At 62.9% G+C, this 113845-nt stretch carries 109 protein-coding genes, 2 pseudogenes and 1 riboswitch (2 of these 112 cut by a window edge); of the genes and pseudogenes, 47 read left to right on the top strand and 64 right to left on the bottom strand.

All coding sequences use genetic code 11. The annotated features are described in order from the left end of the window. Nucleotides 1-872, bottom strand: the 5' portion of a protein-coding gene (locus V1289_RS24780) for an aspartate aminotransferase family protein (RefSeq protein WP_334399631.1). It extends 337 nt beyond the left edge of the window; the window shows 872 of its 1209 coding nt (coding positions 1-872); the start codon lies at nucleotides 870-872; the stop codon falls past the left edge of the window. A gap of 479 nt (nucleotides 873-1351) precedes the next feature. Here V1289_RS24780 and V1289_RS24775 point away from each other — a divergent pair, with 479 nt between their 5' ends. Next, nucleotides 1352-1861, top strand: coding sequence for a GcrA family cell cycle regulator (locus V1289_RS24775; RefSeq protein WP_334399629.1), 510 nt, complete (start codon nucleotides 1352-1354; stop codon nucleotides 1859-1861). Between the two features lie 152 nt (nucleotides 1862-2013). On the opposite strand, the gene phoB is transcribed toward V1289_RS24775, so the two are convergent. The 11 genes from phoB to V1289_RS24720 form a co-directional block, all read right to left on the bottom strand. Beyond that, nucleotides 2014-2715, bottom strand: coding sequence for a phosphate regulon transcriptional regulator PhoB (phoB, locus tag V1289_RS24770; protein WP_074271485.1), 702 nt, complete (start codon nucleotides 2713-2715; stop codon nucleotides 2014-2016). A gap of 60 nt (nucleotides 2716-2775) precedes the next feature. After that, nucleotides 2776-3492 (bottom strand): phosphate signaling complex protein PhoU, encoded by a 717-nt coding sequence (phoU, locus tag V1289_RS24765; protein ID WP_309181465.1) that lies wholly within the window; start codon nucleotides 3490-3492, stop codon nucleotides 2776-2778. Between the two features lie 11 nt (nucleotides 3493-3503). After that, on the bottom strand, nucleotides 3504-4325 hold the full coding sequence (pstB, locus tag V1289_RS24760) for a phosphate ABC transporter ATP-binding protein PstB (protein WP_309181464.1): 822 nt from the start codon (nucleotides 4323-4325) through the stop codon (nucleotides 3504-3506). Further along, nucleotides 4322-5167 (bottom strand): phosphate ABC transporter permease PstA, encoded by an 846-nt coding sequence (gene pstA, locus V1289_RS24755; RefSeq protein WP_334399625.1) that lies wholly within the window; start codon nucleotides 5165-5167, stop codon nucleotides 4322-4324. The genes pstB and pstA overlap by 4 nt, the downstream gene beginning before the upstream one ends. 3 nt (nucleotides 5168-5170) lie before the next feature. After that, nucleotides 5171-6160: a phosphate ABC transporter permease subunit PstC gene (gene pstC, locus V1289_RS24750; protein ID WP_334407654.1), complete on the bottom strand. Its 990-nt coding sequence runs from the start codon at nucleotides 6158-6160 to the stop codon at nucleotides 5171-5173. 235 nt (nucleotides 6161-6395) lie between these two features. After that, nucleotides 6396-7406: a phosphate ABC transporter substrate-binding protein PstS gene (pstS, locus tag V1289_RS24745; RefSeq protein ID WP_334399623.1), complete on the bottom strand. Its 1011-nt coding sequence runs from the start codon at nucleotides 7404-7406 to the stop codon at nucleotides 6396-6398. 140 nt (nucleotides 7407-7546) lie between these two features. Further along, nucleotides 7547-8848: an ATP-binding protein gene (locus V1289_RS24740; RefSeq protein ID WP_334399621.1), complete on the bottom strand. Its 1302-nt coding sequence runs from the start codon at nucleotides 8846-8848 to the stop codon at nucleotides 7547-7549. A gap of 84 nt (nucleotides 8849-8932) precedes the next feature. Further along, entirely contained in the window at nucleotides 8933-9988 is a 1056-nt protein-coding gene (locus tag V1289_RS24735) for a lysylphosphatidylglycerol synthase domain-containing protein (protein ID WP_334399619.1), read from the bottom strand. Nucleotides 9989-10238: 250 nt separating this feature from the next. Further along, nucleotides 10239-10754 (bottom strand): DinB family protein, encoded by a 516-nt coding sequence (locus V1289_RS24730; protein ID WP_442896070.1) that lies wholly within the window; start codon nucleotides 10752-10754, stop codon nucleotides 10239-10241. A gap of 9 nt (nucleotides 10755-10763) precedes the next feature. Then, a complete protein-coding gene (locus tag V1289_RS24725; RefSeq protein WP_334399617.1) occupies nucleotides 10764-11060 on the bottom strand; it encodes a hypothetical protein in 297 nt (98 codons plus the stop codon). Between the two features lie 2 nt (nucleotides 11061-11062). Then, complete coding sequence (locus tag V1289_RS24720; protein WP_334399615.1) at nucleotides 11063-12457, bottom strand: OmpA family protein; 1395 nt, start codon at nucleotides 12455-12457, stop codon at nucleotides 11063-11065. 328 nt (nucleotides 12458-12785) lie between these two features. On the opposite strand from V1289_RS24720, the gene V1289_RS24715 reads away from it, so the two are divergent. After that, nucleotides 12786-13844, top strand: coding sequence for a polysaccharide deacetylase family protein (locus tag V1289_RS24715; protein ID WP_334399613.1), 1059 nt, complete (start codon nucleotides 12786-12788; stop codon nucleotides 13842-13844). A 6-nt stretch (nucleotides 13845-13850) separates the two neighbouring features. Here the strand turns inward: V1289_RS24715 and V1289_RS24710 are convergent, their stop codons facing one another. Then, nucleotides 13851-13988: a hypothetical protein gene (locus tag V1289_RS24710; RefSeq protein WP_334399611.1), complete on the bottom strand. Its 138-nt coding sequence runs from the start codon at nucleotides 13986-13988 to the stop codon at nucleotides 13851-13853. Nucleotides 13989-14044: 56 nt separating this feature from the next. Then, entirely contained in the window at nucleotides 14045-14302 is a 258-nt protein-coding gene (locus V1289_RS24705) for a hypothetical protein (protein ID WP_334399609.1), read from the bottom strand. A gap of 238 nt (nucleotides 14303-14540) precedes the next feature. On the opposite strand from V1289_RS24705, the gene V1289_RS24700 reads away from it, so the two are divergent. Continuing rightward, the gene (locus V1289_RS24700) at nucleotides 14541-15341 is read left to right on the top strand and encodes an SDR family oxidoreductase (protein WP_334399607.1); all 801 of its coding nucleotides are present in this window, start codon (nucleotides 14541-14543) and stop codon (nucleotides 15339-15341) included. Nucleotides 15342-15525: 184 nt separating this feature from the next. Here V1289_RS24700 and boxB read toward each other — a convergent pair whose 3' ends face one another. The 3 genes from boxB to V1289_RS24685 form a co-directional block, all read right to left on the bottom strand. Next, nucleotides 15526-16962, bottom strand: coding sequence for a benzoyl-CoA 2,3-epoxidase subunit BoxB (boxB, locus tag V1289_RS24695; protein WP_334407650.1), 1437 nt, complete (start codon nucleotides 16960-16962; stop codon nucleotides 15526-15528). Nucleotides 16963-17094: 132 nt separating this feature from the next. After that, nucleotides 17095-18783: a 2,3-epoxybenzoyl-CoA dihydrolase gene (gene boxC, locus V1289_RS24690; protein ID WP_334399605.1), complete on the bottom strand. Its 1689-nt coding sequence runs from the start codon at nucleotides 18781-18783 to the stop codon at nucleotides 17095-17097. 206 nt (nucleotides 18784-18989) lie between these two features. Next, nucleotides 18990-19622, bottom strand: a complete 633-nt coding sequence (locus V1289_RS24685; RefSeq protein ID WP_334399603.1) for a hypothetical protein — start codon at nucleotides 19620-19622, stop codon at nucleotides 18990-18992. Between V1289_RS24685 and V1289_RS24680 the strand changes: the two genes are divergently transcribed. Next, a complete protein-coding gene (locus V1289_RS24680) occupies nucleotides 19621-19782 on the top strand; it encodes a hypothetical protein (protein WP_334399601.1) in 162 nt (53 codons plus the stop codon). The genes V1289_RS24685 and V1289_RS24680 overlap by 2 nt on opposite strands. A 12-nt stretch (nucleotides 19783-19794) precedes the next feature. Here V1289_RS24680 and V1289_RS24675 read toward each other — a convergent pair whose 3' ends face one another. The 5 genes from V1289_RS24675 to V1289_RS24655 form a co-directional block, all read right to left on the bottom strand. After that, nucleotides 19795-20217: a hypothetical protein gene (locus tag V1289_RS24675; RefSeq protein ID WP_334399599.1), complete on the bottom strand. Its 423-nt coding sequence runs from the start codon at nucleotides 20215-20217 to the stop codon at nucleotides 19795-19797. 110 nt (nucleotides 20218-20327) lie between these two features. Next, entirely contained in the window at nucleotides 20328-21332 is a 1005-nt protein-coding gene (locus V1289_RS24670) for an IS1595 family transposase (RefSeq protein WP_334399597.1), read from the bottom strand. A 73-nt stretch (nucleotides 21333-21405) separates the two neighbouring features. After that, nucleotides 21406-21927, bottom strand: coding sequence for a DUF309 domain-containing protein (locus tag V1289_RS24665; protein WP_334399595.1), 522 nt, complete (start codon nucleotides 21925-21927; stop codon nucleotides 21406-21408). 84 nt (nucleotides 21928-22011) lie between these two features. Next, a complete protein-coding gene (locus V1289_RS24660; protein ID WP_334399593.1) occupies nucleotides 22012-22827 on the bottom strand; it encodes an alpha/beta fold hydrolase in 816 nt (271 codons plus the stop codon). 82 nt (nucleotides 22828-22909) lie between these two features. Next, entirely contained in the window at nucleotides 22910-24451 is a 1542-nt protein-coding gene (locus V1289_RS24655; RefSeq protein ID WP_334399591.1) for a benzoate-CoA ligase family protein, read from the bottom strand. 235 nt (nucleotides 24452-24686) lie between these two features. On the opposite strand from V1289_RS24655, the gene V1289_RS24650 reads away from it, so the two are divergent. Further along, the gene (locus tag V1289_RS24650) at nucleotides 24687-25583 is read left to right on the top strand and encodes a helix-turn-helix transcriptional regulator (protein ID WP_334399589.1); all 897 of its coding nucleotides are present in this window, start codon (nucleotides 24687-24689) and stop codon (nucleotides 25581-25583) included. A 171-nt stretch (nucleotides 25584-25754) separates the two neighbouring features. Here V1289_RS24650 and V1289_RS24645 read toward each other — a convergent pair whose 3' ends face one another. Further along, nucleotides 25755-26540 carry an IclR family transcriptional regulator domain-containing protein gene (locus V1289_RS24645; RefSeq protein WP_334399587.1) on the bottom strand — a complete coding sequence of 262 codons (786 nt, stop codon included), beginning with the start codon at nucleotides 26538-26540 and terminating at the stop codon, nucleotides 25755-25757. A gap of 124 nt (nucleotides 26541-26664) precedes the next feature. Between V1289_RS24645 and V1289_RS24640 the strand changes: the two genes are divergently transcribed. After that, the gene (locus V1289_RS24640; protein ID WP_334399585.1) at nucleotides 26665-28023 is read left to right on the top strand and encodes an aromatic ring-hydroxylating dioxygenase subunit alpha; all 1359 of its coding nucleotides are present in this window, start codon (nucleotides 26665-26667) and stop codon (nucleotides 28021-28023) included. 162 nt (nucleotides 28024-28185) lie between these two features. After that, entirely contained in the window at nucleotides 28186-29622 is a 1437-nt protein-coding gene (locus V1289_RS24635) for a glutamine synthetase family protein (RefSeq protein WP_334399583.1), read from the top strand. Between the two features lie 178 nt (nucleotides 29623-29800). Here the strand turns inward: V1289_RS24635 and V1289_RS24630 are convergent, their stop codons facing one another. The 11 genes from V1289_RS24630 to V1289_RS24580 form a co-directional block, all read right to left on the bottom strand. Then, nucleotides 29801-31273 carry a GH1 family beta-glucosidase gene (locus tag V1289_RS24630; RefSeq protein WP_334399580.1) on the bottom strand — a complete coding sequence of 491 codons (1473 nt, stop codon included), beginning with the start codon at nucleotides 31271-31273 and terminating at the stop codon, nucleotides 29801-29803. 55 nt (nucleotides 31274-31328) lie between these two features. Beyond that, on the bottom strand, nucleotides 31329-33179 hold the full coding sequence (locus V1289_RS24625; protein ID WP_334399578.1) for a glycoside hydrolase family 17 protein: 1851 nt from the start codon (nucleotides 33177-33179) through the stop codon (nucleotides 31329-31331). A 486-nt stretch (nucleotides 33180-33665) separates the two neighbouring features. Further along, the gene (locus V1289_RS24620; protein WP_334399576.1) at nucleotides 33666-34394 is read right to left on the bottom strand and encodes an ABC transporter ATP-binding protein; all 729 of its coding nucleotides are present in this window, start codon (nucleotides 34392-34394) and stop codon (nucleotides 33666-33668) included. Nucleotides 34395-34401: 7 nt separating this feature from the next. Then, nucleotides 34402-35169, bottom strand: coding sequence for an ABC transporter ATP-binding protein (locus V1289_RS24615; RefSeq protein WP_309184797.1), 768 nt, complete (start codon nucleotides 35167-35169; stop codon nucleotides 34402-34404). Then, nucleotides 35162-36109 carry a branched-chain amino acid ABC transporter permease gene (locus tag V1289_RS24610; protein WP_334399570.1) on the bottom strand — a complete coding sequence of 316 codons (948 nt, stop codon included), beginning with the start codon at nucleotides 36107-36109 and terminating at the stop codon, nucleotides 35162-35164. Before V1289_RS24610 ends, V1289_RS24615 begins: the two co-directional genes overlap by 8 nt. Further along, nucleotides 36106-37023, bottom strand: a complete 918-nt coding sequence (locus tag V1289_RS24605; protein WP_334399568.1) for a branched-chain amino acid ABC transporter permease — start codon at nucleotides 37021-37023, stop codon at nucleotides 36106-36108. Before V1289_RS24605 ends, V1289_RS24610 begins: the two co-directional genes overlap by 4 nt. Nucleotides 37024-37297: 274 nt before the next feature. Then, nucleotides 37298-38470, bottom strand: a complete 1173-nt coding sequence (locus V1289_RS24600; protein WP_334399566.1) for an ABC transporter substrate-binding protein — start codon at nucleotides 38468-38470, stop codon at nucleotides 37298-37300. A gap of 426 nt (nucleotides 38471-38896) precedes the next feature. Beyond that, entirely contained in the window at nucleotides 38897-39784 is an 888-nt protein-coding gene (locus V1289_RS24595) for a sigma-70 family RNA polymerase sigma factor (RefSeq protein ID WP_334399564.1), read from the bottom strand. Between the two features lie 6 nt (nucleotides 39785-39790). Continuing rightward, nucleotides 39791-40099, bottom strand: a complete 309-nt coding sequence (locus tag V1289_RS24590; RefSeq protein WP_334399562.1) for a hypothetical protein — start codon at nucleotides 40097-40099, stop codon at nucleotides 39791-39793. A 91-nt stretch (nucleotides 40100-40190) separates the two neighbouring features. Then, nucleotides 40191-40943 carry an SDR family NAD(P)-dependent oxidoreductase gene (locus V1289_RS24585; protein WP_334399560.1) on the bottom strand — a complete coding sequence of 251 codons (753 nt, stop codon included), beginning with the start codon at nucleotides 40941-40943 and terminating at the stop codon, nucleotides 40191-40193. A 95-nt stretch (nucleotides 40944-41038) separates the two neighbouring features. After that, nucleotides 41039-41779, bottom strand: a complete 741-nt coding sequence (locus tag V1289_RS24580; RefSeq protein WP_334399558.1) for an SDR family oxidoreductase — start codon at nucleotides 41777-41779, stop codon at nucleotides 41039-41041. 178 nt (nucleotides 41780-41957) lie between these two features. Between V1289_RS24580 and V1289_RS24575 the strand changes: the two genes are divergently transcribed. Both V1289_RS24575 and V1289_RS24570 read left to right on the top strand, forming a co-directional pair. Beyond that, nucleotides 41958-43364 (top strand): DHA2 family efflux MFS transporter permease subunit, encoded by a 1407-nt coding sequence (locus V1289_RS24575; RefSeq protein ID WP_334399556.1) that lies wholly within the window; start codon nucleotides 41958-41960, stop codon nucleotides 43362-43364. A 115-nt stretch (nucleotides 43365-43479) separates the two neighbouring features. Beyond that, nucleotides 43480-44754 (top strand): NAD(P)/FAD-dependent oxidoreductase, encoded by a 1275-nt coding sequence (locus V1289_RS24570; RefSeq protein WP_334399554.1) that lies wholly within the window; start codon nucleotides 43480-43482, stop codon nucleotides 44752-44754. A 137-nt stretch (nucleotides 44755-44891) separates the two neighbouring features. Here the strand turns inward: V1289_RS24570 and V1289_RS24565 are convergent, their stop codons facing one another. Genes V1289_RS24565 through V1289_RS24555 form a run of 3 tightly spaced genes read right to left on the bottom strand, consistent with a single transcriptional unit; the run spans nucleotide 44892 to nucleotide 47742 of the window. Next, entirely contained in the window at nucleotides 44892-46106 is a 1215-nt protein-coding gene (locus V1289_RS24565) for an ABC transporter substrate-binding protein (protein ID WP_334399551.1), read from the bottom strand. Between the two features lie 58 nt (nucleotides 46107-46164). Next, on the bottom strand, nucleotides 46165-46488 hold the full coding sequence (locus tag V1289_RS24560) for a 2Fe-2S iron-sulfur cluster-binding protein (RefSeq protein WP_334399549.1): 324 nt from the start codon (nucleotides 46486-46488) through the stop codon (nucleotides 46165-46167). A gap of 9 nt (nucleotides 46489-46497) precedes the next feature. After that, entirely contained in the window at nucleotides 46498-47742 is a 1245-nt protein-coding gene (locus V1289_RS24555) for a cytochrome P450 (protein ID WP_334399547.1), read from the bottom strand. Nucleotides 47743-47843: 101 nt separating this feature from the next. Between V1289_RS24555 and V1289_RS24550 the strand changes: the two genes are divergently transcribed. Beyond that, entirely contained in the window at nucleotides 47844-48356 is a 513-nt protein-coding gene (locus V1289_RS24550; RefSeq protein WP_309181429.1) for a MarR family winged helix-turn-helix transcriptional regulator, read from the top strand. Between the two features lie 351 nt (nucleotides 48357-48707). Here the strand turns inward: V1289_RS24550 and V1289_RS24545 are convergent, their stop codons facing one another. Continuing rightward, nucleotides 48708-50567, bottom strand: a complete 1860-nt coding sequence (locus V1289_RS24545; protein ID WP_334399544.1) for a feruloyl-CoA synthase — start codon at nucleotides 50565-50567, stop codon at nucleotides 48708-48710. A gap of 342 nt (nucleotides 50568-50909) precedes the next feature. Here V1289_RS24545 and atzF point away from each other — a divergent pair, with 342 nt between their 5' ends. Beyond that, a complete protein-coding gene (gene atzF, locus V1289_RS24540) occupies nucleotides 50910-52706 on the top strand; it encodes an allophanate hydrolase (RefSeq protein WP_334399542.1) in 1797 nt (598 codons plus the stop codon). Between the two features lie 100 nt (nucleotides 52707-52806). Here atzF and V1289_RS24535 read toward each other — a convergent pair whose 3' ends face one another. The 8 genes from V1289_RS24535 to V1289_RS24500 form a co-directional block, all read right to left on the bottom strand. After that, nucleotides 52807-53544 (bottom strand): GntR family transcriptional regulator, encoded by a 738-nt coding sequence (locus V1289_RS24535; RefSeq protein ID WP_334399540.1) that lies wholly within the window; start codon nucleotides 53542-53544, stop codon nucleotides 52807-52809. A 5-nt stretch (nucleotides 53545-53549) separates the two neighbouring features. Continuing rightward, nucleotides 53550-53939, bottom strand: coding sequence for an oxalurate catabolism protein HpxZ (gene hpxZ / locus V1289_RS24530; protein ID WP_334399538.1), 390 nt, complete (start codon nucleotides 53937-53939; stop codon nucleotides 53550-53552). Between the two features lie 4 nt (nucleotides 53940-53943). Next, nucleotides 53944-55341 (bottom strand): AtzE family amidohydrolase, encoded by a 1398-nt coding sequence (locus V1289_RS24525; RefSeq protein WP_334399535.1) that lies wholly within the window; start codon nucleotides 55339-55341, stop codon nucleotides 53944-53946. A 7-nt stretch (nucleotides 55342-55348) separates the two neighbouring features. Beyond that, a complete protein-coding gene (locus V1289_RS24520) occupies nucleotides 55349-55531 on the bottom strand; it encodes a DUF4089 domain-containing protein (RefSeq protein ID WP_334399533.1) in 183 nt (60 codons plus the stop codon). Between the two features lie 19 nt (nucleotides 55532-55550). Continuing rightward, on the bottom strand, nucleotides 55551-57353 hold the full coding sequence (locus V1289_RS24515; protein ID WP_334399531.1) for an ABC transporter ATP-binding protein: 1803 nt from the start codon (nucleotides 57351-57353) through the stop codon (nucleotides 55551-55553). 171 nt (nucleotides 57354-57524) lie between these two features. Next, nucleotides 57525-58424, bottom strand: a complete 900-nt coding sequence (locus V1289_RS24510; protein WP_334399530.1) for an ABC transporter permease — start codon at nucleotides 58422-58424, stop codon at nucleotides 57525-57527. Between the two features lie 11 nt (nucleotides 58425-58435). After that, the gene (locus tag V1289_RS24505) at nucleotides 58436-59449 is read right to left on the bottom strand and encodes an ABC transporter permease (protein ID WP_074271529.1); all 1014 of its coding nucleotides are present in this window, start codon (nucleotides 59447-59449) and stop codon (nucleotides 58436-58438) included. 6 nt (nucleotides 59450-59455) lie between these two features. Next, nucleotides 59456-61078 carry an ABC transporter substrate-binding protein gene (locus V1289_RS24500; protein WP_334399528.1) on the bottom strand — a complete coding sequence of 541 codons (1623 nt, stop codon included), beginning with the start codon at nucleotides 61076-61078 and terminating at the stop codon, nucleotides 59456-59458. A gap of 683 nt (nucleotides 61079-61761) precedes the next feature. Between V1289_RS24500 and V1289_RS24495 the strand changes: the two are divergent. Then, a pseudogene (locus tag V1289_RS24495) lies at nucleotides 61762-62155 on the top strand (DUF3775 domain-containing protein). Between the two features lie 87 nt (nucleotides 62156-62242). Next, on the top strand, nucleotides 62243-62689 hold the full coding sequence (locus tag V1289_RS24490; RefSeq protein ID WP_334399526.1) for a host attachment protein: 447 nt from the start codon (nucleotides 62243-62245) through the stop codon (nucleotides 62687-62689). A 71-nt stretch (nucleotides 62690-62760) separates the two neighbouring features. Here V1289_RS24490 and ugpB read toward each other — a convergent pair whose 3' ends face one another. Next, the gene (gene ugpB, locus V1289_RS24485; RefSeq protein WP_334399524.1) at nucleotides 62761-64071 is read right to left on the bottom strand and encodes a sn-glycerol-3-phosphate ABC transporter substrate-binding protein UgpB; all 1311 of its coding nucleotides are present in this window, start codon (nucleotides 64069-64071) and stop codon (nucleotides 62761-62763) included. 213 nt (nucleotides 64072-64284) lie between these two features. Between ugpB and V1289_RS24480 the strand changes: the two genes are divergently transcribed. The 13 genes from V1289_RS24480 to V1289_RS24420 all read left to right on the top strand — a co-directional run bounded on the left by V1289_RS24480 (nucleotide 64285) and on the right by V1289_RS24420 (nucleotide 77327). Continuing rightward, nucleotides 64285-65280 carry a TRAP transporter substrate-binding protein gene (locus V1289_RS24480; RefSeq protein ID WP_334399522.1) on the top strand — a complete coding sequence of 332 codons (996 nt, stop codon included), beginning with the start codon at nucleotides 64285-64287 and terminating at the stop codon, nucleotides 65278-65280. Between the two features lie 100 nt (nucleotides 65281-65380). Beyond that, nucleotides 65381-67366 (top strand): sensor histidine kinase, encoded by a 1986-nt coding sequence (locus tag V1289_RS24475; RefSeq protein WP_334407647.1) that lies wholly within the window; start codon nucleotides 65381-65383, stop codon nucleotides 67364-67366. Beyond that, entirely contained in the window at nucleotides 67336-69084 is a 1749-nt protein-coding gene (locus V1289_RS24470) for an ATP-binding response regulator (protein WP_334399520.1), read from the top strand. Before V1289_RS24475 ends, V1289_RS24470 begins: the two co-directional genes overlap by 31 nt. Next, complete coding sequence (locus tag V1289_RS24465) at nucleotides 69081-69818, top strand: response regulator (protein ID WP_334399518.1); 738 nt, start codon at nucleotides 69081-69083, stop codon at nucleotides 69816-69818. Before V1289_RS24470 ends, V1289_RS24465 begins: the two co-directional genes overlap by 4 nt. A gap of 366 nt (nucleotides 69819-70184) precedes the next feature. Beyond that, nucleotides 70185-70796 (top strand): sigma-70 family RNA polymerase sigma factor, encoded by a 612-nt coding sequence (locus V1289_RS24460; RefSeq protein ID WP_334399516.1) that lies wholly within the window; start codon nucleotides 70185-70187, stop codon nucleotides 70794-70796. A gap of 176 nt (nucleotides 70797-70972) precedes the next feature. Continuing rightward, a complete protein-coding gene (locus tag V1289_RS24455) occupies nucleotides 70973-71164 on the top strand; it encodes a hypothetical protein (protein WP_334399514.1) in 192 nt (63 codons plus the stop codon). 257 nt (nucleotides 71165-71421) lie between these two features. Beyond that, nucleotides 71422-72114 (top strand): cytochrome c biogenesis CcdA family protein, encoded by a 693-nt coding sequence (locus V1289_RS24450; RefSeq protein WP_334399512.1) that lies wholly within the window; start codon nucleotides 71422-71424, stop codon nucleotides 72112-72114. 18 nt (nucleotides 72115-72132) lie between these two features. Further along, nucleotides 72133-72696, top strand: a complete 564-nt coding sequence (locus V1289_RS24445) for a thioredoxin family protein (protein ID WP_334399511.1) — start codon at nucleotides 72133-72135, stop codon at nucleotides 72694-72696. A gap of 136 nt (nucleotides 72697-72832) precedes the next feature. Beyond that, nucleotides 72833-74242 carry a cytochrome ubiquinol oxidase subunit I gene (locus tag V1289_RS24440; protein ID WP_334399510.1) on the top strand — a complete coding sequence of 470 codons (1410 nt, stop codon included), beginning with the start codon at nucleotides 72833-72835 and terminating at the stop codon, nucleotides 74240-74242. Continuing rightward, nucleotides 74239-75249, top strand: a complete 1011-nt coding sequence (gene cydB / locus V1289_RS24435; protein WP_334399508.1) for a cytochrome d ubiquinol oxidase subunit II — start codon at nucleotides 74239-74241, stop codon at nucleotides 75247-75249. Before V1289_RS24440 ends, cydB begins: the two co-directional genes overlap by 4 nt. Continuing rightward, nucleotides 75249-75377 (top strand): DUF2474 domain-containing protein, encoded by a 129-nt coding sequence (locus tag V1289_RS24430; RefSeq protein WP_143205052.1) that lies wholly within the window; start codon nucleotides 75249-75251, stop codon nucleotides 75375-75377. The genes cydB and V1289_RS24430 overlap by 1 nt, the downstream gene beginning before the upstream one ends. Nucleotides 75378-75639: 262 nt before the next feature. Continuing rightward, nucleotides 75640-76233: a L,D-transpeptidase gene (locus V1289_RS24425; RefSeq protein WP_334399504.1), complete on the top strand. Its 594-nt coding sequence runs from the start codon at nucleotides 75640-75642 to the stop codon at nucleotides 76231-76233. Nucleotides 76234-76289: 56 nt separating this feature from the next. After that, nucleotides 76290-77327, top strand: coding sequence for an amino acid ABC transporter substrate-binding protein (locus tag V1289_RS24420; RefSeq protein WP_309181404.1), 1038 nt, complete (start codon nucleotides 76290-76292; stop codon nucleotides 77325-77327). 296 nt (nucleotides 77328-77623) lie between these two features. Here the strand turns inward: V1289_RS24420 and V1289_RS24415 are convergent, their stop codons facing one another. Together V1289_RS24415 and V1289_RS24410 are read right to left on the bottom strand one after the other, a co-directional pair. Continuing rightward, complete coding sequence (locus V1289_RS24415; RefSeq protein ID WP_334399501.1) at nucleotides 77624-78763, bottom strand: acyl-CoA dehydrogenase family protein; 1140 nt, start codon at nucleotides 78761-78763, stop codon at nucleotides 77624-77626. Between the two features lie 155 nt (nucleotides 78764-78918). After that, nucleotides 78919-80103: an acyl-CoA dehydrogenase family protein gene (locus tag V1289_RS24410; protein ID WP_334399499.1), complete on the bottom strand. Its 1185-nt coding sequence runs from the start codon at nucleotides 80101-80103 to the stop codon at nucleotides 78919-78921. 159 nt (nucleotides 80104-80262) lie between these two features. On the opposite strand from V1289_RS24410, the gene V1289_RS24405 reads away from it, so the two are divergent. Together V1289_RS24405 and V1289_RS24400 are read left to right on the top strand one after the other, a co-directional pair. Further along, the gene (locus V1289_RS24405; protein ID WP_334399497.1) at nucleotides 80263-80808 is read left to right on the top strand and encodes a carboxymuconolactone decarboxylase family protein; all 546 of its coding nucleotides are present in this window, start codon (nucleotides 80263-80265) and stop codon (nucleotides 80806-80808) included. Nucleotides 80809-80975: 167 nt separating this feature from the next. Next, a complete protein-coding gene (locus V1289_RS24400; protein ID WP_334399495.1) occupies nucleotides 80976-81470 on the top strand; it encodes a VOC family protein in 495 nt (164 codons plus the stop codon). An 87-nt stretch (nucleotides 81471-81557) separates the two neighbouring features. Here the strand turns inward: V1289_RS24400 and V1289_RS24395 are convergent, their stop codons facing one another. The 4 genes from V1289_RS24395 to V1289_RS24380 form a co-directional block, all read right to left on the bottom strand. After that, nucleotides 81558-82790: an MFS transporter gene (locus tag V1289_RS24395; protein ID WP_334399493.1), complete on the bottom strand. Its 1233-nt coding sequence runs from the start codon at nucleotides 82788-82790 to the stop codon at nucleotides 81558-81560. Between the two features lie 210 nt (nucleotides 82791-83000). Further along, nucleotides 83001-83363, bottom strand: a complete 363-nt coding sequence (locus tag V1289_RS24390; RefSeq protein ID WP_334399491.1) for a nuclear transport factor 2 family protein — start codon at nucleotides 83361-83363, stop codon at nucleotides 83001-83003. Between the two features lie 113 nt (nucleotides 83364-83476). Next, nucleotides 83477-84715 (bottom strand): MFS transporter, encoded by a 1239-nt coding sequence (locus V1289_RS24385; protein ID WP_334399489.1) that lies wholly within the window; start codon nucleotides 84713-84715, stop codon nucleotides 83477-83479. Nucleotides 84716-84814: 99 nt separating this feature from the next. After that, on the bottom strand, nucleotides 84815-85510 hold the full coding sequence (locus V1289_RS24380) for a DUF938 domain-containing protein (protein ID WP_334399487.1): 696 nt from the start codon (nucleotides 85508-85510) through the stop codon (nucleotides 84815-84817). Between the two features lie 243 nt (nucleotides 85511-85753). On the opposite strand from V1289_RS24380, the gene soxX reads away from it, so the two are divergent. The 9 genes from soxX to V1289_RS24335 all read left to right on the top strand — a co-directional run bounded on the left by soxX (nucleotide 85754) and on the right by V1289_RS24335 (nucleotide 92001). Then, on the top strand, nucleotides 85754-86092 hold the full coding sequence (gene soxX, locus V1289_RS24375) for a sulfur oxidation c-type cytochrome SoxX (protein ID WP_334407645.1): 339 nt from the start codon (nucleotides 85754-85756) through the stop codon (nucleotides 86090-86092). Between the two features lie 31 nt (nucleotides 86093-86123). After that, on the top strand, nucleotides 86124-86618 hold the full coding sequence (soxY, locus tag V1289_RS24370; RefSeq protein ID WP_334399485.1) for a thiosulfate oxidation carrier protein SoxY: 495 nt from the start codon (nucleotides 86124-86126) through the stop codon (nucleotides 86616-86618). Nucleotides 86619-86639: 21 nt separating this feature from the next. Next, the gene (gene soxZ / locus V1289_RS24365; RefSeq protein WP_334399483.1) at nucleotides 86640-86951 is read left to right on the top strand and encodes a thiosulfate oxidation carrier complex protein SoxZ; all 312 of its coding nucleotides are present in this window, start codon (nucleotides 86640-86642) and stop codon (nucleotides 86949-86951) included. Continuing rightward, nucleotides 86948-87811, top strand: a complete 864-nt coding sequence (gene soxA, locus V1289_RS24360; RefSeq protein WP_334399481.1) for a sulfur oxidation c-type cytochrome SoxA — start codon at nucleotides 86948-86950, stop codon at nucleotides 87809-87811. Before soxZ ends, soxA begins: the two co-directional genes overlap by 4 nt. Nucleotides 87812-87819: 8 nt before the next feature. Continuing rightward, entirely contained in the window at nucleotides 87820-88125 is a 306-nt protein-coding gene (locus V1289_RS24355) for a hypothetical protein (RefSeq protein ID WP_334407642.1), read from the top strand. A gap of 39 nt (nucleotides 88126-88164) precedes the next feature. Beyond that, nucleotides 88165-89910 carry a thiosulfohydrolase SoxB gene (soxB, locus tag V1289_RS24350; RefSeq protein ID WP_334399479.1) on the top strand — a complete coding sequence of 582 codons (1746 nt, stop codon included), beginning with the start codon at nucleotides 88165-88167 and terminating at the stop codon, nucleotides 89908-89910. Next, complete coding sequence (locus tag V1289_RS24345) at nucleotides 89907-90392, top strand: DsrE family protein (protein WP_442896068.1); 486 nt, start codon at nucleotides 89907-89909, stop codon at nucleotides 90390-90392. The genes soxB and V1289_RS24345 overlap by 4 nt, the downstream gene beginning before the upstream one ends. 11 nt (nucleotides 90393-90403) lie before the next feature. After that, a complete protein-coding gene (locus V1289_RS24340) occupies nucleotides 90404-90847 on the top strand; it encodes a DsrE family protein (protein ID WP_442896067.1) in 444 nt (147 codons plus the stop codon). Between the two features lie 113 nt (nucleotides 90848-90960). Beyond that, nucleotides 90961-92001: an MBL fold metallo-hydrolase gene (locus tag V1289_RS24335; protein WP_334399477.1), complete on the top strand. Its 1041-nt coding sequence runs from the start codon at nucleotides 90961-90963 to the stop codon at nucleotides 91999-92001. A 151-nt stretch (nucleotides 92002-92152) separates the two neighbouring features. Here the strand turns inward: V1289_RS24335 and V1289_RS24330 are convergent, their stop codons facing one another. The 3 genes from V1289_RS24330 to V1289_RS24320 are packed head-to-tail and all read right to left on the bottom strand — an operon-like array spanning nucleotide 92153 to nucleotide 94820. Beyond that, the gene (locus V1289_RS24330) at nucleotides 92153-93007 is read right to left on the bottom strand and encodes an ABC transporter substrate-binding protein (RefSeq protein WP_334399475.1); all 855 of its coding nucleotides are present in this window, start codon (nucleotides 93005-93007) and stop codon (nucleotides 92153-92155) included. Then, nucleotides 93007-93780, bottom strand: coding sequence for an ABC transporter ATP-binding protein (locus V1289_RS24325; protein WP_334399473.1), 774 nt, complete (start codon nucleotides 93778-93780; stop codon nucleotides 93007-93009). The genes V1289_RS24330 and V1289_RS24325 overlap by 1 nt, the downstream gene beginning before the upstream one ends. After that, nucleotides 93777-94820, bottom strand: a complete 1044-nt coding sequence (locus V1289_RS24320; protein WP_334399471.1) for a FecCD family ABC transporter permease — start codon at nucleotides 94818-94820, stop codon at nucleotides 93777-93779. Before V1289_RS24320 ends, V1289_RS24325 begins: the two co-directional genes overlap by 4 nt. A gap of 133 nt (nucleotides 94821-94953) precedes the next feature. After that, nucleotides 94954-95154, top strand: a riboswitch (cobalamin riboswitch). Nucleotides 95155-95266: 112 nt separating this feature from the next. Between V1289_RS24320 and V1289_RS24315 the strand changes: the two genes are divergently transcribed. The 3 genes from V1289_RS24315 (at nucleotide 95267) to V1289_RS24305 (ending at nucleotide 98330) form a co-directional block, all read left to right on the top strand. After that, nucleotides 95267-97528 (top strand): TonB-dependent receptor, encoded by a 2262-nt coding sequence (locus V1289_RS24315; protein ID WP_334399469.1) that lies wholly within the window; start codon nucleotides 95267-95269, stop codon nucleotides 97526-97528. A gap of 239 nt (nucleotides 97529-97767) precedes the next feature. Beyond that, complete coding sequence (locus V1289_RS24310) at nucleotides 97768-98046, top strand: hypothetical protein (RefSeq protein ID WP_334399467.1); 279 nt, start codon at nucleotides 97768-97770, stop codon at nucleotides 98044-98046. After that, entirely contained in the window at nucleotides 98043-98330 is a 288-nt protein-coding gene (locus V1289_RS24305) for a hypothetical protein (RefSeq protein WP_334399465.1), read from the top strand. The genes V1289_RS24310 and V1289_RS24305 overlap by 4 nt, the downstream gene beginning before the upstream one ends. Nucleotides 98331-98426: 96 nt before the next feature. Here the strand turns inward: V1289_RS24305 and V1289_RS24300 are convergent, their stop codons facing one another. Next, nucleotides 98427-98669: a hypothetical protein gene (locus tag V1289_RS24300; RefSeq protein ID WP_309181386.1), complete on the bottom strand. Its 243-nt coding sequence runs from the start codon at nucleotides 98667-98669 to the stop codon at nucleotides 98427-98429. On the opposite strand from V1289_RS24300, the gene V1289_RS24295 reads away from it, so the two are divergent. Next, nucleotides 98668-99024 carry a hypothetical protein gene (locus V1289_RS24295; protein WP_334408013.1) on the top strand — a complete coding sequence of 119 codons (357 nt, stop codon included), beginning with the start codon at nucleotides 98668-98670 and terminating at the stop codon, nucleotides 99022-99024. The two genes, V1289_RS24300 and V1289_RS24295, sit on opposite strands and share 2 nt — an antisense overlap. Before the next feature lie 30 nt (nucleotides 99025-99054). Here V1289_RS24295 and V1289_RS24290 read toward each other — a convergent pair whose 3' ends face one another. Next, a complete protein-coding gene (locus V1289_RS24290; protein WP_334399463.1) occupies nucleotides 99055-99798 on the bottom strand; it encodes a hypothetical protein in 744 nt (247 codons plus the stop codon). Nucleotides 99799-99985: 187 nt separating this feature from the next. Between V1289_RS24290 and V1289_RS24285 the strand changes: the two genes are divergently transcribed. Further along, entirely contained in the window at nucleotides 99986-100678 is a 693-nt protein-coding gene (locus V1289_RS24285) for a transporter (RefSeq protein WP_334399461.1), read from the top strand. A 70-nt stretch (nucleotides 100679-100748) separates the two neighbouring features. On the opposite strand, the gene V1289_RS24280 is transcribed toward V1289_RS24285, so the two are convergent. Next, a complete protein-coding gene (locus V1289_RS24280; RefSeq protein ID WP_334399459.1) occupies nucleotides 100749-101993 on the bottom strand; it encodes an ATP-grasp domain-containing protein in 1245 nt (414 codons plus the stop codon). A 175-nt stretch (nucleotides 101994-102168) separates the two neighbouring features. On the opposite strand from V1289_RS24280, the gene V1289_RS24275 reads away from it, so the two are divergent. Both V1289_RS24275 and V1289_RS24270 read left to right on the top strand, forming a co-directional pair. After that, nucleotides 102169-103407, top strand: a complete 1239-nt coding sequence (locus tag V1289_RS24275; protein ID WP_334399457.1) for an MFS transporter — start codon at nucleotides 102169-102171, stop codon at nucleotides 103405-103407. Nucleotides 103408-103485: 78 nt separating this feature from the next. Continuing rightward, nucleotides 103486-105229 (top strand): annotated as a pseudogene (locus tag V1289_RS24270) (N-acyl-D-amino-acid deacylase family protein). Nucleotides 105230-105351: 122 nt separating this feature from the next. On the opposite strand, the gene V1289_RS24265 reads toward V1289_RS24270, so the two are convergent. From V1289_RS24265 to V1289_RS24245, 5 genes are all read right to left on the bottom strand, one after another. Then, nucleotides 105352-106608 carry an ATP-binding protein gene (locus V1289_RS24265; RefSeq protein ID WP_334399455.1) on the bottom strand — a complete coding sequence of 419 codons (1257 nt, stop codon included), beginning with the start codon at nucleotides 106606-106608 and terminating at the stop codon, nucleotides 105352-105354. Further along, complete coding sequence (locus V1289_RS24260) at nucleotides 106605-107327, bottom strand: response regulator (RefSeq protein ID WP_334399453.1); 723 nt, start codon at nucleotides 107325-107327, stop codon at nucleotides 106605-106607. The genes V1289_RS24265 and V1289_RS24260 overlap by 4 nt, the downstream gene beginning before the upstream one ends. Nucleotides 107328-107870: 543 nt before the next feature. Then, entirely contained in the window at nucleotides 107871-108209 is a 339-nt protein-coding gene (locus V1289_RS24255) for a DUF4387 domain-containing protein (protein WP_334399452.1), read from the bottom strand. Nucleotides 108210-108212: 3 nt separating this feature from the next. Continuing rightward, a complete protein-coding gene (locus V1289_RS24250) occupies nucleotides 108213-109577 on the bottom strand; it encodes an acyclic terpene utilization AtuA family protein (protein WP_334399451.1) in 1365 nt (454 codons plus the stop codon). A 37-nt stretch (nucleotides 109578-109614) separates the two neighbouring features. Next, nucleotides 109615-110916 carry an MFS transporter gene (locus tag V1289_RS24245; protein ID WP_334399450.1) on the bottom strand — a complete coding sequence of 434 codons (1302 nt, stop codon included), beginning with the start codon at nucleotides 110914-110916 and terminating at the stop codon, nucleotides 109615-109617. 288 nt (nucleotides 110917-111204) lie between these two features. Here V1289_RS24245 and V1289_RS24240 point away from each other — a divergent pair, with 288 nt between their 5' ends. The 3 genes from V1289_RS24240 to V1289_RS24230 form a co-directional block, all read left to right on the top strand. Then, complete coding sequence (locus V1289_RS24240; RefSeq protein WP_334399449.1) at nucleotides 111205-111915, top strand: GntR family transcriptional regulator; 711 nt, start codon at nucleotides 111205-111207, stop codon at nucleotides 111913-111915. Nucleotides 111916-112113: 198 nt separating this feature from the next. Then, nucleotides 112114-113118 carry a MipA/OmpV family protein gene (locus V1289_RS24235; protein WP_334399448.1) on the top strand — a complete coding sequence of 335 codons (1005 nt, stop codon included), beginning with the start codon at nucleotides 112114-112116 and terminating at the stop codon, nucleotides 113116-113118. A 7-nt stretch (nucleotides 113119-113125) separates the two neighbouring features. Continuing rightward, a protein-coding gene (locus V1289_RS24230) for a hypothetical protein (protein WP_334399447.1) crosses the window boundary here: on the top strand, nucleotides 113126-113845 show its 5' portion. 42 nt of this gene lie beyond the right edge of the window; only the first 720 of its 762 coding nucleotides appear in the window; its start codon is at nucleotides 113126-113128; its stop codon lies beyond the right edge, outside the window.

Below are 113845 nucleotides of genomic sequence, written 5' to 3'. Positions count from 1 at the left end.
AGCACCGCGTTGGCGGCCGCGACCGCCAGCGGGTTGCCGCCGAAGGTCGAGCCGTGCGAGCCCGGCGTCATGCCGGACGCGGCTTCCGCAGTCGCAAGGCACGCGCCGATCGGAAAACCGCCGCCGAGCGCCTTCGCCAGCGACATCACATCCGGCGTGACGCCGAGGCGCTTATAGGCAAAGAGATCGCCGGTGCGGCCCATGCCGGTCTGCACCTCGTCGAATACCAAAAGCAGGCCCTTGTCGTCGCAGAGCTGACGCAGCGCCTTGAAGAACGCGTGCGGCGCGGTGCGCACACCGCCCTCGCCCTGCACCGGCTCGATCAGGATGCCGGCGGTGTTTGGGCCGATCGCCTTTTTCACGGCTTCGAGATCGCCGTGCGGGACCTGGTCGAAACCGTCCAGCGGCGGACCAAAGCCTTCGAGATATTTGGCCGAGCCGGTCGCAGCCAGCGTGCCGAGCGTACGGCCGTGGAACGCGCCCTCGAAGGTGACGAGGCGGTAGCGCTCGGGATGGCCTTTTGCGGCGTGATAGCGGCGCGCGACCTTGATCGCGCATTCCATCGCTTCGGCGCCGGAATTACAGAAGAATACGAAATCCGCAAAACTCTGCTCGCACAGCCGTGCCGCGAGCTTGTCGCCGTCGGGCGATTTGAACAGGTTCGACATGTGCCAGAGTTTCGTCGCCTGCTCCTGCAGGGCCGCGACCAGATACGGATGGCAATGACCGAGCGCGTTCACCGCGACGCCGGAGGTGAAGTCGAGATAGCGCTCGCCATTGGTTGCGATCAGCCACGCGCCTTCGCCGCGCTCGAAGCCAAGATCGACCCTGGCGAAGACGGGAAGCAGATGCGACGTGGCGCTCTTGGTCATGGCAATCACTGATGGTTATGAGACAGTCACGATGCCTGCAGGGGCGCGGCAGCAGCCCGTCTTCCGAAAACAAAACGTGCCGCCTTTTCGGGCGGCACGTGGCAAACATTCTATGCTGGCGGCGGTAACTGTCAACACGCCACGAGACGTGCCTTCCTGCAGTGCAAGAAGAAAGCAATCCGTAACATTCCGGGGGAGTGGAAAAACCCAATTGCAATGCCTAGATGTCGGAACATGTGGACGCCCCGACGGGGACTCTTGCGCCAGAGTCACGCCATATTGTAGCGTCTGAGCTGTCGGGTACGACATCTCGTGCGGCGGATCTGATCCTCTGAAGTCCCAGTGTTCTGCGTAAACGTTCGGGCGCGCTTTCTGCGCCCGGCGAGGGCTAAGGGATTCTGCCCGCAGGGATATTTGAGACGATTGGCATCGCCAGCGCTGCCCCAGGTTGGCCGGCGCGACGCGAAGGGAAGAATGCGATGACAGTATTGACCTGGTCCGACGATCGCGTCGAGCAACTGAAAAAACTCTGGGAGTCCGGCCTTTCGGCCAGCCAGATCGCCGCGGAACTCGGAAATGTGACGCGAAATGCGGTGATCGGCAAAGTGCACCGGCTGGGGCTTTCCGGCCGCGCCAAGAGCCCCTCCTCGGCCGCCCCGCGGCAGCGCAAGGCCCGCCCAGCCCAGCAGATGATGCGGGTTTCGCGGCCGGTGTCGCGCGGCAACACCGCGCTGGCCCATGCCTTTGACGTGGAGATGGAGCCCGATCCGGTCGCCTACGACAATGTGGTGCCGATGAGCCAGCGGCTGTCGCTGCTCGAGCTCAACGAGGCCACCTGCCACTGGCCGATCGGCGATCCCTCGAGCAACGACTTCTTCTTCTGCGGCGGCAAGGCGCTCGCCAGCCTGCCCTATTGCGCGCACCACTCGCGCGTCGCCTATCAGCCGGCTTCCGATCGCCGCCGCCCGGCGCCGAAGCCGACCAGGTAAGGCTGCGCACTCTCCGGTGTCGTCCCCGCGAAGGCGGGGACCCATAACCACCGATGTGAGTGGTTACGACTTGCTGGAGCCCCAGCGCATTTCAACAATCAAGATTCGTGGTTATGGGTCCCCGCCATCGCGGGGACGACAGTGGAGTGTTTTCACTCCACCTTGGCAAAGCGATCGTCCAGCGCGTAGCCGGCGCCGCGGACGGTGCGGATCGGGTCCTGCTCGCGGCCGGGGTTGAGCAGTTTGCGCAGGCGGCCGATATGCACGTCGACGGTGCGCTCGTCGATATAGATGTCGCGGCCCCAGACGCTGTCGAGCAGCTGCTCGCGGCTGAAGACACGGCCGGGATGCTCGAGGAAGAACTCCAGCAGGCGATACTCGGTCGGGCCGAGATCGATCGGACGGCCCGAGCGCGCGACCCGGCGCTTCTCGCGATCGAGTTCGATGTCGCCATAGGTCAGCACGGTGGCGAGCCGCTCCGGGCTCGCCCGGCGCAACAGGCCTTTCACTCGCGCCAGCAGTTCCGGCACCGAAAAGGGTTTTACGATGTAATCGTCGGCGCCGGTCGCCAACCCCCGCACCCGCTCGCTTTCCTCGCCGCGCGCGGTCAGCATGATGATCGGCAGCTGCTTGGTCTCGGGCCGCGCGCGCAGGCGGCGGCACAGCTCGATGCCGGACAGTCCCGGCAGCATCCAGTCGAGCACGATCAGATCGGGAACGCGCTCCTTCAGCCGTGTGTCGGCGTCGTCACCACGGCCGACGGTTTCGACATCGTAGCCTTCGGCATCGAGGTTGTAGCGCAGCAGCGTCGTCAGCGCTTCCTCGTCTTCGACCACCAGAATGCGGGCGCTCATCAGTGTAAGCCTCTCTTCGTCTTATTTTGCCGCGTTTTCTTCACGCGAAACGCTACGTCTCTAGTTTCCGGGTACCGTCGTGGCGAACGTCGTCATGTCGCCCTTCGGCCGCTTGTCCATGATCTGCTGGCCCTCGATCATGTAGAACACGGTTTCGGCGATATTGGTGGCGTGGTCGCCGATCCGTTCGATGTTCTTGGCGCAGAACATCAGGTGGATACAGAACGAGATGTTGCGCGGATCTTCCATCATGTAGGTCAGGAGTTCGCGGAACAGCGAGGTGCAGATGGCGTCGACTTCCTCGTCGCCCTTCCACACCGCCATCGCCGCCGGCAGGTCGTGCGCCGCATAGGCATCGAGCACCGACTTGACCTGCGACTGCACCAGGTCGGTCATGTGCTCGAGGCCGCGGATCAGTTTCAGCGGATGAAAATCGTTCTCCAGCGCCGCGACCCGCTTGCCCATGTTCTTGGCGAGGTCGCCGATCCGCTCCAGATCGGTGGCCACCCGCATCGCGCCGACGATTTCGCGGAGATCAATCGCCATCGGCTGGCGCCGCGCGATCGTCAGCACCGCGCGCTCCTCGATCATGTGCTGCAGATTGTCGATTTCGGCATCGGCGGCGACCACGCGCTTGCCGAGTGCTATATCGCGGCGCACCAGCGCATCGACGGATTCGGTGATCATGCGTTCGGTGAGGCCGCCCATCTCGGCGACTAGCCGGGTCAATTCCTGCAGATCGCTGTCGAACGCCTTGGCGGTATGTTCAGAAGCCATGTGTTATCTCCTCAACCGAACCGGCCGGTGATGTAGTCCTGGGTGCGTCGATCGCTCGGCGAGGTGAAAATCTTGTTGGTGTCGTCGAACTCGATCAACTCACCAAGATACATGAAGGCGGTCTTGTCCGAGACGCGCGCCGCCTGCTGCATATTATGGGTAACGATGGCGATGGTGTAGTCCTCCGCCAGTTCCTGGATCAATTCCTCCACCTTGGCGGTCGAGATCGGGTCCAGCGCCGAGCAGGGCTCGTCGAACAGGATCACCTCGGGCCGCACCGCCACGGTGCGGGCGATGCAGAGTCGCTGCTGCTGGCCGCCGGAGAGCGAGAGGCCCGAGGCGTTCAGCTTGTCCTTGACCTCATTCCACAGCGCGCCGCCACGCAACGCCTTTTCGACCCGGCCGTCCATCTCGGATTTGGAGATCTTCTCGTAGAGGCGGATACCGAAGGCGATGTTCTCATAGATCGTCATCGGAAACGGCGTCGGCTTCTGGAACACCATGCCGACCCGGGCCCGCAGCAAATTGAGATCGAGCTTGGGGTCCAGGATGTTGGTCTGGTCGAGCATCAATTGGCCGGTCGCACGCTGGCCGGGATAGAGATCGTACATCCGGTTGAAGATCCGCAGCAGGGTCGATTTGCCGCAGCCGGACGGCCCGATGAAGGCGGTGACGCGGTGGGTGCCGAGCGCGAGGTTGATGTTCTTCAGCGCGTGGTGCTCGCCGTAGTAAAAATTCAGGCCCCGCGCGGTGACCTTGGCCGGCGCGTCCGGCAACGCCACCGGGGGAACGGATCCGCTCGCGCTGCTCACCGATACAGAAAGATCGTTCATTTTGCGGTCCTCTCGGCGCCCAGGATGCGCGCGCCAATGTTCAGCGCGAGCACGGTCAAGGTGATGAGCAAGGCCCCGCTCCAGGCCAGCTGCTTCCAGTAGGCGTAGGGGCTTTGCACGAAATTGTTGATGGTGACCGGCAGGTTCGCCATCGTCTTGGTCAGGTTGAGGCTGAAGAACTGGTTGGACAGTGCGGTGAACAACAGCGGCGCGGTTTCACCGGCGACGCGCGCGGTCGCCAGCAGCACACCGGTGATCAGGCCCGACCGCGCGGCGCGATAGGCGATGCGCTTGATCACGAGCGAGCGCGGCAGGCCGAGCGCGGACGCCGCTTCGCGCAGCGGATTGGGCACCAGCACCAGCATGTCCTCGGTGGTGCGCACCACGACGGGGATCACGATCACGGCCAGCGCGAGGCAGCCGGCAAAGGCCGAAAACCCGCCCATCGGCACCACGACGGCGCCGTAGACGAACAGGCCGATGATGATCGACGGCGCGCTGAGCAGGATGTCATTGATGAAGCGGATCACCGAGGTCAGGCGATCGTTCCGGCCGTATTCGGCGAGATAGGTGCCGGCGAAAAGACCCAGCGGCGCCCCGAAACCGACGCCGATCACGGTCATGATGATCGAGCCTGTGATGGCGTTGCGCAGGCCGCCGTCGGTCGATCCTGGCGGCGGCGTATCCTGGGTGAACACGGCGAGATTGATGCCGGCGAGGCCGTTGTAGAGCAGCGTGAACAATATCAGCGCCAGCCACGTCACGCCGAACAAGGCGGCGCCGACGCACAGCGCGCGGATGACGATGTCGTAGCGGCGGCGTGAGGCGTAAATCGGGTTCATGGCCTAATTCCCCGCCTTCTTTTCCAGCCGCATCAGCATCAGCCGGGCGGCGGCGAGAACGAAGAAGGTCAAGACGAACAGCAACAGCCCGAGCAGGATCAGGCCCGACTGGTGCAGGCCGTCGCTTTCGGCGAATTCGGAGGCGATCGCCGCCGAGATCGTGGTGCCCGGCGCGAAGATCGAGCCCGAGATGCGGAACGAATTGCCGATGATGAAGGTCACCGCCATGGTTTCGCCGAGCGCGCGGCCGAGCGCCAGCATGATGCCGCCGATGACGCCGACGCGGGTGTAGGGAATGACCACGTTGCGGACCACTTCCCAGGTGGTGCAGCCGACGCCATAGGCGGCTTCCTTCAGCACCGGCGGCACCGTCTTGAAGACGTCGACCGAGATCGAGGTGATGAAGGGCAGCACCATGATCGCGAGAATGAGCGCGGCGTTGAACAGGCTGAGATAGGACGGGGGACCCGCGAAGACCGCACCGAGCACCGGGACGCCGTCGAAAATGTTGATCATGAACGGCTGGAACGTGTTGGCGAGGAACGGCCCGAGCACGAAGAAGCCCCACATGCCGTAGATGATCGAGGGAATGCCGGCGAGCAATTCGATGGCCAGGCCAATCGGACGGCGCAGCCACAGCGGACAGATCTCGGTCAGGAAGATCGCAATGCCGAGACCGACCGGAATGGCGATCAACATCGCGATCCCGGACGTGACCAGCGTGCCGTACATCGGGCCGAGCGCGCCGAGCACCGGCGGATCGGCGGACGGCGCCCAGCGCTGCGTCCACAGGAACGCAAAGCCGTATTCCCTCATCGCCGGAAAGGCGCCGACGATCAGCGAAAGAATGATGCCGCCGAGAATGAGCAGTACCGAGATCGCGCAGCCGCGGGTGATCCAGTAGAAGGTGACGTCACCGAGCTTGAAAGCGCTGAGTGCCCTGGCACGATCGTAAGGTCCGGCAGCTTCCATTACGTCGCTCTGAACGGCCATGTCCGCCACGCCAATCCCCTGTCTAGTTCAAAGCCACTCAAATCGCCACGCCCCGAAGCGATTTTACTCAGGATTTACCGGCGTCATTCTCCGATGTGCGATTGCACATCGTAGACGGCCCGGAGGACCAGACCTCAGATGCGCAATTGCGCATCGGGGAATCCCTGGATTCCGGGTTCGCTCGTTGCACTCGCGCCCCGGAATGACGGGGCGCGAGATTCGTTGCAGACCAGTCTCAGCTCTTGATGTCGGCCGACCAGGTCTTTTCGATCAGCTTGACGACCGATTCCGGCATCGGGATGTAGTCGAGCTCTTCGGCCATCTTGCCGCCCTTCTCGAACGACCATTTGAAGAACTTGATGGCTTCCTGGGAGGCTGCCTTGTCGGTCGCATCCTTGTGCATCAGGATGAAGGTCGAGGCGGTGACCGGCCACGACTTCTCGCCGGGCTGATCGGTGAGGATCACGTAATAGCCGGGAGCCTTCGCCCAGTCGGCGTTGGAGGCGGCCGCCTGGAAGGCCTCGACGGTCGGCTGCACGGTCTTGCCGGCCTTGTTGACCATCGCGGTGTAGGTCAGCTTGTTCTGCTTGGCATAGGCGTACTCGACATAACCGATCGAGTTCTTGGTCTGGCCGATATTGCCGGACACGCCTTCGTTGCCCTTGGCGCCGACGCCGGTCGGCCATTCAACCGCAGTGCCGGAGCCAACCTTGGTCTTCCAGTCCGCGCTCACCTTCGAGAGATAGTCGGTGAAGTTGAAGGTGGTTCCCGAACCATCGGAGCGGCGCACCACGGTGATGGCGTCCGAGGGCAGCTTCAGCTTCGGATTGAGCTTGGCAATCGCCGGATCATTCCATTTGGTGATCTTGCCGAGATAGATATTGGCAAGCGTTTCGCCGTCGAAAACCATCTCGCCGGGCTTCACGCCCTCGAGATTGACCACGGGGACGATCGCGCCCATGACCATCGGCCACTGAACGAGGCCATCCTTGTCGAGCTGCTCGACCTTCAGCGGCATGTCGGTGGCGCCGAACGTCACGGTCTTGGCCTGGATCTGCTTGATGCCGCCGCCGGAGCCGATCGACTGATAGTTCAGACCGTTGCCGGTCTCCTTTTTGTAGGCGTCGGCCCATTTCGAATAGATCGGGAACGGGAACGTCGCGCCCGCGCCAGTGATATCGGCGGCGAATGCCGACGTCGAAGCGGCGACCAAGCCGACAGCGACGATTGTCTTGAGGAAATTCATGGTTGGTCTCCATTGGTGAGCGAAGCGCCATCCGCGCCCGAGCGCGCTCACGCCGGTCCGTTTAGGAGCGGTCGATAGAGCTTTTACGAAGGTTCGATGACAGTTGGATGACAGTCTTAAGCGATTGAAATCGCTTGGCTTTAGGCCACTGTCGGAGGTTTTGCCTGGGGAAAACAGGCGGTAAAAGTCGCACCGTTTTTGGGCACGCTTTCGATCAAAAGCCGGCCGCGATGACGGTTAAGAATATGTTTCACCAGCGATAATCCGAGCCCGGTTCCACCCTGGGCACGGCTGTCGCCGACGTCCACCCGGTAGAAGCGTTCGGTCAGCCGCGGCAGATGTTCCGGCGCGATGCCGGGGCCGAAATCGCGCACCAGCACGCGAATTTCCGGGGTGCCGTCGGTGGACGCCGCCTGGACCAGGGAGACGATCACCTTGCCGCCGGACGCGCCATATTTGAGCGCGTTCTCGATCAGGTTCTCGAACAGCCGCAGCAGTTCCTCGCGGTCGCCCGCGATCGTCACCGGCGTCTCCGGCAGATCGATCTCGATTAGGACCTGACGCTCGCGCGCCAGCGGTTCCAGCCCGTCGGCGACCTGGCGGATGATCGGCACGATATCGATCGAGGTGTCGGGACGGACATGGGCTGACAGTTCGACCCGCGACAGCGACAGCAGATCGTCGATCAGCCGCGCCATTCGCGTCGCCTGGGTATGCATGATGCCGAGAAAGCGCTCGCGCGCCCGCGCATCGTCCTTGGCCGGCCCCTGCAGCGTATCGATGAAACCCGACAGCGCCGCCAGCGGCGTGCGCAATTCGTGACTGGCATTGGCGACGAAGTCGGCGCGCATTTCCTCGACCCGGCGCAGCGGCGTCTGGTCGTGGAACGTCATCAGCATGCACTTTTCGGTGCCGCCGAACAGGGTGGGCACCGGCACCGGCGTGACGATCAATTCCATCCAGCGATCGACCGGCACGTGGTCGAGATAGGTCGCGCGACGCGGTTCGGTGGTCGCGATCGCCTCGCGCAGCGCAGTGATGATCTCGGGCGAGCGCAACGCGAACTGGGCAAGCTCGTTGCGGCGCAGCGCCGGCGCGAGTTGGGCAGCGGCTGCATTGAGATGGATGACGCGGCCGGCGCGGTCGAGCAGCACCGCCGGATCCGGCATGCCTGCCACGACCGCGCTGACCGCGGCGGCCTCGACCGGATTGACGCCGCGGACATCCTCGCGCGAGGTGGCCGCATCATGCAGCCGCCATGGCACCAGCGCGGCGGCGGCGATGCAGACGAGAACCGCGGCGGCGCGAACCAGCGACAATTCACCGAAGGCGACCAGCACGGCAAGGGCGAGCCCCGCCGCGAGCAGGATAATGGCAGAGTGCCGCAGCCGGTCCGGCCACGGCGCAAAGAAGGAAGTAGAAGCGGAATCGTCTATCGCCATCGAGCCTTACTTCCCGTCATTTCTGACACGCTTGCTTCACGCGAACCGGGGCCCACCTCGCGCAAAAACGCTTTGGACCGCTTGTCAGGCGCCGGTGTCTCCACGCTCGCGCACATAGACGGCCTCACGTGGCGGCTGGGCGTCGGGGCCCGGCGTCAACTGGCGCAGGCGCTTGAGTCGTGCGCCGAGGATAACTTCCCGAAACGTCAGCAAGATTACAGATATGACGAACGGCGCAATATAATAGAGCACGCGGAACAAAAGCATCCCGGCCAGCAGGTCCTCGCGGTCCATCTGCCAGAGGCCGACCAGCATGGCGGCGTCGAACACCCCGAGCCCGCCGGGCGAATGGCTGGCGAAGCCCAACAGGGTCGCCGAAACGAAAATCACAGCGACGACGACAAAGCCGAGATTGGGCTCGTCCGGCACCAGCACATACATCGCCAGCGCGCAGAACCCGAGATCGACGATGCCGATGGCGATCTGCAGCAGCGTCAGCGGGCCGCCCGGCAACGTCACCGTCCATGGCCCGCGGCCGACCCGGCGGGGCTGGGTCCAGACCCAGACCACATAGGCCACCAGCGCCACGATGATCGCGAACGCCACCACGCGGTTGAGCCAGGCCGGCAGCTGATCGATGGAGGCTGCGGCCTCCGGGTGATAGGCGATGCCCATTCCCAATACTGCGGCATTGCCGAGCCAGAAGGTCAGCCCGGCCAGGAAGCATATCTTGGCGACATCGATCGCGTTCAGTCCCCAGGCCGAATAGATCCGGTAGCGCACCGCGCCGCCGGTGAATACGCTGGCGCCGACATTGTGCCCGATCGAATAGGAGGTGAAGGCGGCGAGCGCGTTGGTGCGGTAGGGAATGTTGCCGTGGCCGATGGCACGAACCGCGAACCAGTCATAGAATGTCAGGGTGAAATAGCCCGCCGCGACAAACAGCGCCGCCAGCCAGATCTGGCGCGGCTCGGTCGACTTGATGGCCTCGATCACCTCATTGGAGTCGATACCGCGGAGCATGTGGTAGAGCACATAGCACGCGATGGCGATGACCGTGATGCTGACCACAACCCCCAGCTTGTGCAGGATTTGCTTCTGGCGCAGAAACGAGACCGCTCTGCGTATTGCTTCCAGCATCTAGACCTCGAATGGCGATCTCGCGACGACGGCTGCCGGGCGGACCCCGCCGACGCTACGCTGCTCCCTGCCCCCTCTGGTAGCGCGTTTTGAGCCGGAGTGGAATTCGCCTGACGACAAATAAAACACGCTTCTTCAACATATTAGGCGGAATTCGTGACAGCGACTGCACAGTTTTGCTGCATTCCGGCGCCCTGAACAAGATCGTAAAACACCGGAGCCACCGGCTATGAGCGGGCAGGGCGCACCGTCAGGCGGCGGATTTCGCCGAAAGTCGCTGGTAGATCAACAGATCGAGTTCCGGCGCGTGGCCGGCCAGACCGGTCAGTAGCGCGTGGACCTGGCCGCGGTGGTGTGTCTGGTGGTTGAACCAATGCGCGAGCGCCGGCCCCAGCGGCTGCTCGAACACTTCCGGCGTCGAGACGCGGCGGTACCTGATTGTGCCGGCAATGCGGGCATCGTCCAGCTGGTCGACGAAATCGATGATGCGCCGGTCCTCGGCCTCGCGCGCGGGGCGAAGTTCGGCGAGCGTGCCGAACAGGATCGCATCCAGCCGGTCCGGCGCGTCGCCCTCGCCGGTGAAGCGCTGCATCCAGATCCGGTCGGTCGCCAGGAGATGATTGAGCGTGCCGTGCACCGATTTGAAGAACGCGCCGCGATCGGCGCGATATTGCTCGGCGCTGAGCCGCGCCGCGGCGTCGTACAGCCGCGCGTTGGCCCAGGCGTTGTAATGCCCGAGCATTCGATAATGGGCGGTCAGGGTCATGGCCAGATCTCAGCCCGCGGGCGCGCTGCGCGAAACCACCCGGTCGCGCAGCCACGATCCGACCGCGCAACCACATAGGTAAAGCGCGAACATCACGAGGCCGAGGTCGAGCCAGTAGCCGAAGCGGCCGGGGACGATTCGCGCGAACGCTGCCGCAACCAGTGCCGCCGCCAGCACCGCAAGCCAGCGCACCAGCGTTTTCGAGACGCCCTGGCCGCGCTGGACCACCGAGATCCAGCCCATCGCCAGGCCGAGCAGCAGCGACGCCAGGAGCCAGCCCCAGTAGAATGTCGTCAGATAAACCATCGCTACCTCACCACGAAATCGATGCGGCGGTTTTGCGCCTTGCCTTCTTCGGTATCATTGCCGGCAACCGGTTGCGTGCTGCCATAGCCGACCGGGGTGAACCGGTCCGCGGGCAGGCCCGCCTTGACCAGATAATCGGTCACGGCCTGCGCGCGCTTTTCCGACAGCGTCCGGTTGGACGCTTCCTCGCCGTCGGTATCGGTATGTCCGGCGATCTCGATATTGGCCGTCGGACAGCGCAAGGCCGTCTCGATCAGGCGGTCGAGCAGGCCGGCCGAATCCGCCACGATGTCGGCCTTGCCGGATTCGAACCGTATCCTGCCCCGGCCTAGCAATTCGGCGAATAATTGCTGACATACGGTCGCATCCACCGGCGCCGCCGCCGGCTTGACCGAGATTTCCGGCTTGTACTGCCAGCCCGGCGGAAAGTCCTTGCCGAGACCGGCGCGGATCTGGTTGGCCGCCGCCTCGTAAAGCGCGTCGCCCGACAGCTTCACTTCGCGGTCGGAGACGACAAGCGTGCCGGTCGACAGCCGCGACAATGCGCCGAGCGCGGGCACCACCGCGTTGGCAAAACCCGAGGGCGCGCCGACGCTCGCCTTGAGATTGTCGACGACCTTTTCGCTGAAGAACTTGCGTTCGGCCGCCTGCACCAGCGCCGCATGGACATTGTTGTCGGGCACATAGCCGGTCAGCGTCAGCGTCACCGCGACCGGATCCTTGTAGGCCTGGAAGATGTAGGGCGGCGCCTTGATGTCGTTGGCCGCGACCGAGTAACCCTCGGGGAGATTTTTCAGCGCCGCCGCGATCGCTTCCCGTCCGCCAAGCTCGCGCGCCATGCCGGAAAGGCTGACCTTGGTATCCGACAGCATGATCTTGCCGTCTTTCAGTTTGCCGATCTGGTCGAGCAGCAGCAACGCGGCATTGTCGAAACGCGGCGGCGCGCCGCGCGACAGATTCATCTGATCGACGACCTCGACACCGCCGAGACTGGCGCGCGCCGCCTCCACCAGTTTGCCCTTGCTCGCCGGCAATGGCGAACTGCCGCCGAGCCGCACCCGGACGACGTCGCGTTCCGCCGACCAGACGAACGGCTTGGCTTCGGGCACCAAGCGGGTTTCATCTTCGACCAGCCGCACGCCCGGCACGGCTTCCACCGACGCCACCGCACTCTGACGGCCGTCTTCGGAGAACGCGTCGGCCGCAAACGTCACGTCGCGGCCGGCGACCGATATCCTCCGTTTGTCGAGGACGGTATCCTTCAGCGCCGCAGTCGAACGCTGGGCGAGGTCAGCCTCCAGCGGTTCGGTACTGGTCCAGGCGGCGATCGCCCAAAAGATGACCAGCGGAATCACACCCGGCCACCATTTGCTACTCCACCTGAAAAGTCCGTGCATTCGATGTCCTGCGGGGCTTGGCGCCCCGTTTCCGAAGTTCTTCAGCTATCGCTGCATCCCCTGGCACCAACTTCGGAAACGGGGCGCCAGCAAAAACCATGATTCCAGTGCCGCTTGTCGATTTGACGTTCCTGACGCGAATTCGCGGCACCAGTGCAGGAACGTCAAATCGGCGGCACCGGAACGGAGAGAAAACAAACCCTTGCGAGGCTGTCAAACCCGAAATACCACAAAGGGGTAGGGGTGCGGATATTCTATCCGGCTAACCGTTTCTTCAGTGGTCTTTCGCTAATTTCGGCGAGCACTCCAACCCGGCCAGCCGCGCCCGATGAAATCGCTCCGCAACACCGTTATCCGCGCCGGGCTGGAAGCGCTTTACTTCTCAGGTGCGCATTACCTGCTGCGACCAATCTTCGCAGGCGTCGGCGCGATTTTCATGCTGCACCACGTCCGCCCCAGCGGCAGCGCCCAGTTCCAGCCCAACCGTCACCTCGAAGTCGAGCCGGCGTTCCTGCACGCGATGCTGGCGCATCTTCGTCAGCTCGACATCGATATCGTCACCATGGACGAAGTGCATCAGCGGCTCTCCGAACGGAATTTCGCGCGGCGCTTTGCCTGTTTCACCCTCGACGACGGCTATCGTGACAACCGCGACTTCGCGCTTCCGGTGATGCGTGAATTTGACGCGCCCCTCACCGTCTATGTCGCCAGCGATTTCGCCGACGGCAGCGGCCGGCTGTGGTGGGTGGCGCTGGAAAAGGTGATCGCCGGGGCGACTGCAATCGAGGCCCCGATCGGCGGGACCATCACCCGCTTCGATACCTCGACGCCGGCGGCCAAGCAGACCGCGTTCGACCGGCTGCATGACTGGCTGCGCGCGTTGCCGGGAGAACATGATTTGCAGCGCGAGATTTCCGCGCTCTGCGCGCGGCACGGCGTCGATGAGACCACGATCGCCCGCGACCTCTGCATGTCGTGGGAGGAGTTGAAGGCATTCGCCGACGATCCACTGGTCACCATCGGCGCGCATACCATCACGCATTGCAATCTGGCGCGGCAGTCGGAGGCGACCGCCGCTTGCGAGATCGACACCAGCCGCGCGCGGATCGAAGCGGCGCTGCAAAAGCCCGTGCTTCATTTCGCCTATCCCTACGGCGACCGGATCGCCGCCGGCCGGCGCGAATTTGCACTGACGCGGGCATCCGGATTCAAGACCGCGGTGACGACACGGCCGGGCATGATCTTCCCGGAAAGTGCTGCGTACCTGACCGCGCTGCAGCGGGTCTCGCTCAACGGCAATTATCAGGACGCGCGCATCCTGCCGGTCCTGACCTCCGGCGCCGCGACCGCGGTGTGGAACGGCTTTCGCCGCATCGACGCGGCGTAGACGAGGTTAGTCATAGGAAGAAGGCCTTGCCGCTTCCTGCGGTGGTGTGGCGACGCCGGCAGTTGCCTGCATCAAGATCATGGCCAGGATGTGGAAAATCAAAAACGCAGCCGCGATCGTTGCGAGCAGCCCGGTTTCGCCCACCACAGGAAGCCGGGCGGACGACTTCGCCCGGAATGGCCCTTCATTTACTGACATTTTCATGACCTGCGGATCGCGATTTTCGGAACGTCAGCTTCGTTCCGCGCCGCGGCGACCAGATGCCGATGCTCCCGGACGATGCGGCGCGCGTGACGCCGCCGCGACTGGTGCAGCGAGACCAGGATCGCGACAAAGAAGCCGTTCAGCATTGACGCCATGGCCAAAAATATCGGCGCTTTCGCACGGCTTGTCGGAGGCATCTGCGGACCGCCGGCATCGCGATGAGGCAACCGCCATTCGATTGTTGGATTTGACACAGGAACCTCCGTGGAGCCGGCACTGACGCCGTTTGATTGCTTGATGGTTGCAACCGGAGATATGCAGCGAGTCGTCGCGCTTTGCTTTGCCGCTAGCTTTATTTGTCCTTGCGGTTTGCTTGATTTCCGGCCGGGCGCACGGAACTTGCCTTCTCCCCTTGTCGGAGACGGGAAGAGTCCCCCTGCTTGACTCATGGAACCCTCGCGCCCAAAACCGTCCGCAAATCAGGGAGGCGTCATGTTCAAGGATCTGTTTTCACTCAAAGGCCGCGTCGCACTCGTAACCGGGGGATCGCGCGGCATCGGCAAGATGATCGCGGCGGGGTTTTTGGCGCAGGGCGCGGCGAAGGTCTACATCACCGCGCGCAAGGCCGGCCCTTGCGAAGCAACCGCGCAAGAACTTTCAGCCGCGTATGACGGCGAATGCATCGCGCTGCCGATCGATATCTCGACAGTCGCGGGCTGCGACAAGCTTGCCGGCGAAATTATCAAACTTGAGCCGAAGCTCGATATTCTCGTCAACAATGCCGGTGCGGCCTGGGGCGCGGAATTCGACGAATTTCCCGAAAGCGGCTGGGACAAGGTGATGGACCTCAACGTCAAGTCGCTGTTCTTCCTGACCAAGGCGCTGGCGAAACCGCTGCGCGCGGCGGCAAGCCATGAACGGCCCGCCAAGGTCATCAATATCGCCTCGATCGACGGCATCTTCGTCAACCCGGGGGAAACCTATTCCTATGCCGCGAGCAAAGCTGCGGTGATCCACCTGACGCGGCGGATGGCGACCAAGCTGATCAAGGACAATATCAACGTCACGGCGATTGCACCGGGGGCATTCAAGTCCGACATGAACCGCGCGGCGCGCGATCACGCCGACGAGGTGGCGCAGCGGGTGCCCGCCCGGCGCGTCGGAACCGATGAGGATATGGCGGGCGTCGCGATCTATCTGGCGTCGCGGGCAGGCGATTACGTGGTCGGCAACACCATCGCCGTCGATGGCGGCGTGGTTTACGCCAATGCCGGACTTGAGATTGCGGGGTAAGGGCGGGGCGGCGTCGGAGGTAAGCTCCCTCGCCCCGCACTTGCGGGGAGAGGGTTGGGGTGAGGGGCCTCTCTCAGCCCGTTGCAATCTATCGATAGACCTGTACCCCCTCACCCGGATCACATCTGCGATGTGATCCGACCTCTCCCCGCAAGCGGCCGCAAGCGGGGAGAGGTAAGCAAGCTCACGTCTCGATCTTCACATACTCGAAATCGCCGGGCTTGTTGTCGATGCCGACCTTGGGCGGCGAGATCCAGGAGGCGTAGGTGCCGGCCGCGGTGACCGGCGTCATCAGCGAGGCGATGAAGTCGCCGTCGGCGGACGACGGCAGCCATTCACCCTTGCGCCGGTTCCAGGTGGCGTCGTCGATCAGCACGCCTTCCGGCGTGGCGTTGATATCCCTGAACTCGCCGATCTGGCGATGGAACGCGACGTTCGGCAGCGTCAGCTTGAAGTGATAGCCTGACGTCGAAATGATCTTGTTCCAGCGCAGCATGCCCTTGGCGCAATCCTGCGTGTAATCGTCGCGCAGCCGCATGTTGAGCGCAGTCAGCGCCGGCTCGTCGACCCGCTTGACCTCGCCATTGACCAGCTTGAGCACCGGATAGGTGGCGTTCTTGAGCTGATGGTCGTCGTCGATCTGGGTTTCCTTGTAGCGGCCCTTGATGCCGGCGTTGAAGGCGTTCGCCGCGTTGGTCGAGACTTCCGAGCCGAACAGATCGAGCGACAGCGAATAATGCAGGTTCAGTTTCTTCTGGATGGTCGGCAGATCGATCACGCCGAGCGCGCGGACCTTTGCGATATCGGTGGGATCGCTGATGCCGGCCGCCTTCATCGCTTCACAGGTGCGCTGCACGACGCGGCTGATGCCGGTCTCGCCGACGAACATGTGATGCGCCTCTTCGGTCAGCATGAAGCGGCAGGTGCGCGACAGCGGATCGAAGCCGGACTGCGCCAGTGAGTGCAGCTGCATCTTGCCGTCGCGGTCGGTGAAATAGGTGAACATGAAGAACGACAGCCAATCGGGAGTGGCCTCGTTGAAGGCGCCGAGCATGCGCGGGCTATCGGCATCGCCGGAGCGACGGCGCAACAACTCATCGGCCTCCTCGCGGCCGTCGCGGCCGAAATATTTCTGCAGCAGATAGACCATCGCCCAGAGATGGCGGCCTTCCTCGACATTGACCTGGAACAGGTTGCGCAGGTCGTAGAGCGACGGCGCGGTCTTGCCGAGATGGCGCTGCTGCTCGACCGAGGCCGGCTCGGTGTCGCCCTGGATCACGATCAGGCGGCGCAAGGTCGCGCGATGCTCGCCCGGGACTTCCTGCCAGGCCGGCTTGCCGTAATTTTCGCCGAAGGGAATCACGCGGTTCTCTTCCTGCGGCGCCAGCAAGATGCCCCAGCGATATTCCGGCATCTTGACGTAGTCGAACTTGGCCCAGCCGCGCGGATCGACCGAATAGGCGGTGCGCAGGTAAACCAGCGACTGCTGAAAACCCTCCGGGCCCATGTCGCTCCACCAGTCCATGTAACCGGGGTGCCAGCCTTCCAGCGCTTTCAGCACCTGGCGATCCTCCGAGAGATTCACGTTGTTGGGAATCTTGGTCGAGTAATCGACGTTCATGAAGTTCATGGCGTGCTCCTTGGCTACATTTTCCGTCATGCCCGGGCTTGTCCCGGGCATCCACGTCTTCTCTTCATTCCGCGAAAAGACGTGGATGGCCGGGACAAGCCCGGCCATGACGCAGCAAAATTTCTAGACTCGCGTCATATCGAACTGCGCCTTCTGGCCGGTGCCGTAGCGGCGCAGCGCACCGTCTTCGCCCACGGCGTTGGGACGCTGGAAGATCCAGTTCTGCCACGCCGTCAGCCGCGAGAAGATCTTCGATTCCATCGTCTCCGGCCCGACGAAGCGCAAATTGGCTTCCATCCCGGTGAGACCGTCGGGCGAGAAGGAGGTGCGCTCCTCGAAGAATACCCGCACCTCGTCGTCCCAATCGATATCGTCGAGCGCGAAGGTGACGAGGCCGAGCTCCTCGGCTTCCTCGGCATCGATCGCCTTGCCGATCGCGGCCCGCGCGCGGTCGATATCCGTTGGATCGGCCTGGAAGCGCGATTGCAGGCGCGTCAGGCCGTGGCTCATCGGATAGGGGCCGAAATTCATCGCGGTCAGTTCGATCGCCGGCGGGGCGCGGTTATCGCCCTGCTTCTGGCCGATCAGCATGTAGGAGCGGTCGGCGGCGAACACGAGTTCGGCCAGCGTGCCGACGAAGCAGGAGCCGGGCTCGACCAGCGTCACCAGCGTGCGCGAGGTGACGTCGATGCGCTTCAGCACCCGCTTCCAGTACTGCCGGATCTCGTTGACCAGCCAGTGCGCTTTGTTGGCTTCGAGGAGGGCGTCGCAGGCGACGACGTTGGCGCGCTCGCCATGCGACTTGAACACCAGCATCGCGGTTTCGAGTTCGTTGATGCGCAAATGAAGGATCGCGTCGTCGAGCTCGCGCGCCACCTGCAGCGGCCAGAACGACGCGCCCTGCCCGATCAGGCCGTCGATATCGGCCGGCGGGGCTATCTCGGGCGCCTTGATCGAAATGGTGGCGATCCGTTGCGAGCGGTCGATGTCGACGCTGACAAAACAGTAGCGGATGCTGTTTTCATCGATGGTGCGGTTGAGCGGCGTCAGGACAACGCCCTTGCCGTTGCCGTTGCGCCTGGAGGCGGCGGCGAATTCTTTCGCGCGCTCGGCGACCTTGGCATCTAATTTACTGCTGGGCACGATCTCGTCGACCAGCCGCCACTGCACCGCGCGCTTGCCCTTGATGCCTTCCTCGATGGTGCAGAAGAAGTCGGCATGGTCGCGGCGCACCTTGCGCTTGTCGACCACCCGGGTCAGGCCGCCGGTGCCCGGCAACACCGCCAGCAGCGGCACTTCCGGCAGCGACACAGCGGCGGCGCCATCGTCGGCCAGCATGATATGATCGGTCGCGAGCGCCAGCTCATAGCCGCCGCCGGCCGCGGTGCCGTTGACCACGCTGATGAAGCGCTGGCCGGAATTCTCGGATGAATCCTCAAGCCCGTTGCGGGTCTCGTTGGTGAATTTGCAGAAATTGACCTTGTGCGCGTGGGTCGAGCCCGCCAGCATGCGGATATTGGCGCCGGCGCAGAACACCCGGTTCTTGCCCGAGCGCACCACGACGACCTTCACTTGCGGATGCTCGAAGCGCAGCCGCTGCACGGCGTCCGCCAGTTCAATATCGACGCCGAGATCATAGGAATTCAGCTTGAGCTGATAGCCCTCGAACAGCCCGGCATTCTCGTCGACATCCATGGTCAGCGTCGCGACATCGTCAGCGACGTCGAGCTTCCAGTGCCGGTAGCGCGACGGATCGGTTTGAAAGTCGATGTATTTCGCGCCGCCTGCGAGAACGCGATCTTCGCCTGCCATTGGGCCACCCTGACACTTTTGTTGGCTTAACTTGTTCGGCTCAGCTGTCTTGCTCAGCTTCATGCACAATAATGCATGTTTTCGGGTTAGTCTAGTCTAAAACGCCGGAACATGCATTTTGTTGCACATTATAACCATGACAAAGCAACTGACGATATCTAGTTTTGGCCCCGCCCCGGTATCCGGGGATGGCGCGCCCGAGGTTGTTACCCAGATTTCGCCCGAGGCAATTTCGGCGGGCGTTTCGGCTTTGAACGCTTGTGTTTCAGACGCCCCGAGGATTTTGCCTGACGAAGAAATTGTTGAAAGGATACTCCTTGCCTCTCTGCGACATCAGCGTGGAGCGAGAAGCCATAGATGAGCCCGCAAAACCCGGCATATTGAAATATTTCCTTCTGAAGCTTCCGCGCTTCAGCGATCTTCGCGGGGCGAACATCTAGAGTTTTCAACTCAGCTTTTTGGAACGCCTGAGGCTTAGTAATTTTGATGATTTTTTTCTCATGCTTCAGGTCCCAGCCGCTGCCGTATAGGCTTGCGTGAACCAGGTGATTCCTGCGAGGACGGAGATCGTTATCAATGAAATTGAGCATCTCAACCGCGTAGTCATACCAATCTTCGTTCTTCCCTTTTCTGAGAAAGAAAAGAGCCCTGAGAATTTGGGTCTTTTGCCGTAGATCAAGATTGCCGGTAATCGCGTGCCAAGCTTCTTCATCCTTTATCCCGGCGAGATGTGCTATCAGAAAGTCGATCATGTTCTCGAGCCAAGCCCAATGGATGCAGACGTATCCGATCTCTGCCGCCATTCTCTCTACGGCGCGTCCGTGAGGTGATTTAGCCATGGCAAAATCCGATCAAAAAAAGGAACTGGAATTACATCCCGATGCATGGGAGCGCTTTGAGCGCGCGGCTGGCGTGGTAGCGAAAAGCCCGCCGCAGCATCGGGTAGCGAAGAAGAAAAAAGTGGCGGCGAAGAAGAAAAAGTCCGCAGCCAAAAAATGAAACCTATATCGGTTACGATGGCTTCTTTCCTTTACGGGGACGATCTAGCGCCTCTAAAGACTTGTACAATTCGGAGATTAGACCCGTCGCCACTTCTTTTGACATCACAAGAGGAACTTGAAAGCCAAGAAAGCCGATCTCAATCATGCACTGGCCCATCATTGGCTCAAGAGAATGAGCGCCGGAAACGCTAAGAACCTGCCCGACGACCGTTGTTTCGCTCGCCGATTTATCAAGATCAGCGCTGGCCTTGTGTAACAAGACAGCAAGTGCAGGCACGTTAGTGTATGCGAGCCTGACAACCAGATCGTGCTGTTCTTCGTTGGGGTCACCCTGAAATGCGATTAGAACGTCACGGCGTTTATCATCGGTGAGCACGTTCATCACGGCCATCGATTGATACTCCATTGCCGGTGTTTGGGTGGTCTCTGTCATTTTGGTTGTCCCTGCCTGTAGGAGAAGAGAGTTACTTAGTTCGCCAATATTTGACGAACTTGGGTTTCGATTTTGGCTGCTTGCGCTTCCATTGCAGGAAGCGCTCCGCCTTATGCTTGAACGTTTTTGCTGTTAGGCCGTCGATAGGTCAGGCGCTTGCCAACGATTCCCTTAGCCAATTCGCTGGCGCGGTTGGTGTCGTCAACGCCCAGCGCGATGCGGTTGTTATGGCGGAAATCAAATTCGGCCAAATAGCGATGCAAATGCTTCTCGCTGCAATGCTGATAGGTGCCGAGCATACCGCGCTTGAATACGCTGAAGTAGCTTTCAATGGTGTTGGTGGTGATGACCGTGGTTTTGACAACCGGCTTGCCATCGGGGCGCGCCTCGCCGGTCTCTTCGTTCCAGTAGCGGACGTACTGATCTTCGCCGTGGTTCACTACGCCATGGTTCGCAAATTCAGTTCCGACCTTTTCGTAAACGCGCGCTTGGTCAGTCATAAGGTGCGCTTCCTTGGAGATGTTGGCGCGGACGATTGGCACAATGGAATCTGCGGTCGTATTCGCAACATGGAAACTGCGAACCTGTCCGGTGTCGCGATCTAGCAAGGAAAGAACCGTATTCTTATGAGACGCGCCCGCGCGCTTCTTCTTAACGCCCTGCAAGCGACCGATGAATGTTTCGTCAACCTCCACTGCGCCACCAGCATCGCCCATGGGCGGCACAAGCCCGCCGACGCGCATTGCTTCACGCAAACGGTGCATAAGAAACCAAGTCGATTTGTAGCTGATACCCAACATGCGATGGACCTGATGCGCGCTAATGCCCTTCTTGGAAGCGGTCATGAGGAACAGTGCGGCAAGCCACTTGGTCAGCGGGATTTTGGAGCGCTCGAAAACGGTGTTCACGGTCACGGTGAACTGTTGGCGGCATTGCGGTTCGTTGCACTGGTACACGCCGGGACGGTGCGCCTTGCCTTCAAGCTTGGTCAGTTTGTCCTGATCTGCGTTGCCGCAATGCGGGCAAACCCGACCGTTCGCCCAGACGCGGGCTTCAAGCCATTCGCGGGCTGCGGTTTCGTCAAGGAAGATCGGGTTTTTGAGAAGGTTGGTCATAGGGTGGTTGCTCCAATGCTGAAACTCTACCCATGGTCGGCTGCTTTGTCAAGGTTATAATGTGCATTTTGTTTCATGTCTCGCTGACGGCGCCGAAAGCCACCCAATCGGTCTTGGCGAGCTGCGGCCGCGCCAGTTTGGCCGCCAGCAGCGCCGCGAGGCGCGCGGTCGGAAAACCGTCGGCAAAGCCGTCGCCGCTGGTCGCCGCATTGCGCGCCAGCGCCTTGAGCTCGCCGTGCGCGTCGCCCAAAAGCCTTGCTGCGGTGTGGGGCTTTTGCATGCGCAGCCGCAAATTGGCGTTGGCGATCAGGATGCAGGCGCGCAGCAGGATACGTTCGCGGCTGCCTTGGGGTGCTGCCGCCCAGACCGTCTCGAGGATCTCCTGCGACTCCCAGAAATAGCCGCGGTCGTTCAGCGTGATGCCGTAGCGCAGGGCCGGGTGGCGCGCCGGGACGTAGCCGCCGAACCGCGGCGGCACCAATGCGGTGATTTGGGCCAGCGTTTCGTAATCGGCATTGGCTTCGTCGGTCTCGCCGGGGACATAGGCCCATCGCGGCAGCGGCAGATCTGCGGCGGCTGAAGGCGGCGCGATCATCGGGACGTGATCCCGATCCTGGCCCCGGCCAATGCGTCAGCGGGCCCGACACCCGGTGGCCTAGGCGGCCTGCCGTCCAATGGCCTAGGCGGCCCGCCCTTGCGAACCGTCGACACGCAAAACCGCGTTTGCGAATTCCGAGATCGCATCCAGCGTCGCCCCCGGCGCCTCCCGATGCGGCTGGTGTCCCGCCCCCGGGATCAAGGTCACATCGACCGGACAATAGCACTCTTCCCGCGCGATCTCGACCTGGCGCATGGTCCCATACTGGTCATCCACACCCTGCAGGATCGCGATCGGCACGCGGATATAGGCGAGGAATTCGGAAATATCCCAGGTGCGGAATTTCGGATCGAGCCAGGCGCCGTTCCAGCCATAGAAGGCGTTGTCGACATCCTTGTGCCAGCGGGCGAGCTTCTCTTTCAGGTTCGTGGTCTCGTAGGCGGTCTTTATTTCGGCGATCGAGGTCACCGAGATATCCTCGACAATGAAATGCGGCGCGATCAGCGCCATGCCCTGCACGCGGTGATCCTGATGGCTGCCGGCGTAGATCGCCGCGATCGACGCGCCGTCGGAATGGCCGACCAGGAGGCCGCGGCGAAAGCCGATCGCGTCCAGGAGCTTCGGCAGGACATCGAGCGCCTCGACATGCATGTAGTCGAGCGGCCGCGGCAATTTCACTGATGTCGACGCGCCATAGCCGGCGCGGGAGTACACGAACACGCCGGCGCCGGTGGCGGCCTGCAGCTTTTCCGGAAAATCACCCCACAGCGCCGCCGAGCCGAGGCCTTCATGCAGCATGACAATGGTCGGCGCCTGCTCGGGTGACGGACCGATCATGCGGTATTCGAGATCGGACGCGCCGATGCGGAGGAAACCGGAGGGGGTTAGTGTTTGCATGATTAGTTAGCTTTCCAAGTGATCCGGACGTTGCGTTCTCACGCTCGTCGTCCCGGCCTTGAGCCGGGACGACGGGTAGAGGCTACTGTGCCCCATCCCGCAACTTGAACCGCTGGATTTTTCCGGTCGCCGTTTTCGGCAAGCTCTCCACCACATCGATCCAGCGCGGATATTTCCACGGGCCGATCTTCTGCTTGACGTGCTCCTTCAGCGCCTCATGCAGCCCCTCGGTCTTGCTGTCCGCGCGTAGCACCACAAAAGCTTTCGGCTTCAACAGCCCTTCCGGATCGGCCTCGGGCACCACGGCGGCTTCGAGCACGGCCGGGTGGGTGATCAGCGCGCTCTCGACCTCGAACGGCGACACCCAGATGCCGGAAACCTTGAACATGTCGTCCGAGCGGCCGCAGAAGGTGTAACGGCCGTCGGCATCGCGGATGTATTTGTCGCCGGTGCGGGTCCAGTGGCCCGCAAATGTCTGGCGGCTTTTGCTGCGCTGGTTCCAGTAGCCCTCGCCGGCCGAGGGCGCATCGACGAGCAACTCGCCGACCTCGCCATCGGGCACATCGTCGCCGGCGTCGTTCACCAGCCGCACCTTGTAGCCCGGCACCGGACGGCCCGACGTGCCGTATTTGATGTCACCGGGCGCATTGGAGAGGAAGATGTGCAACAGCTCGGTCGAACCGACGCCGTCGAGAATGTCGACGCCGAAGCGTGACTTCCAGGCGTTCCCGACCGATTCCGGCAGCGCCTCGCCGGCGGAGGTGCAGACCCTCAAGCGATTGCCGCCGCGTTCATGCTTCATCGTCTCGTCGTTGAGCATCGCCGAAAACAGCGTCGGCACGCCGAAGAAGATGCTGGGGTTATATCTGTTCATCAGCGCAAACATCACGGCCGGCGTCGGCCGCTCGGAATTGAGCACGGTGGTGGCGCCGACCGACATCGGAAACGTCAGCGCATTGCCGAGGCCGTAGGCGAAGAACAGCTTTGCCGCGGAAAGCCCGACGTCGTCCTCGCGAATGCCGAGCACCTGTTTGGCATAGGTATCCGCGGTCGCCGCCAGACTGGAATGCAGATGCCGCACGCCCTTCGGCATGCCGGTCGAGCCCGACGAATACAGCCAGAACGCCGGCTCGTCGGGATGGGTCGCGGCGGTGACGAATGTATCGCTTTCGCGGGCGAGTTCGTGGGACAGTTTCTTGTGGCCGTGCGCATCTTTGCCGGACACGATGACATGCTCGAGATCGGGCATCCGCCCGACCATGTCCTTCACCACGGGCAGCAGCGCTTCGGAAATGAACAGCACGCGCGCGCGGCAATCGGCCAGCACATAGGCGTATTGATCGGAGGTCAACAGCGTATTGAGCGGCACCGGCACGATGCCGGCGCGGATCGCGCCCAGAAACACGATTGGGAAATCGACGGTGTCGAGCATGATCATCGCCACGCGCTCTTCGCGCCGAACGCCAAGCCAGCGCATCAAATTGGCGACACGGCAGGTCTGCTTCTGCAGGTCGCGATAGCTGAGTTCGGAAACGGTATCGGTGAAGGCAAGTTTTTCGCCGCGGCCCTCATCGACATTTCGATCGAGCAGCCAGGTCACCGCATTGTAGGAATTGCCGCTCATGCCGCGTCCCTCCAGCCCAATTCCCCAAGCGTAAAGCACGCCACGACTTCTCCCCAGTTTTAAGAATTATAATTCATAGAAAGCCACTCCGCGCGCTTGCTGTCAATCCTCATCGGCATTATGTTTCCTAGAGTTGGGCTCTGACTGCGGCAGAACCCGACTCCAGTCTTTTGGTTTGACGCGTTTTCTTCACGCGAACCGGTGCCCACTTCGCTCGAAAACGCTACGGGGGGATATGACCGAAAATAGCGATCCCGAAATCGATTTCCTGGAGCAACTCGGCCAGCGCGTGCGCACGATGCGCGCGCTGCGCGGCATGTCGCGCAAAGTGCTCGCAAAAGTTTCCGGCATTTCCGAACGCTACATCGCGCAGCTCGAGAGCGGCAAGGGTAACGTCTCGATCGTGCTGCTGCGCCGGGTGTCGAACGCGATGGGCGCGCATCTGGAAGATCTCATTCCCGCCGCCGAGCCGGTGCCTGACTGGGCCGTGATCCGCGATCTCCTGCGGAAAGCGTCGCCCGGCCAGATCGCACAAGCCAAGAACGTCCTTGCCGGCGGTGCTGCGTCGGCGCAGCGGCATCTGTCGTTTTCCGGCATCGCCCTGATCGGCCTGCGCGGCGCCGGCAAATCCACCCTCGGCAAGATGCTCGCCAAAAAAATCGGCTGGAGCTTTGTCGAACTGAACAAGGAGATCGAAGCGCAGAACGGACTATCCGTTGCCGAGATCATCGCGCTCTACGGCCAGGAAGGTTTTCGCCGCATGGAGCAGTCGGCGCTGACCCAATTGCTGGCACGGAAAGAATTGATGGTGCTGGCGACCGGCGGCGGCATCGTCTCCGAACCGCTCACCTTCGACCTGATCCTGTCGTCTTTCTACACCATCTGGCTGAAGGCCGAGCCGGAAGAGCACATGGCGCGGGTGCGCGGCCAGGGCGATTTGCGCCCGATGGCGGACGATCGCTCGGCGATGGCGGAATTGCGCAACATCCTGTTGAGCCGCGAGCCGCTCTACGCACGCGCGTCGGCGGTGGTGGACACGGCGGGGCTCAGCGTCGACGCGGCCGCGGCCCGGCTGAGCGACGCGGTGGCACCGGTGCTGCACGACGAAGCGCGGATGTTCGCGCGGGGCTAAGTCTCGTGTCCCGGACGCGGTGCAGCGTGCAACGCTGCTCCGCAGAGCCGGGACCCATCCCGATGGACCCCGGATCGGCGGCGCATCACCATAGCGCGTCAAAGACGCGCGTAAACGCGCTGGTGGTGCTGCGCAGCATCCGGGGAACGCATCCAGAAATTTGCTCCTCCATCACAGCAACATCGACTTCACCTGTTCCGCGCCCTCGCGCAGCAGCGGCAGGAACCGGTCGATCATTTCACCGGCCGAGACGCGATCGACATGCGCGCCCATGTTGATCGCGGCGATGATGGCGCCGTCATAGCGGCGGATCGGCACGGAAACCGAACGGAAATGCGGTTCGGCTTCGCGATCGACCAGCGAATAGCCCTGCGCGCGGTCGGCGATGATGGCGGCGAGCAGCAATTTTGGATCGGTCACCGTATGCGCTGTCATCGGCGCGCGGCGCATCGCGGCCAGTCTTGCCGCGAGTTCGGCATTGTCGAACTGGCCGAGCATGGCACGGCCGACCGAGGTGCAGAAAGAAGGCAGGCGATAGCCGATATCGAGGCCTGCCGAAAACATGCGCGCAGGACTGCCGCGCGCGATGAACACGACCTCCTCGCCATCCAGCACCGCGAGCGAGCTGATCTCCTGCGCGGTTGCCGCGATCCGGTCGAGCACCGGTTGCAGCACCGTCACCACCTGACTCGAACGCAAAAATGACGCGGCCAGCGTCAGCACGTGCGGAGTAAGCGTGAACAGCTTGCCGTCGGTCGCGACAAAGCCGGCGCGTTCGAGGGTGAAGAGGATGCGTCGCGCGGTCGCGCGCGGCAGCTCCGCGGCGCGCGCGAGGTCGCTCAATGTCATCGGGCCGGTGGTAGTGCCGAATTTCTGCAGCAGGCGCAGACCGCGATCGAGACTCTCGACAAAGTCGGTGGCACGCTCGTCGTTATCGCCGCGCTTCAGCTTTGGCATCTCGCGCTCCACGGCGCTCGCGCCGGTCAAAGATTGTGCTTGCCGTCCCGCAGATGCATGTCATAATTCGCCCATAAGTTCAATAGACGAACAAAAGCAGCTCCCGACCAAAGGATGCACCGCCATGATGAGCCAGGAAGCGAACGACCTGATCACCCGGACGGGGCGACAAGACCCCTGCGGGAAGCTGATGCGGATGTACTGGCAGCCGGCGGCGCTGGTGGACGAGCTGGCGGGGCCGCGGCCGGTCAAGCCGGTCAAACTGCTCGGCGAAAACCTGGTGCTGTTTCGCGACGAGAACGGCCGCTACGGCCTGATCGACCGCCATTGTGCGCATCGCGGCGCCGATCTCGCCTTCGGCCGGCTGGAAAATGGCGGCCTGCGCTGCGCCTTTCACGGCTGGCTGTTCGATGCGACCGGCCAATGCCTGGAAACGCCCGCCGAACCCAAGGGCTCGACGCTGTGCAAGGGCATCAAGCAGCGTTCCTATCCCGTGGTGGAGAAGAGCGGCATCCTCTGGGCGTATCTCGGCGAAGGCGAACCGCCGGCGTATCCGGAGATAGATTGCTTCGTCGCGCCGGACAGCCACACGTTCGCGTTCAAGGGCCACATCAACTGCAACTGGCTGCAGGCGCTCGAAGTCGGCATCGATCCGGCGCACGCCTCCTTCCTGCATCGCTTCTTCGAGGACGAAGACACCTCCGGCGCCTACGGCAAGCAGTTCCGCGGCGCGTCCGCCGGAAGCGACATGCCGATGACAAAGATCCTGCGCGAATACGACAACCCGATCATCAATGTCGAGCACACCGAATACGGCATGCGGCTGATCGCGCTGCGCGAGCTGGATGAGGAGCGCACCCATGTGCGCGTCACCAACCAGCTTTTCCCGCATGGCTTCGTCATCCCCATGAGCACGGAGATGACGATCACGCAGTGGCACATCCCGGTCGACGACGAGAACTGCTACTGGTACGCGATCTTCACCAGCTACACGACGCCGATCGACAAGAACAAGATGCGCGACCAGCGGCTCGAACTCTACGAACTGCCCGACTACAAATCGCGCAAGAACAAGGCGAACGATTACGGTTTCGATCCGCACGAACAGGCGACCGAGACCTATACCGGCATGGGCGCCGACATCAACGTGCACGATCAGTGGGCGGTGGAATCGATGGGCGCGATCCAGGACCGCACCAACGAACATCTGGGCACCTCCGACAAGGCGATCGTGCAATATCGCCGCCTGCTGCGGCAGGAAATCGAAAAGGTTGCGGGCGGCGAAAAGCCGTTCATGTTCCTCGACGACGCCCACGCGCGCAGCATCCAGGGGCCGGCGACCATGGACGGCATCGGGCCGACGCGGGGCTGGGAAATGTTCTGGATGGAAGTCGACGTCAAGCGGCGCCGCGGTGCGCCCTGGGCGGCGCCGGTGCCAGGTGAGATATCCGACAAGATCCGCCATCTGTCGGCGGCGGAGTGATGCGTCTGGTTCAAAATGGAGTTGCCGTCATTGCGAGGAGCGCAGCGACGAAGCAATCCATTCTTTCTTTCCTTGGAGCGATGGATTGCTTCGCGGAGCCTGTCATCGGGCGGCGCTTTGCGCCGACCCGTTGGCTCGCAATGACGAAGAGGAGGTGACGCGTTGAGTTTTGTCGAGCGTCACGGCCTGTGGTCGAGCGAGCAGAAGGAGGCGGCGAGCCGTCTCCGCAAAATCGTCGAAGAGAAAAATCTCGAAGTGATCCGGCTGTCGTTTCCGGATCAGCACGGCATTTTGCGCGGCAAGACGCTGGTGGCGAGCGAGGCGATCGCCTCGCTGGAAAGCGGCTGCTCGATCACCACGACCATGCTCGCCAAGGACACTTCGCACCGCACGGTGTTTCCGGTGTTCACCGCGGGCGGCGGCTTCGGCATGAGGGAAATGGAAGGCGCCGCCGACGTCCTGATGGTGGCGGACCCCACCACGTTCCGCGTGCTGCCATGGGCGCCGACCACGGGATGGCTGCTGTGCGATCTCTATTTCAGCGACGGACGGCCGGTGCCGTTCGCGACGCGGCATCTCTATCGTGAGGTGCTCGATCGACTCGGCCAGCGCGGCTACGATTTCGTCGCCGGCCTCGAGGTCGAATTCCACCTCTTCAAGCTCGAAGACGCCCATATGGCGCCGGAGGATGCCGGCCAACCGGGCACGCCGCCATCAGTCAGCCTGCTGTCGCACGGCTATCAATATCTGACCGAGCAGCGCTACGACCAGATGGAGCCGGCGCTGGAAATCATCCGCCGCGACGTGCTGGCGCTTGGGCTACCCTTGCGATCGGTCGAGGTCGAATTCGGCCCGAGCCAGTGCGAATTCACGTTTGCGCCCACCAAGGGGCCGACGCCCGCCGACAACATGGTGCTGTTCCGCTCGGCCGTAAAGCAGATCGCACAACGACACGGCTATCACGCCACCTTCATGTGCCGGCCGAAACTGCCGAACGTGTTCGCGTCCGGTTGGCACCTGCATCAGTCGATCGTGTCGCGCACGGGCGGCGAGAACGCGTTCATGTCCAAGGACGGCAGCGAGGTGCTGACCCCGTTCGGCCGCGCCTGGCTTGCCGGGCTTTTGCAGCACGCCCGCGCCTCGGCGGTGTTCACGACGCCGACCATCAACGGCTACAAACGCTACCGCACCTATTCGCTGGCGCCGGACCGCGCGATCTGGGGCCGCGACAACCGCGGCGTCATGATCCGCGTGCTCGGCGGCCCCGGCGATAGCGCGACGCGACTTGAGAACCGGATCGGCGAGCCGGCGGCAAATCCCTATCTCTATATGGCGTCGCAAATCCTCTCCGGTCTCGACGGCGTCGACCGCAAGCTCGATCCCGGGCCGTCGGCGGATACGCCGTACGAAGCCAAGGCAGCGCTCCTGCCGAAGAGCCTTCGCGAGGCGGTGTTCGCGCTCAACGACGATCCGTTTTTCCGCGGGGCGCTGGGCGCGGAGTTCGTCGATTATTATGTCCACATCAAGAACGCCGAGATCGAGCGCTTTCACGCCGAAGTCTCGGACTGGGAGCATCGCGAATATTTCGAGATGTTTTGAATGCACGCCCGGCTCTCTAAACGCATACCGCCGTCATTGCGAGGAGCGAAGCGACGAAGCAATCCATTACAGCGAGCGGCAACATGGATTGCTTCGCGGAGCCTGTCGTCGGGCGGCGCTTCGCGCCGACCCGCTGGCTCGCAATGACGACCCGATCTATCCCGGCGACGCGCTTACTCTAAACCACCGCGTTCTGCTTGATGATTTCGCGGTAGAACGATGCGCTCAGTTTCGGCGTGCGTGCTTGCGTGTCGAAGTCGACCCGGTAGAGCCCGAAGCGCTTTTGGTAGCCGTCCGCCCATTCGAAATTATCGATCAGGCTCCACAGGAAGTAGCCGGCCACGGGCACGCCCTCCGACGTCGCGCGCTGCAGCTGGAGCAGATAGTTGCGGAGATACATGATCCGGTCGAGATCGTAGACATTGCCGTCGGCGGCCACCTCGTCCGTCGCCGATGTCCCGTTCTCGGTGATGTAGATGGATTTCACGCCCCAGATCCTTGCCGCGTGCCGCGGCGCCCAATACATCGCCTCCGGACCGACCCTCAGCCAGGACGCATCCATATGCGGGAACGACGCGGGAAACGGCGCCAGGGTGAAGCCGCGCGCGTTATCGGCGGCCAGGACATAATGGTCGGGCTTGTAGACATTCAGTCCGACGAAATCGATCGGGGATGAAATGATGCCGAGATCGTCGGCGGTGTATTTCGGCGCATCCTTTCCGGCCTGCGCCAGAAAGCCTTCGGTGTATTTCCCCTCGAGGATGACAGTCAGATAGCCGGCATTGAGTTCGCGCGTCGCGATCTCCGTGGCGTGGATGTTCGCGGGCGTTTCGATCGCGGGTACGCAGGTGACCATGTTCTCGGCCAGGCCGACCCTGGTCCCGGCCCGGCCGCGCGCGCGGATCGCCTGCACGGCAAGACCGTGTCCCAGTGCTACGTTGTGACGAACCCGGTTCATCCCGGCCTCGGATAGATTCAAGCCCGGAGCGTCAATTCCAAGACCGTGACCGAGATGCACAAGCCGCGAACATTCGTTGATCGTGAAAATGTGTTTTGCACGATCGCTCAGACGTTCCACGACATAACCCGCATAATCGGCAAAGGCTTTTGCGGTGTCGCGGGACATCCAGCCGCCAAAACGGTCCTGCAGCGCCTGCGGCAAATCCCAATGGTACAGGGTGGCGAACGGCTCGATACCGTTGGCCAGGAGTTCGTCGAGCAGCCGATTGTAGAAATCGAGGCCTTTCGGATTTGGCGCCCCGCGACCTTCCGGGAAAACACGCGGCCAGGCGATCGAGAAGCGATACGTCCTGGCTCCCAGCGCCTTCATCAATTGGACGTCGTCCTTGTATCGATGGAAATGGTCGTCGGCGACATCCGCATTGCTGTGATCGGCAATCTTGCCTTGCAAGTGCGTGAAACGATCCCAGATCGAAGGACCGCGTCCGTCTTCGTCGACGGCGCCTTCGACCTGAAAGGCCGAGGTCGCCGTGCCCCATCGAAAGTCGCCCGGAAAGGCCAACATGGCGTTCTGGCCGGTGGACCGGGCGATGCCGGCATCGGCGGATCGGACTGACACCGCCGACAGTCCGAGCGCCGCCGATCCAGCCATCTTGCCAAAATCGCGCCGCGACAGTCCGTTCGACGACATGACTTCACTCCTGAACTTTGCTCTTGGGACCCCGACCATTGCGCCAGCGCAACGGCTATTTGTCGCATTCGACCTTTGACGTCGCCGCGACGAAGCCCGCGGCTGCGCCCGCCTGCGATTTCGGCGGCGGGACGGAAGCGACAGCGATCGGCTGAGTGGCGAGTTCATCCTTGCGCAGCGTCTTCGGGAACACGCCCGACAGACTCGGCAGCATGCTCAAGACGGCAACGGAACGCGACGGCCACAGCGCGGCGCCATACAGGAAAAACGCCGCCGAGGTCCACTGCGATTGCCAGTTGCTGGCCCCTTCGTTAAAAAAGACATAGAGCGCGGCAGCCATGAACAGGCCCGCGAACACCGCCTCGGTGACGGCGCCAAATTCCGATTTTCGACGGTTGAGCCGCGTGACGGTCCAGACCGGCACAACCGTCATGGTCAGGCTGGCAAACGGGAAATCGCGTGAACGCGGGTCGAACACGAGGCCGAGCGCGATTTCCACGGCGACCAGTGTGCTCGCCATGAAGGCGAAGCCCAGGACCAGCGCGGCCACCGATCGGGTTCTGCCCTCGCGCGGGCCGACCAATTCCAGAAGGGCCGGCAGCGGACGCCCGGCCATCAACGCGTTGGAGCACAACAGCGGCAAAACGGCTGCTGCAGCCAGGAGTAATCCCTGATTGAGCCAACCCGCAAACCCGTAGCTTTCATAAAGGGCCTTTTCGCCCGCGAGGCCGAGCAGGATTCCGCCTGTGGTAGCGGTCGCTGCCACGGCCAGCCATGGCGCCAATCCGGTTTCCGATCGCCGGCGCCACAGCGTCAACAGCGCAACTGCGAATACGAAAGAGGCGAAAGCCAGTCCAGCTGCCAGCTGCAACTTCCAGAACGGATAGTTGCTGACGGCGGATCCGAACGAGTACTTCAGCTGACGGCTATCTCCATCAAGCAAGCCCCAATGGGCGCCGACTGTCCCTTCCCACTGACGCTTCCACGGCTCGTCATAGGCCTCGAACAGATTGAGACGAAAGTTTTCCCGACCGGCCCAGTCGAGCAGTTCGGAAAAGAAACGGGCCTGATTGACGCGAGACGGCAGCGCACCGTCGCGCATGCGTCCCTGGCTCGGCCAGCCGGCCTCGCCGATCAGAATCTCCTTGCCGGGTAAGGCGAGGGCCACCTGCCGGTGAACGTCGATCACATGCGCGGCCGCGTCTTCGGCCCGCACCGGTATGTCTTCCCAATAGGGCAGGATGTGAATCGTCACGAAATCGACGTCGTCGCCGATCTCCCGGTAGCGCAGCCAGAACTCCCAGGCATCGGCGTAACTCACCGGAACAGTGACGCGCGCCTTGACCGAGCGGATCGCAGCGCGGAGGTCCGACACGGTCATTTCTCCGCGCAGCAACACCTCGCTGCCGATCATGAGCGAGGTGACGACGCCGGGGGACGCCTTGGCCAGCGATACCGCGGTCTCCATGAGCGCCGCGTTTTTCGCACGATCGCGGCCGAGCCAGATGCCGAGAATGACTTTCAACCCGGCCTTCGCGGCGAGTTCGGGCACCTTGTCGAGCCCGTTCTCAATCGAGTAGGTGCGGATGCAGCCGGATATCCTGGCGAGCTGGCCGATATCTTCCGCGATCTGCTCCGGGCTGATGATGATCTTCGAATTCCACGGGGTCTGCTGGCCCCGGAACGGCGCGTAGGACACGCAATCCAGCTTCTTCGCGGGATCGACAGCCGCATGATCCAGCGGCACCGGCGCGGCCAGCCAGCCCCAGGCCGCGACAATGAGGCTCATGGAAATCAGGAAAAGCGCCGATGGCGCCAGAAACGCGATCGGCGCCCTACGGCGGTAGGCGCTGGTCGAGCGGCTCGATGAGCCAGATCTGAGCTCGGCGGGACCGTCGAGGAACATCGCGCAATGCCTTCGGCTAGATCAGGACCAAGGGTTGCTCAACGTTCGCGCGGCCGACGCCTGCGAAAAACCACTAAAGCTGGCTTGACGAGTTAACCGCATGCGACCCCAATGAACATCTAAGTTTGGTCAAAAGAGTATACCAGCGTCCTTCAACTTCCAACAATCTCGGGAATCGCCATGGGCATATGCGGCCGATCCGCTGCATCCCAACGGGGTCGGCTACGAGCTCATCGCCGGCTATGCGAGGACTGCAGCTCTCAATGTCGCTGCACGTAGTGTGGGCGATGTCTTCTTCGAACCGGCATCGCGGCTGAAATCCGCGCCTCAAATCCCCGGATACCGACGCTGCAGAATGGAGGCTTCGATCTCTCAACTCGTCATGCCCGGGCTTGACCCGGGCATCCACGTCTTCGGCAACCACAAAGCAAGGAAGACGTGGATGGCCGGGTCAAGCCCGGCCATGACGGATACGGGCCTTTCGCCTCAAATCCCCAGATACCGATGCTGCAGATCGGGCTCCGCGATCAACTGCGCCGACGTCCCGCTCCACACCGCGCGTCCACGCTCGATGATGTAGTGCCGGTCGGCGATGCGGGCGAGGTTGCCGACGTTCTTGTCGATCACCAGCACCGATTGTCCCTGTGCTTTCAGCATCGACAGGCAGTTCCAGATTTCCTCGCGGATCAGGGGCGCCAGGCCTTCGGTGGCTTCGTCGAGAATGAGGAGTTTTGGATTGGTCATCAGCGCGCGGCCGATCGCCAGCATCTGCTGCTCGCCGCCGGACAGCGTCACGCCCATATTGCTGCCGCGTTCGGCCAGCCGCGGAAACAGCGCGTGGATCCTTTCGATGGTCCAGGGATCGGAACTGCCGAGGCGATTGCCGGACGCGGCGACCAGATTTTCACGCACCGTCAGATTGGGAAAGATCTGGCGGCCTTCCGGCACCAGACCGATGCCGAGCTTTGCAATCTTGTACGACGGGAGCGCGCGCACCTCCTGCCCGCCGAAGCGGATTTTTCCCGCGCGCGCCGGCGTCATGCCCATGATGGAACGGATGGTGGTGGTCTTGCCCATGCCGTTACGGCCCATCAGCGCAACCATCTCGCCGGCACGAATCGACAGCGACAGCCCGAACAGCACCTGGCTCAGGCCATAGCAGGTCTCGATGCCGTCCACTTCCAGCAGCGTATCAGCCATTTTGCCATCAGCCATTTTAGCATCAGCCATGGGCCACCACCACGTGCTGATCGCCGAGATAGGCGCGTTTCACCTCTTCATTGTTGCGGATCGCATCCGGCCTGTCGCAGGCGATGACGCGGCCGTAAACCAGAACAGTGATGCGGTCGGCGAGCGCGAACACCGCTTCCATGTCGTGCTCGACCAGCACGATGGTGACTTCGCGCCGCAACTCCTTCAACAGGGCCACCATGCGCGCCGATTCGGTGATGCCGAGGCCCGCCATCGGTTCGTCCAGCAGCAGCAATTGCGGCTTTGTCGCGAGCGCGACCGCAAGCTCCAGCTCGCGCTGCTCGCCATGGCTGAGTTCAGACACCGGCACGTCCGCGCGCGCTTCCAGCCCGACGCGCGTCAACGCAGAGCGCGCGGCGTCGCGCAGATGTTTTTCCTTCCGCGCATTACCCCAGAAGCGGAAGGAGTGGCCGTCATGCGCTTGCGCAGCGATCGCGACATTGTCGATCGCGGAAAAATCCGGCAGCAGCGAGGTGATCTGGAACGAGCGCGCCAACCCGAGCCGGCTGCGCCGATAGGCCGGCTGCCGGGTAACGTCGCGGCCTGCGAAATGAATGGTGCCTGAGTTCGGCGCCAGTTGCCCCGTCAATTGGCTGATCAGCGTGGTCTTGCCGGCGCCGTTGGGGCCGATGATCGCGTGCAGTTCGCCGCTCATGACATCGAGCGACAGATTGTCGGTGGCGGTGATGCCGCCGAACCGCCGCACCAGCTTTTCGACCCGGAGCAAGGGATCAGCCACGGCGCAACCTCCCGAGCAGGCCCATGATGCCGCCGCGCGCGAACAGCACGATCAACAGCAGCAGCGGGCCCATGATCATCGCCCAGTATTCTGTGAACTGCGACAGCAATTCCTCCAGCACGAGATAGACAATGGCGCCGATCACGGGGCCGAACAGCGAGCCCATGCCGCCGAGGATCACCATCACCATCAGGTCGCCGGAGCGGGTCCAGTACATCACGGCCGGGCTGACGAAGTCGGTGTTGTTGGCGAGCAGCGCGCCCGACAGTCCGCAGATGGTGCCGGCGATCACGAAGCAGACCAGCCGGTAGCGGTTGGCATGAAAGCCGATCGCCTGCATGCGCTGCTCGTTGGAGCGCACGCCCTGCACCACCATGCCGAAACGCGAATTGATGATGCGCCAGATCAGGTAAAGGCCGCCAAACAGGCAGCCGAGGCAGAGATAATAGAACTGCACGCGGTTCGACAGGTTGATCAGGCCGCCGAAATTGCTGCGCTTGTAGATGGTGAGACCATCGTCGCCGCCGTAACGCGACATGCCGGAGACGATGTAATAGGCCATCTGCGCAAAGGCCAGCGTGATCATGATGAAGTAGACGCCGCGGGTGCGCAAGGAGAGCGCGCCGATCACGAGCGCGAACAGCGCCGATACGGCGAGCGCCACTGGCCACTGGATGAAGCCGGAGCCGATGCCCTCAAAGGCGAGAATGCCGACTGCATAGCCGCCGATGCCGAGATAGGCGGCATGGCCAAAGCTCATCATGCCGCCATAGCCCATCATGAGATTAAGGCTGCTGGCTGCCAGCGCAAAGATCACAATCCTGGTGAACAGCGTCAGGATGAAGATGTTGCCAGTCAGCTGCGAATAAAGCGGCAGCAACAACAGGCCCGCGACGACGAGCGCCGCGACGACGTTGCGGGGGGTGAGCGGAAAAGTCATCGCCTGGCGGCCGGAAACAGCCCCTCCGGCCGCACCACCAGCACGATCGCCATCAAGAGATAGATCAGCATCGAGGACAGTGCCGGTGCCGCGGTCGACGCCGCGGCTCCGCTCAGAACCTTGCGCAGCAGATCAGGCAGGAAGGCACGGCCGAGCGTATCGATCATGCCGACGAAGATCGCGGCCAGGAACGCGCCGCGGATCGAACCGATGCCGCCGATCACGATGATGACGAAGGCGAGAATCAGGATGTTCTCGCCCATGCCGATCTGCACGGTGAGGATCGGCGCCTGCATCAGCCCGGCAAGACCGGCGAGTGCGGCGCCAAGCCCGAACACCAGCGTGAACAGCAATTTGATGTTGATGCCGAGCGCGCCGATCATTTCGCGGTTGGAGGCGCCGGCGCGGATCAGCATGCCGAGCCGGGTCCGCATCACCACGACATAAAGCAGCGCGGCCACCGCGAGTGCAGCGACGATGATCGACAGCCGATAGGCCGGATAGTACACGCCGGGAATGATCTGGACCGGCACCGTCAGCCACGCCGGCAGCGGCAGCGCGAGACCCGCCGGCCCCCAGATCAGCCGCACCGCGTCGTTGAAAAACAGAATCAGCCCGAACGTCGCCAGCACCTGGTCGAGATGATCGCGGCCGTAGAGATGCCTGAGCGCCACGAATTCCAGCGCCATGCCGAGCAACAGCGTGGCGCCGAGCGCCAGCAGCGCGCCGAGCACAAAACTTCCGGTCCACGCCACGAACGTCGCGGCGAAATAGGCGCCCATCATGTAGAGCGAGCCGTGCGCCAGGTTCACAAAGTCCATGATGCCGAACACCAGCGTCAAGCCGGCCGCCAGCAGGAATAGCAGCAGGCCGAACTGCAATCCGTTCAGCGATTGTTCGACGAGAACCAGCATGGATTCCTAAATCAGCTTGAAACAAAACAGCGGCAGCGTGCCAGCGCTACCGCTCGTTGATCTCCCTCTCCCCGCCTGCGGGGAGAGGTCGGGGTGAGGGGGACTCTCCACGGAGTTGGACTCGCGGAGAGTCCCCCTCACCCGGCACTACGCGATAGCCGAAGCTTCGCTTCGGCGTTCTTGTACAAGGACGGCCGCCGACGGCGGCCTGTGCTCTCCCCGCAAGCGGGGCGAGGTAAGAACGCGTCCAGCGCCGCAACGACAAAACCCGACATCACTTCATCGGGCATTTGTCGTGGAAGCGATCCTGGTCGTCCTTGACGATGGTCGCCACCGTCTTGAGCGAGAGCTGGCCGTCGGCGTCCTTGACCACGTCCTGCAGGTAGAAGTTCTGGATCGGAATGTGGTTGTTGCCGTATTTGAACGGGCCGCGCAGCGACTTGAAGTTGGCCTTCTCCATCTCGGCCTTCATCGCGTCCTTTTTCGAGGTGTCGCCCTTCACGGCAACCACCGCGCTATTGATGAGCTGGGCGGCGTCATAGGCCTGGGCGCCGTAATAGGTCGGGCGCAAGCCGGGATATTTCTTGCGGTAGTCTTCGACGAACTTCTTGTTCTCGGCGTTCGGCAGGTCGTTGACCCATTCCTGCGCGCCGGGAATGCCGATCGCATTGTCCTTCTGCAGCGGCAGCGACAATTCGTCGACGGTGAACGCGGTATAGAGCGGGATCTGCGCCTTGATGCCGGCCTGCGCATACTGGTTGAGGAACTGGACGCCGGCCGCACCGGGATAGAACACGAAGATCGACTCGGCCTTCGAGTTTTTCGCCTTGGTCAGTTCGGCGGAGAAGTCGAGTTGGCTCGGCCACACCGTGTATTCCTCGCCGACCACCTCGCCCTTGAAGGTCGACTTGACGCCGGCCAGCATGTCCTTGCCGGCGGCATAGTTCGGGCCGATCAGAAACACCGACTTGACGCCCTTCTGGTTCATGTAGACGCCCATCGCCTGCGGCGTCTGGTCGTTCTGCCAGGAGGTCGAGAATACGTAGGGCGAGCACAATTCGCCGGCGAGCTGCGACGGTCCGGCGTTGGCCGAGATCAGGAAAGTCTGCGCGTCGACCGCGGTCTTCAGCGACGCCAGCAGCACGTTGGACCAGATATAGCCGGCAATGAAATCGACCTTGTCGGACTGCACCAGCTTTTCGGTCTTCTGCTTGCCGACATCCGGCTTCTGGCCGTCGTCCTCATAGATCACCTCGACCGGCTTGCCGCCCATCTTGCGGCCCAAATGGTCGAGCGCCAGCTCGAACGAGTTGCGCATATCGTTGCCGATGACCGCGGTCGGGCCGCTGAAGGTGGACACAAAGCCGATCTTGATGGTGTCACCCGCGAGCGCGGGCTGCGCCAGCGCCAGCACCGTTGCGCCCGCCAGCCAGAATGCCGTTTTCATATTCACTCCCCTCCTCGACTTATTAAAAATGTCCGCCAGCCAAGGTGACCGCCGTCCGGGCGGCGCTGCCCGCGCCCCCGTCATTGCGTTCGCTACGGTGACGTGTTTTGTGCGCGAAATGCCAAGCCCCCAGCAAGCCCGAACCGCTGGCTCCCTTTAGAACCTTCGGCTCATACCCTTGAGAACCTTCGGCTCATACCCTTGCCGCCTGCACCATAATTCGCAGATGGCGGGGATGGCAAGAATTATAGTTCAGGTCGGTGGGTTGGTTTTGTCGCAGATCCGGGGATGCCCCTATCCGCAGGTCGGCTGCTGCGACCAACCGGGCGGGGAATCCTCAAAATCCTGCTGGCGGCCGTAAGCGTCATTTCGAGGAGCGCGTGGGCGCAGGTCAGCGCCTCGGCGCCACGGACATAGGCCGAGTGGTCAGATCAAATATTCAGCGCCCTCGATGATGTAAGGAACGTGGCGGAAATCCCGGATGGTGGCGACCTTGTCGGCCGACCAGTTCAGCAGCATGAAATATTTGGGTCCTGAGCCCGGGTGGTTGGGATCGAACACCAGGATGGCGGGACGGCCCTCCACCAGCCCCGGCACCAGGTGCCAGTCGGTGATCTTGTCGTAATTGCCGAAATAGCGGGACACTTCGGCCTTGCCGTTCAGGCGGGTCTTGTTGACGAGATCGAGCCGCACGTCGTCCGCGATCATGGCGCGGATGGCGTCGAAATCCCGCGCGTTGAAATGCGCGACATAGGCGGACAGGCGTTTGCGATCGGCGTCCGACAATTTCGGGTGCGGCGCCTCCTCCGGTTCCTCGGCCAGTTCGCGCAGTTGCGTGCGTCCGCGATGCAGCGCGGCCTTTACCGCCGGAAGGCTGAAATCCATCACCTCACAGACTTCCTGTAGCGAGCAGCCGAGCACGTCCATCAGGATCACGCTGGACCGCTGGGCGACCGGAAGCCGCATGAAGGTGCGAAGGCTGGCCGTTGCGATCTGACGGCTCAAGACGGGATCAAGCTGATCGGCGATCATGTCCAGTTCCTCGTCCGACTGGAGCGCCTGCTGCCGATTGCGCCGGCGCAGGAAATCCAGCGCCGTATTGTGCGCGATCCGAAACAGCCAGCCCTCGGGATTGCCGATCGGGCCTTTGGTGGCGAACGCCTCCACCGCCTTGATCAGCGCGTCCTGCAGCGCATCCTCGCCATCGATCACCGAGCCGACCATGCGCGCGCAGTAGCGATGCAGCTTGGGGCGCATCGCGGCCAATAACTGGTCGATATCGTCGGTGGCCAACACTTCCGGGACCGGTTTCATTCTGCCTCAGGATTCACCCAGCATGCGATAATTGCCGACAATGGTAACGCCGCGGGGCACCGGAGGTTCGGCGCAACGCTCCCGAATCCCGCTCTGGAACGCCTGAAACGCCGCCAGCTTGGTCAATCCGCTGGAGCCTTCATCGGTCGTGGTCTCGACGAAATGGATGAACGTATTGTCCTCCAGACGCAGCGAAAGATAGCGGATGCCTTCCGGTTTGGCAGCCTTTAATTCCGCGAACACCGCCGCCACCAGCTCGGCATTGCCGTCGGCCGCCTCCGGCTTCGCCTTGTACCTGATCAGGGTTCGTTTCATCGCTGTCTCCCTTGTTCGGCGATGCGATCATCGCTTCTCTGGCCAAAGACGTTTGGCACGGCCAAAAAGATTCGGCCGCGCGAAAAATATTTCAGGCGTCGAGCGGGACGATGCCGAGGTCGCCCTTCATGCCGAACGCCACGCCTGTCGCGTAGGCGGGATCGGTGAGGATCGACACGACGTTGTCGCCGACCTTGCGCGGCGGCATCGGCGCGCCGAAACCGGCGAGGAAGGTTTCGAGGCTGACGCCCCTGCTCGCCGCGTAAGCCTCGGCCGCGGTGCGCCCAAGCTCGGTGTCGCCGATGATCTGCTGCGGGACGATCGCCTGGAAGCGGATACCGAGATCGAGCCGCTTGGCCAGATCGTTGGCGTAGACCGCCATCAGCCACAGCATCCGTTTGGCGCCGGCATAGCTGCCGGACAGCGGCGAGCCGTTCAGCGCCGCGCCGCTGGAAGCGATGATCACGCGGCTGCCGCGGGCTAAGGGAAGCCGCAGCGTTTCCTGCACCCAGTGAAAGCCGGCCTTGACGTCGACGTCCCACGCCCGGCTGAAATCTTCCCAGCTGAGTTCGTGAAGCGGGCCCATCGGCGGGGTCGCACCGGCGTTGAGCACGAGCACCGACGGTCGGATGTTGGAGAGAACGCCATGCGCAAGCGTTGCGTCAGTGACGTCGCCGCGAACCACGTTCACGCCGAGCCGTTTTGCGAGTTCGTCGAGGCGCTCCGGGTCGCGCGCGACGACGGTCACCTGCGCCTTGCGGGCCACCAGCGCCTCGACGATGCCGAGCCCGAGCCCGCGGCTTCCGCCGGTAACGACGACCTTCTGTCCATCGAGAATATCCATGGCGATCGGTTCCTTTCTTCAACACTGTTTCGGTTATCTTCAAGCACCCGGTCGATGCAGATCACGACCGGGTGCTCGGGCGACGCATCGCTCGTTCACGCCGCCAGGCTAGCCACCATCGCGGCGACCTGCCGCTCCGAGGCCTTCGGCGAGGACTCGAACTGTCGTCCGAAATCCGCCGCGAACGGGTCCGGGAAGATGTATTCCTGCCCGGCCTCGATCCCGTCGAGGATCGCGAACGCCACGTCGCGCGGCGAGGTCTTCGGCATCGCAAGCTCGCGGCTCATGTCGGTATCGACGGGGCCGGCGTAGACGCCGAACACCGAGGTGCCCTGTGACCCGAGGAGTATACGCGCGGCCTGGGTCAGGGAATGGAGCGCGGCCTTCGAAGCGCTGTAGGTCGGGACAAAGGGGAGGTTGGTGAGGCCGGCCGCGGAGCCGATGTTGACGACCGCGCCGCCGCCGTTCCTGGCCAGCGTCGGCGCAAGGCACTGAAGCAGCTGCAGCGGTCCGAAGTAATTCACCTCCATCTCGCGCCGGGCCTGGCCGATGACGATCGAATCGGCGATTCCGCCCATAAACGCTACACCGGCGTTGTTGAAGACGAGATCGACGTCCGAAGCCGCGGCCGCGCTGATCTGGTCCGCGTCGGTCACGTCGAGCCGCAGCAAAACGAACCGCTCGTCACGCAGGTCGCGCAGCGCCTCCGGATTGCGCGCAGTAGCGTAGACCTTCCCCACGCCCCGGCTCAGCAAGGCTTCCGTCAGCGCTCGCCCGATGCCGCGGTTGGCGCCCGTTACCAGGGCGACGGCTCCCTTGATTTTCCGTGCATTCATCGTCTCGTCCTTTCTTATCGCGTCTCGGTTCCAAGACGTTCGGTCTCAAGACGTCCGGCCGCGGCAAAAGGATTCGGGTCGAACAAATAAATTTTCGGCCGCATCCTTTGCCTGTTCCGTCTCGTCTTCTCCGCGAGAGCGCCGCGAGAGGCGGCATCAAGACCAGCGGAGAAGGACGATGCAGGAAGGCTACGATCGCGGTGAGAAGAACTGGGTGCTCGGCGTTACATCGCTCGCATCCTTCATGATGGCGCTGGATGCGCTGGTCATCACCACCGCCTTTGCCACCATCCGCGCCGATTTCGGCGCTTCCGTCGAGACGCTGCAATGGGCGGTCAACGCCTTCAACCTGACCTTTGCCGTGCTGCTCCTGACCGGCGCCGCGCTCGGCGACCGGTTCGGGCGGCGGCGGATGTTTGCCGCGGGCATTGCGCTGTTCGTGCTGGCGTCGGCAGCCTGTGCACTGGCCGGCTCGGCCGGATGGTTGATCGCGGCCCGCGCCGGACAAGGCGCCGGCGCCGCACTGGTGATGCCGCTGGCGATGGCGATCCTGAGCGGCGCATTCCCGAAGGAAGAGCGCGCGCGGGCGCTCGGCGTCTTCTCAGGCGTCACCGGATTCGCGCTGATCGTCGGCCCGGCCATCGGCGGCTTCATCACCGAAAGCTTTGGATGGCGCTGGATCTTCTGGATCAATCTTCCCATCGGCATGATCGCGATTGGCTTGGTGGTAGCCCGTTTGCGCGAAAGTTTTGGGCCGTCGGCGGCGCTGGACATCCCCGGATTGCTGCTGGTCGCGATCGCAGCACTCGCGCTGGTCTGGAGCCTTCTGCGCGGCAATCTGGTGGGGTGGACCAGCTCCGAGGTGATGAGCGCGCTGGTTGCGGGCCTGCTGTTCGCCATCGCCTTCGTCGCCCGGGAATGGCGCGCGGCGGAGCCGATGGTACCGCTGCGACTGTTCGCATCGCGGTCATTTTCCGCCGCGCTGTCCGCGAGCTTCCTGTTTTACGCGGCGATGTACGGCGTGCTGTTCCTGCTGCCGCAATTTCTGCAGACGACGCTCGGCTCCGGCCCGTTCGGCGCCGGCCTTCGGCTGCTGCCCTGGACCGCGACGCTGTTCGTGACCGCACCAATCGCAGGCTCGGTCGTCAACAAATTCGGCGAACGGCCGCTGGTCGTGACCGGCTTGCTGATGCAGGCGATCGGGTTTGGCTGGATCGCCGTCATCGCGATGCCCGGGCTCGCCTATTCAGCACTGGTCGCGCCGTTGATCCTGGCCGGTGTCGGTGTGTCGATGGCGATGCCGGCGGCGCAGAACGCGATCCTGAGTTCGGTTGCCGTGACCGAAATGGGCAAGGCCTCCGGCGTCTTCAACATGGGGCGGTTTCTCGGCGGCATGTTCGGTATTGCAGCCCTGGTAGCCGTCTTCTCTGCAAGGGGGGCCGTCGATTCGGCCGCAAATTTCTCAACCGGCTTCGCCGCGGCGATGCTGGTTGCGGCGGCTCTCTCGCTCGCAGGCGCGCTGGCCGGTTTATGCCTGCCGGCGCGGCAACGCGCGGCCGGTGCGCAGGTGCCGCAGAAGGCCTGACACAAACCGCGATACGTTTTCGCTATCGGCCGATTGGCAAACCAACCTTGGACCGGACGCCCGAATGCATACATAATCGAATGCACGGAGACATCTGAAACCGAGGTCGCATCCCATGACGAGCCCGTCGGCAGAACCCCATCACGTGGTGATCGTCGGCGCCGGTTTCGGCGGCCTGGAAGCCGCCTTCGGCCTGGCCGGCGCGCCGGTCAGGATCACGCTGATCGACCGGCGCAACCATCATCTGTTCCAGCCGCTGCTCTATCAGGTCGCGACCGCCTCGCTGGCGACCTCCGAGATCGCCTGGCCGATCCGCTATCTCTTGCGCGATCGGTCCGATGTCACGACGCTGTTCGCCAACGTCAATGGCGTCGACGCCGCGGCCAAGCGCGTGCTGCTCGATGACGGCGACGCGGTGCCCTACGACACGCTGATTCTCGCGACCGGCGCGCGTCACGCCTATTTCGGCCATGACGAATGGGAGCCGTTCGCGCCCGGCCTGAAAACGCTGGAAGACGCCACCACGTTGCGGCGGCGCATCCTGGTCGCGTTCGAGCGCGCCGAACGCGAGACCGATCCGGAGCGGCGGGCGGCGCTGCTCACTTTTGTCATTATTGGGGCAGGCCCCACCGGCGTCGAAATGGCCGGCACCATCGCCGACCTGGCGAAAGACACGCTGCCGCCTGACTTCCGCAACATCGACACCAAGAAGGCGCGCGTGGTGCTGATCGAGGCAGGTCCCCGCGTGCTCGCAGGTTTTCCGGACGATCTGTCGGCCTATGCGCAAGCCTCGCTCGAAAGCATCGGCGTCGAGGTGGTGCTGGATAAGCCCGTCACCGAATGTACCGCCGATGGTGTGGTCTTTGGCGGCAACCGGCTGGAGGCCAAAACCATCGTCTGGGCCGCCGGCGTCCGTGCCTCGCGGGCCGCGGAGTGGCTGGGCGCACCGGCCGATCGCGCCCACCGCGTACAAGTGCTGCCGGATATGACGATACCCGGCCATCCCGATATCTTTGCCGTCGGCGACACCACGACGATTGCAGATGCTGACGGCAAGCCTGTGCCAGGCATCGCGCCGGCCGCCAAGCAGGAGGGCCGCTATGTCGCGGCCCTCATCAAGGCGCGGCTGAGCGGCGGCACGCTGCCGCCATTCCGCTACAAGCACGCCGGCAGCCTGGCGCAGATCGGCAAGCGCAAGGCCGTGATCGATTTCGGCTGGCTCAAATTGCGCGGCAATCTCGCCTGGTGGATCTGGGGCATCGCCCACATCTATTTCCTGATCGGGCTGCGCCACCGCCTCAGCGTCGCACTGAGCTGGCTCTGGATCCACGCCAGGGATCAACGCGCCGCGCGACTGATCACACAGGGTAGCAGCAAGATCACGCAGTGAAGCGTCATCCACGTCTTTCTTGCTGAAACACCGATAAGAACGTGGATGACCGGGACATAGGCGGAGCGGAAGCGACGCCGTCCTTCGGACGGCTATGCCCGGGCATGACGAGTTTGTCTGAATTCGCCTAAGTCGGACTACTTCACCAGTGAACACCCGCCATCCGCCAACGGCCGGAATGCCTGCTCCGCCGGAATCGTCGACACCAGTTTGTAATAATCATACGGATATTTCGATTCCTCCGGCTTCTTGACCTCGAACAGATACATCGGGTGAATCACGCGGCCGTCCTGGCGGATGGTGACGTCGCCGAACAATTTGTCCTTGCCCTTGAATTTCTTCATCTGCGGCACGGCGTCCTTGGCATCATCGCTGCCGGTCGCCGCCACCGCATTGAGATAGGCGAGCGTGGAGGCATAGACGCCGGCCTGATTGCCGCTCGGCATCTTGCCGTTCATACCCGGCCGCGCCGCGAAGCGTTTTGCGAAGGCACGGGTGTCGTCGTCCATGTCCCAGTAGAAGGCCTCCAGCAGTTGCAGCCCCTGCGCCACCTTCAGCCCCATGCCGTGGACGTCGTTGACGAACAGCAGGAACGCCACCATAGTCTGGCCGCCCTGCTGGATGCCGAATTCGGCCGCCTGCTTCACCGCGTTGATGGTGTCGCCTCCGGCATTGGCAAGGCCAATCACCTTGGCCTTGGAAGTCTGCGCCTGCAGCAGGAAGGATGCGAAATCCGAGGTGCCGAGCGGATGCCTGGCTGAGCCCAGCACCTTGCCGCCGTGTTTCTCGATGTAATTGGTGGCCTCGGCCTCGATACCCTGGCCGAGCGCGTAATTCACCGTGACGAAATACCAATCCTTGCCGCCGCGCGCCATCATCGCCGCCGCGGTGGTGTTGCCGGTGGCCCAGGCGTCGTTGACCCATTGAATGGTGTTCGGCGAGCAGGCTTTTCCGGTCAGGTCGGAGCTTGCGGTCGATGAGGCCAGGAACGTCATGCGGGTGTCGCGCAGCAGCGAATTGATGGTGAGGCCGACCGCCGAATTCGGCACGTCGACGATGGCATCGACGCCGTCGACGTCGAGCCATTTGCGCGCGATCGCGGAGCCGACATCGGCCTTGTTCTGATGATCGGCATAGACGATCTCGACCTTGATGTTCTTGGCCCCGCCGTTGAAATCTTCGGCGGCCATGCGCGCGGCTTCCACCGAGCCCATGCCGTTGGTGTCCTGAAAGATGCCGGAGATGTCGTTGAGCACGCCGATGCGGACGACGTTACCGGAAATCTCGGCATGTGCCGCACCCCACGTCGCGCATATCGCGGCAAGCACCACAGCCCAATTCAAGCCCCTCATCGTTTGTCCCTCCCTTTGATGACGCGATCCCGGAGCTTGCCGGGTGCAATAAGCAAAATCAGATCTGCCGTTCCGGCAGCCGCAGCACCAGACCGTCGAGTTCCGGCGTGATCTTGATCTGGCATGACAGCCGGCTGCCCGGCTGACGCGCCGAGGCGGTGCCGTCGAGCAGCGCGTCCTCCTCGTCACTCACCGCGGCCAGCCGGCCGATCCACCGGTCATCGACATAGACGTGGCAGGTCGCGCACATGGCGTTGCCGCCGCACTCGGCCACGATCTCGTCGACGCCGTGCCGGATCGCCGCCATCATCACGCTCTCGCCGGGTTCGGCTTCGATGCGTTCGGCGCGGCGGTCGGGACGAATGAAAATAATGATCGGCATGGTCCGGCCTCAGGCGGGGGTGAAAGTGACCGGCAGGCTTTCCAGCCCGCGCAGCGTGTTGTTGTAGCGGCGCTTCACCGGCCCTGACATCTCGATGGTCGCAACCTTGCGCGCCAGCGCCGCCAGCATCACCTCGCCTTCCAGCCGCGCCACCAATTGGCCGACGCACATGTGGACACCGCCGCCGAAGCCGACATGGCCCGAGGTCTTGCGGGTGATGTCGTAGCGATCGGGGTCGCTCCAGCGCCTGGGATCGCGGTTGGCGGCGCCAAGGAACATCAGCACCTTCTCGCCCTCGCCGATCCGGCAGCCGCCGATCTCGACCTCTTTGGTCGTGGTGCGGAAGAAGGTCTGCACCGGGCTTTCAAAGCGGACCGCTTCCTCGAACGCATTGCGCGCCAGCGATGGATCGCGGCGCAGCCGCGAAAATTCTTCCGGGAAACGCGCCAGACAATAGATCGCAGCACCGATGCCGTTGACCGTGGTGTCGATCCCCGCCGAGAGCAGCGAGCGCACCAGCAACGGCGCTTCAGCCGCGGTGATATCGCCGGCGTCGGCGCGGTCATGGATGCAGGCGCCGAACCCGCCGGGCGCGAGATTTTCACGCTGGCATTGTTCGGCGACATAAGCCTGATGCGGCGCCGAGCGTTCGATGGCGTCCTGGCGCAGCTTGTTCGGCGGGCCAAACGCGTTGAACACCAGCCCCGCATAGGGCAGCAAGTTCTCGCGGCCCTCCTGCTTCAGGCCCATCGCGTCGGGAAATACCGACATCGGATAAGCCTCGGCGAGATCGGCGACGGCGTCAAAACTGCCCCGCGCCAGCAACTCGTCGACCTTGGCCTCGGCGGCGGCGGCAAAACCTTCGCGGAGCTGTTTCATCACCGCGGGTGACAATACCTTGCTGAGCACCGCGCGGGTCCGCGTATGCGCCGGCGGGTCAGCCTCGAGAATGATGCTCTGCGGCCGCCACGGCGTCTCCTTGGCAAAATCGCTTAAACCCACGCCGCGGCTGGAACAGAACGTCAGGGGATCGTTGAGCACGGCGTGGACTTCGGCATAGCGCGCCACCGCGTACACATTCCACTTGTCGAGATGCACGACGGGTCCGGCCTCCCGCAGCGCCTCGTGCGTCGGAAACGGATCCTCGAAGAATTCGATCGCAAACGGATCGACATCGAGGCCGGGAATGCCGGGTGAACCGTTGACCGCCGGAGCGCCGCCGCCGCGCGACGCAGGTGTGTTGGCTGAACTCATCGGGACCTCCCGAAGTTTGTTCTTGTAGAGAAGTTTAGTCTTGTAAAAGGTTGCCCTATGTCTCTACTTCTCGACCGCACCCCGTAACGACGATCAGGGATATGAGCAGCAGTCCGTCCCCCAGGAAGCCACGCCGGACGAAGCCGGCCGAAACCGCAGACGCCGATCATGGGCCCACGCTCGATCTCGATCGCTACGTTCCGGCCTTCGTCACCTTCATCGCCAACAAGCTCTCGAACAGCGCCACGACACTTTACCAGCGAAAATTCGGCGTCAATGTCACTGAGTGGCGGATCATGTCGCTGCTGGCGATCGAAGCGGGCATTCCCGCATCGCGTATCTGCCACGTGATCGGCTTCGACAAGGGTCCGGTGAGCCGTACGCTCGCACTGCTGCAGAAGCGCGGCCTCGTCGCGATCCGGACCGACCCGGACGATGGCCGCAGCCACTCGATCTCGCTGACGGCAAAGGGCCGCGCGACGCATGATAGAGTCATCATCGCGGCGCTCGACCGCGAACGCCGGTTGCTGTCCTGCCTGAACAAGGACGAACAGGAAGTCTTGATCGACCTGCTGCGGCGCATCCACGAAAACCTCGGCGCCGTCACCGGTTAGACCGGTTCCCGGCCGCGCAGACGCGCCGCCGCGCGTATCGCGTACGGCAAGCATCCGCCCGGTTCCAGCTAGGCTGCGAAGCATCTTCCCTCCCCGAACAGGCGCGGCCGTTGACCGGCTCGTCGTTCATCTTCGGAAACGCTCGCACATATTAGTTGCCTTGGCAACAATAAAGACATACCCGCTCCAGTTCCGTGGCTTCATCCTTCGAGACGCCGCTTCCGCGGCTCCTCAGGATGAGGTCTTAGACCCTCATGGTGAGGAGCGCGGCAACGGCGCGCGTCTCCGGACGATGCTTCGCATCGCCGGGAGAACCATGAGGCCACGGACACAGCCAAGCGGAAATGCAGGCTACCCCGCGCAGCCGATCCATTCAGCCGACGCCTCATCGTCCAGCGTCGCCACCGCGCCGGCGCGCCGGGTCAGAACCGCGCGCTGGTTGATGTAGCCCTTGTCGGTGATCTCGCCGCCGTCGACCGACGCCGGTTCGGCCAGCAGCAGCGCCCGCGTGGCGTGACCGGAGGAGTTTCCGCTCTGCGCCTTCAGTTTTGCAAGGCCCTGCGCGATCACGGCACGAACCTTATCGTGGCCGATTACATCCTTCACGTCGGCGCTCTCCGGCAGTCCAGCATGAGCGCGGCAGGCGGCGATATTCGGAAACACCAGGAAGCGCACCTCGTCGCCGCCATGGCCGGTCACGACGATATCCTGCGCCAGCGGCGCCAGCGCCGATATGCCGGCGACACGCAGGGTGCCGACGCTGACCCAGGTGCCGGAATTGAGCTTGAAATCCTCGGCGACGCGGCCGTCGAAGAACAATCCGAGTTCCGGGCGCGCCGGATCGGCAAAGGTGACGGCATCGCCGATCAGATAGAAGCCGTCGCTATCGAACGTCTGCGCGGTTAGTTCCGGCGCCTTCCAGTAGCCCGGCGTGACGTTGGGACCGCGCACGCGCACCTCGAGCTTGTCGCCGGAGGGCACCAGTTTTAGTTCGGTGCCGGGAATCGGTACCCCGATATTGCCGGATCGTTTAGCCTGGAAGTGACAGTCGGTCGCGAGCGGCGATGTCTCGGTCGAGCCCCAGGCCGACACCATCGGCAGCGCGCGGCCGCTGGTCTTGATCGACAGCTCTTCCAGTCCATCCCAGAGATTCTGCGGCAGCGCCGCACCCGCATAGAACGCGAATTTCACCTCGCCGAAAAAGCGGCGGCGCAACTCGTCGTCGCCGCGCAGCGCCGCGATCAGCATGTCGAAACCGCGCGGCACGTTGAAATAGATCGTAGGCATCACGCTGCGCAAATTGGCCAGCGAGGTCGCAAACAGCCCCGGCGCGGGCTTGCCGCCGTCGACATAGAGTGTGCCGCCATTGCGCAGCACCAGGTTGAAATTGTGGTTGGCGCCGAACGTATGGCTCCACGGCAGCCAGTCGAGAATCACGAGGTCGCGCGCCGCCTCGAGGAACGCCCAGGTCTGCGCCTTGGCCTGCTGGCTCGAGGTCAGCATGCGCTGGGTGTTGATCACGGCTTTTGGCGTGCCGGTCGAGCCCGAGGTGAACAGGAATTTGGCAATCGTATCCGGCGTCACCGCCGCAAAAGCCCGTTCGACGGCGGGCGTTTCCGGTGTCGCCGCGATCGTACGAAACAGGATCGCGTCGGCGTCCGCAGCGTTGCCGCTGATGATCCTGGCCGAATGCAGCGGCTGGATCGCCGAAAGCGCCGCCGCAAACGGCTTTGTGCCGGACACATAGATCGCGCCCGGCTGCAGCAGCGTGATCATGCTTTTGAGCTTGTCGAAATCTTTCGACATCAGCGAATAGGCTGGCGAGATCGCCGCCGAGGGGACGCCGACATGCTGGGCGGCCAGTGTGAGCAGCGCGTGATCGATGCCGTTGTCGGCCAGGATCACCAGCGGCCGTTCAGCGCTCAACCCCTGCGCCAGGATCCAGGCGGCGGCCGCGCGCACCTGGCCGACGGCTTGCCTGTAGGTGACGGTGGTCCATGGCGCATCGACGCTTGCGCGCTCGCCGAGAAATATCCGGTCCGGCGTTTGCGTGGCCCAATGCTCCAGCCAGTCGCCGACGCAGCGCGCGCATTCACGGAGCGGCATGGTCGATTTCAGCACGATGCTGCCGTCGGCCCGGCGGTCGGCGACGATCGCGGGCACAGCGAACAGGGTTTCGGGATCATCGCGACGGGCAGCTAACGACGTCATGGGTTTCCTCGGGACCTACCCTCTTCGAACGGGGCATGGTTTTGCTCTACGCGAGAAACGCACAGCGCGGCAATGTGTCAACGCGCGCCGAGGATGCTGCCACCTCAGGGACGGCACTGCCTACAAAATGAGCAGTTGTGGCGAATTCGGTTTGGGCGGCATGCCCTCGCCATTTCCCGATAATTGGCTTAAGCATCTGATCCAGCACGGTGATTTCTATCTCTCGGGCTGCATCGATAATGTACACAATGGCACATCGCTTGCTTCAATCGGGGTGGATAGTTCTCGCTGCAAAGCCGTCAGCCATGACGCGCTTCCGCCAGCCAACGGACGGGGCATCAATTGACTGAAACCGTCGCCGCGATCGTCGCCGCCCACCGCGCCGGCACCACGACGCCCGCGCAGACCGTCGCGCGCAGCTATGCGCGCATCCGCGACTACAATGATCCGGCCGTGTTCATCAGCCTGCGCGACGAGAAGGATGCGCTGGCGGAAGCCGACGCGTTGACGAAGAAGGATGCCGCGCAGCTTCCGCTTCTCGGGGTGCCGGTCGCGGTGAAGGACAATATCGACGCACTGGGTATGCCGACCACGGCCGCCTGCCCGGCATTTGCCTATTCGCCGGCGCATGATTCGACCGCGGTCGCGAAATTGCGCGCGGCCGGCGCCATCATCATCGGCAAGACCAATCTCGACCAGTTCGCCACCGGGCTCGTCGGCGTGCGTTCGCCCTATGGTATCCCGGTCAATCCGATCCGCGGCGATCTGATTCCGGGCGGATCGAGTTCGGGATCGGCGGTGGCGGTTGCCGCTGGCCTCGTGCCGCTATCGCTCGGCACCGACACCGCGGGAAGCGGCCGGGTGCCGGCGATGCTCAACAATATCGTCGGCTTGAAACCGAGTCTTGGGCTGATCTCGACCGCCGGCGTGGTGCCGGCCTGCCGGACGCTGGATTGTATTTCGGTGTTCTCGCTCACCGTCGATGACGCCATGACCGCGCTATCGGTCATGGCCGGGTCCGACGGCGCCGATCCGTTTTCGCGCAACCGGCCGCTGGCGAATATGACCGCGTTTCCCGGCAATCTCCGGCTCGGAATCCCGCGCAACGGCCAGTTGATCTTCTTCGGCGACAAGGCCTCGGAGAAGGCCTATGGCGAGGCGCTGCAGCGCTGGACCTCGCTCGGCGCCACCCTGGTCGAATTCGATCTCGAGCCGTTCTACGAGACCGCGCGGCTGCTCTATGAGGGACCGTGGGTTGCCGAACGCTATCTGGTGATCCGCAACATGCTGGCATCGTCGCCGGATTCGATCCACCCGGTCACGCGCGAGATCACCGCGGCGGGCGCGCGGCTGACCGCCGCCGACACCTTTGCGGCACTCTATCGCCTGCAGGCGCTGCGCCGCGTCGCGGAGCGCGCATTCACCAGTCTCGACGCCGTCGTGCTGCCGACCGCGCCGACCGCCTACTCCACCGCGCAGGTGCTGGCCCATCCGGTCGAGCTCAATTCCAGGCTCGGCACCTACACCAATTTCGTCAATCTGCTCGACCTCTGCGGGCTGGCGCTGCCGGCGGCGATGCGGCCCGACGGCATTCCGTTCGGCATCACGCTGTTGGCACCGGCGGGCCATGACGCCCAGCTCGCCAGCATCGGGCGGGTGTTTCACGCCGCTACAAAACTGAAGATGGGCAGCAAGTGTTTGACGCAGCCGCCGCTGGCGGCGGTGCCGTCCGGCGTGAACGGCGACGAAATCGCCATCGCCGTGGTCGGTGCGCATCTCTCCGGGATGGCGCTGAACGGCGAATTGAAAGCGCTCGGCGGCCGCCTGCTCGAGGAAGCCGCGACCGCGCCGGACTACACGCTCTATGCGCTGAGCACGACACCGCCGAAGCCCGGCATGCTCCGTGTCGAGCCGGGCAAGGGATATCAGATCGAACTCGAACTTTGGGCCTTGTCGGCGGCCGCGTTCGGAAAATTCGTCGCCGCGATTCCGCCGCCGCTGTCGATCGGAACGATACGGCTGGCCGATGGCCGCGATGTGAAGGGGTTTCTCGTCGAGCCCTTAGCGATCAACGGTGCGCGCGACATTTCGTCGTTCGGTGGCTGGCGCGCGTTCATGGCGGAGAAGGCGGTGGTGTGATCGTCATTGCGAGCGAAGCGAAGCAATCCATCTTGCTGCACAGAGAAGGAATGGATTGCTTCGTCGCTTCGCTCCTCGCAATGACGGGATCGTAGGGTGCCTACACCGACACGGCATACAATTCGTATTCCCCGCGCACCAGTTCGATATGGGCGCGCATCGCGGCCGCGGCGCCGATCTTGTCGCCGCGCAGGATCGCGACCACGACGCGGTCGTGCTCGGCGTGGGATTTCGCCAGACGTCCGAGGTTGCGGAACTGGGCCCGGCGGAAAGGCTGCACCCGCACCCGCGTCGCCAGGGTGATTTCGGCGATATAGCCGTTCTGCGAACCGGCATAGATCGCGTTGTGAAAGCGCTCATTGACCTCGTGAAAGCGGTCGGGATTGCCGGTGTAGCTCAGCACCCGCAATTCCTCGTGAATCGCTTCCAGTCCGTGGCGATCCGCGGGCGACATCCGTTCGGCGGCAAGGCCCGCGCACATCGCCTCCAGTTCCGCCATCGCCTCGAACATGCCGGTCAGCCGCTCGATCGAGGGCCGCGCCACCACCGCGCCGCGATGGGCGCGGGCATCGACCAGGCCGCTCGCCGCCAACTGGCGCAGCGCCTCGCGCACCGGCGTGCGCGAGACGTTGAAACGTTTTGCAATGTCGGTCTCGTCGAGTGCGGCTCCCGGCGGCAGCGCGCCGCGCACGATCTCGTCGGCGAGTTGCAGCCGCAGTTCCTCGGCGCGCGTGATCTTGTCCGCTTGCGGCGACGCGCGATTGACGCGCCGAACCGCGACTTCAGGTTCGGAGCCTGACGGCGGAGACGCTTGCGTCGGAAGATCGTCCAGACTCATGCCTTTTAAGCCTTCGGTTCGTCGATGATGCTGACATGGGCCGCGACGATTCTCCAGCCCTCGGGAAAACGGATCCAGGTCTGCATCTGCCGTCCCACCCGGCCCGGTGCGCCGTCGCGACGGAACAGCGTGGAAGCAACCGCCGCGTCGCGGCCATAGGTGGTGATGACGGTCTTGTCGGTCTTGCGCATCAGCCCGACCGGCGAACGCGCCGCGCGGAACGCCATGATCGCGTCATAGCCGTAGAGATTTTCGCCGATGCCGTAGCGCAGCGTGCGGGAATCCTTGCGGAACAGTTCGTCGAGCACGGCGACGTCGTTCGACACCAGCGCCTTCTCGTAACGCGCGAACTGCGCGGTCACTTCAGCCAGTACGTCGGGTAGATCGATTTCCATTTCTTTATAATCCTCTCGGCGAAGGCGCCGCGGCGACGCCCATGCGCTCCAGCGCGTAAGCCACGCGCAACGCGATATCTTCCCGCCAGGGGGCGGCGATGATCTGGACGCCGATCGGCATCGGCTCCAGCGGCACCGGCACCGCGACCACGGGCAGGCCGATGAAGGAGATCGGCTGGGTGTGAATGCCGATATTGGCGCGCACCGGCAATTCGACGCCATCGAGCACGAAGGTGACCTGACCAAGTTTTGGCGCGATGCAGGGCGTGGCCGGCGCGATGATCACGTCAACCGACTTGAACAGCTCCAGCACCTGGGCGCGATACCAGCGGCGGAATTTTTGGGCGCGATCGACCAAGGGCGCGGGCACCATGGCGCCCGCGATCAATCTGTCACGCACTGCCGGATCGAAATCGTTCGGTCGCTTGCGCAGGCGGTCGAGATGCAGCGACGCACCTTCGGTGGTGGAGATGACATAGGCCGCGGCGCGGGCGCGCGCGGCCTCGGGAATTTCAACGGTCCGCGTGGCGCCAAGCGCCTTGGCGACGCGGGCGACGGCCTCGACGGCTTCCGGAAAAACGTTCTCCTGAAAATAGCCGCCGGCGATCGCGACCCGCACGCTCCCGATGTCCTGCGCCAGCAGCGGCGCGACCTGTTCGACCGGCCGCGTCGTGCAGGCCGCGTCGGCCGCGTCGGGTCCCTGCATCGCATCATAGGCCAGCGCGAGATCGCCGACATTGCGCGCGAACGGGCCGAGGTGATCGAAGCTTGCGACAAACGGAAACGACCGCGCGCGCGACAGCCGGCCGTAGGTCGGCTTCAGGCCAAAGATGCCGCAGAACGACGACGGCACCCGGATCGAGCCGTTGGTGTCGGACCCCAGCGCCAGCGGCACCAGGGCGCCACCGACCGCGCTGCCGGAACCGCCGGAAGAGCCACCGGTCATCCGCGTCGGATCGTGCGGATTGCGCGACGGGCCGTCATGCACATTCTCGCCGGTGAAGTCGTAGGCGTATTCGCCCATGTTGAGCGCGCCGACCAGCACGGCCCCTGCCGCTTCCAAACGCTCGATCAGCGTTGCGTCACGCGATGAAGGCTTGAGGTCGCGGTTGATCTTCGATCCGGCGCGGGTCGGCAGGCCCTGCACGTCGAACAGGTTTTTCACCGCGAACGGCACGCCGGCGAGCGGACCGACTTTTTGCCCCGCCGCGATCGCGGCATCGACGGCGCGCGCCTTGGCGCGGGCGCGATCGGCGGTGACGTCGGTGAAGGAATTAAGAACGGAGTCATGCCTGGCGATCCGCGCCAGCGCCGCTTCGGTCGCGGCGAGTGCCGACAGCTTGCCGCTTCCGACCGCTTGCGCGGTTTCAGCGGCCGACAATATCTCGGGTTTTTCGGTCATCGCGATGTCAGGCTGTAAAGAAACTGGCCGGCTCGGTTTCGTCGGACAATGCAAATTCGTCGACCAGCCGCGCCAGCCTCAGCGACACCTGGAGATTGGCCTTGACCGCCGGCCGCCACGCTTCCTCGACCGGTAGCGCCAGCGCCTTGGAGACGGCGTCGATATATTCATCCAGCGGATCGGCAGCCATCACTCTCCCATTCTCAATATCAGGAAACCGGCAACGGCGGATGCGGGATCGCCGTCAGCAGCTCCTTTGTATAGGCATCCTGCGGATTACCCAAGACCTGTTCGGATGGACCCTGCTCGACGATTCGACCCGTCCGCATCACGATGACACGGTCGCACAGCAAACGCACCACATTCAAATCATGCGACACAAACAGATAGCTCATGCCCATCGACGCCTTGAGGTCCTGCAGCAGATTGAGCACCACCGCCTGCACGGACACGTCGAGCGCGGCGGTCGGCTCGTCGAGGATGACCAGTTTTGGATGCAGCGCGATCGCCCGGGCGATGCCGACGCGGGCCTTTTGTCCACCGGATAATTGATGCGGGAACCGGTCAAGCAGGTTGACCGGAAGCCCGACGAGGCCGGCGAGTTCCTCGCAGCGGGCGCGCAGCGCGTCACGTCCCCTGATGTCGCCGAGTTGCATGATCGGATCGATGATGGCGCGCGCGGCGGTAAAGCGGGGATTGAGGCTGTCGGTCGGATCCTGGAACACCATCTGGATGCTCTTGCGCAACGGAAGCCGCGCAAAGGCATTGGGCAGGATGCCGCCGATCTCGTCGCCGTCGAACATGATGCGGCCCGAGGTCTGGTCCAACAGCCGCATCACCATCATCGACGTGGTCGATTTGCCGCAGCCGGATTCGCCGACCAGCCCGACGCTCTCGCCGTGGCCGACCGAAAAGCTGATGCCGTCGACCGCACGGAACTGCTCGGCCTCGACCGGCGGCTTGCGGCCGAACAATTTACCCAGCGTAGCGGTCGCGCCCTGGCGCGGATATTCCTTGACCAGCTTTTCGACCAGAAGCAGCGGTTTTGTAACCTCGTCACCCCCGGGCTTGACCCGGGGGTCCATCGGCTTTGAAGAATCGTGTGAAGGTCGATGGATGGCCGGGCATAGGCGAGCGGAAGCGACGCCGTCCTTCGGACGGCTATGCCCGGCCATGACGGGAATTGCTTCTTCCTCCGGCAGCAGATCGCGCAAGGAGACCCCGAGCCGCGGCGTCGCGCGCATCAGCTTCTTGGTATAGGCGTGTTCGGGGTTGGCAAAAATATCCGCCGATTTCGCGGTCTCGACGACGCGGCCCTTCTCCATCACGATCACGCGGTCGCAATAGGCGGCGGCCAGTCCCAGATCATGCGTGATCAGGATAGTCGACATCGACCGGCGCTTCGTCAGTTCGACGATCAGGTCCATCACGGCTTTTTGCGTGGTGACGTCGAGGCCGGTGGTCGGCTCGTCCGCGATCAGAAGCTGCGGATTACAGGCCAGCGCCAGCGCGATCACCACGCGTTGGCACATACCGCCGGACAATTCGAAGGGATAGGCGTGATAGCGTTCGCGCGGACGGGCGATCTTGACCGCCTCGAGCGCCTCGATCGCCTTCTCGCCACGGTCGCTCGGCGCGGCCTGCACGTGCTGGCGCAGCACGTCCTCGATCTGGTCGCCGACTTTGCGGATCGGATTGAGCGCCGCGCGCGGGTTCTGAAAGATCATCGAGATTTCGCGGCCGCGCAGATCGCGCATCTGGTTCTCGCTCGCGGCCCTGACGTCGATGCCGGAGAACATCACCGAGCCTTCGGCGATCTTGCCGGCACGGTCGAGGATCCGCATCACCGCGTAAGAGGTGACGGATTTGCCCGAACCGGATTCGCCGACGATGCCCAGCGTCTCGCCCTTGGCCACGGTGATGTTGACGTGCTGCACGGCTTTGACGATGCCGCGCCGGGTCGCAAATTCCACCGTGAGATCGTTGACGTCGAGCAGCGGCTGCGCGGTCATGATGGCGGCCCCATTCCCAGATCGTCATGCGCGGGCTTGACCCGCACATCCATCAAAGCAGAAATGCGCTTCGCGCGATGGATTGCCGGGCCTTCGCCGCGCCGAAGGGGCTTCGGCCCCGCAGGCGGGTCAAGCCCGGCAATGACGATTTGGTGAACTTCGTCACCCATCTCACGTCCTCCGCTGCGGATCGACGATGTCGCGCAGACCATCGCCGAGCAAATTGAAGCAGAACACCGCGATCATCAGCGCGAGACCCGGAAACAGCGCGATCCACCATTCGCCCGACACCATGAAGCCGGCGCCTTCGGCGACCATGATGCCCCATTCGGCAGTCGGCGGCCGGACGCCGAGGCCGATGAACGACAGGCCGGCGGCGTTGAGGATGGCGTAGCCCATGGTCAGCGACATCTGCACGATCATGATCGGCATGATGTTCGGCAGGATATGCACCAGCAGAATCCGGAACTCGCCATTGCCCGACAATCGCGCCGCCTGCACGAAGCCGGCATTGCGGCGAACGTTGGCCTCGGCGCGGGCAACGCGGGCATAAAGCGGGAAATTCACGATCGCGGTGGCGATGATGATGTTCTGCACGGTATTGCCGAGTGCCGCGACAATGCCCATCGCCAGCACGAACAGCGGAAACGCCATGATGGTGTCGGCGATGCGGCCGACGATGCGATCGGTCCAGCCGCCGAAATAGCCTGCCGCGATGCCGGCAAGGCCGCCCAACAGGAACACCAGCGCCACCGATGCCATCGCGATGAAGCTATCGAGGCGGGTTGCGACGATGACGCGGCTAAAAATGTCGCGGCCCAATTGATCTGTGCCGAACCAGTGCGCCGCCGACGGTGACTTCAGCGCCGCGGCGGTATCGCTGGCGAGCGGATCGTAGGGAACGACGTAAGGGCCGAACAGCGCCGCGAACACGATCACGATCAGCAGCCCGAACGCAAAGGCGGTGACGCGGTTCTCGCCGAGCACATAGCGGGTGTGTTCGAAGATCGCTGATAGTCCCGAGGTGCGCGCGGGACCAACGGGTTCAACAGCAGGCGCGACGGTGCTCATGCTCTTACCCCTTACCCTTCAAGCCTCACTCGGGGATCGATCACGCCGTAGAGAATGTCGATCATCAGATTGAGCAGCACGTACATGACCGCCATGGTCAGCACGAAACCCTGCACCGGCGCGAAATCCGACGAGATCAACGCTTCCACCGCATAGGAGCCGATGCCGGGCCAGGCGAAGACCTTTTCCACCAGCACGTTGGCGCCGAGCAGGAACGAGAACACCATGCTGAGCGTGGTGATGACCGGCAGCATCGCGTTGCGGAACGCATAGGTGACGATCACGGTGCCCGGCGACAGCCCGCTTGCGCGCGCGGTGCGCACGAAGTCCGAGGCCAGCACCGCGAGCATCGAGGCGCGCGTCATGCGCGCGATCGGCGCCAGCGAGAACACCGCGAGCGTCACCGCCGGCAAGATCAACTGGCTGAGCGCGGAGCGAAACGCCTCGAAATCGCGCGCGATCAGGGTGTCGATCAGATAGAAGCCGGTCACCGTCGGCGGTGCGCTGTAGAACACGTCGAGCCGGCCGAGCGGCGCCGGCGACCAGCCAAGCCTGAAATAAAAGACGTAGACCAGCACCAACCCCGTGAAGAACACCGGCAGCGACACGCCGGCCGTCGTGGTGACGCGGCAGAGATGGTCGATCCACGAACCCGGCCGCGTCGCGGCGAGCACGCCGAGCGGGATTGCGATCACGATGGAGACGACGAGGCCGAGCAGCGTCAGCTCGGCGGAGGCCGGCAGCCGGTTGCGGATTTCGGTCGCGACCGGCTGGCCCGTGGTGAGCGAGTTGCCGAAATCGCCATGCGCGAGATCATTGGTGTAGCGGAAGAACTGCTCGATCAGCGGCTTGTCGAGGCCGAGTTTCTTGCGAATCTGCTCGACCGCCTCCTTGCCGGCCGCAGGGCCTGCGAAATACGCCGCGGGATCGCCGGGCAGCGCGCGCGTCAGCAGGAAGGTCACGATCACGACCCCGATCAGCGACGGAATCGCAAACATCAGCCGCTTGCCGATCATGGTCAGCATGGCGGGTTACCCCTTGGCCAGCGCGCGATAGTCGAGGCGGCGGTGGAACCAGTATTGATAGCCCGAGATGTTCTTCTGCATCGCGACGTTGACGAAGGGCTGATACAGCGGAATGCGCGGGATGTCTGAGAAGGCGAGATCGACAAAGCCCTTGACGTCGGTGTCGTAGGCCGACATGTCGCCGGTTGCGGCCGCCGTGCGCGCGCCGTCGATCAACTTGTCCATCTCCGGCGATTTGTAGCTCATGGTGTTGAAGACGGAATTGTTGCCGTGATAGCACCAGTAGAAGAAGTATTCGGGGTAATCGAGCCAGCCCGAAAACACGTTGGTGTAGAGCGGCATTTCCTTCTTGTTCAACTCGGTGCGCCAGTTGGCGCCGGGCACCTTGTTGATGGTGGTCTTGATGCCGAGCTGGGCGAGGCTCTCCTGCACCAGCACGCACAATGGCTCGTTGACCCCGGCGAATCCGAGATCGAACGAGATCGTGGTCTCGAAGCCGTCGGCGTAACCGGCCTCGGTGAGCAGCGCCTTCGCCTTGGCCATGTCGGTTGCGTATTTGGTCGGCTGCGGCCACGCGACTTCGGTGGCCTTGCCGGCCGGCGCGCCGAACATCGGATTGGCGAGGCCGAACAACACCGCGTCCATGATCTTCTGGTACGGCATCGCGTAGGCCATCGCCTGACGCACTTTGGGATTATCGAACGGCGGCTTGGTCACGTTCATGCCGATATACTGAATGCCGTTGGAGAACGGCAGCGACACGACGTCGAGCTTGCCGTTGGCCTTCATCTCCTGGAAGTCCCGGTACGGCAGCTCATAGGAGATATCGGCATCGCCGCGCTCCAGGAGCGCGCGGCGGTTGCCGGCCTGCGGCACCATGCGCCAGATCACGCGCCTGATCTTCGGCAAGGGGCCGCCGACCCACTCGTCGTTGCGCTCCATGATCACTTCGGTGCCGGCGGTCCATTTTGTCACCTTGTAGGCGCCGGAGCCCGCGGTCTGCTGTTTGGTGTATTCGAGGCCCCAGGGGTCTTTCTCGCTGGCGTTCTTCTTCACCAATTCGGAATTGACGATGCAGGGCACGATCACCGCGAGATCGGGTATCGTCAGGCGATCTTTCTTGGCAAAATCCACCCGCACCGTGTTGTCGTCGACGATGACGAACTGCTCCGGCTTGGTCAGCGAGCCCGCGCTCATCTGGAAGGTCGGAAAACCGCCGACAGAGACCGCTCGGTCGAGCGACCATTTGACGTCCTTCGCCGCGACCGGCGTGCCGTCATGGAATTTCGCGTTCTTCTTCAGTTTGAACGTCACCGACATGTCGCCGACATTCATGTCTTCGGCGAGTTCGGGCTTGAACTTGTCGCGGTCGTAATACGGCACGCCGCCGGGACCGCTCTTCATCTCGTGGCTGATCAGCCGGTCGTAGCAATTCCACGACACCTCATAGCCGGGCACGTTGGTGCCGACGCCATGAATGTCGAGATTGTTCGGGCCGCCTTCGGAGACGATCAACAGTGTCTCCGAGCGGGCGTCGGCCTTCGCCGCTGACCAGATCGCGGGCGCGGGCGTCATGGCACCGGCGGCGGCCAATCCGGACACGGATTTCAGGAAATCGCGACGCTTCATGGTGATGCTCCAACGCCCGAGGAAAGCCGGCCTTGGAACTGGAATCGCAAGGTTCGTGCCAAACCTTAACGGAACGTCAATTGCATATTAACCGAATGATTTAACTTGCGAATATCGATTTTCTGCCGCGAGATGACCGCATTCGATTGGGCGTCATATTGCATACAAAGCCATGGCGCTGCCTAAATATTGATCAGGTGCTTTGTGGCGCCCGCTCGTTGGGCGAGGGCCCCATGATTTGAAGATCGCAGGGGCCCCGTCCCGCTAATCGCAAAAATCCTCGCTGTTGATGCGCAGGCACGCGGTGCGGCGATCCGTTTCTGCCGGGTGCAGCCTTCGTTCGCATCGATCTTCTTCAGCGCGCGGAGTGCTGCCATGGTCGGGCGGTAGCGGGGATAGCGCTTGTCGGACAAAAGCGACGCGCGACGCAGACAGTGTCGGGAAACCGCTCGATCAGGAGATCATGGAGCGCGACATTGCCGGTCTCCTTGGCCGCCGCGAACAGCTGCCCGGCCGGCATTGGCGCCCTAATCGGCAGCCAGACGGATCAACTAACGGATCTCGTCAGACGGGACCGCGACGCGCTGTGTTCCCAGTGACGATCTATTGATCTCGCGCAAGGCAACGCTGGTGCGGGGACCCTGTTCTATCGGGGAGTGAAAGCCTGCACCCAGGAGGCCCGGATGCGAAATGCCCCGAACCTGTCGATATCGCCGGAAAAAGTATTCTTCATTGTAACGAAGTCACGGCAATCCGACAGTAACGCCATCGGACCGGATGCCAACTCCGATTCGAGTGACGATGTGGCTGAGGATCAAGAGCACCGATCGCTCGGAACTCTCCCGCTTCATTCGGGATTTGAACGTCGACGAGCAGATTGACCTCGTCGCCCTGATGTGGCTCGGCCGCGGTGACGGCGATCTCGACAATTGGCGCGATCTGCGCTCGGAAGCGGAGCGTGCCCACAACAATCGTACGGCATCCTACCTGATCGGGACGCCGATGCTGGCGGACTATCTGGAGGAGGCCCTGTCGCAGTTCGGCAAGTCATCTGAGGATTTCGAAGAGCATCTTTGATTTCCAGGATGCTTTGACTCCCGAGCCAATCAGCGTCGCGCAGGAAATGCGCACCGTGACCGGCATTCTGAAGGATGGAGTGCTTCAATGACCAAAATGAAGATCGGCACTGGTGACTGGATCGTCGTATGCGATGGGCGCAAGGCGCTTATCCTCGAAAATCTCGGAAACCGCATGTTTCCGAACCTGCACACAAAGGAGGTGCGCGAGCACCCGGACCTATCGACGCGCGCGCAAGGAACCGATGCGCCGGGCAGCGTGCATTCGTCGATCGGTACCGCGCGAAGCTCGGTTGAGCAGACCGACTGGCATGATGAGTCTGAGCGGGCGTTCTTGCGGGCTCTTGCCGACCGGCTCGACGTTGCGATCACAACCGGCGAAACCACGGCGCTCACCATCGTCGCGTCGCCGCGCGCGCTGGGCATGATCCGGCCGGATTATTCGGATGCCGTTCGCAAGGCGGTTCAATCGGAAGTCGGCAAGGATCTCGTGAAGATGCCAGTCCATCAAATCGAGGAGCAACTGCTGGCGTGAGCCTTGGGTATGGTCGTTAACGCCGGCAGTCGCGCCTGATCTCTCCGTGAGCCAAGCATAAGTACCTTGGCCTATCGATCCGGATTGGCCCGCTCGAACTGGCGCAGCAGCCGGTTGCCGCGCTCCACGGCCAGGTCCATGGCTGCCTGCGCCGACCTCTTGCCGCTAAAAGCCTGCTCCAGTTCGTCGTCGATCACATCGCGGATCAGGACGAACGATCCAAGCCGGATTCCCTTCGAGTTCTCGGTCGGCGGCTTCAACGTCATCTGCTCGATCGAGATCGCCGCTCCCGGATTGCGATCGTAGAAGCCCTGCGCACGGGTCAGGTCGAACGCGGCGCGGGTGATCGGCAGATAGCCGGTGTTCTGGTGCCAGGCCGCCTGAATCTCCGGCTTGGACAGATATGCGAAAAACTTGGCGACACCGGCATATTCGGCGCGCGGCCGGTCGCGCAGCACCCACAGGGTGGCGCCGCCGATGATGCTGTTTTGCGGCGCGTCCGCGACGTCGGGCCAATAAGGCATCATGCCGTAGCCGACCTCGAATTTCGAATTGGCCTTGATATCGGCGCGCGTCGCCGACGAGCCGATGAAGATCGCGCACTCGCCCTTTTGAAACCGCGGCTCGGCGGTCTGGCCCCGGCCGCTGTAGTCGAACGCCTTCGTCTGCTGCCATTCCGCAAGCTGCGCGATATGGCGCACCACCGCCGGATTGTTGAAGGTCAGCTCCGCATCGAGACCGCCAAAGCCGTTGGCGCGGGTCGCGAGCGGCAGATTGTGGAAGGCGGAAAAATTCTCGACATTGATCCAGGACGGCCAGGAGGTGGTCAGACCGCAAACGGCGCCCGCGGCGCGCAGCCGCTTCGCCGCGGCGCCAACCTCGGGCCAGGTCTTCGGCGCCACTTCCGGATCGAGGCCGGCGGCGCGGAAGAGATCCTTGTTATAATACAGGATCGGCGTCGAGCTGTTGAACGGGAACGACAGCATGTTGCCGGCCACGTCGGAGTAATAGCCGGTCACGGCCGGCAGATACGCGCGGGGCGAAAAGGTCTCGGACTGGTCCCGCATCAATTCGAACACGGGATAGATGGCGCCCCTCGCCGCCATCATGGTTGCGGTCGCGATCTCGTTGACCTGAACGATGGCGGGCTGGCTTCGCGAACGAAAGGCGAAGATCGCCGCCGTCACCGTCTCGGTGTAATTGCCCTTGTAGCTCGGCACGATCCGGTATTCGGACTGCGATGCATCGAAGTCGGCGGCGAGCTTCTCGACCTGCTTGCCCAGTTCTCCCGACATCGCGTGCCACCACAGGATGTCGGTGGCGGCCTGCGCGGGAGACCCAAGGGCGATGGTCGCGAGGGCTGCGAGGTATAAGAATCTCAAATTCAACTTCACCGTTGAAACACTCTGATCCGGCGCCGAAATGAAGCGTCTGCGCTGCCCGCCGTCATAGGACCCGGCGACAGCGGGATCAATCCGCCATCGCCTGTCATTGAGCACAATTAACGATATCGGCAGGATAGCCATATCCGCCCAGTTCTGTAAAATTAGTTGAACCTTTTCTTCCCGCCGCAGACTTCATCACAAGGGGATTTGTTGCCAGTGTACCGCCGCGCCGACCTTTTGCGGATCATCACGCTTGTTGTCGCGCTGCTCGCCGCAGTGGCCGCAACGAGTGCGTTTGCGCGCGAATTCCGCGCCGCCGACACCCAGAACGAGGATTATCCGACGGTCCAGGCGCTGCTCTATATGGGCAGCATGGTCGCGGAGCGCAGCGGCGGCCGTCACCAGATCAAGGTCTTCCATTCGCGCCAGCTCGGCGAGGAAAAGGAAACCCTGGAGCAGACAAGGGTCGGCGCGATCGACCTCAATCGCACCAATGTCGCGTTGATCGGAAACATGGTGCCGGCGATGAATGTGCTGGCCATGCCGTTTTTGTTTCGCTCCATCGAGCATTTGCAGAAGGTGCTGGATGGGCCGATCGGCAGCGAGATCCTCGCCAGCTTCGAGCCCTATGGTTTCGTTGGCCTCGCGTTCTATGATTCCGGCGCCCGCTCGATCTACAACAGCGTCCGGCCGGTCCGCTCGATCGCCGACCTCAAGGGTTTGCGGCTGCGCGTGCAGCAGTCCGAGCAGATGTCCGACATGATCAAGTCGCTCGGCGCCGAGCCGGTCGAACTGCCCTACGGGCAGGTGCTGACCGGGCTTGCCACCAGGCTGATCGACGGCGCTGAGAACAACTGGCCGTCCTTCGTCACCACTGATCATTACAAATACGCGGGCTACTACACCCTCACCGAACACACGATGAGTCCGGAAGTGCTGGTGATGTCGAAGAAGGCCTGGGGCAGCCTGTCAGCCGAAGATCAACAAATCTTCCGCGAGTCGGCGCTGCGCTCCAGCCGCTTCATGCGTGAAAAGTGGCGGGATCTCGAAGAAGGGTCGCGCAAGCAGGCCGAAGCGGCCGGCGTCAAGATCGTCACAGATATCGACCGCAAGCCGTTCGAGGCGGCGATGGCCGGGCTCTACGCCAAGGCGCAGCGCGACCCCGCGGTCGCGCAACTGATCGAACGAATTCGCAAGGTGGAGTGAATTGGCCGGAGCACCGCAACAGGACAAGGCAGTGGAACGGTCGGCGGGCTTCGCCGCGCGCGGCCGTTTTCGCATCGTCCAGCTGCTGCGTGCGGTACCGATCCGCTGGCGCATTCTGTCGATCGCCGCCTTGAACTCGGCCGTCGTGATCGTGCTCGCCGTCTTGATCTGGAACGGCGCCAAGGTGCTGGGCTCGGCCTGGGAAGATGTCCGGCAGGTGCGCGAATCCGACAAGATCCTGGCGTCGCTGGAGAGCGAAACCAGCCGCCTGCAGAACCTGATCCACCGCTACATCAACCAGCCGAGCCCCGAACTGTTCGCCGAGATCCTGCTGTTGCGCGAAGCGGTGCTCGGCACGCTGACCACGCGCGCCTCGAACGACCCGATGCTGTCGGGGTCGGTGGAGCGGCTCGAACACGTCACCAGCCGTTTCCTCGACGGTTTTGGCGAATTGCGCGCGGTGCAGGGGAAAATCGCCAAGACCTATGAAGAGCAGGTGCTGGGTCCGGCCAAGGACATGGCCGGGCTTTACTCGATCATCGAGGGCGCCACCGGGCACCGCGACGCGCTGATCTGGCCGTCGCTCGGGAAATCCCGCGAGGCGTTTACCGCGATGCTGGTCGCCGCCAACTCCTATTACCTCTCGCTGTCGTCCGCCTCCGCCGACGACGCACGCAGGAACACCGAGACAATCGAAAAAACCATTCCTGTGATGACTGACCTCGCCGACAACGATCTGCAGCGCATGGCGCTGGCGCGGTTGAACACGCGGACCCTGGCGCTGCGGGAGGGACTGGCCAAACTCACCGAGGAGCTCGCCAACCGCACCGAGCTGTTGCGCAACACCATCGACGCCAGCCAGGCGGACGCGATCGGCGCCATCGACGAGTTGTCGGTCAAGATGCGCCAGCGCGAGCAAAAGGCGCAGGAGACCTTCGACCGGACGCTGTCCAACATATCGAGCCGGGTGCTGTCGATCGCCGTGATCTTTCTCGGCATCATTCTTTCGGCCGGCGTGCTGATCGCGCTCTCGATCCGGCTGCCGCTGCACCAGATCATGGCGGCGATGCACGCGATCACCTCGGGCGACTATGACCGCAGCGTGCAGGGAACGGCCGCCAAGGACGAGGTCGGAGCGATGGCGCGTGCGGTGGAAGTGTTCCGAGAAAACGCCATCGCCAAGCGCAAGACCGAGGACGAACTGCGCGCCTCGAAGGAAAAGGCCGAGAGCGCGCTATTGGAGCTCAACACCGCCCAGCAGAACCTGATCGACGCCGAACGGCTGGCGGCGCTGGGCGGCCTGGTCGCCGGGGTCGCCCATGAGGTCAACAACCCGATCGGCATCAGCCTGACCGTTGCTTCAAGCTTTGCGCGCCGCGCCGAGATGTTCGAGTCCGAATTGCGCACCGAGCCGTTGCGCCGCTCCAAGCTCGACGAATTCGTGAAAACCTCGCGCGACGCCGCCCAGCAACTGGTGGCGAACCTGCATCGCGCCGGCGAGTTGATCCAGTCGTTCAAGCAGGTGGCGGTGGACCGTTCGCATGCCGAGCGCCGGCAATTCTCCCTCGGGGAAGCCACCGACCAGATCGTCGCCAGCCTGCGGCCGGTCCTGAAGAAGGCCGCGATCACGCTGTCGGTCGACGTGCCGGAGGGCCTGATGATTGATGGCTATCCCGGCTCCTACGGGCAGATATTAACCAATCTGTTCCTCAACGCCGCCAATCATGCCTTCGCCGACGGCCGCTCCGGGGCGATCTCGATCTCGGCAAGGGCCCGCGGCAGCGACGATGTCGAGATCATTTTCGCCGATAACGGGGCGGGAATGACGCCGGACGTGCAGCGGCAGGCCTTCGACCCGTTCTTTACCACGCGCCGCAACGAGGGCGGCACCGGACTGGGGTTGCATATCGTCTATAATCTTGTCACTCAACAGCTCGGCGGCCGGATGATGCTGGAGTCAAGACCGGGACAAGGCACTACATTTCGCATTATCATGCCGAAGGTCGCCAAGGGTGGACCCTCGATCACGGACGCTGCAGCCGACGGAACTCCTCAATGGCCGAACAGGACGATGTCCTCCACCTGATCGACGATACCGGCGCCGTTCCGGAGGTTTCGTCCGCGCGCAAATGGAAGATCGCCGTCATCGACGACGATCAGGCCGTGCATGAAGGCACCCGCTTTGCGCTGAGCGACTACAACCTGCAGGGGTCGACACTCGAAATCCTGTCGGCCTATTCCGCGGCCGAAGGCCGCATCCTGATGCGAAACAATCCGGATATCGCAGCCGTGCTGCTCGACGTCATCATGGAAACCGACGTCGCCGGCCTCGAACTGGTCGAATACATCCGCAACGAGATCAGGAACGAGACCGTCCGCATCATCCTGCGCACCGGACAGCCCGGCCAGGCGCCCGAGCGCCGCGTCATCGTCCAGTACGACATCAACGACTACAAGGCGAAGACCGAGCTCACCGCCGACAAGCTGTTCACCTCGCTGACAGCGGCCTTGCGCAGCTACCAGCAGCTCGAGCGCATGGTGCAGACCAGGCGCGGGCTTGAAATCATCATCGATGCCGCCTCGACGCTGTATGATTTCAAATCGATGCAGCGCCTCGCCGAAGGCGTGCTGACCCAGCTTGCTTCGCTGCTCAATGTCGATTGCGCCGGCATTCTGGTGCTGCGCGACGACGGCGGCTCGGCCGAATCCGAATTTTCCGTGCTTGCCGGGTCGGGCTGCTACAGCCGCTTCATCGGCACCACCAGTTCGAAAGCGCTCGATCCGGATTTGCGCCAGATGGTGGAGGCGGCGTTCCAGCGCCGCAAGAACGAATTCGCCGATCATCGCAGCGTGCTTTATCTGCGCACCGGCAGCGGCCGCGAAGTGGTGGTACTGCTGCAGGCCGAGCGGCCGCTGTCGGAGACCGACCGCGCGCTGGTCGAGATCTTCTCCAGCCGGCTGTCGATCGCCTTCGACAACGTCATTCTTTATCAGCAGCTGCACGAGGCCAATACCCAGCTCGAGGACCGCGTCGCGCAGCGCACGCGGGCGCTGATGCAGGCCAACCGCCGGCTGTCGTCGCAATGGCTGCGGCTGCAGCGCGCCAACGGCTTCAAGAACGAGATCCTCGGCACCGTCGCGCACGATTTGAAGAACCCGCTCGGCGTGATCCTCGGCCGCACCGAAATGCTGACCGAGTTGATCTCGGCCGGCTCGCCCAAGGAAAACGTCACGGCGCAGGTCGACCATATCCGCGACGCCACCAGGCGCCTGACCTCGATGGTCGACCATCTGATTTCGGACGCGATGGCGGACGCCTTCGACATCACCATTCGCCGTGAGCCGGTCGATGTCGCAGCCCTCGTTGCCGAGGTCGCCGACGCCAACCAGCCTTTGGCGGTCAACAAGCAGCAGACGATTGCCGTGTCCGCGCCGCCGAATTTCGTCACCATGTGCGACTCCGACCGGATCCGCGAAGCAATCGACAATCTGGTCAGCAACGCCATCAAATACTCGCCGATCGGCGGCAAGATCACGGTGGCGGTCGGCCATGAGGGCCATAACACCGTCATTCGCATCGGCGACGAGGGCGCAGGGCTCAGCCCTGAAGACCTCGGCCGGCTGTTCGGCCGGTTCCAGCGGCTCTCGGCCAAGCCCACCGCCGGCGAGAGCTCGACCGGCCTGGGTCTATCGATCGTCAAACGCATTATCGACATGCATGGCGGCCATGTGACCGCGGAGAGCGCCGGACCCGGACAGGGATCGACGTTTACGGTTACATTGCCGGCAACAGAGACGTCATGACCCAGAGCCCGCATATCATCATCGTCGACGACGAGGCGCCGGCCCGCGAAATGGTCGGCGATTACCTCAAGATGCACGGTTTTGGCGTCACCCTGTGCGACGGCGGCAAAAGCCTGCGCAGCGTGATCGAGACCAACGTGCCCGACCTCGTGGTGCTCGACCTCAACATGCCCGAGGAAGACGGGCTGTCGATCATCCGTGACCTCAAGAGCCGCATCAACGTCCCCGTCATCATGCTGACGGCGACGGCAAGTCCGATCGATCGCGTGGTCGGGCTTGAGCTCGGCGCCGACGACTACATCGCAAAGCCCTGCGAGCTCAGGGAATTGATGGCGCGGATCCGCTCAGTGCTGCGGCGTAGTGCGCCGGTGAAGGCAGCGGCGCCCGAAGCCGCGGCTACCAAAACGGAAAAGGATCAACTGGTGCGGTTCGGCACCAAATGGCTCGATCTCGAGGCCCAGGCGCTGCGCGACGACGAGGGCAACGAGCATCCGCTGACCGCGTCCGAATTCGGCCTTTTGAAGGTGTTCGCGGCCAATCCGAAGCGGGTGCTGTCGCGCGAGCGGCTGTTGGAATTGGCCAATGCGCGCGACGCCGAGGCCTTCGACCGCGCGGTCGATCTGCGCATCATGCGGATCCGCCGCAAGATCGAGATCGATCCGACCAAGCCCGCCGTGATCCGCACCATCCGCGGCGGCGGCTATCTGTTTTCGCCGACCGGCGACAAGGCGTAATCCATTCTGACGTCGTCCCGGCCTGGTGCGCAATTGCGCATGAGGGGCCGGGATCCATACTCCGCGGCGGTCACATTAGCGCATTGCGGTGATCGCCTTCGCTCAACAACTCCGCCCTGTGGTTATGCGGCCCGGCCTGCGCCGGGACGACGATTATTTTGCGGTTGGGCTCCGCAATCCCTCCAATTTTCCTCTTATTGAAATCATTCGCATTTCACCCCCGAATGTTTCGTCGCGAGGCTAGCGACGAAACAATTCTCCCGGGCATGAAACCATTTTCTCCTTTTCGTGCAGACATCCCGAAACGTTGACTAACTAACAATCCTCCCAACGAAGCGCCGCCAAAAGGCGAAGTGGGAGCCTGTCATGCCGAACGTCATCGCCATCAACGCTGCAGCCCGCAAAAATATCGCGGCGGCCCGCGCGACCTCCGATGAGATGCTGCTTGAGAGTATCGCCCTGGGCGGCCGCACGGCGATGCATGTGCTTTATTCCCGTCACAACGTCCGGGTTTACCGCTTCGTGCTCCGCATGGTGCGCGACACCACCCTGGCCGAAGACCTGGTCAGCCAGGTGTTCCTCGACGTGTGGCGGACCGCCAGCCAGTTCGAAGGCCGTTCCCAGGTTTCCACCTGGCTGCTGTCGATCGCCCGCTTCAAGGCGCTGACCGCGCTACGCCAGCGCAAGCACGAAGATATCGAGCAGGAAGACGTGCTCGAGATCGCCGATGAGGCCGATACGCCGGAAGCCTCGCTGGACCGCGCCAATACCTCGGCCATCCTGCGTGCCTGCGTCGCAAAGCTGTCGCCGGCGCATCGCGAGATCATCAACCTCGTCTACTACCACGAGAAGTCGGTGGAAGAGGCCGGCGCGATCATCGGCATTCCTCAGAGCACGGTGAAGACCCGGATGTTCTATGCCCGCAAACAACTCGCGGAGTTGCTTAAGGGCGCCGGCGTGGATAGCCTGGCTGCATAAAATACAGATATTTCAAACACTTAGATGAAGGCCGGGGACGAAAATCGGGGTTAATTTCGACGCCAAAGATTACCGGCGACGAAACAAATGAAACAATTGACGACATCACCCGGAAAAACTCCCTCCCTATACCGACCATCAACAACGCAACACCAACGCCGAACAGGAGAGCGAACATGCTGAAGCCGTCCTTCCGCCTTTTCATTATCCCGCTCGGCGCCGTCGCCACCCTGGCCTCATTGTCCGCCCAGAACATCGCCCCCCGCGCCCAGCGCGATGCCGGTTCGATGGTCGTGCGCGAACAAGTGATCGATTGCAGCACCAAGAGCGCCGCTGAGGTCTGTGTGATCCCCAACGGAGCCCGTTGAACCAGTTTCCAGACCACCAGACCTTCCAAGTTCTAACTCCCAAGTAACCTCCAACGACCCGGCCGGGATGCCCCCCAGCCGGGTCGCTCCGCATTTGGGGGAGGCGTTATCGTGAGGCGCGCCTCGAAAGGGCTCACAGAGACGTGACGCGGCCTGGGATGCGGCCGGCGTAACGGCCCGCGCCATCATCGCGAAGAACATCAAGCTCCCCACAGTGGCCACATGGCGCTGCCGGGACCCGTTGATGGATCGGTCCGATGTTCAACCTCGCTCTCGCGCTGCTTGCAGGCGTCGTCACCGTCGCCGCACCCTGCACCCTGCCGATGCTGCCTATTCTGCTCGGGGCATCGGTCGGCCAGTCCGGCAGGGCGCGGCCGGCGATGATCGCGCTTGGTTTCGTGATGTCATTCTCGATGGTGGCATTGGCGCTGAGCGCAATCACCCGGGCGTTCGATTTCGATCCCAACGTGCTGCGAACCGGCGCGGCGGTATTGCTGGCCGGATTTGGACTGCTGATGATCTGGCCGGCGCCGTTCGAGTGGCTATCGGTCCGGTTCGGCGGGCTCGGCAGCAGCACCACGGCGGGGTCCCGCCAGGGCATGATCGGCGGCTTCGTGCTCGGCACCACGCTTGGCCTGGTCTGGACGCCCTGCGCCGGCCCCGTGCTGGGCTCGATCCTGACCGTCGTAGCGACCTCGAAGGACACCGCATGGGCGAGCCTGCTGCTGGTGGTCTACGCCATCGGCGCGGCGATCCCGATGCTCTTGATCGCCTATGGCGGCCAGGCCGTCACCACCCGTATTCGCAGCATCGCGCGGATCACGCCGAGGCTACAGCAGGCCTTCGGCGTCGTCGTGATCGCCTTCGCGATTGTCTCCTATTTCCAGTACGACACGCTGATCGTGGCGTGGCTGACAGGATTCTACCCCAACGGCCAGATCGGCCTCTGAACCCTCAAGGAGACCTCCATGACCCTACGCTCGCTCGCCGCATCCGCCGCACTGGTTGCGTTCAGTCTGACAGGCACGACCCTCCCCGGCATCAGCGGCGAAGCGCGAGCGCCGGATGCTCCGTTCGCGGTCGCGGCGGCACAGCAGGCCGCGCCTGAATTCACCGGCATCAGCAACTGGTTCAATTCGAAGCCGCTGAAAATCTCCGACCTGCGCGGCAAGGTGGTGCTGGTGGATTTCTGGACCTATGGCTGCGTCAACTGCGTCAACACCCTGCCGCGCGTCACCGAGCTCTATGCCAAATACAGGGATCGCGGCCTCGTCGTCGTCGGCATCCACACCCCGGAATTCCCGTTCGAACACTCGACCTCCAACGTGCAGGCGGCGCTGAAACGTCACGGCATCACCTATCCGGTCGGGCAGGACAATGAGTCGCAGACCTGGAACGCCTACCGCAACCATTATTGGCCGGCGCAATATATCGTCGACCAGAACGGCAAGATCGTGTTCCAGCACGACGGCGAAGGCCAGTACGAACAGATCGACCGCACCATTGCACGGCTGCTCAACGCCAATAGCTGATCAATTCCGGCAGCGCGGCTACTATCGTCAAATTCGGCGTGATAAGGTTCGCGCCGGATTGTGGCACGATCCCGAAAAGTGGGTTTCCGGTTTTCGGACAAGATCGTGCCCAAGAGACCGGCGATGGATGGTGCGCATGTTCGAAGGCTGGGACGCCGTAGTATTGGCCCGGGCGCAGTTTGCTTTCACGATGTCGTTCCACATCGTGTTCCCCGCCTTCTCGATCGGGCTTGCGAGCTATCTGGCGGTACTTGAAGCGCTCTGGCTGTGGACCGGGCGCGAGGTCTTCATCAACCTGTTCAATTACTGGCTGAAGATCTTTGCCGTCGCCTTCGGCATGGGCGTGGTGTCCGGCATCGTGATCTCCTACCAGTTCGGCACCAACTGGTCGGCGTTTTCCGACAAGACCGGGCCGGTGATCGGGCCGTTGATGGCCTATGAGGTGCTGACCGCGTTCTTTCTCGAAGCCGGCTTCCTCGGCGTGATGCTGTTCGGCCTCGAACGGGTCGGTCACAAACTGCATTTCCTCGCGACCCTGATGGTCGCGATCGGCACGCTGATTTCGGCGTTCTGGATTCTGTCGTCCAATTCCTGGATGCAGACGCCGGCGGGCTACGCCATCAATGCCGATGGCCAGTTCGTCGCCGCCGACTGGCTCCAGGTGATCTTCAATCCGTCGTTCCCCTACCGCCTCGTACACATGGTGCTGGCGGCCTATCTGACCACCGCGCTCGTGGTCGGCGCGGTCGGCGCCTATCATCTATTGCGCGACCAGCATCTCGCCGGCCCCCGCGTGATGTTCTCGATGGCGATGTGGATGGCAACCCTGGTGGCGCCGATCCAGATTCTCGCCGGCGACCAGCACGGCCTCAACACGCTGGAGCATCAGCCCACCAAGATCATGGCGATGGAAGGCCATTACGAGAGCCACAAGGACGGCGCGCCCCTGATCCTGTTCGGCCTGCCCGATCAGACCGCCGGCAAGGTCAAATACGCCGTCGAAATCCCGAAACTGGGCTCGCTGATCCTGAAACATTCCCCGGATGCGGCGATGGCCGGCCTCGACACAGTGCCGCGCGAAAACTGGCCGCCGGTGCCGATCACCTTCTGGTCGTTCCGGATCATGGTCGGTCTCGGATTCCTGATCATGGGACTCGGCCTGCTCAGCCTGTGGATGCGCTGGCGCGGCAAGCTCTATGAATTCCGCCTGCTGCACCTGTTCGCGATGGCAATGGGCCCGGCCGGCTTCATCGCCGTGCTTGCGGGCTGGATCACCACCGAGACCGGGCGCCAGCCGTTCACGGTGTATGGGCTGTTGCGGACGCTTGATTCCGCCTCGCCGCTGGCGGCGCCTGCGGTCGGCTCGTCGCTGATCGCGTTCGTCATCGTCTATTTCACGGTGTTCACCGCCGGTGTGATCTACATCCTGCGCCTGATGGCGCAGCCCCCGCATCACGGCGAACAGGGGCCGTCGCACGACGCGCCTGCCCGCGCCGCCGGCATCACGCCCGCCGCCGGCGTCGTCGTCGAGGGAGCAGCCCGATGATCCCCATCGACCTCGCCACCATCTGGGCCTTCATCATCGCGTTTGCCGTGTTCGTCTATGTGGTGATGGACGGTTTCGACCTCGGCCTCGGCATCCTGTTTCCGCTATTCCCGGAGAAAGCCGATCGCGACGTCATCATGAACAGCGTCGCGCCGGTCTGGGACGGCAACGAAACCTGGCTGGTGCTGGGCGGCGGCGGCATGATGGCCGCGTTCCCGCTGGCTTATTCGGTGCTGATGCCGGCGCTCTACACGCCCATGATCGCCATGCTGGTCGGGCTGATCTTTCGCGGCGTCGCCTTCGAATTCCGCTGGCGGACGACGCAGAGCGAGCGCAACCGCTGGGACATCGCCTTTGCCGGCGGTTCATTGGTGGCGACGCTGGCGCAGGGCATCGCACTCGGCGCCATCCTGCAGGGCGTGCATGTCGAGGGACGGCATTATGCCGGCGGCTGGTGGGACTGGCTGACGCCGTTCAGCCTGTTGACCGGTGCAGCACTGGTGATCGGCTATGCGCTGTTGGGCGCGACCTGGCTGGTGATGAAGACCGAAGGCAGTTTGCGTGACCGCGCCTATCATTTGAGCTGGGTACTGTTGCTGGCGATGCTGGGCGCGATCGGCGCGGTCAGCATCGCGACACCGTTCCTCCACGTGCAGTACACGCAGCGCTGGTTCGCCTGGCCCAACATCATCCTCACCGCGCCGGTGCCGCTCGCGGTGGCGGGCGTGACAGTGTTGTTGCTGCGCAGCCTCGCCAACAAATACGACTACCAGCCGTTCTTCCTGACGCTGGCGCTGTTTGCGCTGTCCTATGCGGGCCTGGGCATCAGCATGTACCCCTTCATCGTGCCGCAGAGCATCACGATCTGGCAGGCGGCCTCGCCCGCGAACAGCCAGATCTTCATGCTGTTCGGCGTCGGCGTGCTGGTGCCGCTGATCCTCGGCTACACCGCGTGGGCTTACTGGGTGTTCCGCGGCAAGGTCAGGCACGGGAGCGGCTATCATTGATGCCGCGAGAGGAAAATCCACGCCCGCTGACGCAGCGGCTGTTGTGGTTCGCAGCCCTCTGGCTCGGCGGCGTCGGCACCGTCGCCTTGATCTCTTTTGGCCTGCGGCTCTGGATCGCACCGAAATGAGGCAGGTTGCGTAACGATCCGAAAACTGCGATCTCCAAAAAACGAAGACATTCCAGCGATGTATCTGATGCACTCGCCTTGAACTTGCCATCAAGGTGTCACTGAGATTTGATGGTTCACGAGCGCGGTCAGCAAAAGTGGGTACCGGTTTTGCGTCCGACCGCGCTCTAGTAATAAATGGCGCATGATCTTATCGCCAAACCGCTTACACTTTGGCGGATCATGCGCTGATTTGGCTAAAGGCCAACCGGGAGAGCTTTCCATGACCAAGTTTCGTCACCTGATCTGGATGGTGGTCGCCGCCGGTGGCCTGATGCTTTCAGCCTCGCAAAGCTACGCCCAGCAGCCCGACGTGGGCGACCAGCCAGGGCTTCTGCCGGACGACAGCGTTGAGCTCGATCCGGAATACCGCAAGCAGATGGTGTACTACCGCACCAATGAGGCGCCGGGCACCATCATCATCTCCACCGCCGAACGCCATCTGTATCTCGTGCAGGGCAACGGCCGCGCGCTGCGCTACGGCATCGGCGTCGGGCGCGACGGATTCCAGTGGCAGGGCCTAGTCAACATCACCCGCAAGGCGGAATGGCCGGACTGGACGCCGCCGCCGGAGATGATTGCCCGCCAGCCCTATCTGCCGCGCTTCATGGCCGGTGGACCCGGCAACCCACTCGGCGCCCGCGCCATGTATCTCGGCACCACCGTCTACCGAATCCACGGCACCAACCGTCCCGACACGATCGGCACCAAGGTTTCATCCGGTTGCTTCCGGCTGGTCAACGCCGACGTCGCCGATCTCTACGATCGCGTGCCCGTCGGAACCAAGGTAATTATCCGGCAAAAGCCCGAACTGTAACCGCCGCTCCAGCTTCGCTGACATCCGTTTTCCCGATCATTGGTGAGAGATAAATCATGCGCACATTCCGAGGCGGCCTCCTGATTGGTCTGGCGGTCGCAGTCGCGATCGCGGCCGTTGCCATCACCTATGAACGATACGACACCCGAACCCTGAAGCGCACGATCCGGCGCGGCGAAGTATTCTGCGGCGTCAATGCCGGCCTGCCCGGCTTCTCGATCCCCGACGACAAGGGCAACTGGAGCGGTTTTGACGTCGATTTCTGCCGCGCGGTGGCGTCGGCGATCTTCGACGATCCGAAGGCCGCGAAATTCATTCCGCTCGATGCCAGCGAACGCTTCAAGGAGTTGCAGAACCGCAAGGTCGACATCCTCTCCCGCAACTCGACCTGGAGCATGTCGCGCGAGACCAATTACGATCTCTACTTCCCGGCGGTCGCCTATTATGACGGCGAAGGCTTCATGCTGCCGGCGGCCCGCAAGATCGACTCGGCGCTCGACCTCAATGGCAGCAAGATCTGCGTGCAGGCGGAAACCACCACGCAGCTCAACCTCGCGGACTATTTTCGCGCCAACAACATGAAATACCAGGAGATGAAATTCCCCAAGCTGGAGGAGGTGGTCAAAGCCTATGATTCCGGCCAGTGCGACACCTTCACCGCCGACGCCTCGCAGCTCTATGCGCTCAGGCTGAATCTCTCCAAGCCGAACGACCACATCATCCTGCCGGACATCATCTCCAAGGAGCCGCTGGCGCCCGTGGTGCGGCAGCGCGACGACGACTGGATGATGATCGTGAAGTGGACGCTCTATGCGATGATCAATGCCGAAGAACTCGGCATTACCTCCAAGAACATCGACGAGGCGTTGAAGTCGAAGAAGCCCGAGGTGATGCGCCTGGTCGGCACCGAAGGCAGTTACGGCGAGGACCTCGGGCTGACCAAGGACTGGGCTGCCCGCATCATCCGCCACGTCGGCAATTACGGCGAGGTCTATGAGCGCAATGTCGGCGCCGAGTCGAAGCTGAAGATCCCGCGCGGGCTCAACCAGCTCTGGAGCGCCGGCGGGATTCAGTACGCGCCGCCGATCAGGTAAGCTTCCAATTAGCTCGTAAGCCAGCCAAACAACGACTCGTCATCACCCGCGAAAGCGGGTGATCCAGTACGCCGCGGCCTTTCCGCTTTAACGCAGCCGCCGCGGAATACTGGATCGCCCGGTCAAGCCGGGCGACGACGGTCTTGGTGTGGCCATCCTTCGAGGCTCGCCTAGTGGTGCAAGTGCACCGCAAGGCTCGCTCCTCAGGATGACGTTGAATGCGGATCAAGCTCTCTCGTTTCCGTCACCCTGAGTGCGCGCACTTGCGCGCCTCGAAGGGCGACGGAGCCCGGCACTCAATAATTCTTCATCCGCGCCAGCCGGTCGGCGTGGAAGTTGCTGTCGCCGAACAATTCCTGGCAGACCCGCGCCCGCTTCATGAAGAAGCCGATATCGAACTGGTCGGTCATGCCCATGCCGCCGTGCATCTGGACGCCTTCCTGAACCGCCAGCGTCGCGGTTGAGCCGGCGCGCGCTTTGGCGACGGCGACCGCTGCACCCGCGCGATCGAAATCGCCGTCGAGCGTCTGCAGCGCCTTCAGCACCGCCGCGCGGGTGATCTCGATATCGATATAGAGCTGGGCCGCGCGATGCTGCAGCGCCTGGAATTCGCCGATCAGCTTGCCGAATTGCTTGCGCTCCTTGAGGTAGGTGACGGTGCGGCCGAACACTTCTTCGCTGAGACCCACCATTTCGGAGGCAACCGCGCCGCGGCCGATATTGAGCACGCCCTCGAGCAGCTGATAGCCCTGATCGACCTCGCCAAGCACATGATCGGCATTGACCTCGACATTCTCGAACACGATGCGTGCCGCATTGTGTGAATCGACCATCGCCGTGCGCTCGATTGCAATGCCCTTGGTCTTCGGATCGACCAGGAACAGCGTCAGGCCGTTGCGCTCGCCGGCGGCGCCGCCGGTGCGCGCCGCGACGATCAGGAGATCGGCGGTGTGGCCGTCGACCACAAAGGCCTTGTCGCCGGAAAGCTTGAACCCGTTGCCGGAGCGCACCGCCTGCATCCTGGTTTGCAACGGGCGGTGTTTGGCGCCTTCGTCGACCGCGAGCGCCGCGAGCAGCGAGCCGTCGGAAATTTTTGGCAGATGCTGGGATTTTTGCGCATCACTGCCGCCGCGCGACAACGCGGACGCCGCCAGCACCGACGTGGCGAGAAACGGCGACGGCATCAAGGTGCGGCCGATTTCTTCCATCACCACGCCGGCCTCGACGCAACCGAGCCCGCTGCCGCCAAAGCTTTCCGGCACCAGCAGCCCGGAAAATCCCATCTCGGCAAACCTCTTCCAGAGATCGCGGGAAAATCCGACTGCGTCCTTGGCATCGCGCAGTGCGCGCAGATGCGACACCGGCGCCTTGTCGCTGATGAGGCCGCGCGCGCTGTCGCGCAGCATGGATTGTTCTTCAGTAAGGACGAGGGCCATTTGAGGGGATTCCGGTTTGATATTGATCGAGTGGCGCGAATTTACATGAAGTCGTCATGCCCGGCCTTGTGCCGGGCATCCACGTCTTTCTTTGGTACACCGACAAAAGCAAGACGTGGATGGCCGGGACGAGCCCGGCCATGACGGTAGGGATATTACGCCCCCGGCAGATCCAGGATACGCTTGGCCACGATGCCGAGCATCACCTCGCTGGTGCCGCCCTCGATCGAATTGGCCTTGGTGCGCAGCCAGGCGCGCGGGCGGGCGCCGCCTTTGGAGCGCTCGCTCTCCCATTCCAGCGCGTCGATACCGCCGGCTGACATCAGGATTTCGTAGCGGCGCTTGTTCAACTCGGTGCCGTAATATTTCATCGCCGACGAAAACGCCGGATGCGACTGACCGGATTTCGCCAGATCGACCGCGCGTTCCGCGGCCGCCGACAACGCCGCCTCGTCGATCTCGAAGGTCGAGATCTGGCCGCGCAGCATCGGATCTTCCAGCCGGCCCTGCTCGTCGGTCCCGACCGAGTCGGCGGCAACCTGGCCAAGCGGCCGGCCGACGCCGCGCTCGCCCATGCCCGAGATCATCGCGCGCTCGTGCTGCAGCAGATATTTCGCGACATCCCAGCCGCGGTTGACGGTGCCGACCACATGCGACTTCGGCACCCGCACATTGTCGAAGAAGGTTTCGCAGAACGGCGAATAGCCCGAGATCAGCAGGATCGGCTTTGTCGACACGCCCTTCGAGGCCATGTCGAACAGGATGAAGCTGATGCCGTCATGTTTCTTGGCCGTGCCATCGGTGCGCACCAGGCAAAAAATCCAGTCGGCGTAGTTCGCATATGACGTCCAGATCTTCTGGCCGTTGATGACGAAATCGTCGCCGTCGCTCTCGGCGCGGGTCTGCAGCGAGGCGAGGTCGGAGCCCGCGTTTGGCTCGGAATAGCCCTGGCACCAGCGGATCAGGCCCGCCGTGATCTTGGGCAGATGTTCCTTCTTCTGCGCGTCGGTACCGTATTTCAGCAGCGCCGGCCCGAGCATGGAAATGCCGAACGAGACCAGTGGCTGGCGGGCGCCGATCGCGGCCATCTCCTGGCGCACGATCTTGGCTTCCTCGCCATCGAGGCCGCCGCCGCCATATTCCTTCGGCCAATGCGGCACCGTCCAGCCCTTGTCGCGCATCCGCTCGAACCAGACGCGCTGCGGCTCGGACGAGAATTTGGCGTTACGGCCGCCCCAGAATGTGTCCGCGTCCGAGGTCATCGGCCGCCGCATCTCGGGCGGACAGTTCGCCTGCAGCCAGGCGCGGGTTTCACGGCGAAAATTTTCCAGATCGGGCATGGTGCGTTTCCATATTGGCGAGTTGGAAAGGACCTTAGTCAGCGCACCGCGAAATTCAATATGTCTTGCGTCATGCCATGCCCGAGCGGCGGTGGTCATGCCGCGCGATCAGGTGTATTCGCAAAGCGCGTAACGATTGAAAAACAAGAGGAAACGGACATGCGCCTGAAGTTGCTTTCGCCTGGCGAAATGAGCGCGGACCAAAAAGAAACCTACGACGAGTCGATTGCAGGCAAACGGGGCGCCCCGCCGGCGCCGATGATGGCCTGGCTCAATAGTCCCGAAATGGCCCGGCATGCCACGCGCCTTGGCGGCGTGCTGCGCTTCGATACGATATTTCCGGCCAAATTGTCGGAGATCGCGATCCTCGTCACCGCGCGGCACCGGACCTCGCATTACGAATGGTACGCGCACAAGCGCCTTGCACTGAAAGGCGGCATGGACCCGAAAATCATCGACGACATCCGCGACCGCCGCACGCCTGTGTTCGACGATCCCAAGGGTAAAATGATCTACGACGTCGCCAAATCGCTGCACGAGGGCCATGGCGTGTCGAAGGCGCTCTATGACGACGCCGTCAAGGTGCTCACCGTGCGCGGCGTGGTCGAGATCATCGGGCTGTGCGGCTACTACACGATGGTGTCGATGACGCTCAACACCTTTGAGTTTGAACTGCCGGCGGGAGAAGTGTCCGACCTTGCGTGAGGCGTGATCGCCGCCTACGTGTCCCGGACGCGGTGCAGCGCTTCTTCAGCGGTGCACCGCAGAGCCGGGACCCATCCGGCGCGAGCTATGGGCCCCGGCTTAGCAGCGCACACCGCTGGCGCGCTGCGCAGCATCCGGGGCACGACACCCTTCGAATGGAGAACGCTTTGCCCGACAATCCACCCATCATCGCCGGTACCCGGATCGGGCACGTCCACCTCAAGGTCGCCGACCTCGACCGCGCGCTGGGCTTCTATTGCGGCGTGCTTGGCTTCGAGCTGATGCAACGGCTCGGCTCCGGCGCGGCGTTCATCTCGGCCGGCGGCTATCACCACCATATCGGGCTCAATACCTGGGAAAGCAAAGGCGGCCATCCGCCGCCGCCGGGCACGACGGGCCTGTTCCACACCGCGATCCTCTATCCGACCCGTCCGGCGCTGGGCGATGCGCTTTATCGCGTGATCAGCGCCGGTATTGAGCTCGACGGCGCCAGCGACCACGGGGTCAGCGAGGCGCTTTATCTGCGCGATCCCGACGAGAACGGCGTGGAGTTGTACTGGGACCGGCCGAAGGAGCAATGGCCGCGCACGCCGGACGGCGCGCTGTCGATGTTCACGAAGCGGCTCGACCTCGACGAATTACTGCGGCAGCGGCAGGCGTAGGCAGATCCCTCATGGTGAGGAGGCGCCCTTGCGCCGTCTCGAACCATGAGGCCCGCGGCCCATCCTTCGAGACGCGCTTCGCGCTCCTCAGGATGAGGTCTTTGTGCGCCGCCCGCGGATCATGATCAGCACCGCCGCGGTCAGTTCCAGCCCGATGCAGGCGTAGAACGGCAGCGCATAGCTTCCCGAGGCGTCCCGCAGCACCCCGACCACGCCAGGACCGAACGCATAGGTGATCTGGTTGATCGCCGTGATCAGGCTGACCAGCACGCCGAACGACCGCGGGTCGAATTCGCGCTGCACGATCAGCGACGGCAGCGTGATCAGATTGCCGACCGAAAATCCGAACAGCGCGCAGGCCGCGATCAAGGCAATGTCGTTGTGCACATTGATGATGACGGCGAGCGCCACCGCCTGGCTGACGAACGACAGCGACGACGCCAGCCGCTGGTTGAGCCGGTCGATCACGAACGAGAACAGCACGCGCCCGACCACCGCCATCGCCGTCAACAACGCCACTGCAATCGCCGCGCGCTCGCGTCCGATCACCGAATCCAGGAACGAGATCAAATGAACGATGAAGCCGACCTGCGCGAACAGCACCAGCGCAAAGGCGCCGGAGACCGAGAGGAAACCGATATCGCGCAGTGCGCGGGCACGGATTTGGGTGGCGGATGGCGCGTCTGAGGCCGCCAGCGCGCTCGTACTCAGGTGCAGCGGCGGTTGTCCGACGAAGATCAGGATCACCGGCACCATCAGCACGATTATCGCGACTGCCGCCGCGATCATCGCGCCCGAAAAGCCAAAATAGCCGATCGCGGCCACCAGCAGCGGCACGCCGGCAATGCCGCCAAAGCTTGCGCCGTTCAGCGCCAGGCTGATCGCCATGCCGCGCTTGTGGTCGAACCAGAGGCCGAGCGTGTTGGTGATGATGGAAAGGCTGGTGCCGGCCCAGCCGAACGCCAGCACCGCGTTCGCCGCATAGAGTTGCCAAGGCTCGCGCACCTGCCCGATCGAGATGGCGGCCGCCGCCATCGCAAAGGTGCCCGCGATCAGACATTTGCGTGGACCGAACGACCTGATCGCCTCGCTGACAAAGGCGACCAGCGCCGCACCCGACAGGTAGAAGAACGTGGTGCCGGACGAGATCAGCGACGCCGGCCAGCCGCGCAGCCGGTGCAGTTCGGCGACATAGACGCTCTGGCCGTAAAAGCCGAGCCCCCAGCCAAAGGTCGCGAGCAGGAAGCAGACCAGCACGATCCGCCAGCCTTCGTAGCGGATGGAGGTTTCGTCGATGGTGGCGTGAGTGGATGCGTCCAATTTCTCGGCTCTTCGTTATTGTTCGTCATGGCCGGGCATAGCCGTCCGAAGGACGGCGTCGCTTCCGCTCGCCTATGCCCGGCCATCCACGTCTTCGCTTCCTCAGAAAGTAGGACGTGGATGCCCGGGACAAGCCCGGGCATGACGAAGACCTTTAGCAGGTCAAGCAGGGCGTCACTTCGACCGCTGCCGAACTGTCAGCAGCTGTCATCAGGCCCGGAGCTTGGACGGATCGTAGAAGAACCGCTCGCGAAAGATCCTGTCGCCGCGCCATTCCTGCAATGCGACCTCGTCGAACCGTGTCGTCTTGCCGGCGTGGTCGATGAATTCGAAAACCCAGTTGATGGCGACGCGGTCGCCCTCAACGATCGAGGTCACACAGGTCGACGTTACGCTCTTCACCCGTTCCAGCGCGGCCCGTTCATGCGCCACCAGCACGTCGCGGGCAACCCGGGGCGGCGCGGTGTTCTCCTGCATGCTGGCATCTTCGGTGTAATAGCGCTCGATGGCGCCGGCGTGGTCGCCGGATACGACAACGGCAATGAACTCATCGAGAGGGGCGCGCGACGGCATGCAACCTCCAACGTTTCCTGTTTTTTGGCGCGTTTTCGTGACGCGAAGCGGTATCCATCCCGCATCAAGTGCGGGACAGGCCCCGCTTGAAAACGCTATGGGTGACAATGGAATTAGATACCGGAAATGTCCGACAGCGCCTGCAATCTCCGCCGCCGCCTCGCGAACGACGCGAACGACAGCACCGCAAGGCCGAGCAGCACCGGCGGAAACACCACCATGTTGACCGCCGACCAGCCGTAATTGGCCAACAGCTGCCCGGACGAGAACGACCCGACCGCCATCATCCCGAACACCAGAAAATCGTTGAAGGCCTGCACCTTGTTGCGCTCCTGCGGCCGGTGCGTCTCCAGTACCAGCGCCGACGCGCCGACGAAGCCGAAATTCCAGCCGACGCCGAGCACGGCCAGCGTAGCCCAGAAATGCATCGCGGTGATGCCGGACAACCCGATCATGGCGCCAACCGCCTCCAGCGACAGGCCGATCGCCACGATCACGGGCGCGCCGAAGCGGGCGATCAGCGAACCGGTGAAGAAGCTCGGTCCATACATCGCCACGATGTGCCACTGAATGCCGAAATTGGAATCGCTGACGGAGAGGCCGCACATCTTCATCGCGAGCGGCGCCGACGTCATGACGAGGTTCATCATGGGGTAGGCGATGACGCCGCACAGGGCGGCGGCGATGAAGCGCGGCTGCCGCGCGATCTCGGACAGCGGCCGGCCGCCATGCAGGTCGGCGGCGGCCGGCTTTGGCGCATCGACGCCGGTCAGCACCGCCATCGCGATCAAGGCGACCAGCGCCTGCACCACAAAGCTGAACGCGAACAGATAGGGCGGCCAGATGTCCATGGTCCACTGCACGAGCTGCGGACCGAGCACGCCGGCGAATACGCCACCCGCCATCACCCACGATACGGCCTTGGGGCGGAACGCGGTGCTGGCGCCGTCGGCGGCGGCAAAGCGGTAGGATTGCGACACTGCACCATAGAGGCCGCCGAGGAAGGTCGCGCAGCAGAACAGCCAGAACGAGGCATGCAGGATCGCGAACGCGCCGAGCGCGCCGGTCGCTACGCCGCAGCCGGTGCCGATCATGAAAGCGACGCGGCGGCCATAGGCGCGCGAGATCGCGCCGGTCGGCAGCGTGCCCGCGGCGAGGCCCAGCACATACATCGACAGCGGCACGGTTGCGAGCGAGATCGATGGCGCCAGCGTCGCGCCGACGATCGAGCCGGTGGCGAAGATCACCGCCGAATTGGCGCCGGTCAGCGCCTGCGCCGCGGCCAGCCGCAGAACATTGGAGCGCGCCCGCGCGTCGTTGGCGATCTCGTCGGTGGCTGTCGTATCCAGCATCGGCATTCCCGCCCGGCAGGCCCCGGCCGGGAGCCTTGGTGATTCCCGGCACTATGAAGAGGAGCCGCCGCGCGATCAACCGATGCAAACGGGCGCGCGCTATGCGCTGGCGTCACCCTTTTTTGATCGCCCAAATATCAGGATCATGTTGTTGGCTGGCATTGGCACGGTTTCGATCAGGGCGAGACCAACACCGTCGGCCAAGGTCTCGACGTCGCCGATATCGCGCACGCCCCAGTCGGGGTCGCGGCTGCGAAGGCTGGTGTCGAATACGGCATTGCTCAGCGCGGTGTGCTTGCCGTCGCGCTTGAACGGGCCATAAAGAAATAACCGCCCGTCGGAGCGCAAATAGCGCGCGGCGCCCGCAAACAGGCCCTCGGCAACGCGCCATGGCGCGATGTGGATCACATTGGCGCAGAACACCGCCAGCAATCTGCCGGGGCCGCTGCCGTCGTGCATCTGATGACACCAGGCGGGATTGGAGAGATCGATCCGCAGCGCGGGGCGGATGTTCGGCAGGCCTGAATGTTTCAGCCACGCGCCGATGCTGTTCAGATGCGCCTCGTTGGTGTCGCTCGGCCACCAGGTGATGTCAGGGGCGTGACGGGCGAAATGCACCACATGCTGGCCGGTGCCGCTGCCGGCCTCCAGCACGTCGCCGGTTTTGCCGGCGAGGAATTTCAGCAAAACCGCGGAGATCGGCGCGTGGTTGCGGTGGAACGCCGCCGCGTCGAGCCGGCCGTCGGGTTCGACCGGCCTGCCATCCTTGCCGAATTCCACCACATGTTCCGCCACGGCCACTCTCCCGTGCCCTTTTAGACCGCACGGGCGCCGCCTGCAAAATTTGGCCGGAATGACTGCAATGCGAGGGAACAATCGAGCTTCCGCGGGGTGCATTGGGTCAGTGCGTTAACCTCCGTCTCCCCGCGCCTATTCTCCACATTGCCAGCCGATGGCCTTTGTGCTTTTTGACCCCCTATATTGCACAGGGATCGTCGATATAACGTCCGGGAAACGCCCTTGATCGCCACTTCCTCCATGAAGCCAGCTCTGGTCCTGGCGCTGTTGATCGGCGCCGCCGTCGCGGGCCCCGCTCATGCACAATCCGCCGCCACCGAGGGCCAAAAGCTCGCATTCGACCGCGGCAAGGGCAATTGCCTGACCTGCCATATGATCAAGGGCGGCGACCTTCCCGGCACCATCGGCCCCGAACTGAAAGACATCAAAACCAAATACCCCAATCGCGACGACCTCGTCGCCATTGTGTCGGACGAAACCAAGCGCAATCCGCAGACCGTGATGCCGCCCTTCGGACGAAACCGGATTTTGTCCGAGAAGGAGATCAGCGCGGTGGTGGATTTTCTGCAGACGCTGTGACGCGAGAAGCGCACGCCAGGAGAGCTTTCGGATGAGCATCACGGACAATGAATTTTCGGCGACGCGGCGGCTGGTGCTGAAGGGCGCCGGCACGATCGCGCTGGCCGGGCTTGGCGTCATCGGTTTCGATCCAAGGCAAGCCTTCGCCGCGGCCAATGACAAATATCCGGAGGAGGCGTTCAAGCAAAAGAGCGAGGCCGATGCGGTCAAATTGCTCTACGGCAGGACCGCCGAGCTCTCGGACAAGGTAAAGATGGACGCCCCTGAAATCGCGGAGAACGGCGCCGTGGTTCCGGTTTCGGTCTCTACGACACTGACTGACGTGACCTCGATCGCGTTCCTGGTCAGCGAAAACCCGAACGCGCTGATTGCGTCGTACAAGATTCCCGCGGGCACGATCCCGAGCGTGGCCAACCGCATCAAGATGGCGAAGACCAGCAACGTGATCGTCATCGTGGAAGCCGGCGGCAAGCTGTACAGCGCCACCAAGGAAGTCAAAGTCACCGTCGGCGGCTGCGGCGGCTAGGTCAGAACAGGGAAGAAACCAATGACATCGACCATTCGCGTGCGCGCCACCTCGAACGGCGACACCACCGAAGTGCAGGCGCTGATCCAGCACCCGATGGATTCCGGCTTCGTCAAGGACGCCCAGGGGCAGATCATCCCGCCGCATTTCATCCAGGAATTGACCTTCGAATATGACGGCAAGGCCGTGTTCGTCGCCGATTGGGGCGGCGGCATCTCCAAGGACCCCTATGTCAAGTTCGCCTTCAAGGGCGGCAAGAAGGGCGACGATCTGAAAGTGAACTGGGTCGACAACAAGGGCGCGACCGACACCACCACGGCGAAGATTCAATGAAGGCGCGGTCCGCGATCCCGGTTGCTTCCGCCGCGCTGGCACTGGCATTGCTGGCGTTTGCGACGCCGCCGGTGGCAGCCGCCGACACCGTCGATCCGGCCGCCGACGCCACGGCGTTCAAGAAATTCTTCACCGACAAATTCCCCAGGCTGAAGCCGGAGGATTTCGTCAACGGTCCCTATTCGATGAACGAGGACCTGCACAGGCAATGGGAAGAGAAAGAGCAATTCCCGCCGTACGAGTTCTCGCTCGAAGCCGGCAAGGAGATGTTCTCAAAGCCGTTCAAGAACGGAAAGAGCTACGAGGACTGCTTCCCCAATAAGGGCATCGGCATCCGGCAGAACTATCCGTATTTCGACGAGAAGGAAGGCAAGGTCGTCACGCTGGAACTGGCGCTGAACCGCTGCCGCGAAGCCAATGGCGAAGCGCCATTCTCCTATGTGAAGGACGACATGGCGGCGCTGACCGCCTATATGGCGTTCACCTCGCGCGGCAAGCCTTTCGACATCAAGATCCCCAACGATCCGCGCGCGCTGGAAGCCTATCAAAAGGGCAAGGAATATTTCTACACCCGCCGCGGCCAGCTCAATTTCTCCTGCGCCACCTGTCACGTCCAGAGCCCGGGCGAGCGCATCCGCGCCGAAGTGCTGGCGCCCGCGCTCGGCATTCTCAACGCGCTGCCGATCTACCGCTCGGAATGGAGCGGCATGGGCACCACCAGCCGCCGCTTCACCACCTGCAACAGCCAGATCCGCGGCGTGCCGCTCGATCCGCAGGCCGATGAATACCGCGATCTCGAATATTATCTGTCCTATGTCAGCAACGGACTGCCGATTTCCGGCCCGGGAGCGCGGCCATGAGCTCCAGAATGCTTAAAACGATCCTCGCAGCGACGCTTCTGCTCGCAGGCGCGGCGTCGGCGCTGGCCGCGAGCACCGAAGCCGACTTCAAGGCCGCCTACGCCGCGGCCGAGGCCGCCAACAAGGAGGCCGGCAGCTTGCGCAACCAATGGACCACGACCGCGGCGACATTGGCGGCGGCAAAGAAGGCTGCCGATGCCGGCGACTTCGACGCAGCCGTTGCGTCGGCAAAAGAAGCCGAAGCGCTGGCAAGAGCGTCGATCTTCCAGGCCACAAGCGAGAAAGAACGCTGGAAAGCCATGGAAATTCGCTAACTCCTCTTTCGGCCCCTCTTGCAGGCGCGGAGATAATTTATGACCATCCGCCGCCGGGATTTTCTGACGCTCGCCGGTGCCGCCATGCTTTCGGGCGGCGTGCCGCGGATCGCGCGCGCCGCCGACAACAGCGTCTACGATCTCGAGCGTTTCGGCAACGCGCGCATCCTGCACATGACCGACACGCATGCGCAGCTGCTGCCGGTGTATTTCCGCGAGCCGAGCGTCAATCTCGGGATCGGTGCGATGGCCGGAAAGCCGCCGCATCTGGTCGGCCGCGCCTTTCTCGACCGGTTTGGCATCAAGCCCGACAGCGCCGACGCCTATGCCTTCACGTTTCTCGAATTCGAAAAGGCCGCCGGACGATTCGGCAAGCTCGGCGGTTTTGCGCATCTGAAGACGCTGATCGACCGCCTGCGCAGCGATGCCGGGCCAGGGCGCTCGCTGCTGCTCGACGGCGGCGATCTGTGGCAGGGCACCGGGCTTGCCAATACCATGCAGGGCGCCGACATGGTGGAGGCGGCGAACCTGCTCGGCATCGAGGCGATGACCGGGCATTGGGAATTCACCTATGGCGAGCAGGCGCTGCACGCCAACCTTGAACGCTTCAAGGGCGAATTCCTGGCGCAGAACGTCTTCCTCACCGAGGAAGCCGCCTTCAACGACGCCAAGGCATTCGATCCCGCCTCGGGACGGGTGTTCAAGCCTTCGCTCATCAAGGAGATCGGCGGCCATCGCGTGGCCGTGATCGGACAGGCCTTTCCCTACGTGCCGATCGCGCACCCCAAGCGCTTCACGCCGGACTGGAAATTCGGCATCCGCGACGAGGAATTGCAGAAGCTGATCGACGCCCATCGCAACAACGACAAGGTCGATGCCGTGGTGCTGCTGTCACATAACGGCATGGATGTCGATCTCAAGCTCGCCAGCCGCGTCACCGGCATCGACGTCATTCTCGGCGGCCATACCCACGATGCGGTGCCGCAGCCCATTCCCGTGAGCAATGCCGGCGGCACCACGCTCGTCACCAATGCCGGATCGAGCGGAAAATTCCTCGGCGTGCTCGATCTCGAGATCGCCAAGGGCCGGGTCGCCGACGTGCGCTACCGGCTGTTGCCGGTATTCTCGGAACTGCTGAAGCCGGATGCCGCAATGCAGGCGCTGATCGACAAGATACGTGGACCCCATGCGGCAGCCTACGCCGAGAAAATCGCGACCACCGATCGCCTGCTCTATCGTCGCGGCAATTTCGGCGGCACCGTCGACCAGTTGATCTGCGACGCGCTGCGTTCGGAACTCGACGCCGAGATCGCACTGTCACCGGGCTTCCGCTGGGGCAACAGCGTACTGCCGGGCCAGCCGGTGACGATGGAAGATCTGCTGACCGAGACCGCCATCACCTATCCCGAAACCTACGTCCTGAACATGACCGGCGGCCAGATCAGGGACATTCTCGAAGACGTCTGCGACAATCTCTTCAATGCCGATCCCTATTATCAGCAGGGCGGCGACATGGTTCGCGTCGGCGGCTTCGCCTATACCTGCACGCCGGCCGAGGCCGCCGGGCGCCGGATTTCCGACCTCAAGCTCGATGACGGCCGTCCGCTCGATGCCGGCAAGAGCTACAAGGTGGCGGGCTGGGCGTCCGTCAACGAGCAAAAGGGAATTCCGGTGTGGGACGTCTTCGCCAGGCATCTGCGGTCCCAGAAGATGCGCGACCCGCGCGGTACCGGCGTCACCTTGAAAGGCGTCGATGACAATCCGGGAATAGCGGAACGGGTATGAGGCATTTTGCCAGATATCGGCGGTCGATCCTTGGCGCGCTCGGTAGCGCCCTGATAGTGGCGTTGATGACCGCAGCGGTCTCCTCGCCCACCCGGGCCCAGCCGGCGTCATTGCCCGACAAACCGTTCGCCGATCACCGCATCGTATTGCAACTCTCGGACAATGACCCGAAAAAACAGAGCCTCGTCATCAGCGTCGCCTATAACCTGCTCAAGGCCTACGATCCCGACAAGGTCGCGATCGAGGTGGTGACGTTCGGTCCGGGAATCGATTTGCTGCGCCCGGAGAACGACCACCGCCAACGGGTCGAGAGCCTGGTCGCGCAAGGCGTGCGTTTCGACGTCTGCCTTAACACCGTGGATACGATCGAACGCGACACCGGCAAACGGCCGGAATTCATCGCCGCCGCGACACCGGTTCAGGTCGGCGTCGCGCAGATCCTGCTGCTGACCGAAAACGGGTATACACTGGTCAGGCCTTAAGGAGTTTTATCATGTTTTGCCGTCTCGCGACCATTGCCATGCTGTCGTTCGCCTTCGCCACTAGCGCGCTTGCCGCCGACAAGGCCCATCGCATCTCGATCCAGATCGACCAGAACGACCCGCAGGTGATGAATATGGTGCTCAACAACGCCACCAACGTGATCGAGTACTACCGCGCGAAGAATGAGGATGTGGACATCGACGTCGTCGCCTACGGTCCCGGCCTGCACATGCTGCGCGCCGACACCTCGCCGGTGCAGGACCGCATCAAGCGGCTCAAGGACATGGTTTTCCCGGGCAAGATCCAGTTCTCCGCCTGCAACAACACCAAACAGGGCATGGAAAAGACCGAGGGACACGCGATTTCGGTGCTGCCCGAAGCCACGGTGGTACCGTCAGGCGTGGTGCATCTGATGGAATTGCAGGAGCAGGGCTGGAGTTACGTCCGGCCTTGAGGGAGCAAGAATCCTTCGAAATGGCCGCCCTGTGGAGACGAGAATGTTTGAGTAGGCCGTCGTAATGGAATAATATCCTCCGCGAGACCCAAATTGAGGACGCGGCAGCCGTCATGATCTTTCGTCAGCTCTTCGACAGCGTTTCAGGCACCTACAGCTACCTCTTGGCCAGCCGGGCCGGCGGCGAGGCGCTGATCCTCGATCCCGTGCTGGAAAAGGCCGACCGCTATTGCCAGTTGCTGCGCGAGCTCGATCTGCGGCTGGTCAAGGCGGTCGACACCCATCTGCACGCCGACCACGTCACGGGCCTGGGCGAACTGCGCGACCGCACCCAGTGCATCACCATCATGGGCGAGCAGAGCAAGGCCGACGTGGTGTCGATGCGGGTTGCCGATGGCGACAAGGTGATGATCGAGGGCCTCAGCCTCGACGTGATGTACACGCCCGGCCATACCGACGATTCCTACAGTTATTTGATGGGCGACCGCGTCTTCACCGGTGATACGCTCTTGATCCGCGGCACCGGCCGCACCGATTTCCAGAACGGCAGCTCGCGGGCCCAATATGAATCGATCTTCAACCGGCTCCTGAAACTGCCGGAGGAGACCATGGTGTTTCCCGCCCATGACTATAAGGGCGACACCGTCTCCACCATCGGCGAGGAGAAGCGCTACAATCCCAGGCTTCAGGTGCGCTCGGTCGACGAGTATGTCGAGCTGATGGCCAACCTGAAACTGCCCAACCCGAAGATGATGGACGTAGCTGTCCCCGCCAACATGCATGTCGGCCTGCATCAGCACGATCTCGCCATGGAAGGATTGTCGTTCACCGCCCGCGAAGCGATCGACAGATTGGGCCGCCCGGATATTCTGCTGGTCGACCTCCGGGAGAACAGCGAGCGCGCCAAGCACGGCACGCTCTCGGGCGCGCTGCACGCGCCCTATCCCGGCATCTGCGAGAGCCTCGCGCCCGGCGGCATGCTGCGCGAGGTCGCCGCGGCCACCGGGCGCCGAATCGTGTTCTTCTGCGCCTTCGGCGAGCGCTCCGCGATGGCGGTAGCCGCTGCCAAGAAAGCGGGCCTTGCCAACACCGCCCATATCGAAGGCGGCATCGATGCCTGGAAGAAGGCCGGCGGTCCGGTGATGCACGGGTGAGAACGGCTGTTATGAAGCCGTCGTCCCTGCGAAAAGCAGGGACCCATACTGCGTGGCCTGTCGATTAGGCGATGTGGTAGACGCCCTCTGCAAACCGCAAAGTTCGGAGGCTATGGGACCCTGCTTTCGCAGGGACGACGAAGGAGTTTAGCTACCGCCCAACCCTTTTCAATTCCGCGGTGAGCACATCCAGCGCTTCCGCCAGCATCACGCCGCCGCACACCGTCAGCCGCTCCGGAATCACGATGCGCTTGTCCGGCGGATAGAAGTGCTGCAGCGCCGGATGCAGCAGGAAGGCGCGGCCGTTATCCTCGGCGCGGTCGCCCGTCTCCGACACCAGCAGAAAATCAGGCCGCAGGCTGACGATCGCTTCCAGCGAGGTGAATCCGCCGAAGGCGATGCCGAGATCGCCGGCCGGGTTGAGCAAGCCGGTTTCGGTCAGCAGCGAAGAGACCAGGCTGTCGCGGCCGGACACAAAACCGCGCCGCGACAGCGGCAGCACCCGGTAATGCTTGCCGGTGACGGTCTCCCGGGCGCGCGCGATCGCGGCGTCGAGCCGGGCAATTTCGGCTTTGGCGCGATCCGGATGCTGCACCACCTCGCCCATTTCGCGGATCTGGTCCTTCACCTCGGGAAGCGTGCGCGGCACGGTGAATTCGGCGACATGCAGCCCCTTCGCCTTCAACAATTCCCGCGTCGAACGCTTGTCGAACCGGCTTGCGAGCACAATGTCGGGCTTGAGCACCAGCACGTCTTCGGCGCCGCCCGACAGGATCGGGTAATGGCGCGCCTTGTCGGCCGCCCAGGATTGCCAGCCATCGCGCGCGTACCGGCTCAATCCCAGGATTTGCTCGGGGTCCGCCAGTGTCAGCAGCAATTGATCGCTGCAGACATTCATCGAGACGATGCGTGGCAGACCGGTCGCCGACGACGCGCCGCTAGACATCGCCAAGGCTACAATCGCCAAGGCTACAATCGCCAACAGAGCTGCAAGACGTCGCCGCATCAGATTTCCGCCCAAGGCACGATCACGGCCTCGCGCTGGTATTCCGCGCGATAGGCGCTGACCCGGAACACGTCTGCGATCACCTGCGCCGACAGCGCCTCGGCCGGCGCGCCCTGCGAGACCAGGCGGCCCTCCGAGAGCACCAGCACAGTGTCGGCAAATCGCGCGGCAAGCCCGAGATCATGCGTCACTACGATCACCAGCACGCCCTTGTCGGCGGCCGCTCGCAGGCCCTTCATGACGTCGATCTGGTGGCGCGGATCGAGCGACGCGGTCGGCTCGTCGGCCAGGATCACGGGAGCTTCCACCGCCAGCACGCGCGCCAGCGCGACGCGGCTGCGCTCGCCGCCGGACAATTCGGTGACGCGGCGTTCGGCGAATTCCATGACATCGACCGCCTGCATCGCCCGCAGCACCGCCTCGGCGTCTTTAGGCGACAATCGCGCCGGATCGGTGGCGCCATGCGGATAGCGGCCGAGCGCGACGATATCGCGCGCCGGCAGCGGCCAATGCACGATGTGTCCCTGCGGCAAATAGGCAAAGCGTTTGGCGCGCTCTCGCAACGGCAACGACGACAGCGCATCGCCGCCGACACGGATGGTGCCGTCGGACGGCAACAATCCCGCCAGCGCGCGCAGCAGCGTGGTCTTGCCGGCACCGTTCGGCCCGACCAGCGCGACCAGATGCCCTGACGACAGCGACAGCGAAACATCCCTGAGCACCGGCCGGCCGGCCAGCGCCACATTCAGATTCTCGGCTGACAGCAGCGTCACAGGATGCCTCCGCCGAGCGCGCGGCGTTCGCGCATGATCAGGTAGAGGAAGAATGGCACGCCAATGATCGAGGTCAGCACGCCGACCTTGATGTCGCTTGTCGAGGGAATGATGCGCACGGCGATATCGGCCGCGAGCAACAGCGCCGCGCCAGCGAATGCACTCGGCACCAACAGCCGCGCCGGGTCGTGCCCGATCAGCGGCCGCATCAGATGCGGCGCGACTAGGCCGATGAAGCCGATGGTGCCGGACACCGCGACCGCGCCGCCGACCCCGAGGGCGACGCCGAGAATAACCAACAGCCGCAGGCGGGCGACATCGACACCGAGGCTTTGTGCGGTTTCCTCGCCGAGCGTCAGCGCGCGGAAAGCGCGGCGCTGGCTGAGCAGGATGACCGCGCCCGCGATGATGAACGGCAGCGCCAGCATGACGTGCTCAAAACTGCGGTCCTCCAGCGAGCCGAGCAGCCAGAACGCGATTTCGAGCACCACAAAGGGATTGCTGGAGAGATTCATCACCAGCGCGGTTGCAGCGCCCGCCAGGCTCGAGATCGCGAGCCCCGCCAGAATCAGGATCAATAGCCCGGCGTTGCGGCCGGCGATCGCAAGCAACGCGAATACCGAGCCGAACGCGGCGATGACGGCCACGACCGGCAGCGCGTAGGAGCGCACATCGGCCAGCCCCAGCGCAATCACCAGCACGGCGCCGAACGCCGCCGATTGCGGCGCGCCGAACAGCGAGGGCGAGGCCAGCGGATTGCGCAGCAATCCCTGCAGCGCCGCGCCCGACAATCCCAGGATGGCGCCGATCGCCAGCGCCAAAATCGTGCGTGGCAGGCGAATTTCGCGCACGATCACCTGCGCCACGTCGCTGCCGCCGCCGAACAGCGCTTCGACCACGGCGACCGGCGACAGCCGTACCGCGCCGGTGCCGAGCGAAACCAGCACCAGCAATGCCACAAGCGCGACAAGCGCCGCCGTTGCGCCGAAGCGCCGGCGCGCGGCAGCCGCGTTTACAGCGATTACGGCCTCAACACCCATCCATCATCCTCGAACAGCTCGCCCGCACGGAACGAGTTCGCCAGGCAAGACTGCTCATGCGGCAAAAAGGGCGCACCCGTCCAGTGACGATTGCGGGCGCCGAATGATGGATTGACTCCGATCTCGACAAACTTCTACCGTAATTCCCGACGGTTCCTTGAGCTAGGGATCAAAAGGGAATGCGGTGCGGGGAAATCTCCCCAATTCCGCGGCTGCCCCCGCAACTGTAAGCGGTGAATCTTTCGTCACATGCCACTGGGAATCTCGGTCCTGGGAAGGCGACGAAGGGTATCGACCCGCAAGCCAGGAGACCTGCCGTCAGCCGTGGTCACACGCGAAGATGTCGGTCGGGGAGTACAGACATTAGCTTCACCAGGCTTGCGAAAGCCCTTGGGGGAACTTGGTTCGCTGTGACGTGCCACTGACGTCATACCGAGATCTGAACCATGTCTTCTTCCATCCCAGCCGCAAGGCGCCGCCGGCGTTTTTGGCTCGCTTCCAGCTTTCTCGCGCCAATCGTATTGTTGGGCGGTTCGGCCGCGCAAGCGCAGCAAGCCGCCTCCATCGATTCGTTGCCGCCGATCGAGATCAGCCCGCCCGTCGACCAGAATCGAACCCGGGCGCAACCGACCTATGATGAAAGCAGCGGTCCGCGCCGCGCAGCGCCCAACACGGCGCCGACGAGCAACACTGCTGCGCCGGGCACCGGCTCGAATTCCTCGACGACGACGTCATCGAGCGACGGAAACGGCGGCCGGCAGTTTGCCGGCATCGTCGGCACCTCCTCCACCGTCATCACCGCCGATGACATCGCGCATTCGCCCGGACAAACCTTGCAGGACGTCATTGCGCAAGTCCCCGGCGTACAACTGACGAGCTTTTATGGCGGAGTGAATGGCGCCGGCACCTTTGTCGACATGAGGGGATTCGGCGCTTTTGCTACTGCCAATACGCTTATCCTCGTCAACGGCCGCCGCCTCAACGACATCGACTTGGCCGGCGTCGATCTGTCGGCTATCCCGCTCAACTCGATCGAACGCGTCGAGATCACGCGCGGCAACAGTGGCGCGGTACTGTACGGCGACAACGCGGTTGGCGGCGTCATCAATATCGTGACCAGGACTGGCGTCGGCGGGCCGCCGGTCGCGATCCGTGGCGAAGCCGGCGTCGGCTCGTTCAACCAGCGCATGGCGTCGGTCTCGACCGCAGTCAATTCCGGACCGTGGTCGACGTCGTTCTATGGCAATGCCATCAAGTCCGACGGCTATCGAGACAACAATGCGCTCGATCAGCGCAATGGCGTCGGCAATCTCAACTACAGCACGCCTGGCCTCTCCGCGTTCCTGACCCTGTCCGGCGACGACCAGAAACTGGGATTGCCGGGAGGCCGCATCGTCGATCCCGGCGCCGGCATCAATCTACTGGCGACCGCGCGACAAGGCGCCAGCACGCCATTCGACTACGCCAACAAGCAGGGCGCCAACATGACCGCCGGTTTCACCAGGACGCTGGTGAACGGCGTCGACCTCATCGTCGATGGCGGCGTGCGGGACAAGAAGCAGCAGGCGGGGTTCTTCGGCAGCGATCCGTCGATCCCATTCAACTATGTGGATACGCATCTGCAGACGTGGTCGATCACGCCGCGCTTGAGCATCAAGAACCCGATCATGGGGATACCCTCCACCATCCTGACCGGTATCGACTACTACGACGCGACGTATCACTCGGATCGTCCCGAATTCAGGGGCGCGCCCCCGATTCACGTCTATGACCTCAAGCAACAGACGTTGGCCGGCTATTGGCAACAAACCGTCGGATTGTTGCCGTCGACCGATTTCTCCTATGGGGCCCGGGTCCAGAACACCAGTCTCAGCGCAAGGGACCGTTACGATCCGACCGCCCCCGGCGCCTTCGACATCCAGGCGATGCCGCTCGACAGCAACGAGACCCAATATGCGCTGCATGTCGGCCTCGAGCACCGCTTCAACGAAACATTCTCGGTGTTCGGCCGTGCCGCCCACGCGTTCCGTACGCCTGATGTCGACGAGCGCGTGGCGTCGGGTCCCGCCTTCGACGCCTTCTTCAATCCGATTCCGCAGACCTTCAAGCTGAAGACCCAGACCTCCAGCGACGTCGAAGGCGGTTTCCGGATCAAGACCGGAATCTTCCAGGTGCAGACCAGCGTCTACAACATGGACCTCGAAAACGAGATCCATTTCGATCCCGTCAACTTCTTCAACTACAACCTCGATCCAACAAGGCGCTATGGCGCCGAGACCAGCGCCTCGGTGAAGGTCAGCGACAGCGTGCTGTTGCGCAGCGGCATGGCCTATACCCGCGCCGTGTTCCGTGAAGGACCGTTCGCCGGCGACGACGTGCCGCTGGTGTCCCGCTACACGGCCAACGCCGGCGTGACCTGGAACATCTGGCAGAACTACCTGGTGTTCGATGCAACCATGCGCGGCTGGAGCTCGCGTATCATGGACAACGACCAGGCCAACACCCAAAGCCGCATACCCGCCAACGCGACCGCCGACGTCAAGCTGAGCGGGCAATATGAGCACTTCTTCTGGTCGCTCTCCGTCAACAACGTCCTGAACGCGCTCTACTACGACTACGCCATCGCCAGCTCGTTCACGGCCGGCCGCTTCTCGGCCTATCCGCTGCCGGGCCGGACCTACCTAGTGAAGGCCGGCGCCACGTTCTAACCCCGACAGCCGGTTCGGAGCCCGCTCCGGAGCGGCTTTTCCTGGCTTGACGAAATGTGCTGCAGCGCCACAGGACCATCCGAAAGACGGCGGCGCCGGGGCCGGCTTTCACCATGATGGCCGATTCGGCGCGATAACGCGGCTTTTGCGGGCGAAAAGAACCCCCTCAGCGCAGCGATCCATGGTAATACCGCCGAAACATCGCCCGGCGATATTCGTCGCGATTCCAGAGGTATATGATGAACGATGAGCCGAAAAGCGCCGCCGAAATGAAAGAGCTTCGGCTGAACCGGAAGCGCACCCAGGAAGTCGAGGGCATCAAGGCGATGGCCGAAATCGCGGCGGCTGATATCGCCATTCGAAAGCGGACCGAGACGTTGCGCGCACTCCGATTGGCCAAGGAGGCCGCCGACCTCGCCAACCCGCCCGAGCCGAAGGTCAAAGCCAAGCCCAAGGCCAAGGCCAAAGCTCCCGTGAAGATTGCAGCCAAGACCGTGAAAAAGGCTGACGTGACATGACAAAGGAAGATCGCGACCGCGCCCAGGCACGGCTCGACAAACAAACCAGGGCGGCCCAGGACGCGAGGTCCGGCAAAGCCGACCGGGACTCGGCCAGCAAGGCCGTGCTCGACAACATGGCCAAACTGAAGGCGTTGCGGCTTGCCCGCGAAGCGGCCGAGCCGCCCCGTCCGGCCGCCGCACCGAAGAAGGCGGCCGCCAAGTCGAAGAAATCCAGCGGCGAGAAAGCCCCGGCGCTGACGGATTGGCTGGCCAGCCAGCAAAGCGGCGGTCGCCGCACCTGAATGCAAGTGCGCGCGGTTCTGCCCGGGTTAGAACCGCGACGCTGTGTGCTTCGACGTATTTCCTGGACGTGTTTCTTGGACGCGTTTTCGGTAGCTTTACGCCGGTGCCGGCCACTCGATCATCGATCGCGTCTTGGTCTCGGCGTCATAGACCTGCACCTGAAGCATCTGGAACTTGTTCTTCAGGGCCATGCCCGCCTCCTCGGCAGCTTCGACGGTGTCGTGATGCGACTTGAAATGGCCGTCGACGACCAGCGAGTATCCGCTGGTCGGCGCCTTGTCGGCGCGAATGATTTTGCGTGGCTGCACTTCTTCAGCCTCGATCTTCGGCTTCTTCATGCTGGATGCTGGCTCCGTGTTAGGCCCGTTTTGGAGCGTACTCCGCAAAAAGGGCAGGAAAGATCGTTCGACCGGCGCTAATATGCCGTTCAAACCCGGTCAGATTGAGGTCATACGTCATTCTGACGGAATACCTAGTGTTTTCGAGCGAATCGGCTATTCGAACAAACCGCCGATCGATCCGGCGAAAAGGAACAATATGGGTGGAATCGGCAGGAGGAGCGAACCTCCGAAGCAAGGCGACGACAAACCGAAGAAACCGCTGCCACCTCCGGTCGAGGATGACGAGATCGAGGATGGCGACATCGCCACGCCGAAGCGCGATCGCAGCGGCAACGACGACGAGCCGTTGTAAATCCCGACGCGGCGATTTGCCCGTGCGCGTTCACGTGTCGGCGTGCACCACTTTCGATGCCGCCGGTTCATTCCACATCGCAAGCAGCGCCACGAAAAGTGCGCCCGTGACGAGGGTGCTTAAGGGAAGGCCCAGCATGTTCCGGCCGGCGACGAAGTCGCCGACGGTGGTGCCTGCGGCTCTGACGGCTACGATCGTCATCCAGTAATACGGCAGCGATCGAAGCAATCCATTACGGGCTGTCGCAAACAGCAACGCCAGAACCGGAACGAGCAGCAGTGACGCGCCACCGTCTCCGAGACGCAGGTCATGCGAGCAGTAGTCGCCGATCACCGTGCCGAGGCTGCCGGCAATAAACATGCTGATCCAATAACCCAGATCGGCACGAAGCGTCGTATCCTCGCCTTTGCCCGACGTCTGGCGCCAGGCGAATTGCCAGCTTGCAAAAACCGCCACAGCCAGAATCGCAGCGAGTCCGGCAATGACGAATGGCCGCGGCAGTTTCAAGTCACCGCAGGCGAAGTCGGCGAAATTTGTCGCCCCGGTCCGGACGATGATAACGGCCGTCCAATAGTAAACCTGATGGATGGACCGGTCGAAGCGCTCGCTGACGACGACGACGACGAGCGCCAGCGCCAGAAATGGCAATCCCGCGAGATGTCCCAACCCCACATCACGCGCAAAGAAATCGCCCATGTTGGCGCCGAAGATGCTCGCAAGACAGAGCGCCGCCCAATATCGCGCACTGAGCGTTGGCAAATGAATTCGTTGCATGGGGACCTTTTGCTTTCCGATGGCAAACGCGTAGAAGGCAATCCATGAAATATGAAAATGGTTTGAGCAAGGTTTCTGAATTCACGTCGGCCTTTTTTGAGTGATCAAAATTACGGCACCTGCATCTTCCCGCCGCAAAGAGCCTGCAGCATCCCGAAACTACCCTGGATACCCAGGAGCTAACGCGGTGCGCGGCAGATTGATCTTGCGTCGGCGGAACATCATCGTGGTTACGATGCTTGCGCTGACACACTCGGCTTTCGCCGGGCCTCCCTATGTCTCTGACGATCCCGAGCCGACCGACTACAAGCATTTCGAAATATATACGTTCAGCAACGGCACGGCCACGCGTGGCGATATCGGTGGTGCCGCGGGCGTCGATTTCAACTATGGCGCTGCGCCGGATCTTCAGCTGACTGCCACATTGCCTGCGGGCTTCGATCGGCCGGGATTGGGCAGGACGAGCTTCGGCCTTAGCAACATCGAACTTGCCGCGAAATACCGTTTCCTGCGCCAGGATTCGTTTGGCCTGGACGTCAGCATATTTCCCCGGGTGTTTCTGCCGAGCGGGTCGGCAAATATCGGTAACAACACCGCATCACTGCTTCTCCCGGTATGGGTCCAGAAGGACTGGAGTGGTGGATGGTCCGCCTTTGGCGGAGGCGGTTGTGTGATCAGCGGCCATGCTTCGCAGAATTTCTGCCTCACGGGCGGGGTCGTCACCTATCAGTTGCTTCCAAAGCTGCAACTTGGCGCCGAGCTATTCCACCAAACTGCCGACGGCAACGGTACCCCGGCTTCGACAAGTGTGGGATTTGGTGCCCGATACGACCTGAACGAAACCTATCACTTGCTTGGTTACATCTCGGCAGGGAATTGAGAACACCAACGAAACCGATCAATTTTCCTGGTACGCGTCCATTCTTTTTACCTTCTGAGATTTCTCGTCGCTAAAAACCTTTGCGCTCGATCATCCGGATGCTTTTGAGATCGAGCAGATGCGCGCCAAAACCGCCGCGCGCGAGCTTCACGGCGAACTTCGGCGAGGCCAGCAGAAACACCACCGTGATCGCCAGCGGCACCGCGCTGATCCAGTCGAGCCGCCGCGGCGTCAGTTCTTCGGTGCTGCCGGTGTAGGGTCCTTTATCCCTGAGCAGGCGCCAGCACTCCCTCAAAATATCGCGCCGCGTCCCATCGCGCGATCCGCATCCGAGCAGCGCCTGCATCGCCAGATGCGTCCGCACGCCCTCGCGGCTTTCCGGCAACGCCGCCGGCGTCTCGCCTAGCGAAACGCGCAGCAACAAGCCGACCAGATCGCTACCGGCGCGAAAGGCATTCATCGGTTCGACCAGCCGCGGATTGCAGTCGATCAGATACGGCGTGGCGTCGTCATCGCGCAAAATGTAGTCGACCGACAGCGCACCATGCCAGTCGAGCGCTTGCCCGATCCTTTCGACATGGCTGCGCACTTGCGCGCGCCTTACGCTTTGCTTGATCGCCTCGCCACCGCCGACGCCGGAGGCGACTTGCCGGTAGGCATGAAAGCCGATCAGTTGGCCGCGGCAAAACACCGATTGCGCCTTCTCGGTGGTGCCCGCGATCAGTTGCTGGACCAGCACTTCGCCGGCAAAGGCTTCGCCGGTGCCGAGTTCATGCAGCGCGCCTTCGAGGTCTTGCGCGCTACGCACAAACCAGATGCCGCGGCTGGCGGTGCCCACGGATGTCTTGACGACGGAGGGAAAGCTGACGGCGGCGCGCAACGCTTGCGCGGACGCCACGATTTCCGTCGGCGGCTGCGGTAAACCCAATTGCCGCAGCAGCCGGCTGAACCCGGCCTTGCTGTGCGCCGTGCGATAAGATTCGAAACCCGGCAGCGCCAGCCCGATGCGGCCTTCGAATCGCTCCGGCACCCGCGCGAACAAAAATCCCTGTTCATGCGTCGGCAGCAGCACGTCGAAATGCCCGGTGGCCAGCAACCGCTCGACAAACGCCAGAAATCCGGCCGGGTCGGCCCGCAAACCCGGACAGCGATGAAATTTCCGGACGAATTTCGAGAACCGCGCCAGACAGTATGGCGACGGATCGCAGATTTCGACGTGATGGCCCGACAGGCCCAGAATCGTCATCGCTTCCCGCGCCGAGGTGCTGGAACCCTCGGCAACGAGCACGCGCAGCGATTTCAAGGGATCGGTCATATCCGATCATTGCTGCATCGCCCGGCTTTTGTCGCTGATTTTAATGACGCATTTCCTCAATCCGGCGCGCTTCGCCGGGGCAGCCATGCAGCGGCATTCATGGACAAATAACCCCTAACCACTATTTTCACGCTGCCTTGCCGGGCCGAATTTTGCGACGGGGTTTTGGATAGACATGGTCGACGTTCTGGCCGCACCGCAACATGTGAAGACCGATAGTTCGCTGCGCACGCTCACAGCGATTTCGGTGGCCCATTGGGTCAGCCATTTCCATTTGTTCGTGCTGCCGATGCTGTTTCCCTTTCTTAAAGCGCAACTCGGCGTCGGCTATATCGAGCTCGGCTTTGCGCTGACCGTGTTCGGCCTGGTGTCCGGCCTGACCCAGGCGCCGATCGGATATCTCGCCGACCATATCGGCGCGCGAAAGGTGCTGCTGATCGGCCTCTGCGTCGGCGGTTGTGCGCTGATCGGACTTGGCCTGCATCTGAGCTACCCTGCGCTGATCGTCAGCGCCGCGGTGCTGGGGCTCGCCAATAGCGTCTACCACCCGGCCGATTATGCGATCCTGTCGGCGCATATGGACGTCACGCGGATGGGCCGGGCGTTTTCGATCCACACCTTTGCCGGTTTCGTCGGCGGCGCGGTGGCGCCGGCGATCATGCTGGCCCTCGTTGCAACGGTGGGCGGCCTTGGCGCACTGATCGTGGCCGGCGCGATCGGGCCATTGGTGGCGCTATTGATGATCGCGATGAGCCTGCCCGATGCCAGCGCCGCCGACCGCAGGGCGGACGGGGTGCAGGCGCCGCAGCAGAACGTCCTGACGCCCGCGATCATGATGCTGACGATCTTCTTTATGTTGCTCGGCCTGTCCAACGCCGGCATCAACAATTTCGGCGTCGTGGCATTGATGAGCGGGTACGGCGTCGACCTTGCCGCCGCCAATTTCGCGCTGACGGCCTTTCTCGGCGCCAGCGCCGTTGGCGTGCTGGGCGGAGGCTTTCTCGCCGACCGCACCCATCGCCACGGCCAGTTCGCGGCCGCCGCTTTCGGCATCAACGCGGTGATCATGCTGGTCATCGCAACCGTCAACCTGCCGTCGCTGCTGCTGACGGCGCTGATGACGTCGGCGGGATTCCTCGGCGGCGTGATCGCGCCTTCGCGCGACATGCTGGTGCGTAACGCGGCCCCTCCGGGTGCTGCCGGCCGGGCCTTCGGCATCGTCTCCACCGGATTCAATTTCAGCGGCATCCTGGCCCCGCTGCTGTTCGGCTGGATCATGGATCAGAACCTGCCGCATTGGGTGTTCGGCGCCTCCGTCGCCTTCATGGTTCTGACGGTGCTTCTGGCGCTGGTCACCGACCGCAAGCCGCAAGGCGCCTCCGAGGTGCCGGACTCAAGGCTGGTGCATTCCTGAACCTCAATCCCGGCGGTTGACTGCAGGGCGGGATAACCGATGATGCCGGGACAAAATTTCAACCCGGGATGAATCGCCATGGCCTTTACCCCTGATCTCGTCATCCGCGGCGGCACCATTGCCGATGGCAAGGGCGGCGACCTCTTCGAAGCGGATGTCGCCATCTCCGGCGGCCGCATCACCGAAGTCGGAAAAATTTCGGGCAAGGGCAAGGAAGAGATCGACGCCAAGGGCAAGCTGGTCACGCCGGGCTTTGTCGACGTCCACACCCACTATGACGGCCAGGTCACCTGGAGCCACGACATCACGCCCTCTTCGCAGAACGGCGTCACCACCGCGATCATGGGCAATTGCGGCGTCGGTTTTGCGCCGTGCCGGCCGTCCGATCACGTCAGGCTGATCCAGTTGATGGAAGGCGTCGAGGATATCCCGGAGCCGGTCCTGAGCGCCGGCATCCCTTGGGCCTGGGAGAGCTTTCCCGATTACATGGAATGGCTGTCGAAGCGTAATTTCGACATGGATATCGGGGCGCAATTGCCGCATGCGGCGTTGCGCGTCTATGTGATGGGCGAGCGCGGCGCGCGCCGCGATCCCTCGACGCCGGAAGACAACAAGGCGATGGCGGCGTTGGCGGGTGACGCGGTCCGCGCCGGCGCGCTGGGCTTTTCGACCTCGCGCACCCTGAACCACCGCACCTCGACCGGCGATTACACGCCGACGCTGAAAGCCGGCGAGGACGAACTGACCGCGATCGCCGGCGCCATGCATGGCGTCGGCCGCAGCGTGTTCCAGTTCGTGCTCGATCTCTCCACCATCAACGAAGATCTGCCGATGATGCTGCGGGTGGCCGAGAACACCAAGATCCCGGTTTCATTCTCGATCACGCAGAACGACAAGGCGCCGCAGCGCTGGCGCCAGACGCTCGACATCATCGGCGACGCTTCGAAGCGCGGCCTGTCGATCACGGCGCAGATCGCCGCGCGCCCGGTCGGGCTGATGCTCGGGCTGGAACTGTCGCGCAACCCGTTCCAGACCCATCCGAGCTACAAGGCGATCGCCCATTTGCCGCTGGCCGAACGACTCAAGCGGCTGCGTCAGTCCGAGCTGCGCGCCGCGATCCTGAGCGAGCACGCGACTGCCACCGACGATCCGCTGTTCTTCCGGCCGAACTACGACAAGATGTATCTGCTCGGCAATCCGCCTGATTACGAACAGCCGCCGGAAAACACTTTGGGTGCGCAGGCCCGCCGCCGGGGCCAGCAGCCGGAAGCACTCGCCTATGACGCAATGCTGACGGACGAAGGCCGCGGCATGCTGTATGTGCCGTTCCTCAATTACGCCGACGGCAATCTCGACGCGACGCGCGAAATGCTGCGCGATCCGAATTCGGTTCCGGGCCTCAGCGACGGCGGCGCGCATTGCGGCATCATCTGCGACGCCAGCTTCCCGACCTATTTGCTGACGCACTGGACGCGCGACCGCACCCGTGGCGAAAAACTGTCGATCCCGTTCGTGGTGGCGGCGCAGTCGCGCAAGACCGCGCTGTCGGTCGGCCTCTACGACCGCGGCGTGATCGCGCCGAGATTCAAGGCCGACGTCAACGTCATCGATTACGACAGGCTGCATTTGCATCCGCCAAAGGTGCATTACGACCTTCCGGTCGGCGGCCGCCGCCTGCTGCAGCAGGTCGACGGCTACGACGCCACCATCGTGTCCGGCGTGGTGACGCAGCGCGGCGGCAAGTCCACCGGCGCCCAACCCGGGCAAGCTCGTGCGCGGCGTCCAGGGCACCCAGCCGCAGTTTGGCGCGGCGGCGAGCTAATCGCATCTCCGCGTCGTCCCGGCGAATGCCGGGACCCGTACGCCGCGGCCTAACCGTGATGCGATGGCGTTAGCTGCCTTCTGCAACAACTAGCATCGGTTGTTATGGGGCCCGGCGTTCGTTCACTGGGCAAAACACGCTGGAAAAATTATTTTCTGCCGAAGTCCTTTAGGTGACCGGTTCTGCAGCGTCAGCCTCCCGCCATGACGTTCGACAATCTCCTTGGCAATCGCCAGTCCAAGGCCTGCCCCGGGGCCAGACTTCCGCCGCCCCGGATCAACCCGGAAAAATGGCTCGAATACGCGTGACATGCTTTGCTCGGGAATGCCCGGTCCTTCATCATCGATTGTGATCAAGGCGGTGCTGTTGTTTTCCAGACCAACGGTGACAAAAGCGCCCCCGCCATGCGTTGCCGCATTGATGACCAGATTTCTGACGGCACGCGTCAGTGCCAACGGCGCCGATGAAATTGTCACCGCCTCCATTTTCATGATCGTCACCGACGCCTTCATCGACGCGAGATCCCTGCAGATTTCCGCGATGACTTGATCGACCCGGAGCAACTGACTTCTTTCCCGCTGTGTTTCCTCGCGCACGAGCTGAATTGCGCTATCCGCGATACGGTCAAGTTCCTGCAAATCGTCCAGCCACATCGCGCGATCTTCTTCGTCGTCAAGAAATTCGGCTCGCAGCCGCATTCTGGTCATCGGCGTACGCAGATCGTGCCCTGCAGCCGCGACCAGTCGCATCCGGCTTTCGGCAGCGTTCTTCAGCCTGGCCGTCATGGTATTGAGCGCGCGCGCGGTCGCCCTCAGTTCGGCCGGTCCGCTTTCCGGCAATCGCGGAACAACGCCGTCGGCGTCGATCGTTGCCGCTACGCGTTCCAGAACCGCAAGATGGCGCGTGATGCGGTGGGCAAACCACAGCGCCACACAAACTGTTCCGAGGGCGACCAGCAGGAACCAGCCGGCGAGCGCGAACAGAAATTCCGGGCGACGGCGCTCCGGGACCGGAAGTGCTAGCCAACCCGATTTCAATTTGATTGACACAAACGGGTGGGCGGTCGCGGTGGGCTGCGTTACAACGACCTCGAGATCGGATCCGGCGCTGCGCAATTGAGATTGCAGCAGGTTCGTCAGTTCCGGGCGCGGCTGACCTGGTACAGGGCCCGATCCCAAATGCGAGAGCCTGTCGTTTTCGTCGTTACCGAACAGTGGTGCGATCAGCAGGATCGCCTCGGAAACCAGTCGGGCGTAATCCCCCTGTTCCTTTTGTATATGCCCCTGCCGTGCCAAAAATAGGGTTGCGGTCGCCATTACTACAACGCAGATGATCGACGCGACGAGCGTAATGACGACGCGAGCCCGCAGAGAGTTCATTCGCCGGCCCCAATCTTCTCAACATGGGCGGTAAATACGTAGCCGCCGTTTCGCACCGTCTTGATCAGCTGGAATTCATTGTCGCCGAGCTTGCGGCGAACCCGGCTGAGCAACACGTCGATGGACCGGTCGAAAACATCGCCGTCACCCCGCTTGGTCGCGTCCAGCAGATACTCGCGCGAAAGCGTCCGGCCGCACTTCGCGACCAGCGCAAGCAAAAGATCGAATTCGGCCGAGGTCAGGTCCAAGAGCTCACCGCCCGACTTGACGACCCGCCGCAACCCGGGTTGTAACGCAAAACCTTCGAACCGGTATTCCTGGGGAGAATGCACCGTCCGCCCCACGTCATTGTGGCGACGAAGCACCGCGCGGATGCGGGCTGCGAGTTCGCGCGGATTGAACGGCTTGCCGAGATAATCATCGGCGCCAATCTCAAGACCAATGATCCGGTCGACGTCTTCCTTGAGCGCGGTGAGAAGGATGATCGGAATGGGCGAGTTATCACCGCGTATATCCCGGCAGATGTCGAGGCCTGATCCGTCCGGCAACATCACATCCAGCACGATCAGCTTGATGTCGTTCGACTCCAGCGCGGCGTGAAGGGTTCGCTTGTCGGACGCGAGCGTCACGCGAAAGCCCTGCTCGGCCAGATAGCGGCCAAGCAGCTTTCGAATCTGAAGGTCATCATCGACAATCAGAATATGCGGCTCGGCGTACACTCGTTCGCGTCCTCCGCGACCCCGTTCTGGATCGAATAGAGCACTTGTCCCCGTCGTTCAATTGGGAACAGCCAAACCGGCCATTCCAGCAACATTGAGACATATTGCGGCGGTGCCGGCGCAACGTTCGGACACCCATGGCCAAAATTTGGAGTTAACCGGCGGCTAAAGCTACGTGACATCGGATGCCTCTCCCTGGGGCGCGAAGACGAGAAATCCTCATGCCTGATCTTAGCGGACGCCGACAGCGGATTGCGATCTGGGTTCTCGTGAAGCTGTTTTTAACGCTGTGCGGCAGTCGAGACGACGCGCCCGCCGCGATCGCGCAGGATCAACCGCTCACATTGGCGGTGGCTCAAGCGGTCCGGCAAGCCGCGAAGAATCACGTGCCATAGCCGACCTGCAAGGCGGCCCTGAAGGCGGCAACCTAGTTGATGTCGGTGGCGTCATGACAAGACTTTGGGATCGTGTTTTCCGAACAATCTGTCGACGACGCGAAGCAAGCCCGCGACTTGAGCGTACCACTACCATTCTCTGCCAGGATCATTTGCTCGGTGGTGGCCACGGAATTAGCACATTCATCAGCGGCACATGTTGTTGAGCAGCGTGCATATCGATCTCGCCGATGCTGCCCTGCGGGCGTGGCCGCGGGATCGTCGCCTTGATTGCGTTGGCGGCATCAAAATAGAGAAACGTGATGATCCGTTGCGTCGGCAGGTCATAGAGTTTCGAAATCAGCTCCCTGGTGATGACCCCGGTTGCCTTGACGGCTTCGTAATCTTCCCTGGTCTTGAAGATGACGTCGAAGGTAATCTCGAAGGGGCCAGCATTCTTGCTGCGAACAACCTTCGCAATATGTGCCAGAGAAACATTGTCGGTCATCGGTCAGATCTCCACCAGCTCGATGGGGAAGAGTTCGGTCGGGCTGTCGACTTCCATCAGATGATAGACGTTGAACGCGCAGACCTCACCGAGCGGGATTTCCAGCGGAGTGAAAGGCAACGCCAAATTGCCCGCCGTCGCCATCTTGCCCGGATACGGCGCATGCAGCAGCGCGGTGCGGGCCCGCCCGCAGATCGCGGTTGCCAGTTCCTGGGTGATCGCTGCGGCCTCGCCGATGATGCAGAGCTCATGCGAGGTCGGGTCGCGCAGCGGCTCCAGCTCGCCCATGACGCCGTTCTTGCCGTAAACGTGGAAGATAAGCTGATAGTTGTCGGACGGTACATCGGCAAAGAACTCGCGGACGTGATCCTTCACGGCGGGCAGCAGGCCATCGATAGCGCCAATCAGGATCGGATCGCGGACGCCGCCGATAAAAATGCTGCGACAACCGACCTTCTTCGCGCCTTCCAGCTTGAGTGTGTAGGGATTGGCGGGAATGAACTCACTGCCGGACACGCGCACGCGGCGGTCGTTCATCTGCTGGTAGTGACAATGCGACAGATCGAGCGTGCCGCCGGGGCCCGGCAACAGGAACGGATGCGATTTTTCGTAAAGTGTGTGCGCCGCGACTGACATTTCCGTGCAACGCTCCGCCGGATTGACCGGTTCCAATTCGAAATGGTCGCGCCGCAGCGTGCCGAAAATGGCACGACCATTGGGCTCGGCGCATAACGCGCCGCACTCCATGATCTTACCCATGTGCCAGCATAGTGCAGGATCGAATCCTGCCTTGAGGCCAAGTGCGGCAATCGGGGCCGGATCGTAGGCGCGGCCGGAAACGATGATGTCCAGATCGCCGTGGCGTTCAAGCGCCGCAAGAAAAGGCTCGGCACCCATTTGGGCGACGATGGTCGTCGACGCATCGATTTCATGCTCGTTGAGCGGCTCGACCGGACCGCAAGGCGCGATGCGCCCGTTGCGCAGTTCGTCGGCAACCCGCTGCTTCGGAATTTCCGAATAGATCGCCGCTGCGCGAAATCGATAACGCTTTGCCCGCGAAATCTCCTTGATGATGTCGAGGAAGACGTCGACGTGGGCATTGGTGCCATCGCCGCCCGCCGACGAAATGTAGATTGGGATTTTTCTTTCGTGACCTACGGCAAGAAGCATCGCCAGGTCGCGCTCATAGGCCTCGCGGCTGCACGTCATGTGACCGAGGCCGAGCTTCTGCGGCCCGCTGTCGGTCGAGCCGGAGTCCAGGGCAATCACGTCGGGTGCCATCTCGGCTCCCATCCTCAGGAAATTTTCCGGAATGCCGTAGCCGAGCATTCCGATCGGCGTCAGTACCTTGATTTCGTCCTTGGCCATGGTTTTTTGATCCTGGATGGAGGGTCGTCCCGATCGCTCACGGCGCTATTTCTTCCAAGGCGAGACCGCGTGTGCGGGGGCCATAAATACCGATCGATGCCGCCACGATCAGCATGCTTATGGAGATGAAGACGAAGACGCCGGGGGCGCCGAATTCCTTCAGAAAGAGGGCGATCATAAAGCTGGTGAAGACCGTCGAGAGGCGGCTGAAGGAATAGACGAAGCCGACTGCCCGCGCGCGGACTGCAGTTGGATATAGCTCGGCTTGATAGGGATGGTAGGCATACGACATTAAAGTGTTTGCGCCGACGATGAGGACACCGCAGGCGATTACGAGTGCGGGCACCGTCAGGACGGAGAAAATCGATCCGAGAACAGCCGCGGCTCCCGAGGAGACGACGATCTGCCATTTGCGCTGGTATCTGTCCGCAACGGTGAAGCCCCACAGCAACGGCCAAAGCGGATAGACCCCCGCGATGATCGCCGAGTACAGCAGGCTCTTCGTCAGCGAATGGCCCTGCGAGGCCAGCAGGGCAGGCAACCAGTTGGTGAACCCGTAGAAGCCGATGGTTTGAAAGAAGTTGAAAACCATCAGCATTATCGTCCGTCTCCGGTAGGGCGGTCGCCAAATCTCGGCGAACCCTGCGCTGTGGAACTGCTCCGGAACGGATAGCGGCGGCGGCGGCAGCTTGCTGCCGAGGCTGGCCTCGATCTTGGCCTCGATGTTCGCGACGATGCGCTCCGCGGCATCGATCTGGCCGTGATTTGCGAGCCAGCGCGGCGACTCCGGCAGGCGTGCGCGCAGCCACCAAACGCCAAGGGCGCCGGCGCTACCGATAACCACGACCCACCGCCAGCCTGCAACGCCGTATGGGTCGATCGGAATCAGCAAATACGAGATGAGAGCAACCAGCGGGATCGCGAGATACGAAATCGAATGCGTGATCGCCGCCGCCTTGCCGCGCATATGCTTGGGCACGATTTCGACCAGATAGGCGTCCAACGTGACGAGTTCGATCCCGAGGCCGATTCCGGCGAGAAGGCGGCAGACCAGAATTCCCGTCGCGGTCGATTGAAAGGCCATCGCGAAAGTCGCCAGACTGTAAGCGACGAGCGCCCCCAGAAAGATCGGCCGCCGACCGAAGCGATCAACGACTGAAGCAAATGCAATCGCGCCGATGAAAAGCCCAAGGAAAGTCGAACCCGCGAACGCCGCCTGATCCGCAACGCCGAACAGACCGGCGCCGCTGCTGAAAATGCCGGCTCGGACAAGTCCTGCCGGGACATAGGCCGTTTGGTAGAGGTCATAGACCTCAAACAACCCCGCCAAAGCAACCACTATGACAAGCCACCAAACGTGCCGATTTTCCGGCAAACGATCGATCCGTGTAGTGATCGCCGCCGCCAAATCTTGCGCGGAGCCGGGGACTATCGAGCGATCTCGATTTGGGGCCCCTACGGCCACAGCTTGCACCGACACGCGTGCTCTCCCTACCGCGGCACCGTCACAAAACGTTTACTATTGTCAACAATCATGACATATCATTTACAATATTTGATGATTGTATACCGATCGGATGTTCGGATACAAGGTTTCGACGCCCCCATTCGGATACGAATCATGACTTTGCAGGAACCCGCCCGCGCCCTGGTCGACGAAACAGCGCTGCGGCTCGAACAATCAATTCTCGCCGGCGAGCTCAGCCCCGGGCAGAAGCTGTCCGAGCAGATGCTTTCGTCACATTTTGGCGTCGGCCGCGGCCCCTTGCGCGAGGCGATCCGTACGCTTGAGGGGCGCCATCTGGTCGAGCGCACACCGTTTTCGGGGGTTCGTGTCGTTCAACTCACTGTCGATGATGTTGAGCAGTTGTTGTTTACGCGCGAAGCGCTGGAGGGAATGGCGGCGCGGCAGGCAGCCGAGAATATGACCCTGCACGAAACGCGACGGCTTCGTGATTGTCTTGCAGACCTGGCGAAGAGATTTCGGGCGGAGGGCCTGGACGGGGTCTTTCGGAACGGGACAGCCGACAATGACCTGCACATCCAGATTGCGAAGGGCAGCCGAAACCGCTGGATTTCGAACATCATCTGCCGGGAGCTGTATCCGTTGCTGCAGATTTGCAGGCTGCAGTCCACGGTCGCTACAGCAAAGGTCGCGGAACGGGCAAAGGCGGTTCACCGCGAGCATGAGGCGATCGTCTCGGCAATCGAACAGCGCGATCCTGATTCTGCAGAACGCGTGATGCGCGAGCATCTTGCCGGCTCGAGAACGCGCTTGTTGGCGGAGCTTCGTCGGCGCGAAACGTCCGGTCAATCTGCGTTACCCAAAACGCGATAGCTCTGACGCATGCACGGGTCGATACCTGGCTCTCTCTGTTCGCCGCTAAAGACCGCGTCACTCGGTGCAACGCCAAGCGACCGGCACAGATATCGATCGGGCAACATTCGGAAATAAAGAACGAAGTCCGGAACAAGCTTCGGTCGCAAACGACCGGCAAAAACCCGAACGAATTTAGTCCCGTTGCCGGTAAGCGAAATGCCCAGAGCCATTCTATCCAATGATGATCCTCGAAGGCTTGCGGCTTTCCCCGATGACGGATTTCTCCCGGAATGCTGTCTCGACACTCCGATCGAAGATGCGCTCGGCGTGATATCGGCGCCACCCAAGTTGCGCCGAGCCAAAGGCCTCCGACAGGGCCACTCTGATCTTCGCCGCATCGCCTTGATGGCTCTGGTGCTGGTCCCGTCTGTTGCAACGGCGGCGGAGCCTTTACTCACCTTGCCGGCCCCTCCGTTTGAATTGCCGGTTCTGCCGCCGTTGTCCGGCACCTGGACGGTCATGGTCGGCGTAGGGGGCGAATACAAACCGGATTTCGAGGGCGCCAACCGGAGCATGCTCAGCCCGGTCCCGATTTTTTCCATCCGTCGCGCCGGCTCGACCGAGCAGTTTCGCGGGCCCCGCGACAGCGCAAGCATCGCGGTGATCGACTTCGGCGACCTTCGGGCCGGCCCCGCCGGCAAGTTCGTGTCATCACGGAAAGCCAGCAGCTATTCCGAGCTGAATGGCCTCGGTGACGTCAAAACCACGGTCGAGCTCGGCGGCTTCGTCGAATACTATCCGGTCGACTGGTTCCGCACCCGCGGCGAACTCCGCCAGGGCATTGGCGGCCATCACGGCGTCGTGGCCGATCTGTCGGCGGACGTCATTGTCCCGGTCATCCAGCGTCTCACCTTGTCGGCCGGCCCACGCTTCACATGGGAAAGCACCAAAGCGACCTCGCCCTATTTTGGTATCGATGCCGTGCAGGCGATGGCGACAGGGTTGCCGGCCTTCGACGCCAAGGGCGGCGCGCACTCGGTCGGCGCCGGCGCCCAAGTGTCCTATCGGATCAATCCGCAATGGGAAGTTCACGCCTATGTCGAATATGAGCGGCTGCTCGGTGACGCGGCGAAGAGCCCGCTGGTGACGCTTCGGGGTTCCCCGAACCAAACCACGGTCGGCATCGGCGCCTCCTACGCGTTCGACATCAAGATCCGATAGGGACGCCATGTGCCGCAGCATTCGATGCGTCCGCTTCGCGACGGTTGTTCTAATTGCGGTCAGCGTCAGCGCTTGCGCGGCGTTCGAAACCCGCGAGACGAAGCTGCAGGCCGTCAAGACCGTCGGCGTCATCTCGGCGGTCGGAGATGAGATCACCTTCGCGAAAGGAGGACTAACCGGGCTGAACAACCGAAGCCAAAGCTTTCCGATCGCCTCCTGGGGCCTCGATGACCTGATCGTCCAGCAGGCAACGACGGCCTTGAACGGACGCTTTCAGGTGCAGCCGGTCAGTTACAACCGCACCGCCTTTACCGCCATCAAGGATTCCCCGGTTGCGCCCGTCAACCTCGTACGCAGCGATCCATTCAAGAAGCTCGTTCAGACCGAAGTGTCTCCCCAGGGACTCGATGCCTACATCGTCATTACCAAGGCAAAATCGAGCTTCGGTGGTGGCGCACGAAAGGTCGAAGGGATAGGTTTCATCACATACGGCACGGTGATGGAATCCTACCGCCAGGTCCACGCGCTCTACGAAATCAGAGTGTTCGACGGAAAGACCTTCGACGTCATCGAAAAGATGGCCGCACCGCCATTGGACGATGGGGGGCAGGTCAGGATCGCCGGCCCCACCCGAATGATCGATGAAAGTTTCGCGACCAGCGTCGGCAATCCCGCCGAGAACGAGAAGCTGCACGCAGCGATAGCCGACCTTGTCGCACGCAGCCTC

Origin of the sequence: Bradyrhizobium sp. AZCC 2289 (assembly GCF_036924615.1) — a bacterium.
Classification (GTDB): domain Bacteria; phylum Pseudomonadota; class Alphaproteobacteria; order Rhizobiales; family Xanthobacteraceae; genus Bradyrhizobium.
This window is presented reverse-complemented; position numbering and strand designations above follow the sequence as displayed.

Bases quoted from the DNA above. Each gene is read 5' to 3' on its own strand.
- V1289_RS24775 (WP_334399629.1), top strand. From the start codon at position 1,352: ATGACAGTATTGACCTGGTCCGACGATCGCGTCGAGCAACTGAAAAAA.
- phoB (WP_074271485.1), bottom strand. From the start codon at position 2,715: ATGAGCGCCCGCATTCTGGTGGTCGAAGACGAGGAAGCGCTGACGACG.
- phoU (WP_309181465.1), bottom strand. From the start codon at position 3,492: ATGGCTTCTGAACATACCGCCAAGGCGTTCGACAGCGATCTGCAGGAA.
- pstB (WP_309181464.1), bottom strand. From the start codon at position 4,325: ATGAACGATCTTTCTGTATCGGTGAGCAGCGCGAGCGGATCCGTTCCC.
- pstA (WP_334399625.1), bottom strand. From the start codon at position 5,167: ATGAACCCGATTTACGCCTCACGCCGCCGCTACGACATCGTCATCCGC.
- pstC (WP_334407654.1), bottom strand. From the start codon at position 6,160: ATGGCCGTTCAGAGCGACGTAATGGAAGCTGCCGGACCTTACGATCGT.
- pstS (WP_334399623.1), bottom strand. From the start codon at position 7,406: ATGAATTTCCTCAAGACAATCGTCGCTGTCGGCTTGGTCGCCGCTTCG.
- V1289_RS24740 (WP_334399621.1), bottom strand. From the start codon at position 8,848: ATGGCGATAGACGATTCCGCTTCTACTTCCTTCTTTGCGCCGTGGCCG.
- V1289_RS24735 (WP_334399619.1), bottom strand. From the start codon at position 9,988: ATGCTGGAAGCAATACGCAGAGCGGTCTCGTTTCTGCGCCAGAAGCAA.
- V1289_RS24730 (WP_442896070.1), bottom strand. From the start codon at position 10,754: ATGACCCTGACCGCCCATTATCGAATGCTCGGGCATTACAACGCCTGG.
- V1289_RS24725 (WP_334399617.1), bottom strand. From the start codon at position 11,060: ATGGTTTATCTGACGACATTCTACTGGGGCTGGCTCCTGGCGTCGCTG.
- V1289_RS24720 (WP_334399615.1), bottom strand. From the start codon at position 12,457: ATGCACGGACTTTTCAGGTGGAGTAGCAAATGGTGGCCGGGTGTGATT.
- V1289_RS24715 (WP_334399613.1), top strand. From the start codon at position 12,786: ATGAAATCGCTCCGCAACACCGTTATCCGCGCCGGGCTGGAAGCGCTT.
- V1289_RS24700 (WP_334399607.1), top strand. From the start codon at position 14,541: ATGTTCAAGGATCTGTTTTCACTCAAAGGCCGCGTCGCACTCGTAACC.
- boxB (WP_334407650.1), bottom strand. From the start codon at position 16,962: ATGAACGTCGATTACTCGACCAAGATTCCCAACAACGTGAATCTCTCG.
- boxC (WP_334399605.1), bottom strand. From the start codon at position 18,783: ATGGCAGGCGAAGATCGCGTTCTCGCAGGCGGCGCGAAATACATCGAC.
- V1289_RS24680 (WP_334399601.1), top strand. From the start codon at position 19,621: ATGGCAAAATCCGATCAAAAAAAGGAACTGGAATTACATCCCGATGCA.
- V1289_RS24685 (WP_334399603.1), bottom strand. From the start codon at position 19,622: ATGGCTAAATCACCTCACGGACGCGCCGTAGAGAGAATGGCGGCAGAG.
- V1289_RS24675 (WP_334399599.1), bottom strand. From the start codon at position 20,217: ATGACAGAGACCACCCAAACACCGGCAATGGAGTATCAATCGATGGCC.
- V1289_RS24670 (WP_334399597.1), bottom strand. From the start codon at position 21,332: ATGACCAACCTTCTCAAAAACCCGATCTTCCTTGACGAAACCGCAGCC.
- V1289_RS24665 (WP_334399595.1), bottom strand. From the start codon at position 21,927: ATGATCGCGCCGCCTTCAGCCGCCGCAGATCTGCCGCTGCCGCGATGG.
- V1289_RS24660 (WP_334399593.1), bottom strand. From the start codon at position 22,827: ATGCAAACACTAACCCCCTCCGGTTTCCTCCGCATCGGCGCGTCCGAT.
- V1289_RS24655 (WP_334399591.1), bottom strand. From the start codon at position 24,451: ATGAGCGGCAATTCCTACAATGCGGTGACCTGGCTGCTCGATCGAAAT.
- V1289_RS24650 (WP_334399589.1), top strand. From the start codon at position 24,687: ATGACCGAAAATAGCGATCCCGAAATCGATTTCCTGGAGCAACTCGGC.
- V1289_RS24645 (WP_334399587.1), bottom strand. From the start codon at position 26,540: ATGCCAAAGCTGAAGCGCGGCGATAACGACGAGCGTGCCACCGACTTT.
- V1289_RS24640 (WP_334399585.1), top strand. From the start codon at position 26,665: ATGATGAGCCAGGAAGCGAACGACCTGATCACCCGGACGGGGCGACAA.
- V1289_RS24630 (WP_334399580.1), bottom strand. From the start codon at position 31,273: ATGTCGTCGAACGGACTGTCGCGGCGCGATTTTGGCAAGATGGCTGGA.
- V1289_RS24625 (WP_334399578.1), bottom strand. From the start codon at position 33,179: ATGTTCCTCGACGGTCCCGCCGAGCTCAGATCTGGCTCATCGAGCCGC.
- V1289_RS24620 (WP_334399576.1), bottom strand. From the start codon at position 34,394: ATGGCTGATGGCAAAATGGCTGATACGCTGCTGGAAGTGGACGGCATC.
- V1289_RS24610 (WP_334399570.1), bottom strand. From the start codon at position 36,109: ATGACTTTTCCGCTCACCCCCCGCAACGTCGTCGCGGCGCTCGTCGTC.
- V1289_RS24605 (WP_334399568.1), bottom strand. From the start codon at position 37,023: ATGCTGGTTCTCGTCGAACAATCGCTGAACGGATTGCAGTTCGGCCTG.
- V1289_RS24600 (WP_334399566.1), bottom strand. From the start codon at position 38,470: ATGAAAACGGCATTCTGGCTGGCGGGCGCAACGGTGCTGGCGCTGGCG.
- V1289_RS24595 (WP_334399564.1), bottom strand. From the start codon at position 39,784: ATGAAACCGGTCCCGGAAGTGTTGGCCACCGACGATATCGACCAGTTA.
- V1289_RS24590 (WP_334399562.1), bottom strand. From the start codon at position 40,099: ATGAAACGAACCCTGATCAGGTACAAGGCGAAGCCGGAGGCGGCCGAC.
- V1289_RS24585 (WP_334399560.1), bottom strand. From the start codon at position 40,943: ATGGATATTCTCGATGGACAGAAGGTCGTCGTTACCGGCGGAAGCCGC.
- V1289_RS24580 (WP_334399558.1), bottom strand. From the start codon at position 41,779: ATGAATGCACGGAAAATCAAGGGAGCCGTCGCCCTGGTAACGGGCGCC.
- V1289_RS24575 (WP_334399556.1), top strand. From the start codon at position 41,958: ATGCAGGAAGGCTACGATCGCGGTGAGAAGAACTGGGTGCTCGGCGTT.
- V1289_RS24570 (WP_334399554.1), top strand. From the start codon at position 43,480: ATGACGAGCCCGTCGGCAGAACCCCATCACGTGGTGATCGTCGGCGCC.
- V1289_RS24565 (WP_334399551.1), bottom strand. From the start codon at position 46,106: ATGAGGGGCTTGAATTGGGCTGTGGTGCTTGCCGCGATATGCGCGACG.
- V1289_RS24560 (WP_334399549.1), bottom strand. From the start codon at position 46,488: ATGCCGATCATTATTTTCATTCGTCCCGACCGCCGCGCCGAACGCATC.
- V1289_RS24555 (WP_334399547.1), bottom strand. From the start codon at position 47,742: ATGAGTTCAGCCAACACACCTGCGTCGCGCGGCGGCGGCGCTCCGGCG.
- V1289_RS24550 (WP_309181429.1), top strand. From the start codon at position 47,844: ATGAGCAGCAGTCCGTCCCCCAGGAAGCCACGCCGGACGAAGCCGGCC.
- V1289_RS24545 (WP_334399544.1), bottom strand. From the start codon at position 50,567: ATGACGTCGTTAGCTGCCCGTCGCGATGATCCCGAAACCCTGTTCGCT.
- V1289_RS24535 (WP_334399540.1), bottom strand. From the start codon at position 53,544: ATGAGTCTGGACGATCTTCCGACGCAAGCGTCTCCGCCGTCAGGCTCC.
- hpxZ (WP_334399538.1), bottom strand. From the start codon at position 53,939: ATGGAAATCGATCTACCCGACGTACTGGCTGAAGTGACCGCGCAGTTC.
- V1289_RS24525 (WP_334399535.1), bottom strand. From the start codon at position 55,341: ATGACCGAAAAACCCGAGATATTGTCGGCCGCTGAAACCGCGCAAGCG.
- V1289_RS24520 (WP_334399533.1), bottom strand. From the start codon at position 55,531: ATGGCTGCCGATCCGCTGGATGAATATATCGACGCCGTCTCCAAGGCG.
- V1289_RS24515 (WP_334399531.1), bottom strand. From the start codon at position 57,353: ATGACCGCGCAGCCGCTGCTCGACGTCAACGATCTCACGGTGGAATTT.
- V1289_RS24510 (WP_334399530.1), bottom strand. From the start codon at position 58,424: ATGAGCACCGTCGCGCCTGCTGTTGAACCCGTTGGTCCCGCGCGCACC.
- V1289_RS24505 (WP_074271529.1), bottom strand. From the start codon at position 59,449: ATGCTGACCATGATCGGCAAGCGGCTGATGTTTGCGATTCCGTCGCTG.
- V1289_RS24500 (WP_334399528.1), bottom strand. From the start codon at position 61,078: ATGAAGCGTCGCGATTTCCTGAAATCCGTGTCCGGATTGGCCGCCGCC.
- V1289_RS24490 (WP_334399526.1), top strand. From the start codon at position 62,243: ATGACCAAAATGAAGATCGGCACTGGTGACTGGATCGTCGTATGCGAT.
- V1289_RS24470 (WP_334399520.1), top strand. From the start codon at position 67,336: ATGGCCGAACAGGACGATGTCCTCCACCTGATCGACGATACCGGCGCC.
- V1289_RS24465 (WP_334399518.1), top strand. From the start codon at position 69,081: ATGACCCAGAGCCCGCATATCATCATCGTCGACGACGAGGCGCCGGCC.
- V1289_RS24460 (WP_334399516.1), top strand. From the start codon at position 70,185: ATGCCGAACGTCATCGCCATCAACGCTGCAGCCCGCAAAAATATCGCG.
- V1289_RS24455 (WP_334399514.1), top strand. From the start codon at position 70,973: ATGCTGAAGCCGTCCTTCCGCCTTTTCATTATCCCGCTCGGCGCCGTC.
- V1289_RS24450 (WP_334399512.1), top strand. From the start codon at position 71,422: ATGTTCAACCTCGCTCTCGCGCTGCTTGCAGGCGTCGTCACCGTCGCC.
- V1289_RS24445 (WP_334399511.1), top strand. From the start codon at position 72,133: ATGACCCTACGCTCGCTCGCCGCATCCGCCGCACTGGTTGCGTTCAGT.
- V1289_RS24440 (WP_334399510.1), top strand. From the start codon at position 72,833: ATGTTCGAAGGCTGGGACGCCGTAGTATTGGCCCGGGCGCAGTTTGCT.
- cydB (WP_334399508.1), top strand. From the start codon at position 74,239: ATGATCCCCATCGACCTCGCCACCATCTGGGCCTTCATCATCGCGTTT.
- V1289_RS24430 (WP_143205052.1), top strand. From the start codon at position 75,249: ATGCCGCGAGAGGAAAATCCACGCCCGCTGACGCAGCGGCTGTTGTGG.
- V1289_RS24425 (WP_334399504.1), top strand. From the start codon at position 75,640: ATGACCAAGTTTCGTCACCTGATCTGGATGGTGGTCGCCGCCGGTGGC.
- V1289_RS24420 (WP_309181404.1), top strand. From the start codon at position 76,290: ATGCGCACATTCCGAGGCGGCCTCCTGATTGGTCTGGCGGTCGCAGTC.
- V1289_RS24415 (WP_334399501.1), bottom strand. From the start codon at position 78,763: ATGGCCCTCGTCCTTACTGAAGAACAATCCATGCTGCGCGACAGCGCG.
- V1289_RS24410 (WP_334399499.1), bottom strand. From the start codon at position 80,103: ATGCCCGATCTGGAAAATTTTCGCCGTGAAACCCGCGCCTGGCTGCAG.
- V1289_RS24405 (WP_334399497.1), top strand. From the start codon at position 80,263: ATGCGCCTGAAGTTGCTTTCGCCTGGCGAAATGAGCGCGGACCAAAAA.
- V1289_RS24390 (WP_334399491.1), bottom strand. From the start codon at position 83,363: ATGCCGTCGCGCGCCCCTCTCGATGAGTTCATTGCCGTTGTCGTATCC.
- V1289_RS24385 (WP_334399489.1), bottom strand. From the start codon at position 84,715: ATGCTGGATACGACAGCCACCGACGAGATCGCCAACGACGCGCGGGCG.
- soxX (WP_334407645.1), top strand. From the start codon at position 85,754: ATGAAGCCAGCTCTGGTCCTGGCGCTGTTGATCGGCGCCGCCGTCGCG.
- soxY (WP_334399485.1), top strand. From the start codon at position 86,124: ATGAGCATCACGGACAATGAATTTTCGGCGACGCGGCGGCTGGTGCTG.
- soxZ (WP_334399483.1), top strand. From the start codon at position 86,640: ATGACATCGACCATTCGCGTGCGCGCCACCTCGAACGGCGACACCACC.
- soxA (WP_334399481.1), top strand. From the start codon at position 86,948: ATGAAGGCGCGGTCCGCGATCCCGGTTGCTTCCGCCGCGCTGGCACTG.
- V1289_RS24355 (WP_334407642.1), top strand. From the start codon at position 87,820: ATGCTTAAAACGATCCTCGCAGCGACGCTTCTGCTCGCAGGCGCGGCG.
- soxB (WP_334399479.1), top strand. From the start codon at position 88,165: ATGACCATCCGCCGCCGGGATTTTCTGACGCTCGCCGGTGCCGCCATG.
- V1289_RS24345 (WP_442896068.1), top strand. From the start codon at position 89,907: ATGAGGCATTTTGCCAGATATCGGCGGTCGATCCTTGGCGCGCTCGGT.
- V1289_RS24340 (WP_442896067.1), top strand. From the start codon at position 90,404: ATGTTTTGCCGTCTCGCGACCATTGCCATGCTGTCGTTCGCCTTCGCC.
- V1289_RS24335 (WP_334399477.1), top strand. From the start codon at position 90,961: ATGATCTTTCGTCAGCTCTTCGACAGCGTTTCAGGCACCTACAGCTAC.
- V1289_RS24330 (WP_334399475.1), bottom strand. From the start codon at position 93,007: ATGCGGCGACGTCTTGCAGCTCTGTTGGCGATTGTAGCCTTGGCGATT.
- V1289_RS24320 (WP_334399471.1), bottom strand. From the start codon at position 94,820: ATGGGTGTTGAGGCCGTAATCGCTGTAAACGCGGCTGCCGCGCGCCGG.
- V1289_RS24315 (WP_334399469.1), top strand. From the start codon at position 95,267: ATGTCTTCTTCCATCCCAGCCGCAAGGCGCCGCCGGCGTTTTTGGCTC.
- V1289_RS24310 (WP_334399467.1), top strand. From the start codon at position 97,768: ATGAACGATGAGCCGAAAAGCGCCGCCGAAATGAAAGAGCTTCGGCTG.
- V1289_RS24305 (WP_334399465.1), top strand. From the start codon at position 98,043: ATGACAAAGGAAGATCGCGACCGCGCCCAGGCACGGCTCGACAAACAA.
- V1289_RS24295 (WP_334408013.1), top strand. From the start codon at position 98,668: ATGCTGGATGCTGGCTCCGTGTTAGGCCCGTTTTGGAGCGTACTCCGC.
- V1289_RS24300 (WP_309181386.1), bottom strand. From the start codon at position 98,669: ATGAAGAAGCCGAAGATCGAGGCTGAAGAAGTGCAGCCACGCAAAATC.
- V1289_RS24290 (WP_334399463.1), bottom strand. From the start codon at position 99,798: ATGCAACGAATTCATTTGCCAACGCTCAGTGCGCGATATTGGGCGGCG.
- V1289_RS24280 (WP_334399459.1), bottom strand. From the start codon at position 101,993: ATGACCGATCCCTTGAAATCGCTGCGCGTGCTCGTTGCCGAGGGTTCC.
- V1289_RS24275 (WP_334399457.1), top strand. From the start codon at position 102,169: ATGGTCGACGTTCTGGCCGCACCGCAACATGTGAAGACCGATAGTTCG.
- V1289_RS24265 (WP_334399455.1), bottom strand. From the start codon at position 106,608: ATGAACTCTCTGCGGGCTCGCGTCGTCATTACGCTCGTCGCGTCGATC.
- V1289_RS24255 (WP_334399452.1), bottom strand. From the start codon at position 108,209: ATGACCGACAATGTTTCTCTGGCACATATTGCGAAGGTTGTTCGCAGC.
- V1289_RS24250 (WP_334399451.1), bottom strand. From the start codon at position 109,577: ATGGCCAAGGACGAAATCAAGGTACTGACGCCGATCGGAATGCTCGGC.
- V1289_RS24235 (WP_334399448.1), top strand. From the start codon at position 112,114: ATGCCCAGAGCCATTCTATCCAATGATGATCCTCGAAGGCTTGCGGCT.